General features: G+C 59.8%; 119 protein-coding genes, 3 tRNA genes and 1 other annotated feature (2 of these 123 running past the window's edge). Of the genes, 59 read left to right on the forward strand and 63 right to left on the reverse strand.

Translation table 11 applies throughout. From position 1 onward, the window contains the following. Window positions 1-246: the 3' portion of an acetylglutamate kinase gene (gene argB, locus NF78_RS22320; RefSeq protein WP_035991748.1), read on the forward strand. The gene continues 657 nt to the left of window position 1, outside the view; 246 of the gene's 903 nt are visible here — the last part of the coding sequence; the start codon falls outside the window, past its left edge; the stop codon is at window positions 244-246. Window positions 247-488: 242 nt separating this feature from the next. On the opposite strand, the gene NF78_RS22325 is transcribed toward argB, so the two are convergent. Further along, complete coding sequence (locus NF78_RS22325) at window positions 489-1,541, reverse strand: hemolysin family protein (RefSeq protein WP_035991751.1); 1,053 nt, start codon at window positions 1,539-1,541, stop codon at window positions 489-491. A gap of 189 nt (window positions 1,542-1,730) precedes the next feature. Here NF78_RS22325 and NF78_RS22330 point away from each other — a divergent pair, with 189 nt between their 5' ends. The 3 genes from NF78_RS22330 to NF78_RS22340 all read left to right on the forward strand — a co-directional run bounded on the left by NF78_RS22330 (window position 1,731) and on the right by NF78_RS22340 (window position 6,746). Next, complete coding sequence (locus tag NF78_RS22330) at window positions 1,731-3,665, forward strand: ABC transporter ATP-binding protein (protein WP_035991753.1); 1,935 nt, start codon at window positions 1,731-1,733, stop codon at window positions 3,663-3,665. Window positions 3,666-3,713: 48 nt separating this feature from the next. Further along, window positions 3,714-4,889 carry a serine hydrolase domain-containing protein gene (locus tag NF78_RS22335; protein ID WP_052050844.1) on the forward strand — a complete coding sequence of 392 codons (1,176 nt, stop codon included), beginning with the start codon at window positions 3,714-3,716 and terminating at the stop codon, window positions 4,887-4,889. A gap of 717 nt (window positions 4,890-5,606) precedes the next feature. Further along, on the forward strand, window positions 5,607-6,746 hold the full coding sequence (locus NF78_RS22340; RefSeq protein ID WP_035991755.1) for a hypothetical protein: 1,140 nt from the start codon (window positions 5,607-5,609) through the stop codon (window positions 6,744-6,746). A 131-nt stretch (window positions 6,747-6,877) separates the two neighbouring features. Here NF78_RS22340 and radC read toward each other — a convergent pair whose 3' ends face one another. Next, entirely contained in the window at window positions 6,878-7,609 is a 732-nt protein-coding gene (gene radC / locus NF78_RS22345; protein WP_035991758.1) for a RadC family protein, read from the reverse strand. A 96-nt stretch (window positions 7,610-7,705) separates the two neighbouring features. Between radC and NF78_RS22350 the strand changes: the two genes are divergently transcribed. Beyond that, entirely contained in the window at window positions 7,706-8,149 is a 444-nt protein-coding gene (locus NF78_RS22350; RefSeq protein ID WP_052050845.1) for a DUF1824 family protein, read from the forward strand. A gap of 72 nt (window positions 8,150-8,221) precedes the next feature. Here NF78_RS22350 and NF78_RS22355 read toward each other — a convergent pair whose 3' ends face one another. Beyond that, the gene (locus NF78_RS22355; protein ID WP_035991760.1) at window positions 8,222-8,926 is read right to left on the reverse strand and encodes a hypothetical protein; all 705 of its coding nucleotides are present in this window, start codon (window positions 8,924-8,926) and stop codon (window positions 8,222-8,224) included. Between the two features lie 181 nt (window positions 8,927-9,107). On the opposite strand from NF78_RS22355, the gene NF78_RS22360 reads away from it, so the two are divergent. Next, on the forward strand, window positions 9,108-10,577 hold the full coding sequence (locus tag NF78_RS22360) for a site-2 protease family protein (protein WP_035991762.1): 1,470 nt from the start codon (window positions 9,108-9,110) through the stop codon (window positions 10,575-10,577). Between the two features lie 33 nt (window positions 10,578-10,610). Continuing rightward, a complete protein-coding gene (locus NF78_RS22365) occupies window positions 10,611-11,003 on the forward strand; it encodes a hypothetical protein (RefSeq protein WP_035991764.1) in 393 nt (130 codons plus the stop codon). A gap of 155 nt (window positions 11,004-11,158) precedes the next feature. Here the strand turns inward: NF78_RS22365 and NF78_RS22370 are convergent, their stop codons facing one another. Beyond that, a complete protein-coding gene (locus tag NF78_RS22370; RefSeq protein ID WP_197064942.1) occupies window positions 11,159-12,550 on the reverse strand; it encodes an NCS2 family permease in 1,392 nt (463 codons plus the stop codon). A gap of 458 nt (window positions 12,551-13,008) precedes the next feature. Next, window positions 13,009-13,092 (reverse strand) — tRNA-Ser (locus tag NF78_RS22375). Between the two features lie 349 nt (window positions 13,093-13,441). Between NF78_RS22375 and NF78_RS22380 the strand changes: the two genes are divergently transcribed. After that, on the forward strand, window positions 13,442-14,023 hold the full coding sequence (locus NF78_RS22380; protein WP_318655501.1) for a sigma-70 family RNA polymerase sigma factor: 582 nt from the start codon (window positions 13,442-13,444) through the stop codon (window positions 14,021-14,023). Window positions 14,024-14,330: 307 nt separating this feature from the next. Further along, window positions 14,331-14,900, forward strand: coding sequence for an anti-sigma factor family protein (locus tag NF78_RS22385; protein ID WP_156119925.1), 570 nt, complete (start codon window positions 14,331-14,333; stop codon window positions 14,898-14,900). Between the two features lie 170 nt (window positions 14,901-15,070). Here the strand turns inward: NF78_RS22385 and NF78_RS22390 are convergent, their stop codons facing one another. From NF78_RS22390 to NF78_RS22400, 3 genes are all read right to left on the reverse strand, one after another. Next, the gene (locus tag NF78_RS22390; RefSeq protein ID WP_035991769.1) at window positions 15,071-15,289 is read right to left on the reverse strand and encodes an NAD(P)H-quinone oxidoreductase subunit O; all 219 of its coding nucleotides are present in this window, start codon (window positions 15,287-15,289) and stop codon (window positions 15,071-15,073) included. A gap of 115 nt (window positions 15,290-15,404) precedes the next feature. Next, entirely contained in the window at window positions 15,405-16,253 is an 849-nt protein-coding gene (locus NF78_RS22395) for a DNA-formamidopyrimidine glycosylase (protein WP_035991770.1), read from the reverse strand. A gap of 299 nt (window positions 16,254-16,552) precedes the next feature. Then, complete coding sequence (locus NF78_RS22400; protein ID WP_035991772.1) at window positions 16,553-16,765, reverse strand: photosystem I reaction center subunit IV; 213 nt, start codon at window positions 16,763-16,765, stop codon at window positions 16,553-16,555. Window positions 16,766-17,153: 388 nt separating this feature from the next. On the opposite strand from NF78_RS22400, the gene NF78_RS22410 reads away from it, so the two are divergent. The 7 genes from NF78_RS22410 to NF78_RS22440 all read left to right on the forward strand — a co-directional run bounded on the left by NF78_RS22410 (window position 17,154) and on the right by NF78_RS22440 (window position 22,533). Next, complete coding sequence (locus tag NF78_RS22410) at window positions 17,154-17,624, forward strand: phycobilisome protein (protein ID WP_035991776.1); 471 nt, start codon at window positions 17,154-17,156, stop codon at window positions 17,622-17,624. Between the two features lie 331 nt (window positions 17,625-17,955). Further along, on the forward strand, window positions 17,956-18,639 hold the full coding sequence (locus NF78_RS22415) for a V4R domain-containing protein (protein WP_035991778.1): 684 nt from the start codon (window positions 17,956-17,958) through the stop codon (window positions 18,637-18,639). After that, window positions 18,636-18,947: a hypothetical protein gene (locus NF78_RS22420; RefSeq protein ID WP_035991780.1), complete on the forward strand. Its 312-nt coding sequence runs from the start codon at window positions 18,636-18,638 to the stop codon at window positions 18,945-18,947. The genes NF78_RS22415 and NF78_RS22420 overlap by 4 nt, the downstream gene beginning before the upstream one ends. Window positions 18,948-19,045: 98 nt before the next feature. After that, complete coding sequence (locus tag NF78_RS22425) at window positions 19,046-19,534, forward strand: hypothetical protein (RefSeq protein WP_035991781.1); 489 nt, start codon at window positions 19,046-19,048, stop codon at window positions 19,532-19,534. Window positions 19,535-19,618: 84 nt separating this feature from the next. After that, window positions 19,619-20,281: a V4R domain-containing protein gene (locus tag NF78_RS22430; protein ID WP_035991783.1), complete on the forward strand. Its 663-nt coding sequence runs from the start codon at window positions 19,619-19,621 to the stop codon at window positions 20,279-20,281. A 7-nt stretch (window positions 20,282-20,288) separates the two neighbouring features. Beyond that, window positions 20,289-22,082 (forward strand): serine/threonine-protein kinase, encoded by a 1,794-nt coding sequence (locus tag NF78_RS29960; protein WP_072016225.1) that lies wholly within the window; start codon window positions 20,289-20,291, stop codon window positions 22,080-22,082. Window positions 22,083-22,143: 61 nt separating this feature from the next. Continuing rightward, window positions 22,144-22,533: a RidA family protein gene (locus tag NF78_RS22440; protein WP_035991785.1), complete on the forward strand. Its 390-nt coding sequence runs from the start codon at window positions 22,144-22,146 to the stop codon at window positions 22,531-22,533. A gap of 28 nt (window positions 22,534-22,561) precedes the next feature. Here NF78_RS22440 and NF78_RS22445 read toward each other — a convergent pair whose 3' ends face one another. Together NF78_RS22445 and NF78_RS22450 are read right to left on the reverse strand one after the other, a co-directional pair. Beyond that, on the reverse strand, window positions 22,562-23,518 hold the full coding sequence (locus NF78_RS22445; protein WP_035991786.1) for a YihY/virulence factor BrkB family protein: 957 nt from the start codon (window positions 23,516-23,518) through the stop codon (window positions 22,562-22,564). 61 nt (window positions 23,519-23,579) lie between these two features. Then, the gene (locus NF78_RS22450; RefSeq protein ID WP_035991789.1) at window positions 23,580-28,475 is read right to left on the reverse strand and encodes a PAS domain S-box protein; all 4,896 of its coding nucleotides are present in this window, start codon (window positions 28,473-28,475) and stop codon (window positions 23,580-23,582) included. A gap of 743 nt (window positions 28,476-29,218) precedes the next feature. Here NF78_RS22450 and NF78_RS22455 point away from each other — a divergent pair. From NF78_RS22455 to NF78_RS31480, 4 genes are all read left to right on the forward strand, one after another. Further along, entirely contained in the window at window positions 29,219-31,279 is a 2,061-nt protein-coding gene (locus NF78_RS22455) for a diguanylate cyclase domain-containing protein (protein ID WP_035991791.1), read from the forward strand. Window positions 31,280-31,467: 188 nt separating this feature from the next. Next, window positions 31,468-32,625 carry a cysteine desulfurase family protein gene (locus tag NF78_RS22460; RefSeq protein ID WP_035991794.1) on the forward strand — a complete coding sequence of 386 codons (1,158 nt, stop codon included), beginning with the start codon at window positions 31,468-31,470 and terminating at the stop codon, window positions 32,623-32,625. Between the two features lie 178 nt (window positions 32,626-32,803). Beyond that, window positions 32,804-34,111 (forward strand): tetratricopeptide repeat protein, encoded by a 1,308-nt coding sequence (locus tag NF78_RS22465; protein ID WP_035991796.1) that lies wholly within the window; start codon window positions 32,804-32,806, stop codon window positions 34,109-34,111. A 43-nt stretch (window positions 34,112-34,154) separates the two neighbouring features. Next, a complete protein-coding gene (locus tag NF78_RS31480; RefSeq protein WP_156119926.1) occupies window positions 34,155-34,352 on the forward strand; it encodes a hypothetical protein in 198 nt (65 codons plus the stop codon). A 42-nt stretch (window positions 34,353-34,394) separates the two neighbouring features. Here the strand turns inward: NF78_RS31480 and NF78_RS22470 are convergent, their stop codons facing one another. From NF78_RS22470 to NF78_RS22485, 4 genes are all read right to left on the reverse strand, one after another. Beyond that, window positions 34,395-36,614, reverse strand: a complete 2,220-nt coding sequence (locus NF78_RS22470; protein ID WP_035991798.1) for an AAA family ATPase — start codon at window positions 36,612-36,614, stop codon at window positions 34,395-34,397. A gap of 208 nt (window positions 36,615-36,822) precedes the next feature. Then, entirely contained in the window at window positions 36,823-37,944 is a 1,122-nt protein-coding gene (locus NF78_RS22475) for a site-2 protease family protein (protein ID WP_035991800.1), read from the reverse strand. A 235-nt stretch (window positions 37,945-38,179) separates the two neighbouring features. Continuing rightward, window positions 38,180-38,854: a ParA family protein gene (locus tag NF78_RS22480; protein ID WP_318655502.1), complete on the reverse strand. Its 675-nt coding sequence runs from the start codon at window positions 38,852-38,854 to the stop codon at window positions 38,180-38,182. Window positions 38,855-38,945: 91 nt separating this feature from the next. After that, on the reverse strand, window positions 38,946-39,311 hold the full coding sequence (locus NF78_RS22485; RefSeq protein WP_035991802.1) for an EamA family transporter: 366 nt from the start codon (window positions 39,309-39,311) through the stop codon (window positions 38,946-38,948). A 172-nt stretch (window positions 39,312-39,483) separates the two neighbouring features. Between NF78_RS22485 and NF78_RS29965 the strand changes: the two genes are divergently transcribed. The 3 genes from NF78_RS29965 to NF78_RS31485 all read left to right on the forward strand — a co-directional run bounded on the left by NF78_RS29965 (window position 39,484) and on the right by NF78_RS31485 (window position 41,603). Continuing rightward, on the forward strand, window positions 39,484-40,350 hold the full coding sequence (locus tag NF78_RS29965; RefSeq protein ID WP_072016226.1) for a M48 family metallopeptidase: 867 nt from the start codon (window positions 39,484-39,486) through the stop codon (window positions 40,348-40,350). Continuing rightward, window positions 40,329-40,410: transfer RNA gene (locus tag NF78_RS22495), tRNA-Leu, on the forward strand. The genes NF78_RS29965 and NF78_RS22495 overlap by 22 nt, the downstream gene beginning before the upstream one ends. Before the next feature lie 704 nt (window positions 40,411-41,114). Beyond that, window positions 41,115-41,603, forward strand: a complete 489-nt coding sequence (locus NF78_RS31485; protein WP_035991806.1) for a WGxxGxxG family protein — start codon at window positions 41,115-41,117, stop codon at window positions 41,601-41,603. 166 nt (window positions 41,604-41,769) lie between these two features. Here the strand turns inward: NF78_RS31485 and NF78_RS28525 are convergent, their stop codons facing one another. From NF78_RS28525 to NF78_RS22525, 5 genes are all read right to left on the reverse strand, one after another. Further along, a complete protein-coding gene (locus NF78_RS28525) occupies window positions 41,770-43,989 on the reverse strand; it encodes a VWD domain-containing protein (RefSeq protein ID WP_052050848.1) in 2,220 nt (739 codons plus the stop codon). Window positions 43,990-44,079: 90 nt separating this feature from the next. After that, window positions 44,080-45,234: a hypothetical protein gene (locus NF78_RS22510; protein ID WP_035991808.1), complete on the reverse strand. Its 1,155-nt coding sequence runs from the start codon at window positions 45,232-45,234 to the stop codon at window positions 44,080-44,082. A gap of 151 nt (window positions 45,235-45,385) precedes the next feature. Then, window positions 45,386-45,961 (reverse strand): HdeD family acid-resistance protein, encoded by a 576-nt coding sequence (locus tag NF78_RS22515; protein WP_035991811.1) that lies wholly within the window; start codon window positions 45,959-45,961, stop codon window positions 45,386-45,388. A 227-nt stretch (window positions 45,962-46,188) separates the two neighbouring features. Beyond that, entirely contained in the window at window positions 46,189-47,529 is a 1,341-nt protein-coding gene (locus NF78_RS22520) for an FAD-dependent oxidoreductase (RefSeq protein WP_035991814.1), read from the reverse strand. A 3-nt stretch (window positions 47,530-47,532) separates the two neighbouring features. After that, window positions 47,533-47,745 (reverse strand): DUF2945 domain-containing protein, encoded by a 213-nt coding sequence (locus NF78_RS22525; RefSeq protein ID WP_035991816.1) that lies wholly within the window; start codon window positions 47,743-47,745, stop codon window positions 47,533-47,535. 298 nt (window positions 47,746-48,043) lie between these two features. On the opposite strand from NF78_RS22525, the gene NF78_RS22530 reads away from it, so the two are divergent. Then, a complete protein-coding gene (locus NF78_RS22530) occupies window positions 48,044-48,307 on the forward strand; it encodes a hypothetical protein (protein WP_035991818.1) in 264 nt (87 codons plus the stop codon). A gap of 39 nt (window positions 48,308-48,346) precedes the next feature. Here the strand turns inward: NF78_RS22530 and NF78_RS22535 are convergent, their stop codons facing one another. Next, complete coding sequence (locus NF78_RS22535; RefSeq protein WP_035991820.1) at window positions 48,347-48,652, reverse strand: hypothetical protein; 306 nt, start codon at window positions 48,650-48,652, stop codon at window positions 48,347-48,349. A gap of 192 nt (window positions 48,653-48,844) precedes the next feature. Between NF78_RS22535 and trpS the strand changes: the two genes are divergently transcribed. Beyond that, the gene (gene trpS / locus NF78_RS22540; RefSeq protein ID WP_035991822.1) at window positions 48,845-49,855 is read left to right on the forward strand and encodes a tryptophan--tRNA ligase; all 1,011 of its coding nucleotides are present in this window, start codon (window positions 48,845-48,847) and stop codon (window positions 49,853-49,855) included. Between the two features lie 46 nt (window positions 49,856-49,901). Then, complete coding sequence (locus NF78_RS22545; protein ID WP_035991824.1) at window positions 49,902-50,813, forward strand: methylenetetrahydrofolate reductase; 912 nt, start codon at window positions 49,902-49,904, stop codon at window positions 50,811-50,813. A 9-nt stretch (window positions 50,814-50,822) separates the two neighbouring features. On the opposite strand, the gene NF78_RS22550 is transcribed toward NF78_RS22545, so the two are convergent. The 5 genes from NF78_RS22550 to NF78_RS22570 all read right to left on the reverse strand — a co-directional run bounded on the left by NF78_RS22550 (window position 50,823) and on the right by NF78_RS22570 (window position 57,896). After that, window positions 50,823-52,199, reverse strand: coding sequence for a cytochrome P450 (locus NF78_RS22550; RefSeq protein WP_035991826.1), 1,377 nt, complete (start codon window positions 52,197-52,199; stop codon window positions 50,823-50,825). A gap of 31 nt (window positions 52,200-52,230) precedes the next feature. Then, window positions 52,231-53,424, reverse strand: coding sequence for a glycosyltransferase (locus NF78_RS22555; RefSeq protein ID WP_197064943.1), 1,194 nt, complete (start codon window positions 53,422-53,424; stop codon window positions 52,231-52,233). Between the two features lie 861 nt (window positions 53,425-54,285). Continuing rightward, a complete protein-coding gene (locus NF78_RS22560) occupies window positions 54,286-54,528 on the reverse strand; it encodes a hypothetical protein (protein WP_035991828.1) in 243 nt (80 codons plus the stop codon). A gap of 399 nt (window positions 54,529-54,927) precedes the next feature. Then, a complete protein-coding gene (locus tag NF78_RS22565) occupies window positions 54,928-55,593 on the reverse strand; it encodes a DUF2301 domain-containing membrane protein (RefSeq protein ID WP_035991830.1) in 666 nt (221 codons plus the stop codon). A gap of 47 nt (window positions 55,594-55,640) precedes the next feature. Further along, window positions 55,641-57,896 (reverse strand): GAF domain-containing protein, encoded by a 2,256-nt coding sequence (locus NF78_RS22570; protein WP_081972850.1) that lies wholly within the window; start codon window positions 57,894-57,896, stop codon window positions 55,641-55,643. 192 nt (window positions 57,897-58,088) lie between these two features. Here NF78_RS22570 and rplS point away from each other — a divergent pair, with 192 nt between their 5' ends. The 8 genes from rplS (at window position 58,089) to rplL (ending at window position 62,366) form a co-directional block, all read left to right on the forward strand. Further along, a complete protein-coding gene (gene rplS / locus NF78_RS22575; RefSeq protein WP_035991832.1) occupies window positions 58,089-58,454 on the forward strand; it encodes a 50S ribosomal protein L19 in 366 nt (121 codons plus the stop codon). A 44-nt stretch (window positions 58,455-58,498) separates the two neighbouring features. Then, a tRNA-Trp gene (locus tag NF78_RS22580) sits at window positions 58,499-58,571 on the forward strand. Window positions 58,572-58,879: 308 nt separating this feature from the next. Beyond that, window positions 58,880-59,050 carry a preprotein translocase subunit SecE gene (gene secE / locus NF78_RS22585; protein ID WP_318655515.1) on the forward strand — a complete coding sequence of 57 codons (171 nt, stop codon included), beginning with the start codon at window positions 58,880-58,882 and terminating at the stop codon, window positions 59,048-59,050. Continuing rightward, window positions 59,050-59,757, forward strand: coding sequence for a transcription termination/antitermination protein NusG (nusG, locus tag NF78_RS22590; RefSeq protein ID WP_035991836.1), 708 nt, complete (start codon window positions 59,050-59,052; stop codon window positions 59,755-59,757). Before secE ends, nusG begins: the two co-directional genes overlap by 1 nt. Window positions 59,758-59,760: 3 nt before the next feature. Next, a complete protein-coding gene (gene rplK, locus NF78_RS22595) occupies window positions 59,761-60,186 on the forward strand; it encodes a 50S ribosomal protein L11 (RefSeq protein WP_035991838.1) in 426 nt (141 codons plus the stop codon). A gap of 87 nt (window positions 60,187-60,273) precedes the next feature. Beyond that, window positions 60,274-60,987: a 50S ribosomal protein L1 gene (gene rplA / locus NF78_RS22600; RefSeq protein ID WP_035991840.1), complete on the forward strand. Its 714-nt coding sequence runs from the start codon at window positions 60,274-60,276 to the stop codon at window positions 60,985-60,987. Window positions 60,988-61,069: 82 nt separating this feature from the next. Beyond that, window positions 61,070-61,229, forward strand: a sequence feature (ribosomal protein L10 leader region). A gap of 79 nt (window positions 61,230-61,308) precedes the next feature. Then, window positions 61,309-61,869: a 50S ribosomal protein L10 gene (gene rplJ, locus NF78_RS22605; RefSeq protein WP_035991842.1), complete on the forward strand. Its 561-nt coding sequence runs from the start codon at window positions 61,309-61,311 to the stop codon at window positions 61,867-61,869. An 89-nt stretch (window positions 61,870-61,958) separates the two neighbouring features. Further along, entirely contained in the window at window positions 61,959-62,366 is a 408-nt protein-coding gene (gene rplL, locus NF78_RS22610; RefSeq protein ID WP_035991843.1) for a 50S ribosomal protein L7/L12, read from the forward strand. Window positions 62,367-62,840: 474 nt separating this feature from the next. On the opposite strand, the gene NF78_RS22615 is transcribed toward rplL, so the two are convergent. Then, window positions 62,841-64,181: a TrkH family potassium uptake protein gene (locus tag NF78_RS22615; protein WP_318655503.1), complete on the reverse strand. Its 1,341-nt coding sequence runs from the start codon at window positions 64,179-64,181 to the stop codon at window positions 62,841-62,843. A gap of 133 nt (window positions 64,182-64,314) precedes the next feature. On the opposite strand from NF78_RS22615, the gene NF78_RS22620 reads away from it, so the two are divergent. Continuing rightward, a complete protein-coding gene (locus NF78_RS22620) occupies window positions 64,315-65,175 on the forward strand; it encodes a methyltransferase domain-containing protein (RefSeq protein ID WP_035991846.1) in 861 nt (286 codons plus the stop codon). Window positions 65,176-65,340: 165 nt separating this feature from the next. Here NF78_RS22620 and NF78_RS22625 read toward each other — a convergent pair whose 3' ends face one another. Continuing rightward, window positions 65,341-66,690 carry a DUF3747 domain-containing protein gene (locus NF78_RS22625; protein WP_052050850.1) on the reverse strand — a complete coding sequence of 450 codons (1,350 nt, stop codon included), beginning with the start codon at window positions 66,688-66,690 and terminating at the stop codon, window positions 65,341-65,343. Window positions 66,691-67,211: 521 nt separating this feature from the next. Here NF78_RS22625 and NF78_RS30525 point away from each other — a divergent pair. After that, window positions 67,212-68,089 (forward strand): IS630 family transposase gene (locus NF78_RS30525; protein WP_225885304.1). Its coding sequence is split into 2 segments (ribosomal slippage): window positions 67,212-67,541 and window positions 67,544-68,089, totalling 876 coding nucleotides; the frame shifts between segments, so codons are not numbered across the junction. 243 nt (window positions 68,090-68,332) lie between these two features. On the opposite strand, the gene NF78_RS22640 is transcribed toward NF78_RS30525, so the two are convergent. Next, window positions 68,333-70,372 (reverse strand): hypothetical protein, encoded by a 2,040-nt coding sequence (locus NF78_RS22640; RefSeq protein WP_035991848.1) that lies wholly within the window; start codon window positions 70,370-70,372, stop codon window positions 68,333-68,335. A gap of 179 nt (window positions 70,373-70,551) precedes the next feature. On the opposite strand from NF78_RS22640, the gene NF78_RS22645 reads away from it, so the two are divergent. Beyond that, entirely contained in the window at window positions 70,552-70,734 is a 183-nt protein-coding gene (locus NF78_RS22645; protein ID WP_035991850.1) for a CsbD family protein, read from the forward strand. A gap of 120 nt (window positions 70,735-70,854) precedes the next feature. Here the strand turns inward: NF78_RS22645 and NF78_RS22650 are convergent, their stop codons facing one another. Further along, a complete protein-coding gene (locus tag NF78_RS22650) occupies window positions 70,855-71,211 on the reverse strand; it encodes an arsenate reductase family protein (protein WP_035991852.1) in 357 nt (118 codons plus the stop codon). 129 nt (window positions 71,212-71,340) lie between these two features. Beyond that, entirely contained in the window at window positions 71,341-71,568 is a 228-nt protein-coding gene (locus NF78_RS22655) for a Calvin cycle protein CP12 (RefSeq protein ID WP_035991854.1), read from the reverse strand. Window positions 71,569-72,019: 451 nt separating this feature from the next. Here NF78_RS22655 and NF78_RS22660 point away from each other — a divergent pair, with 451 nt between their 5' ends. Then, on the forward strand, window positions 72,020-73,276 hold the full coding sequence (locus tag NF78_RS22660; protein WP_225885398.1) for an FIST N-terminal domain-containing protein: 1,257 nt from the start codon (window positions 72,020-72,022) through the stop codon (window positions 73,274-73,276). Window positions 73,277-73,454: 178 nt separating this feature from the next. Here NF78_RS22660 and NF78_RS22665 read toward each other — a convergent pair whose 3' ends face one another. Both NF78_RS22665 and NF78_RS22670 read right to left on the reverse strand, forming a co-directional pair. After that, window positions 73,455-74,372, reverse strand: coding sequence for a hypothetical protein (locus tag NF78_RS22665; RefSeq protein ID WP_035991856.1), 918 nt, complete (start codon window positions 74,370-74,372; stop codon window positions 73,455-73,457). Between the two features lie 38 nt (window positions 74,373-74,410). Continuing rightward, window positions 74,411-75,136: a M15 family metallopeptidase gene (locus NF78_RS22670; RefSeq protein ID WP_035991859.1), complete on the reverse strand. Its 726-nt coding sequence runs from the start codon at window positions 75,134-75,136 to the stop codon at window positions 74,411-74,413. A 334-nt stretch (window positions 75,137-75,470) separates the two neighbouring features. Here NF78_RS22670 and NF78_RS22675 point away from each other — a divergent pair, with 334 nt between their 5' ends. Then, the gene (locus tag NF78_RS22675) at window positions 75,471-75,881 is read left to right on the forward strand and encodes a hypothetical protein (RefSeq protein ID WP_156119927.1); all 411 of its coding nucleotides are present in this window, start codon (window positions 75,471-75,473) and stop codon (window positions 75,879-75,881) included. An 80-nt stretch (window positions 75,882-75,961) separates the two neighbouring features. Next, window positions 75,962-76,429 carry a hypothetical protein gene (locus NF78_RS22680; RefSeq protein ID WP_052050851.1) on the forward strand — a complete coding sequence of 156 codons (468 nt, stop codon included), beginning with the start codon at window positions 75,962-75,964 and terminating at the stop codon, window positions 76,427-76,429. Between the two features lie 38 nt (window positions 76,430-76,467). Here NF78_RS22680 and NF78_RS22685 read toward each other — a convergent pair whose 3' ends face one another. Both NF78_RS22685 and NF78_RS22690 read right to left on the reverse strand, forming a co-directional pair. Then, window positions 76,468-77,376, reverse strand: a complete 909-nt coding sequence (locus NF78_RS22685) for a LysR family transcriptional regulator (RefSeq protein ID WP_052050852.1) — start codon at window positions 77,374-77,376, stop codon at window positions 76,468-76,470. 206 nt (window positions 77,377-77,582) lie between these two features. Continuing rightward, a complete protein-coding gene (locus NF78_RS22690) occupies window positions 77,583-78,281 on the reverse strand; it encodes a response regulator transcription factor (protein WP_035991863.1) in 699 nt (232 codons plus the stop codon). A 97-nt stretch (window positions 78,282-78,378) separates the two neighbouring features. On the opposite strand from NF78_RS22690, the gene NF78_RS22695 reads away from it, so the two are divergent. Both NF78_RS22695 and NF78_RS22700 read left to right on the forward strand, forming a co-directional pair. Continuing rightward, the gene (locus NF78_RS22695; RefSeq protein WP_035991865.1) at window positions 78,379-78,783 is read left to right on the forward strand and encodes a DUF6713 family protein; all 405 of its coding nucleotides are present in this window, start codon (window positions 78,379-78,381) and stop codon (window positions 78,781-78,783) included. Window positions 78,784-78,932: 149 nt separating this feature from the next. Further along, window positions 78,933-79,934, forward strand: coding sequence for a hypothetical protein (locus tag NF78_RS22700; protein ID WP_035991867.1), 1,002 nt, complete (start codon window positions 78,933-78,935; stop codon window positions 79,932-79,934). A 5-nt stretch (window positions 79,935-79,939) separates the two neighbouring features. Here NF78_RS22700 and NF78_RS22705 read toward each other — a convergent pair whose 3' ends face one another. From NF78_RS22705 to NF78_RS22740, 8 genes are all read right to left on the reverse strand, one after another. After that, window positions 79,940-80,248, reverse strand: a complete 309-nt coding sequence (locus NF78_RS22705; protein WP_035991870.1) for a DUF3181 family protein — start codon at window positions 80,246-80,248, stop codon at window positions 79,940-79,942. 2 nt (window positions 80,249-80,250) lie between these two features. Then, window positions 80,251-80,535 (reverse strand): 2TM domain-containing protein, encoded by a 285-nt coding sequence (locus tag NF78_RS22710; RefSeq protein ID WP_035991872.1) that lies wholly within the window; start codon window positions 80,533-80,535, stop codon window positions 80,251-80,253. 30 nt (window positions 80,536-80,565) lie between these two features. Beyond that, the gene (locus NF78_RS22715) at window positions 80,566-81,099 is read right to left on the reverse strand and encodes a TrmH family RNA methyltransferase (protein ID WP_035991873.1); all 534 of its coding nucleotides are present in this window, start codon (window positions 81,097-81,099) and stop codon (window positions 80,566-80,568) included. A gap of 96 nt (window positions 81,100-81,195) precedes the next feature. After that, entirely contained in the window at window positions 81,196-81,843 is a 648-nt protein-coding gene (locus tag NF78_RS22720) for a DUF3386 domain-containing protein (RefSeq protein WP_035991875.1), read from the reverse strand. Window positions 81,844-82,339: 496 nt separating this feature from the next. Further along, window positions 82,340-83,779, reverse strand: coding sequence for a pyridoxal phosphate-dependent decarboxylase family protein (locus tag NF78_RS22725; RefSeq protein WP_035991877.1), 1,440 nt, complete (start codon window positions 83,777-83,779; stop codon window positions 82,340-82,342). Between the two features lie 67 nt (window positions 83,780-83,846). Then, window positions 83,847-84,635, reverse strand: coding sequence for an anti-sigma factor (locus tag NF78_RS22730; RefSeq protein ID WP_035991878.1), 789 nt, complete (start codon window positions 84,633-84,635; stop codon window positions 83,847-83,849). Window positions 84,636-84,639: 4 nt separating this feature from the next. Then, on the reverse strand, window positions 84,640-85,221 hold the full coding sequence (locus tag NF78_RS22735; protein WP_052050853.1) for a sigma-70 family RNA polymerase sigma factor: 582 nt from the start codon (window positions 85,219-85,221) through the stop codon (window positions 84,640-84,642). A gap of 257 nt (window positions 85,222-85,478) precedes the next feature. Beyond that, a complete protein-coding gene (locus NF78_RS22740) occupies window positions 85,479-86,072 on the reverse strand; it encodes a CHRD domain-containing protein (protein ID WP_225885399.1) in 594 nt (197 codons plus the stop codon). Window positions 86,073-86,495: 423 nt separating this feature from the next. On the opposite strand from NF78_RS22740, the gene NF78_RS22745 reads away from it, so the two are divergent. Both NF78_RS22745 and NF78_RS22750 read left to right on the forward strand, forming a co-directional pair. Beyond that, the gene (locus NF78_RS22745; protein ID WP_035991881.1) at window positions 86,496-87,551 is read left to right on the forward strand and encodes a dipeptide epimerase; all 1,056 of its coding nucleotides are present in this window, start codon (window positions 86,496-86,498) and stop codon (window positions 87,549-87,551) included. After that, complete coding sequence (locus tag NF78_RS22750; RefSeq protein WP_035991883.1) at window positions 87,532-88,575, forward strand: DUF1611 domain-containing protein; 1,044 nt, start codon at window positions 87,532-87,534, stop codon at window positions 88,573-88,575. The genes NF78_RS22745 and NF78_RS22750 overlap by 20 nt, the downstream gene beginning before the upstream one ends. Window positions 88,576-88,595: 20 nt before the next feature. Here NF78_RS22750 and infA read toward each other — a convergent pair whose 3' ends face one another. The 21 genes from infA to rplC form a co-directional block, all read right to left on the reverse strand. After that, the gene (gene infA / locus NF78_RS22755; protein ID WP_017297627.1) at window positions 88,596-88,820 is read right to left on the reverse strand and encodes a translation initiation factor IF-1; all 225 of its coding nucleotides are present in this window, start codon (window positions 88,818-88,820) and stop codon (window positions 88,596-88,598) included. 57 nt (window positions 88,821-88,877) lie between these two features. Further along, window positions 88,878-89,432 (reverse strand): adenylate kinase, encoded by a 555-nt coding sequence (locus tag NF78_RS22760; protein WP_035991886.1) that lies wholly within the window; start codon window positions 89,430-89,432, stop codon window positions 88,878-88,880. Beyond that, complete coding sequence (secY, locus tag NF78_RS22765; RefSeq protein WP_035991888.1) at window positions 89,432-90,745, reverse strand: preprotein translocase subunit SecY; 1,314 nt, start codon at window positions 90,743-90,745, stop codon at window positions 89,432-89,434. The genes NF78_RS22760 and secY overlap by 1 nt, the downstream gene beginning before the upstream one ends. Window positions 90,746-90,868: 123 nt before the next feature. Continuing rightward, window positions 90,869-91,315 carry a 50S ribosomal protein L15 gene (rplO, locus tag NF78_RS22770; protein WP_035991890.1) on the reverse strand — a complete coding sequence of 149 codons (447 nt, stop codon included), beginning with the start codon at window positions 91,313-91,315 and terminating at the stop codon, window positions 90,869-90,871. Window positions 91,316-91,351: 36 nt separating this feature from the next. After that, a complete protein-coding gene (gene rpsE / locus NF78_RS22775) occupies window positions 91,352-91,873 on the reverse strand; it encodes a 30S ribosomal protein S5 (protein WP_035991891.1) in 522 nt (173 codons plus the stop codon). A 65-nt stretch (window positions 91,874-91,938) separates the two neighbouring features. Continuing rightward, complete coding sequence (gene rplR, locus NF78_RS30530; RefSeq protein WP_035991893.1) at window positions 91,939-92,298, reverse strand: 50S ribosomal protein L18; 360 nt, start codon at window positions 92,296-92,298, stop codon at window positions 91,939-91,941. A gap of 3 nt (window positions 92,299-92,301) precedes the next feature. Then, on the reverse strand, window positions 92,302-92,841 hold the full coding sequence (rplF, locus tag NF78_RS30535) for a 50S ribosomal protein L6 (RefSeq protein WP_035991895.1): 540 nt from the start codon (window positions 92,839-92,841) through the stop codon (window positions 92,302-92,304). A 102-nt stretch (window positions 92,842-92,943) separates the two neighbouring features. Further along, entirely contained in the window at window positions 92,944-93,345 is a 402-nt protein-coding gene (rpsH, locus tag NF78_RS22790; protein WP_035991897.1) for a 30S ribosomal protein S8, read from the reverse strand. A gap of 26 nt (window positions 93,346-93,371) precedes the next feature. Beyond that, window positions 93,372-93,917 carry a 50S ribosomal protein L5 gene (rplE, locus tag NF78_RS22795; protein ID WP_035991899.1) on the reverse strand — a complete coding sequence of 182 codons (546 nt, stop codon included), beginning with the start codon at window positions 93,915-93,917 and terminating at the stop codon, window positions 93,372-93,374. 61 nt (window positions 93,918-93,978) lie between these two features. Continuing rightward, window positions 93,979-94,326 (reverse strand): 50S ribosomal protein L24, encoded by a 348-nt coding sequence (gene rplX, locus NF78_RS22800; RefSeq protein ID WP_035991901.1) that lies wholly within the window; start codon window positions 94,324-94,326, stop codon window positions 93,979-93,981. After that, window positions 94,326-94,691 (reverse strand): 50S ribosomal protein L14, encoded by a 366-nt coding sequence (rplN, locus tag NF78_RS22805; RefSeq protein WP_035991903.1) that lies wholly within the window; start codon window positions 94,689-94,691, stop codon window positions 94,326-94,328. The genes rplX and rplN overlap by 1 nt, the downstream gene beginning before the upstream one ends. Window positions 94,692-94,700: 9 nt before the next feature. Next, window positions 94,701-94,952: a 30S ribosomal protein S17 gene (rpsQ, locus tag NF78_RS22810; RefSeq protein WP_035991905.1), complete on the reverse strand. Its 252-nt coding sequence runs from the start codon at window positions 94,950-94,952 to the stop codon at window positions 94,701-94,703. 16 nt (window positions 94,953-94,968) lie between these two features. Further along, window positions 94,969-95,241 carry a 50S ribosomal protein L29 gene (gene rpmC, locus NF78_RS22815; RefSeq protein WP_035991907.1) on the reverse strand — a complete coding sequence of 91 codons (273 nt, stop codon included), beginning with the start codon at window positions 95,239-95,241 and terminating at the stop codon, window positions 94,969-94,971. Between the two features lie 3 nt (window positions 95,242-95,244). After that, on the reverse strand, window positions 95,245-95,664 hold the full coding sequence (gene rplP, locus NF78_RS22820) for a 50S ribosomal protein L16 (RefSeq protein WP_035991909.1): 420 nt from the start codon (window positions 95,662-95,664) through the stop codon (window positions 95,245-95,247). A 57-nt stretch (window positions 95,665-95,721) separates the two neighbouring features. After that, a complete protein-coding gene (rpsC, locus tag NF78_RS22825; protein ID WP_035991911.1) occupies window positions 95,722-96,453 on the reverse strand; it encodes a 30S ribosomal protein S3 in 732 nt (243 codons plus the stop codon). A 70-nt stretch (window positions 96,454-96,523) separates the two neighbouring features. After that, window positions 96,524-96,883, reverse strand: coding sequence for a 50S ribosomal protein L22 (rplV, locus tag NF78_RS22830; protein WP_035991913.1), 360 nt, complete (start codon window positions 96,881-96,883; stop codon window positions 96,524-96,526). A gap of 25 nt (window positions 96,884-96,908) precedes the next feature. Beyond that, on the reverse strand, window positions 96,909-97,187 hold the full coding sequence (gene rpsS, locus NF78_RS22835; RefSeq protein WP_035991915.1) for a 30S ribosomal protein S19: 279 nt from the start codon (window positions 97,185-97,187) through the stop codon (window positions 96,909-96,911). Between the two features lie 64 nt (window positions 97,188-97,251). Further along, window positions 97,252-98,115, reverse strand: coding sequence for a 50S ribosomal protein L2 (gene rplB, locus NF78_RS22840; RefSeq protein WP_035991918.1), 864 nt, complete (start codon window positions 98,113-98,115; stop codon window positions 97,252-97,254). Window positions 98,116-98,166: 51 nt separating this feature from the next. Further along, window positions 98,167-98,472, reverse strand: a complete 306-nt coding sequence (locus NF78_RS22845; RefSeq protein WP_081972852.1) for a 50S ribosomal protein L23 — start codon at window positions 98,470-98,472, stop codon at window positions 98,167-98,169. Next, a complete protein-coding gene (gene rplD, locus NF78_RS22850) occupies window positions 98,465-99,097 on the reverse strand; it encodes a 50S ribosomal protein L4 (RefSeq protein ID WP_035991921.1) in 633 nt (210 codons plus the stop codon). The genes NF78_RS22845 and rplD overlap by 8 nt, the downstream gene beginning before the upstream one ends. Window positions 99,098-99,163: 66 nt before the next feature. Then, complete coding sequence (rplC, locus tag NF78_RS22855) at window positions 99,164-99,799, reverse strand: 50S ribosomal protein L3 (RefSeq protein WP_035991923.1); 636 nt, start codon at window positions 99,797-99,799, stop codon at window positions 99,164-99,166. Between the two features lie 480 nt (window positions 99,800-100,279). Between rplC and ndhN the strand changes: the two genes are divergently transcribed. From ndhN to NF78_RS22925, 15 genes are all read left to right on the forward strand, one after another. Next, window positions 100,280-100,747 (forward strand): NAD(P)H-quinone oxidoreductase subunit N, encoded by a 468-nt coding sequence (ndhN, locus tag NF78_RS22860; protein ID WP_035991925.1) that lies wholly within the window; start codon window positions 100,280-100,282, stop codon window positions 100,745-100,747. A 117-nt stretch (window positions 100,748-100,864) separates the two neighbouring features. Next, window positions 100,865-102,205: a circadian clock protein LdpA gene (gene ldpA, locus NF78_RS22865; protein WP_052050854.1), complete on the forward strand. Its 1,341-nt coding sequence runs from the start codon at window positions 100,865-100,867 to the stop codon at window positions 102,203-102,205. Next, entirely contained in the window at window positions 102,198-104,105 is a 1,908-nt protein-coding gene (locus NF78_RS22870; protein WP_225885400.1) for a R3H domain-containing nucleic acid-binding protein, read from the forward strand. Before ldpA ends, NF78_RS22870 begins: the two co-directional genes overlap by 8 nt. Before the next feature lie 286 nt (window positions 104,106-104,391). Then, a complete protein-coding gene (psb27, locus tag NF78_RS22875; protein ID WP_035991928.1) occupies window positions 104,392-104,793 on the forward strand; it encodes a photosystem II protein Psb27 in 402 nt (133 codons plus the stop codon). A 181-nt stretch (window positions 104,794-104,974) separates the two neighbouring features. Next, window positions 104,975-105,088, forward strand: coding sequence for a 50S ribosomal protein L36 (gene rpmJ, locus NF78_RS29980; RefSeq protein WP_071527191.1), 114 nt, complete (start codon window positions 104,975-104,977; stop codon window positions 105,086-105,088). Window positions 105,089-105,305: 217 nt separating this feature from the next. Next, the gene (rpsM, locus tag NF78_RS22880) at window positions 105,306-105,689 is read left to right on the forward strand and encodes a 30S ribosomal protein S13 (protein ID WP_035991931.1); all 384 of its coding nucleotides are present in this window, start codon (window positions 105,306-105,308) and stop codon (window positions 105,687-105,689) included. 174 nt (window positions 105,690-105,863) lie between these two features. Beyond that, complete coding sequence (gene rpsK, locus NF78_RS22885; protein ID WP_035991933.1) at window positions 105,864-106,256, forward strand: 30S ribosomal protein S11; 393 nt, start codon at window positions 105,864-105,866, stop codon at window positions 106,254-106,256. Window positions 106,257-106,317: 61 nt separating this feature from the next. Continuing rightward, window positions 106,318-107,265: a DNA-directed RNA polymerase subunit alpha gene (locus NF78_RS22890; RefSeq protein ID WP_035991935.1), complete on the forward strand. Its 948-nt coding sequence runs from the start codon at window positions 106,318-106,320 to the stop codon at window positions 107,263-107,265. A 72-nt stretch (window positions 107,266-107,337) separates the two neighbouring features. After that, window positions 107,338-107,688, forward strand: a complete 351-nt coding sequence (rplQ, locus tag NF78_RS22895) for a 50S ribosomal protein L17 (protein WP_035991937.1) — start codon at window positions 107,338-107,340, stop codon at window positions 107,686-107,688. Between the two features lie 57 nt (window positions 107,689-107,745). Then, window positions 107,746-108,618, forward strand: a complete 873-nt coding sequence (gene truA, locus NF78_RS22900; RefSeq protein WP_035991938.1) for a tRNA pseudouridine(38-40) synthase TruA — start codon at window positions 107,746-107,748, stop codon at window positions 108,616-108,618. Between the two features lie 82 nt (window positions 108,619-108,700). After that, entirely contained in the window at window positions 108,701-109,159 is a 459-nt protein-coding gene (gene rplM, locus NF78_RS22905; RefSeq protein WP_035991940.1) for a 50S ribosomal protein L13, read from the forward strand. Continuing rightward, window positions 109,159-109,572 (forward strand): 30S ribosomal protein S9, encoded by a 414-nt coding sequence (rpsI, locus tag NF78_RS22910; protein WP_035991944.1) that lies wholly within the window; start codon window positions 109,159-109,161, stop codon window positions 109,570-109,572. Before rplM ends, rpsI begins: the two co-directional genes overlap by 1 nt. Window positions 109,573-109,687: 115 nt before the next feature. Beyond that, window positions 109,688-109,936: a 50S ribosomal protein L31 gene (gene rpmE, locus NF78_RS22915; protein WP_035991946.1), complete on the forward strand. Its 249-nt coding sequence runs from the start codon at window positions 109,688-109,690 to the stop codon at window positions 109,934-109,936. Between the two features lie 201 nt (window positions 109,937-110,137). Continuing rightward, the gene (gene prfA / locus NF78_RS22920; RefSeq protein ID WP_035991948.1) at window positions 110,138-111,238 is read left to right on the forward strand and encodes a peptide chain release factor 1; all 1,101 of its coding nucleotides are present in this window, start codon (window positions 110,138-110,140) and stop codon (window positions 111,236-111,238) included. Between the two features lie 47 nt (window positions 111,239-111,285). Next, window positions 111,286-111,610 carry the 5' end (the start) of a metallophosphoesterase family protein gene (locus NF78_RS22925; RefSeq protein ID WP_035991951.1) on the forward strand. Its footprint extends 971 nt past the window's final position, so only the first 325 of its 1,296 coding nucleotides appear in the window; its start codon is at window positions 111,286-111,288; its stop codon lies beyond the right edge, outside the window.

Below are 111,610 nucleotides of genomic sequence, written 5' to 3' on the forward strand. Positions count from 1 at the left end.
CAGGACTACAAAGATCCCTCCACTCTGCTGCCCAAGCTGGACATCCAGCAGGCCCGCCACCTGATCGAGACCGGGGTGGTGGCCGGGGGCATGATTCCCAAGGTGAACTGCTGCGTGCGATCGCTGGCCCAGGGGGTTGGTGCCGCCCACATTCTCGATGGCCGCGTCCCCCACGCTCTGCTGCTGGAGATCTTCAGCGACCTGGGCATCGGCTCGATGATCGTAGCCTCCGAATTTCGGGGTTAGATAGTATCGTCAACATCCCCAATCTGTCACTTCAGGGTCTATGCATCTCTACCCATTTCCTGGCAGAACAGTGGTTTAAACCGATGATCGATCACTCCTTTCCGTCGGGTCCAGGGCGGCGGAACGTCCCTGGTCGAAGGGGGTCTGGGGCCAGCGAAATGGCCCCAGCGATAAGTCAGGCTTTGACCACTGCCGTCGCTTGCGCGCCTTCCACGCAACGGTAGGGATGCTGTAGCAACACTCTAGGAATCTGAGGGCCAGTTGAAGCCGCGGGTGCGCAGAATGTGTCGCCCCCGCTGGCGGGCCAGCTTTTGCAGATCGATGCTGCGATCGGTCTCATCGACAATTTCGCCGGTCAGCACCTCCAGCACATCTTCGAGGGTGACCACCCCCGACATGCCGCCGTACTCATCCACCACCACAGCCAGGTGTTCACGGGCGGTCTGAAAGTCTTGCAGCAGCTTGTCGGCCCGTTCGGTTTCGGCTACAAAGCGCACCGGGCGGGCGACCTGCCTGAGCTGCTGGTGGCCCTGCCCGCGAATCAGGGCGGTGAGCAACTCGTTTTTGAGCACCAGGCCAATGGTGCGATCGATGTCGTTGTCGCTGACCAGAATGCGGCTGTGCTGGGAGTTGAGAATTTGGGCTTCGGCCTCGGCAATGGTCAGATCGCCGGACAGGTGGGTGACTGCCACTCGCGGAGTCATAATATCGACCGATTTCAGGTCGTTGAGGCGAAACACCCGGCGAATCATCTCGGCCTCATCGGCTTCAATGATGCCCTCCTGGTGGCCAATGGTAGCCAGCAGCTTGATCTCGGCCTCGTCGGTGCTGGGCCGAGCGCCCTGGTTGGTCAGGGGCGCAGTAATCGCTTCGAGCAGCAGCACAATGGGGGTAAACAGCCAGGTCAGACCCTGCACCGGCAGGGCCAGGGTGAGGGCCAGGGGAATGGCGTAGCGCTCGCCCAAAATTTTGGGGAAAATTTCGCCAAACAAGATCACCAGCAGGGTCAGCAGCCCTGTAAACGCCCCCAGCAGGGCATCGTTGAACACGCGGGCGGCGATGCCCCCGATCAGCACGCTGCCCACGATGTTGAACAGGTTGTTGAGAATAACAATGGTGGCAATGGGGCGGTTGATCTTTTGGCGAATTGCTAAAAGCGCCACGGCGGCGGGCTGTTTGGTTTCGGCCAGCTGCCTGGCCTTGAGCACCGGCACCGAGAGCAGCGACGCTTCGCTGCCCGAACACAGGGCAGAACCCAGGAGCATGATCAAGATGGCGATCGCAAGATTCAGCATGGGGGGTGAAGGCGAACAAGGTTAGCGGGAAGGACGCTGTTATGATTCATCTACTATGATTCATTAGCGAGATGAAACACCATCTCGGTGTACCCAGTTCAGCGATACCCTGGTCGTGTGCTGGGAGCAAAGGCTAAACTGGGCTATCAAGCGATTCCCGTGGCCCTGAACGTCCGCCTGAAAACACCAATGAGCGACACCATTCTTAACGTCAAGCGCCTTACCGTTCACTTTGACGTTGACAACCAGCAGATTCAGGCCGTCAACGATATTTCATTTCAGGTGAAACGGGGACAAACCCTCGGTATTGTCGGCGAGTCGGGGTCAGGCAAGTCGGTGACGTCGCTGGCGGTGATGGGGCTGGTGCCCAGTCCGCCGGGCAGAGTGGTCAACGGCGAAATTTGGTTTGACGATGGTACCGGCAACCCGGTGGATTTCTGCACCCTGGGCGAGACCCAGCTGCAGCAGTATCGGGGCGGCCGGGTGTCGATGATTTTTCAGGAGCCGATGAGTTCGCTCAACCCGGTCTATACCATTGGCTTTCAAATGGTGGAGGCAATTCGCCAGCACCAGGCAATTTCTAAAGAAGAGGCCCGTCAGCAGGCGATCGCGCGGTTGAAAGAGGTCAAGCTCCTGCCTGCCGATGCTGAAATGGCCGCCACCATCAGGGCCGAACTGCCCCGCCTTGACGACCCATCGCTGCAAGCAGAGGTGGAGCGCCGTCAGCAGGCCATTCTCGATCGCTTTCCCCACGAGTTGTCGGGGGGCCAGATTCAGCGGGTGATGATCGCTATGGCGATCTCATGCAACCCCGACCTGTTGATTGCCGACGAGCCCACCACCGCCCTGGATGTCACCGTACAGGCTACCATCCTCGACCTGCTGCGCGAGCTGCGCGATCGCCGGGGCATGTCGCTGATTTTCATCACCCACGACCTGGGCATCATCGCCGAAATTGCCGACCAGGTGGCGGTCATGTACCAGGGCCGCATTGTGGAAGCGGGGCCGGTGTGGGAAATGTTTGCCCAGCCCCAGCACCCCTACACCAAAGGACTCCTGGCCTGCCGCCCCCAGCCCAACCAGCGGCTGCGCCTGCTGCCTACCGTCTCCGACTTTATGGCGGTAGATTTGGCGGGCACAGAGGTGAATCCCGTGGCAGCCAACGGCGGTCAGCTATTAATAGGCGCGGTTCCTGTGATTCATGAACGGGTGCTCGATGCCGAAGCCCAGGCCCGCTTTGCCCCCCTGACAGAAGCCGAACTGACGGCCCGGGCGGCTACGCTGGCGGCCAACGGTCCCCTGCTGGCGGTGGAAAATTTGCGGGTGGGCTACCCGGTGCGGGGAGTATTTGGCAAAACCCAGCGCCACGTCATGGCGGTGCAGGACGTGTCATTCCAAATTCAAAAGGGCGAAACCTTTGGCCTGGTGGGCGAGTCGGGCTGCGGCAAGACCACCCTCGGTCGTGCCCTGCTGCGGCTGGTGCCCACCATGGGCGGCAAGATCTGGTTTGAGGGCCGCGACGTGCTGGGCCTGGGCTCCTCCCAGCTCAGGCAGCTGCGCCGCGACATGCAGATTGTCTTTCAGGACCCCTACAGCTCCCTCGACCCGCGCATGAGTATTGGGGCCGCGATCGCCGAGCCGCTCAAAATCCACGGCGTGATCAAGAGCCGGCGCAACCAGCGAGAGCGCGTCGCCTACCTGCTCGATCGCGTCGGGTTACCCGCCAGCTGCATGAACCGCTACCCCCACGAGTTTTCCGGCGGCCAGCGCCAGCGGGTTTGCATTGCCCGGGCCCTGGCCCTCAACCCCAAGTTCATCATCTGCGACGAGTCGGTGTCGGCGCTGGATGTGTCAGTGCAGGCCCAGGTGCTCAACCTGCTGAAGGAACTCCAGGCCGAGTTTGACCTCACCTACATTTTCATCTCCCACGACCTGGCGGTGGTGAAGTTCATGAGCGATCGCATTATGGTGATGAACCAGGGCCGGGTGGAGGAAATTGGCCCCGCCGAGCAGGTCTACCGCCAGCCCCAGACCCCCTACACCCAGGCGCTGATCAGCGCCATTCCGGTGGGCAGCCTCGATCGCATTCAGGAGCTGCAGCGCGATCGAGCTTCGGTGGCCTAATTTTCGCAGGGCTTATCCTGGAACAGCAGGGACAGCGATCGCACGACGATGACAAAATCTTTCCTCAGGCCCAAGCTGTGGACGGCGGTGGGGTTGGTAACCATGGGCGGGCTGCTGCGGGTGTCGGTTGATTGGCGGATGTGGGCGCGATCGCTCACCTACCCCGAGCGCCCCATCACCTCGACAGACTGGTACCAGCCCCAGCAGGTGGTGCCCGGCACAGGGCCGCAGTCCCCACCGCTGGCGAGGGCCGAGACGACTGAAATTCCCCGGCCAGCCCTACAGACAGCGCTGGAGTATGCCGAGGCGCAGAACTCGGTGGCGCTGCTGGTCATGCACCGCGATCGCCTGGTGCTGGAGCAGTACTGGCAGGGGCACACCGCCACCGACCGGGTCAACTCGATGTCAATGGTGAAGACCCTGCTGGCGCTGCTGATTGGGGTTGCGATCGACGAAGGGCACATCGGCTCTATCCAGGAGCCTGTGAACACCTACCTGCCCGAGTGGGCAGGCGACCCCAGAGGCAACATTACCCTCGCCGACCTGCTCTACATGCAGTCGGGCCTGCGCAACGACGATCGCACCGACACCCTCCAGTCTGACCTGGTGCAGCTCTACGGCGGCTCCGATGCCCACAAGCTGGCCCTGGGCATTCCTGCGGAAGATCGCCCCGGTGTGGCCTTCGACTACAACAATTTCAATTCGCAACTGCTCAGCCTGGTGCTGGAGCGGGCCACGGGAGAACCCTTTGGCGACTACCTGAGCAGTCGGCTCTGGCAACCCCTGGGGGCAGGGGACGGGTTTCTCTGGCTCGATCGTCCGCAGGGTAACGCCAAACCCTTTTGCTGCTTTTTCGCCACGGCCCCCGACTGGGTACGGCTGGGGCAGATGCTGCTGCACGAGGGACAGGTCAACGGCAATCAGCTAATTCCCCAGGGCTGGATTCAGCAGATGCTGGTGGAGTCGCCGCTGGAGCCGACCTTTGGCCTGCACATCTGGCTCAAGGCCCGCACCGCCGACTACCCCCAGGTGAACCAGGCCGCGTCAGCCCCCTTTGCCGCCGCCGATACCTTTTACCTGGACGGTCGCCATCAGCAGCGGGTCTACGTCGTTCCCTCCGAGGAGTTGGTGATTGTGCGAATCGGTGAAGACCCCCCCGCCTGGAACGATGCGGTGATCGTCAATGCGATTGTCGCGGGGCTGCGGGAAGGGCAGGGGCGATAACACCATGGGGCGTGCCCCCAGTCGTCTTTCCAGGCGTGTCCCCAGAGGAAAAATAGGAAGCTTTGGTTTTCCTTAAGGCCAATTGGCCCGAAGGCCAGGTGTGGTTTACTAGCAATCTCCATTGCAGTAACTGTTGCCAATGCTACCGTCTCCCGATTCAGATTTGCCGTTGTCCCCCCGCACCCGTCGCCTGCTGCAGCGGATTGCTCTGGTGGTAGCACTGTCCTGTTTTTTGGGGCTGCTGGCGACTACCGCAGGGGGCGCGGCACCGTTGATATCCTCAGCCTCTACCGATGGTTTAACGGCAGTCACAGTTTCGCCTTAGCACGCGGCGGACGGCGGTCCTGGGATGGGCAGCTCCGGCTAGAGTTGCTGCCGTCTATTGGACAATTGGCGGGTTAAATCGAGGTGGCCCAACGAAAGCTTGCGCTGGTCAGCCGTGGCGTCCAGGCGCAAACCTGTGGTGGCGTCTGGCGGGGGCGGGCTGAGGCTTACCCCACCCGCAACAACAACTAAAACGGTAGCAAAGACGACCGCGATCCCCCTGAATACCGCAGTAGATCGGGCCTCAGAGCGGGCAAAGTTTTCCTGGGCACTCCTAACTTCCTGTGGCACAATACCCAGCGGAGCATTGCAGACCAATGGGTGACCCTGCGTCGCCCGCGACAGACCTCTCTGTCGCTGATGTTTATCTAAAGGAAAGCAAGGGTGTTCCCTATGTCTTCTACCGAATTTTCCGCTGTTCTGACCGCTGACCAAGATTTTTTCAACGAAGAAGAAGCCGTTGTTGACTTCACCCCTGGGGGCGCGTTCTTCGGCTCCAACAGCGTGCTCAGCCTGCTAGCCGCTTTTGACCCCAGCTTTGCCGGCCTGGTGGCTGACGTTGCCGCCGACCTGCCCAACACGACGGGCCAGGTGACCGTTGCCAATGGCCTGTTTGACGTCAACCTGCTGCTGTCCGACGGCTCCGCTGTGACTGGCAGCTTTGATGCTCCCGCTACTCTGCAAACCTACGCCGAACTGGCGGCGGTTTCTGAGGGCACCGTCACCCTGACAGGCGGCATTCTGGAGGCCGCGATCGCCACCGAAGGTCAAACGGCGGTGTTGCCAGGGTTTGACCTGGCGGCCCTAACCGGCTCCCTGGTGCTGGAGGCCATCAACGCTATCGATGCCACCATACCCCTGACCAACGGTGCCTTTGCCCTGGATCTGGCCACGGCCCTGGGACCGATTAGCGGCACCATCGATGTGGGCGGGGGCGACCTCAACCTCGACCTGACCACTCCCTTGGGCCAACTGGTCGCCAACATCGGCTTTGCTGCGGATGCCATTTTCCCCTTTACGGCTCCGGTGCCGCTGCTGGGGGACATCAACGGCGCAGTTGATTTCAACAGCGGCAACATTGTTGCTGACCTGGGGCCGTTTGGCGATCTAGCCGTGCCCATCTCAGCTCTGAGCGGGTCGCTGACCCTGACCGACGGATTGGCCAACCTGGCGGCCACCCTGCCCATTGGCGCGGGTCTCAGCCTGCCGATCGCCAGCGACATCGAGTTTGGCCCCCTGGCCAGCCAGTACGTCGCTGACTTTGTCCGGGATCTAGATGGTACGGGCATCCTTGCCGACGGCATTCTCGACGCCAGCATCACCAGCTCCTTCGGCCTGTTTGAAACCAGCTTCGACGTGGTGGCCTTTACCACCCAGGGGGCCGACTTCTTTGCCGGCATCGACGGTGTGATCGACTTCAGCGGCGGCATTGCCTCTGCGTCGTTGACCACACCCCTGGGCGACATCAACGACAGCTTTGACCTGGTGACTGTGGCCCCCGCCCTGGAGGCTCCTATCGCAGAGGTGTTCTAGCGTAATCGCTCAGACCTTGAATCAAGGGTGTCTCCAAAGAGAGTGCGATCGCCCTGGGGCCTTTCCCAGATCGCATTCTCTTTTTTTTGCCCAACTCCGACTAATCCGAAATCCTGCCGCTATCAATCCGACTAAACGCCCTGGGGTGTTTCTTGCCAGAGCTGGGTGGTCTGGCGCAGGCTGCGGAAGTCGCCGTTGCCGATGATCAAATGGTCCAGCACCGGCACCGCCAGAATTTGTGCCCCCTGCAGGAGCTGCCGGGTGAGGGCCAGGTCATCGGGAGACGGCTCAAGGTTGCCGGAGGGGTGGTTGTGGGCGACGATGCAGCGCACCGCCCCGTGGCGAATCACGGTTTTAAAGATTTCGCGCGGATGGGCCAGGGTTTCGGTGGCGGTGCCAATGGTGATCACCCGGGTACCCATCAGGCGGTGGCGGACGTCGAGCAGCACCACGGCAAAGCGTTCCTGGGCCTGCCACATCAGGTCGTGGCTGAGGGCGGCGGCGGCGATCGCCGGATCGTCCACCACGGTTTGCTCCGGTGGAATCGCCTGCAGCACCCGTTTACCGAGTTCAATGGCGGCTAAGATGGTGGTGGCCTTGGCGGGGCCAACGCCGTCAATGGTGGTCAGGTCGTGGGCCGACACATCCCGCAGGGAGGTGAGCGGATCGCGCTGATTTTGCCCCATTTCCTGCAAAATCAGCTGGCCCAACCCCACCGCCGACAGCTTGCCCGGTCCCTGACCTGTACCCAGCAAAATGGCCAGTAGTTCTGCGGTTGAGAGGCTTTTTGCCCCGTAGGACAGCAGCCGTTCCCGGGGGCGATCGCTAGACGGAAGGTCTAGCACACGCACATGGTAAGTCATGGTGGCACCTCTGATAGCTGGGCCAGAGGCCCCCCTCTAGTAAGCCCAACGGCTGGACACAATTCACCCGCTGCCACCGACTACCAGGAGTTAACGATGACCACCTCCCCTGCCTTTCCCGCCGCCGCCGATATCGCCGCCATTCGCCAGCGGCTGAATCAGTTTAGCTGCCTTACCACCTCGCCTGCCCTCAGCGACAGCGAAGCGACCCAGGTGCAGGCCGACCTGGGCCACTTCAATGAGTGGTCTGACTACCAGACCCTGGGCATTTGCGCCGATTCTCTGGGGGAGGGCAAACAGGCGCTGGAAAGTTTCTTAGCCGCCCTCGGGGTAGAAGTCAGCCTTGAGCTGCCCCACCGAGACGGTGCGGTCTATCTCAAGTTCAACACCCTCAAGGGAGCCTGGTACCTGGATGACTATAGCGGCCCATCGCGGGGGGTGCTGATCACCTTCCACACCTCGGATCCTGAGGTAGCGGCGGTATCGGGCACCTACGGCCCTTTTCCGCTGAGCTTGTACAGCCAAACCCAGAATCCCTAGGTCATGACCGATTCCCCTGAAGCGATGGCTATACAACATAAAAGGAAGAGAAAGCCATAGCCAAAAGACTGGCTAGAGCAGCGGTTGTACGCCCCGAAACGCCTCAATATTGATCTGCTGGAGCCGTTCGTAGGCGCGATCGATGGTGCGCTGGCCGCGCAGAAACCCGGTGCTGGCCCCGGGGCACAGGTGAGCCAGGGACTCCGCAGAGTAGCGAGTTTTTAGCTCCTCAACCTGCTGGAGCTGACGGGGCCAGTGAAAGGTCTTGGCCAGGCGCAGGGGCTCTGGCTCGCCCGCTCGGTTGGGCAGCAGGTGCCGCCCGGTAAACAGCACGCCGCCGTGGGCGCTGTAGTAGAGGCAGGCGGAACCTGGGGAGTGACCCGGCGTCCAGAGCGCTTCTAGCTGGGGGGTGAACCTGAAGCTGTGGTGAAAGGTGGTGGTGGGCGTATCGGGCAGCAGGTAGGCCTCCTGTTCTTGAATCACTACCTCACAGTTCAACGCTTTGTGAATTGCTGCGGTTCGCCCAAGGCCGCCCCTATGGGTGATGAAAAGTCGCTGCACACCGCCGCGAGCGGTCAACCACTGGCGATGGCCCTCGTCCCAGGCCGGGGCATCGACCAGGAGATTGGCCGGTTGGCCCTCAGGGGTGTTGTCTACAATAAAGTAGGCGGTGGCTCCCTGGGTATCGCGGTTGGGAGGAAAGGCATATACAGTGTCGAACACCAGGCGCGGAGCCTTGGGGCTAGGCGATGGAACCGGGGTTAAAGCTGCTGTCATGGGTGCAGGAGAAGGGGTGAGAAACACCTTTGAAACGCCTATACTAACTGAACCCCGCCCCGGCTGTCTGGGCAACCGCCCCTGGAATGATGGGGGTAGGCCTGGTCCACCAGGCTTGTTGCACCCTGGTGTCATACCCTTAAACTGCCCTGGCTAATCGTTGCACTCCACTGGCTACTCAATGGTGTTCTTCTGGCTTTTGATTCTCGGTCTGGTAACCTATGTGCTGCTTCAGCGCCGCGTTAGCCGCATCACCCGTACCCCCGTGTGGCTGCTGTGGCTGGTGATGATGCTGCCGGCCTTTATTCTCACCGGCTGGGTAATCGCCAACGGCAGTGAAGAACCTGCCCCTACAGCTCTACTGCTGGGACTGTTTATTGCCTGCCCCATTCTGTACTGGGCGCTGATTCAAAAGGGGCGAATTTCGGTACCTGAGAAGGCTAAGTCCGAAGCCGAGGCGACCGAGGTGAAGCGGGCGATCGCGCCCCCGCCCAAGCCCACCCTGCGCCCCATCGACAAAGACGAAGAGGCGATGCTCCAGGGCTGCTTTCCGTGGTCGGTGTACTACCTGCAAAACATTGAGTACCGTCCCCAGGCGATGATCTGCCGGGGGCATCTGCGAGCGTCTCCTACCGTGGCCTACGACACGGTGCGGGACAACATTCGCCGCCACTTTGGCGATCGCTTTTTGGTGCTGTTTCAGGAGGGGCTGCAAGGCAAGCCGGTGTTTGCCCTGGTGCCCAACCCCCAGGCCGAGAAGGGCGATCGCCCCCAAACCCTGACCCGTCCTGGGCTGGCCCTGGGGCTGCTGCTGGTGACGCTCTTTACTACCACCGCCGTGGGCACCTACCTGGCCGGGATCACCGAAGATCAGCTCCAGGCCACGCCCGCGCTGATTTTGCAGGGGCTGCCCTACGCCCTGGGCCTGTTGGTTATTTTGGGCTGCCACGAGATGGGCCACTACCTGGCCGCCCGTCGCTACCGCATGCAGGTAACGCTGCCCTACTTTATTCCGGTGCCGTTTTTCCTGGGCACCCTGGGGGCCTTTATTCAAATGAAGTCACCGGTGCCCAATCGCCGCGCCCTGTTTGATGTCGGCATCGCCGGGCCGCTCTCGGGGCTGGTGGTGGCGGTGCCCCTTTTGCTGTGGGGGCTGAGCCAGTCTACGGTGGTGCCCATGCCCGAGGACGGCTCCAGCCTGCTGAACTTTGAGGCCCTCGACCCCAAGGCGTCGCTGATGCTGACGCTGCTCTCCAAGCTGGTACTGGGGGCTGAGGTGGCCGCCGATCAGGCGATTCATCTGCACCCGATCGCGATCGCGGGCTGTCTGGGCCTGGTCGTTACCGCCCTCAACCTGATGCCCGTGGGCCAGCTCGACGGCGGGCACATTGTCCACGCCATGTACGGCCAGCGGGTGGGCAGCGTGGTGGGTCAGGTGGCCCGTCTGCTAGTGTTTGGCCTGGCCCTGGTGCACCCCGAGCTGATGATCTGGGCGATTCTGCTGTTCTTTATTCCAGCCGCCGACCAGCCCGCCCTCAACGACGTCAGCGAACTCGACGACCGCCGCGACTTTTTGGGGCTGCTGGCCTTGACACTGTTGGTTATGATTGTGCTGCCAGCACCGGGCATTCTCACCCGGCTGCTGTACTAGCCCCAGGGCTGCCTGTTGTTTTGGTTACCCGCCATGTCCCAAGACTTGACCCAGTGGATTACGGAGGTGCGCACCCTCCAGCGGCAGCTGGCCGACACCCAAAAGGAGCGCGACCAGGCCTACAACAGCGCCGCCAACTGGCGCCGTCTCTACGAGACCGAAGCCCGCCAGCGCCGCGAAGACCAGGCTGAATTTGAGACCCAGCTCGAAGTGCTCCAGGCCCAGATCGCCAACGACCCCAACCGCAGCCTCGATCGCAACCTCGCCGCCGCCGACTCGCTCCAGGGGCTACAGCAACAGCTCGATGGCCTGGTGCAGCGCTGCCAGGAATTGACCGATCGCCTCCAGGCCGAGCAGCAGGCCCACGCCCACACCCGACAAACCCTCACCTCCGCCCTCGGCGACACCTTCGACACCCTCAAGTAGCGCCCTTCCTCACGGCCCGACATGCCACGACAAAACCCGGGGCTCCTTTGAATTAAGCCAAGCAGAATGGCCATTCATAATTACCCTGGGTTTTGTTGTGGTTCCTGATTAGGTCAGGGAGGATGGTTCGTTGGGCCGCTAATTGATGACAGCCCCTAGCCCCCCGCCACGAAGATGTAGCGCAGCAGGAAGATCGCCGCCAAAATCCACATGCCGACGGTGGTTTGGTTGGTTTTGCCCTGGAAGGCTTTGATTAGCGGAAAGGCAATCAGGCCCATGGCCAGACCCTCGGCGATCGAGAACGCCAGCGGCATCATCAGGATGGTGAGAAAGGCCGCGATCGCATCGGCGGGTTCATCCCAGTCAATGTTCTTGGCCCCCGACATCATCAGCACCCCAACGATGACCAGTGCCGGAGCGGTGGCAAAGGCGGGAATGCCCTGGAGCAGCGGAATAAACAGCACCGATGCGAAAAACAGCGCCGCCGCCACCAGGGCCGTAAACCCGGTACGCCCGCCCTCGGCAATGCCCGAGGCCGACTCGATGTAGGTGGTCACGGTGGAGGTCCCCAGCACGGCCCCTGCGGTGGTACCCACGGCATCGGCCATAAAGGCCTTTTCCACCCGCGGGAATGAGCCGTCCTCCCGGATATAGCCCGCCTTGGACCCCAGGCCGGTCAGCGTGCCGATGGTGTCAAACAGATCCACAAACAGGAAGACGAAGATAATGCTCACCATCTCCCAGAAGTTGATGCGGAAGAGTTCGCCCAGCCCCACAAAGGCCTGACCAAACAGGTCGGTGGGGGCCTGGGGTACCGCCATCAACCCGCTGGGCCAAGGGGACACGCCCAATACCCAGGAGAGAATGGCGGTGCCCAGAATGCCCCACAGCAGCGCCCCGGTCACCCGACGGGCAAAGAGTGCCCCGGTAATGGCCAGGCCCAGCAGGGCCATAGCGGGCTCGGGCGCTCGCAGGTTGCCCAGGGTGGTAAAGGTCGCCTCTGAGGGCACAATAATGCCCGCCCCCTTGAGGGCGATGTAGGCAATAAACAGCCCAATTCCGGCGGTGGTGGCGTGTTTCACCGCATCGGGAATCGCCGCTACGATCTTGCTGCGCAGGTTGGTGATGGTCATGAGGATGAAGATAATTCCCTCAATGAACACCGCCGCCAGGGCCACCCGCCAGTCGATCCCCAGACCGAGCACCACGGTAAAGGCAAAGTAGGCGTTGATGCCCATGCCCGGTGCCAGGGCAAAGGGCAGCTTGGCGTAGAGCGCCATAATCAGCGTGGCCAGGGCGGCAGAAAGGCCCGTGGCCACCACCAGTTCGCCAAACAAATCTCCCGACTCGTTCAGAAAGACCGCATTGGACAAAATGGCCGGATTCACAATCAGGATGTAGGCCATGGTCACAAACGTGGTCAGCCCGGCCAGCGCCTCGGTGCGAAAGCTGGTGCGATGGGCGGCAAAATCAAAAAACTCCGCAATTTTGTTGCCTGGCCCCGCCGTAGGGGGCGACTGGGGCAGTTGTTCAGTCGGCTGGGTCACAGTAGCACTCCTTGTGAATGGATAGATGGTTGGCCGATATAGACCCACAAGGCCAATAGTCTCAGCCCCCAGTCCACGACATCTACCCCGTTCAATCTGTTGTCTGTGCTACAATTGCCCATTTTTGACGCATACTGTAACGTCCTTAGCCTCTGCCTTTCGGCAGAGCTAGGTCCACAGCGCATCTGGTCTTCAAGGACATCGGGGGGGCATTCGGGGGCGGAACTGGCCGGGCTCACTTGCGCCAGGGCCAGCGTGTTCCCATTTCGGTTGCCGCCGACCAGACCAGGTAGAGGGCTAGCACCCCAACACCAATCAAAAAAGGGGCAAAGTCATCGGGCATCGTCATGCAGGATTGAAACAGCTTCGGGGCGCGATCGCAGGCTTCGAGTCCGGGGTCTGAACCCCAGCACCAGTAATTCTGAAATCCAGGGCCTGAAACAGATGTTCAGCCAGTACGGAGAGGGTGGGATTCGAACCCACGGTCCTTTTGGGACATCCGATTTCAAGTCGGACGCATTCGACCACTCTGCCACCTCTCCAGGGGGGGATGACTGCTACCAGGGCAGTACTTCTAATCTGTTATATCACTCCGCTGGCCTCTGTCGGGGGGCGTGCTTGCCTGCTGACTAAACTACCCCATGCCTGTCGAGGGTGTGACAGACAATTCACAGGCACACCGCCGACCTTTGAAATCGCCTCCCTTCGTCACAATGTTTCACATTAATCACGCTTAATCTTTGGAGCCACAGCGCCACTGTCCCATAGCCTGAACGGCTTACCGGTGGCCATATCATGTCGGCCTACTACTAAACGCTAATGAGTCAATCCATGTTCTCGACCTGGCCTGTTTCCCTTAGTGCCCCTAAGTCTGCTGTCAAGCCTGAACAGTTGACCAGCACAGAACTGGTAGCCCTTTGCCAGCAGCGGCTGCGGCCCGAGCGAACCATGTTCGCCGAACTTCTGCGCCGCCACCAAAGTCATGTAGATAAGCTGCTCTACCACCTGGCCCCCGATTGGACAGACCGGGCTGACCTGGCCCAGGAGGTCTGGATTCGGGTGTACCGCAACATGCGTCGATTAAACGACCCGGCTAAGTTCAAAGGCTGGCTGGGCCGCATCACCACCAACTTGTTTTACGACGAACTGCGTCGCCGGAAGCGCAACCGAGCTACCCTCTCCCTCGACGCCCCGCTGGCGTTGGAAGATGGCAGCATTGACTGGGATGTTCCCGCCAGTGCTCCCGGACCTGTGGACACCATGATGACGCGGGAATTTTACGACCAGCTGCACCGCGCCATTGCCGATCTGCCCGAGGTATTTCGCACGACCATTGTGCTGCGGGAGATCCAGGGCCTTTCCTACGAAGAGATTGCCGATATGACCGGCGTGTCTTTGGGTACTGTAAAGTCTCGGATTGCTCGAGCCCGGCAACGTCTCCAGGCTGATTTGCAGCCCTACCTGGGCTACTAACCTCAATTTATCAAAGGTCCGTCGGTAGGGTGCTCTGCCAATTCCTGTCTACCATTTGCGAACCAACAATATCCCGGCGGCGCAAGCGTAGAGAACTTTGTAACCTCTTAAACCTTTCCCTCCGGCTTCTATCTAAGGAATTATGTTTTATCGATTAGAAATGCCCCCCAGAGGTTACCGATTTTGAGGTGTTGGCATTATGATCAGTACCGGCGGCAAAAATCCATGCCTGGGTTCCTATCCAACTGGATTTTATAGACTGCTTGGATCGTCGGTTTAGTAGCTTATTTCAGGTGTTGTTTTTGGTATGACTACCTCTCCCTACACGCCTAATGCGGTTCAGGCCTCCTCCCCTCGGGGGGGTAGCCCAGATGAATCATCGAATTCACCTGCGCCTTGCTGTCATGACTTAGATGCCACTAAGCGCGATCGCTTCGAATTGCTCAGCGCTTACCTCGATGGCGAGGTTACCCCCGAAGAACGCCAGCAGGTACTCTGCTGGATTCAAAACGACGATGGGGTCCGCAGCCTTTACAACCGGTTGCTGGCGCTGCGCCAGGGAATGCGCAGTCAAAGCATTGCCCCTAGCTGCGACGCAGAAGCAACTTTAGTGGGCGTATTTCACAGCTTCAACCGTCGCCTCAGGCTAGCCACTATGGCCAGTGCTGGGGTGGCGGCCATTGGCGTGATCAATCTCCTCTCGGGGTCGGGAATGGGCAATCCTGCTTGGCGCCTGACCAGTGTGGCCCAACCCGAGACCCTGCAAATTGCCCTTGACAAACCGGCCTTTCCAATCCCTGAGACCTCCTCGGGGATTGTTACCGATGTTGTTAGTCCCCTTGAGGCCGGCGGTTTGCCAGTCGATCCTGAACTGTAGACGGCTGACCAACCCGTGCTGTGCAACGGGTACAGCGTCATACAACCGCTATGCATAGGAGGCCTCATCACTCATCAAAAGTGGCGAGGCCTAACGTTTGTGAAGATAACTCCCTGGTGCTCTGTCAAACCTAAGTTTCTAGGCTACAGCTATAGCTAAAACTTTTATAGCTAAAACTTTTCCAGCTGATCGAGGCGCAGCCAGATGTTTGGGGTTGGCATTTGCCCAAACTTGACCAGAGCATAGTCGTCGCTAGTGTCTACAATTTCGCCCTTGGTTTCAAACAGGTAGGGGGGAAACCGGGTATCACTGGCGGTAGCTTCCAGACTGTTTTCCAGTTTTTCACGCACGGCGCGCACCATATCGCCCCGTTTCAACGCTGCTGCCATAACTTCAACGTGCCACTTGCTATCAACCTCAGCCTTACTGTACACGAAATTGTTCGCTTAGGGCCTGGCGACAACCCCTTTCCCTATCGTCACACCTGGTCCCTACCGCTGACCCCTACCGCTGACACTGGGGGCAGTAGTGGGCCGATCGCCCCGCCAGCTTGAGGCGACGAATAGGCGTTTCACAGACTCGACAGGGTTGTCCGTCGCGGTCGTATACCCAGGCTACGCCACCGTAGTTGCCGTTGATGCCGTAGATGTCGCGGTAGTCGCTAAAGGTGGTGCCCCCCGATTCAATACTGGTAGTTAACACCTTGAGGATGGCGCTGTGGAGCCGTTCCAGGCGCTGGGGACCAATCCGATCGCTGGGGGTGAGCGGGCGCAGACCACTTAAAAACAGCGCCTCATCGGCGTAGATATTGCCCAGGCCCGCCACCAGGGCCTGGTCTAGGAGCGCATTTTTGATCGGGCGGCGGCTGCGGGCCAGCCGCTGGCGCAGGTAGGCGACGGAGAACTGGTCATCAAAAGGTTCTGGACCCAGGAGCCGCAGCCCCGTCATGATAGTGTCCGGGGCGGTGTCGGGGGGTACCCACCAGAGGCGGCCAAAGGTGCGCTGATCGACGTAGCGGAGTTCACGGTTGTCGCTCAGCCACAGGCGCACCCGGCAGTGGGCCTGCACTGGCGTTTCGGGGTCGAGCCACAGTAGTTGACCCGTCATGCGCAGGTGGACCCCCAGATAGCCTCCAGCACCGCCGTCGGGACGGGTCAGCTGCCCCAGCAGATACTTGCCCCGCCGGTGCCAGTCGCTCAGGGTTGAGCCCGTAATGCCGGATAGAAATGTGGCGACCTGGGCAGGATGGGCGATCGCTCGATCCAGCAGCACCTGCCCGCCCTCCAGCCGGTGCCCTGGCGTTACTCGGGCCAGCCCCCGTCGCACAGTTTCAACTTCTGGTAGTTCTGGCACCGCCTAAACCCTGGGCCCTGGCCTCACGATAGTGTGTCTTTGTACTATAGCAACGTCCAGCCCCAGGGGAGGCGCACGACTGCCATGGCAGGGGCAGACTCTGGCACCGGAAAACGGGCAGCGATCGCCCCCAACAGCAAAGGCCTGCGCCGAAGCACAGGCCTTAAACCGCAATATTACCCTGTTCAATGTATCCCTATCGAGGGAACGGGAACCGGAGCACAGGGCCAATACCCCTGGAAGCTGAATCCTGGGTGAAGGAACTCAGCTCTCCGAGGGAGAGCCAACGGGAGGGCTTCCTAAGCCTTCTTAGCGGCCTTGGGAGCTTCAACTTCTTGAAGCTCAGACAGCGCGAAGTTGTTGGTGTTGATACCGGCGTAATTGACCTGATCAAAGCGCACGACGGCGGGGTACTTAATGCCGCTCTGGTCGATGGTGGCAACGGTGCCGACTTCCCGATACCAGTACGACTCTTTACGCAAAATGCGGACTTTAGAACCACGTTGAACCATGAACAATGCCCTCTTGAAAAATCAATATTAATGGCAGATTGCCCAGGCCAAGCCGCAGCCAGGGCTAATCGCAGAAAGCCCATGACCAAGCTTGGATAGGGGGTTATTCCATGCCACCAGATTACTACGACAGCCCCAATCTCACGGCCCTGGAGGGTTTAAGTTTTATTGCAAACCCGCCAGGCGGATCCATTTACTTCCAGAGTATTGTCGGCAGGGCGATCGCGGCCGTACCCAGGGGCGCTCAGCGGCACCGCAGCCAGCAGAGCGATGGTCCCGGTCAGTCGATAAATGGCGATAAATATTTTCTGGCAGAAATTTTGTTCATATTTCGCAACACTTGGGCACACTAAATCTGTCACTGCTTTTCACGGGAGTTCTTTTCGCCATGCTGACCAATATCGAGGCCCTAGTGCAGGCCACCGACGGCCGCTACGCCTCCGACCAGGAGCTGCTATTTTTTCAGACCTACCTGTCTACGGTCGGCATTCGGCTGCGGGCCTACCAAAAAATTCAGGCTGCCGAGCAGCAGATCATCGCCCAGGTGATGGCCCGACTCAAAGCCCAAAAGCCCAACGTGTTTCAAATTGGCGATCAGGATTTAACCGCCAAATGGCAGCGAGACACGGTGCGGGTGCTGCGCTATAGCGCCATGGCGCTGCTACTGGATGACCCCGATCGCTTCAAAGACAACCTGCTGAGCTGGTTCCAGACCATCATGCGAGCCTTCGGAGCCCAGGAGAGCTGCGAACTCACCTACGCCGCCATGCAGGCGGTTATGCCCCAGTTTCTCAACGCCGAAGAACTCAAGCTGTTTTTGCCCATTCTGGAGCTGAGCCGGATTACCCTGGGGCAGTAGGCTATGGCTGTACAGTCGGCCTAAAAATGGCTTTTTAAGCCTGAAGTTAGCCTCCAGGGAACCCCTGGCGGAAAGGTCTAAATTGGTCATAGTTAAGTACCGCTTGGGGGATTCAGAAGAGTTTCCCGGGCGGTTTTTGTTGCCATATTTACTACGTTTTGTATCGTTCGAGCGCTGGGACAGGTGGCCCCAAACCTGCGGTTTCCTGTGGTTTGGGCCAGCGGTGTAGGGTAAGTCCTGACGACGATCCCAGGGTTGAGCTGTTAATTTTGTGCGGGGCTGGGCACATTACATCTATCACCGAAAACAGTCTTACAAGGCCTGTTACACCATGGTTATGACCACAGAAACCGCCCACCGTCTACACCAGAAATTTCCCAAAAAGCATAACCACTATGCCCTGCGAGATTTCTTTCAATTCAATGGTGAATACGGCACCATTACCGACTGGAACGACACCCGCAATGTGCTCACCAGCGAAGACTTTATCATTGGCCTGCTTGAAGGGCTGCAGGAGGAAGTCGGCGATGCCTCTTCAGCAATTATGTACACCGTCGGGCTGGAGTGGGGCAAAATCGACTCGCTGCAGTTTGAAACCTGGTTTGAGCGCGAGTTTTCCATGAGCCCCCGCCGCGCCAACCTGATGTTTTTGCTCGAAACCTGGTGGTGGCCCTACATCTCCCAAGGCTGGGGCCGTTGGGAAGTCGATATGAGCGATCGCAAGCAGGGGTTCATGTTTATCAACCTGTTTGACTCCGCCGTGGCCCGCACCCTGGGCGACGTGGGCAAACCCGTCTGCCACCTGTACGCCGGGCTGTTTGCCGGGTTCTTTACCGAAATGGTCCGCAAGCAGCTGAGCTGTATTGAAATTCAGTGCTACTCCATGGGTGAGACCTACTGCAAGTTTCTGCTGGGGGGGCGCGAACGCATCGATGCCGCCGCCTTTTGGATGAACGAAGGGGCCAACGCCCGCGACATTGAGAAGCGGCTGCGGGCTGGGGAAGGTGGCCAATGAGCCCATCTCCCCTCGATGCCATGACCAACGCCCAGGCGTCTCAACCCTGGCTAAAAGAAACCGTACAGACCTTCTTCCAGGCCGTTGCCTGGGATGGACGAGCGGTCTTTGCAGCCCCAGGATTGGGGAGCCCCAGCTCGTCAGAGTCGGCCATGACCATGACCGTCACTGATTTCTTCGCCAGCATTGCCTGGGACGGTCAGCCCAACATTGGGGTTCCCATTGCCCCCCTGGAGGCCGTTCCCGCCGCGTCTGCAGACGCTGACCTCGACCTGACGCTGGACGGGTTCTCCGACCTGTTTGGGTAGTTCCCGCCTCGGCCGGGACTGGTCCCTGGACGTTTCCCTGGGCGTTATAGTCCCTGCTCAACCCTACCGCTTGCCTCGCAAACCCAGAGGATTTTGCCATGACCTTTAAGCTCGACACCCTGTTTAACTCGCCCGAAAAGCAATACCTCGATGCCAACGACCTCAGCACTCTGAGTCAGTACGTGAGCTCGATTCCAGATCGGATGGCGGTCTATCGCACCCTGCGCGACCAGGAGATTGCCATCATGCAGCCCATTGCCGACGCCCTCCAGCAGCAGGCGGGACACCCCGAGCCGCTGGTCGAGCGCAGCGTGCGCAACGGGCTGATGGTGCTGCGCTACGCCGCTATGGCCATGCTGCTCGACGACGAAGGATTTGTGGAGGAGCGGCTCCAGGGTTGGCTGCCAGAGATGGTGAAGGCCTACGAAACCCAGGCCGTGGACCAGCAGCTGTTTCAGCTCCTGTTTCAGCAGTTGGGCAAGATTTTTTCACCGGCTCAGCTCAACCTGCTCAAGCCCAACCTGGAAAAGGCCCAGAGCCTGATGCTCAACACCCGCGAAACCGTCACACTGGCCGGACTGCTCTAGGGGCTGTGGTTTAGCGCTTGGGGGTTGCCCCCGTTCCGCTCCGGCGGTTCTGACCACCATTACTCTCCTGTAAGGACGTTACCTATGGTTTCTGTTGCCGATTTACTCACCGATGGCCGGCTGCCCGGCAACTATTTTGCCCAGGATCTCTACGTGCGGGGCTCGACCGAACTGGGCTTGCTGGAAAACCGACGCGGCGATCGCCTGCTGGCTATTCCTGACCCGCTGCTGCAGGCCATCTACTCTGGCCTGGAAAAGGAGACGGGCCAGGCCTCCCGCCTGGTGCTCTACAACTGTGGCCGCTGGTGGGGCAAAAACTTCTATGCCCGCTTCTGTGAGGAGCTGGCGGACTACTACAAACAACCCATGGCCAGCCTGTCGATGGCCGAATTTCTGCAGTCCCTACAGCAGTGTTGGAAAACCCACGGCTGGGGCCAAATTCACCTGGATGTCACCTACCGCGATCGCGGCTTTCTAGGCGTTGAAATCTGGCATTCCCCCTTTACCGCTGCAGCCCCCCAGAGCCAAAAACCCTCGGGCGATCTGGAGCGCGGCATTCTAGAAATTTTCTTTACCCAGCTGACTGGGCGCGAACTGCGCTGTGTCCAAACCAGCTGCACCGCCAAGGGCGATGACTGCAATCGCTTTATTTTGGGCCTCGACAAGCGCCTGAGCTCGGTGGAGGGGATGGTTGCCAACGGTCAGGCTCACCAGGCGATTATGCAAACCCTCATGCAGCAGGGGTAGGCATACCGTGGCCCCCACCCGCCAAATCCGGCGATCGCAATACCGAATCCTGGGGCTGGTTGGCCACGGTCAGTTTGGTCGCGTCTACTGCGCCATCCACCGCACCACCGGCGACCTGGTAGCCATCAAAGACCTGCACAAAGACCGCTTTCCGACCCACAAATTTTTGCGGGAGCTGCGGTTTTTGATCAGCCTGGAGCATCCCAGCATTGTCACTTGCCACGCGCTGGAGCATTCCGCCAGTGGACGGCAGCTAATCCTCGACTACTGCGAGGGGGGGACCCTGCGATCGCTGTTAGAAAGCGATACCGTACTCACCCTGCAGGAGGTACTGGGGTTTACCCTCGATATTCTGGCCGCCCTGGAGTGCGCCCATCGCCAGGGCATCGTCCACTGCGACATCAAGCCAGAAAATATTCTCATGGAGCTGACTCCCGGCGGTTGGGTCGCCCGGGTATCTGACCTGGGCATTGCCCGTCTCAGTCAGGAGGCCACCCAGACCGACATGGGCCAAACGGGCTCGCCCGCCTACATGGCCCCGGAGCGGTTTTACAACCAGCACCCCCCCGCCGCCGACCTCTACGCGGTGGGCATTATTTTGTACGAGCTGCTGCTGGGGCAGCGCCCGTTTTCGGGCACTCCCATGGAACTCATGGTGGCCCACCTGAACCGCCCGCCGGTAGTCCCGGCCCAGGTGCCCAAGCCGCTGGTCCCGGTGCTGCGCAAGACGCTGGAAAAGCTGCTTCCCAGGCGCTACACCACCGCCCGCGACCTCCGCGCCGACCTGATGGCAGTGTACGACACCTATCAAAGCCAGGGCCTGCTGCACCAGCCCGCCTGCCCCAAAACTATCCCCAACCTCGACCTGGCCCCCGACCTACCCTCTGTGCCGCTGCCCCACCCCACCGCGGTGATGGGGCTGGTACCCCTGGCTCACCAGGGACACCTGGTGGTGACCTGTAGCCAGCAGCAGGTCTGGTTTTACCACTGGGCTCGAACAGGCATGTCGGCCCCCGAAGTCAGCCAGGGATTTAACCTGGCCGCGCCGGTAAAAGCGTTCTTGCCCACGCCCCAGGGCGGGGTTTTGGTGACGACGGAGTCACTGCACCTGCTGTCGATGACCCACGGACTGGGCTGTATTGCCCACAGCATTCAGTCGGATGGGGTGGCGGTGGCCCCCAGCGGTCGATGGTTTGCCACCGTCGGGCAAACCCCGGCAGGGATGAACGTTTCGGTGCGCCAGCTCACCATGCCGCAGCAGGGGGTCAAAATCTCAGCGCCCAGGACGGTCACCTTGCCCACCCAACCGGAGGACCAGCTGGTGACGCTAATCGCCCTGGACAACGGCCATATTGCCCTGGTTCTGCGTCGGGGCAGTCGAACCCTGTTCTATGGCATTACCCGTCGGGGCACCTATCTGGGCTCCATGGCTGCCTCGGTGCCGCTGTATAACCTGGTGGTCACCAGCCATCCCTACCGCTACCTGGCCCTGGAGGACAACTGTCCGAACGCGGTGCTGGTCGTTGACCTGATGCCGTTTAGAATCTTGCGCTACCGGGTTGATATTGAACCCCACTGGCTGTTTGAAACGGCGGTCGGCTACGGCCTGCTCAGCCAAATGGGCGAATTTTCGCTGCTCAACGACGAGGGCCGGGTGATCAACCGCATGGCCGGGCTGCCGCGACCAGCGACCGTGGTGCAGCGAGGTCCGACCGAATATCTGTGGAGTACCAATGAGGGCGATCGCAGCCGCATTTACACCGTGGGCCTCGGTGACCTCGCCCCAGATATTCTGCTCTAGTCAACGAAAGTTAAGCCCTTTAAAGGGAAACTAGAGGCCGGTTGTTTCGAGAAGTGAAGCCATGCTGGAGTTTATGACCCTGCCCAATAACGTGCTGCCTCCGGTAGCTCCCTACTCCCACGCGGTCAGGGCAGGGGATTTTTTGTTTGTGACCGGGCAGCTGGCGGAGGACCCGACTACTGGCGAGGTGATCAAGGGCCCGATTGAAGACCAGACCCGCCAGGTGATGAACAACCTGGCCCTGGTGCTCAACCACGCGGGTACGGGCTTCAACCGGGTAGTAATGGCGCGCGTTTTTGTCACCGACTTTCGCCACTACGAAACGGTCAACGCCATCTACCAGTCCTACTTTGGCAATGCGCCCCAGCCCAGCCGCACCACCGTGGGGGTCACCGCCCTGGCGGGCTATGGCGATGTAGAGATCGACTTGATCGTCTACTGCGGCGAGTAGACCTTCGGTAGGGGTGAGCCCCTGAAGCTCACCCCTGCTCAAAGCGCCCCAGCCGCCGCCGGGTGCCAAACAGGTGGGCATAGACGTAGGAAAACTCGCAGCCCGCAAAGAAAATCTGGCAGGCCAGAAAAATCCACAGCATAAGAATCATCACGCTGCCGATTACGCCGTAGGAGACAAAGCGACTGCCCAGGCTGATCACGCTGTTGCTGACCAGCCACTGTAGACCCGCCAGCAGCAGGGTGGTAAGCAGGGCCCCGGGCCAAATGTCCCGCCAGGATAGTTTGATGGTGGGCAGAATGCGGAACAGACCCGCGATCGCAAACCCCAGCGCCAAAAACGACCAGCTTGCCTGCAGGCCCTGGGAGAGCCAAGCTTCGTCAATGTTCAGGAAAGCGAAGGTCTCCTGAAACGTGCTGATCAGCGTCAGAATGACCCCGATGACGATGGTTGACACCAGGGAGGCCAGCAGCAGCAGGGCTGTAGCCAGCACCAGCAAAAACGCTGACAGCTTGTTGAGAATGAAGAAGGTCGCCATCTTCACAGGCGATCCGGCTTCGCTGACCCGACTGGGGGACTCCCAAATTTTGTTGACCGATCGCTTCAGCATGCCAAAGATGGTGCTGGCGGCAAACATCAGCAGGCCAAAGCCAATCAGCCCTGCCCCAACGCTGTTTTCGTTGAGAGAAATGATGGTGTCTCGAATCAGCTCGTGCACTTCGGGGGGCAGGGAGCGCCCAATCACGTCCTGAATGGCCTCAAAGACATCGGTGTTGGGGCCGACCAGCGCCCCGATAATGCTCAGCACCACCAACAGCAGCGGAAACAGCGAGAACAGGGCGTAGTAGGACAGCGCCGCCGCCATACCGGGGACGTTGTCGCGATCCCACTTGAGCCAGGTTTGAATCAGCAGCTGGGCGGGCCGGGAGGGGAGCACCTGGGTGCGTAGATAGGGAAGGAAGCTCGATCGCACGTATTGCTTCATGGGTGGGTGCAGAGAAACCGAAGCTATTATCCCCCAGCCCTAGAGCCGTGCAGCGGTGCCGCTAACATTCTTTCGTTCGCGGCTGTACCAGGGTGGCGATCGTGCTCACTAGCAGGTCGGGTTCGATAGGTTTGGCCAGGTGCAGCTGAAAGCCAGCGGCCAGGGCCTGCTGCTGATTGATGTCGCCGGCGTAGGCGGTGAGGGCGATGGCTGGAATATTGCCCCCCTGGTCGTGCAGCCGATGGCGGATCTGCTGGATCAGCTCGTAGCCATCCATGTCGGGCATGCCGATGTCGCACAGCAGCAGGTCGGGCACCGACTGGTTCAGCAGGCTGAGGGCCTGGAGGGCAGAGGTCGCGGTGGCCACTTCCGCTCCCGCCTGGGTGAGAATAAAGGTGGCCAGATCCCGCATGTCGGCCTCGTCATCGACCACCAGAACCCGCAGTCCAGCCAGGTCGGTGGCGTTGTCTAGGGGCTCGGCGGCGGCGGGCTGAGCCCGTTTGTCCAGGTTGAGGGGCAGCTGCACGGTGAAGGTCGCGCCCAGGTTGGGGCCGGGGCTGTTGGCGGCCACCAGCCCGCCGTGCAGTTCGGCGATCTGCCGCACGATCGCCAGGCCCAGGCCCAGGCCGCCAAACTGACGGGTGGTGGTGCCGTCTTCCTGCCGGAAGTAGTCGAATACGTGGGGCAAAAAGTCGGGATGGATGCCCTTGCCGGTGTCGCTGACCTGGATTTGGGCGGAGGTCTCCACCTGCTCCAGGGTGATGGTCACCTGTCCCCCCGCCGGGGTGAACTTAACCGCATTGGAGAGCAGGTTCCAAATCACCTGCTGGAGTCGGTTGGTGTCGCCCAGGACCTGACCCGCGATCGCATTTAGATGAGTTTCGAGCTGAATGCGCTTGGCCTCCGCCGCCAGGCGCACGGTGTCGATCGCCGCCTCAACGGTGCTGGCCAGATTCACCGGGCCCACCGTCAGGGTCAGCTTGCCCTGCAAAATGCGGGAGACGTCGAGCAGGTCTTCGATTAGTTGGGTCTGGAGTTTGGCGTTGCGCTCGATGGTTTCCAGGGCCTGGTCGGTTTTGGCGGCATCCAGGGGGCGGCTGCGCAGGAGTCGGGCCCAGCCCAGAATGGGATTCAGCGGCGATCGCAATTCGTGGGACAGCACCGCCAGGAACTCGTCTTTGATCCGGTTGGCGGCCTCTGCCTGGGCGCGATCGCGCTGGGCGGCCCCGTAGAGCTGGGCATTTTCAATCGCCAGGGAAGCCCGGTGGGCCAACTCTTCGGCCAGCTGCAAATCGGTGTCCCTGTAGCGGCGGCCCGACTCGGCCGAGATGAACGAAATCACGCCAATCACCCGGTCCTGGCTGCGCAGGGGCACCGTCATGGCGGAACTAAAGCCCACCTGCCGCAAAATCTCCAGGTGCTCAGGGTCTTTAGCGGCATGGACCAGCAGGTCATCGGGAATGTCAGGAATCAGCTCGGGTTGCCCGGTACGCAGGGTGAGGGCGGCACCGCGCTCCTCATTGGGGTCGAGGGGATACTGATCGCGAATTTGGTAGGCCCACTCCAGTTTGGCCGGGTCGATGTGGGCTACGGCAATCTGGTCGATGGTGCCATCCTCTTCCACCATGTGGACGGTACACCAGTCGGCCAGTTCTGGTACGGTGAGCCGGGCCACCTGCTCCAGGGTGGTCTGGTAGTCAAGGGACGATGCCAGCACAGCGCTCGCCTCCGACAGATACTGCTGGGCGCGCTCCAGCTTAACCCGCTCGGTGACATCAACTATGTAGGCCAGCAGCCGTTCCACCCGCTGGTGGTCGTCCACCGTGGGCAGGTAGTAGACGTTGTAGTAGCCGGGGCGGCGATCGCCATGGCCAGGGGCATTGATCGCCAGGTTGGGGGAGATAAAGGGTTTTCCCGTAGCGTAGATCTGACGAATCACCTCAACGATGTCGGGATCGGTTTGACCAAACAGCTCGGCTACAGACCTACCCAGATGTTGGTCGCGCGGTAGCCCATTGATCTCCGCCAGGGCTTCGTTGATGGCGACAAAACGCTGCTCCCCATCCAGCAGCGCCAGGCCAATGGGGGAGGTGTCAACGATGGTGGCCAACTGCCGTTGGGCAGCTTCGGCCTGGGCGCGGGCCAGGCGTTCGCGCTCGAGCAGCTGTTCGCGCTCCTGCTCGGCGAGCTTGCGATCGGTAATGTCGATCAAAGCGCCGATAGATTGCTTGGGGTGGCCCTGCACATCGTAGGAAAACTGCCCCCTGTCCTCAACCCAGTGCAGGGAGCCGTCGGGCCACAGCAGTCGATACTCGTGGTGGTAGTCGGTGCGCTCTTGCATCGCCTGCCGCATTTTTGCCTTGACGGTGGACAGGTCATCGGGATGAACACGGCTACCCCACATCTGGCTGCTGGGTTCACATTCGTCGGGCTGATAGCCCAGGATGGTGTAGTGCCCCGCCGACCAGCGGACATTATCGGTCTGAACATCCCATTCCCAGGTGCCCATGCGGCCAATATTGAGAGCGAGCTGGAGGCGGGCTTCGCTCTCGCGCAGTTCGGCCTCGGCGCGCGATCGCTCCACAGCCAGCCAGGTCTTTTCGGCAATGCGCTCCATCAGGGCGACATCGTCTGCCGTCCAGGCCCGGGGGGTGGCCTGGTGGAGCACCAACATAGCCACAAACCGCCCCCGCTTGACCAGGGGGACGCAGAGCAGCGAGCGGATCGCCAGGGCGGCAAAGGCCCTGGCCCCAGCGTTAAGGATGCGAGGGTCGCCCTCTAGATCGTCGACCACGATGGTTTTGCCCTGCTTTAGCTCGGCCAGTAGATCGGCTCCAAAGGACTTTAATTGGTGAGTACCGACAACGCTGCTGACGCCATCGCAGTAGTCGCGATCGATGATCGCGTGCTCCTGGGCCGCATCGATTTCGCCGTAGGCGCAGCGCGAGGCGTCGAAGTGCTGACCGGTGGCGCTAACCACCTGCCAGATAATCTCTTCCGAGTCTTGCAGGGTGCGGGCGGCGTCATTCAGCTCAATCAAAAACTGCTGCTGCCGTTCTTTGCGCTGGAGTTCGGCCAGCAGGGCTTCGCGGTTGGCTTCGATCTGCTTGCGATCGCTAATGTCGATAGAAACCCCAACCATGCGCACGGGCTGTCCAGCCCCGTTGAGATAAAGCCGTCCCTGGCTTTTGAGCCAGCGTACCTCACCGCTGGCAGTGACCACCCGATACTCCTGGGCAAAGAACTGATCGCCCACCACGGCTTCGGCGGTTGCCTGCTGGAGCAGGGGGCGATCGTCGGGATGGATGAGAGCCCGAAATGCCCCGGTGGTGCCCACCTCCATGCCCCAAATCTCTCGGGCATTGGGGGAACATACCACCCGCTGGGTTTCGATATCCACATCCCAGGCCACCATCTGGGCCGAGGAGAGGGCGAGCTGGAGGCGTTCTTCCGCCTCTCGCAGGTTGGCCTCGATCTGCTTCAGGCGGGTGACATCCTGGAACATGCCAATGCCGGTCGCTGGATGGCCATGCATGGCGGGTAGAATTTCTCCCCAACAAAGGGTGGGCCGCACGCCGCCGGGGGTATGCCAGTTTATTTCATAGTTCTGCAGGCGCTCCCCTCGGGCAATCAGTACGGCGGGCATCTGGTCGGTGGGGATGCGATCGCCCTGGCCATCGGTGCAGTAGTAGGCGTCGGGGTACTCCTCCAGGGATTTGTGCTTGGGTAAATCGCCCCCGGCCAACTGATTGGCAATGTGGTTAGAAAACGTGATCTTGGCGGTCTCAGGTTCAATGAAGACGGCGGGCGTTGGCATTAAATCCAGGACAGTCTGTAACCATTTCTGCTGGTTTTCCAGATCTTCCGCCTGCTGCCTCAGCAGCCGTTCGGTGTGCTGGCGCTCGGTGATGTCTTGCACCACCACCGCTGCCGCCAAAATTTGCCCCTGCCGGTCCAAAACTGGGGCCGAGCTGACCGAGATAACGATCCGCCTGCCGTCTTCGTAGCGCAGCTCCATTTCCTCATCGGCCACGACTTCTCCCGCCCGCAGCGATCGCGCCAGGGGGTACTCGTGGGGCGCATAGAGTTCCCCACTGGGGCGAAACGCCTGCAGGGGGACGATGGGTACATAGTCCTCCAGTTCGTAGGACTGCTCGAAACTGTAGCCCAAGATGTGTTGTGCCTGCTCGTTGGCCAGCACCAGTTTGTTCGTCGCCGCTTCGGCAATCAGTACGCCCGCCGGCATCTGGCGCAGCACCGCTTCAAACTGGGCCCGTTCCTTCTCCAGCTCGCCGAGCAGCCGCTCGCGCTCGACCTCGGCCTGTTTGCGGTCGGTCACATCGCGAAAATATACCGCCACCCCCTCCGCTGAGGGGTAGGCTCTGGCCTCCAGCCAGCGGTAGAGGGGCTCGCCAAATTCTTCCCAGGCCACCGGTATTTGCTCGGCGATCGCCCGGTGCATCGCCTTGTAGGCCACCCCATCCACCAGGTAGGGGAACACCTCCTTCCACACCTGTTTGCCGATCAGCTCCTCTGGGGTTTTGTGCAAAATCTGGGTGGCGGCCTGGTTGACGTAGGTGTAGCGCCAGTCGCGGTCAAAGGCCACGAAGGCATCGGTAATGCTTTCTAAAATCGCGACGATTTTAGGCTCTGTCGCCCGGTCAGCGGGGTCTGGGGTGTGGGCCAGCCGCGTCTCCAGGGCGTGGTTCCGCTGCTGTAGCAAGCGAATCTGCTCTTGCAGCTGCGCGATCTGCCCCTGCTCTCCAGGGCCGGGGGGAGCACCCTCCGCCTCTAACTGACGGGCGAACTGTTCGATCACCTCCGATCGGGATGTTCCCTGGGATTGGGCCAACCGGGCAAGCGATCGCCAAGCCGTAGGAGTGATAGATAGACTGACTCGTTGCTTGATCTCTCGCTCCCAGCTGTTCACAAACGTTCCGCTCGCGTCGCGTGTCATGGAGTATGGCACCGTTTGCACAAACGGTAAAACCATTCAACTCGACTTTGGGGTGAATATGAATCGCCCTTTGGATAGACGTTTAGAGCTATTAACCTTAACGGATCAGGTCTAGCTACAGTGCCGTCAGGCCAACGCCCCATCCCGCTCTTGGGGATCAAAACAAGATCTGCGCGCAGCGACAGATGCCCCAGAATTGGCTCTGGGAGGGGTAGGATTGCTCAGGGTCAACGCTGGGTCGCCTTTAACCGAGAGTTCCCCACATCATGAGTAACCATGGGCCAGTAAAATAGCCCTTTCTGAGACATCAGTGGCCTTACTCAAGCTATTTGGGGCTCTTGCCCGTATTTTGGAGGTAAACTCTTGAACTCAGCTTGCTCAACCTCCAGGTCAAAATTGGCCGGGCCAGGGTACTTTAATCTAAAGCTCTGGGAGTATTCACAGGTGGAAAATGATGCTCAGGTCAGAGGCAGAGGCAATCGCTGGTGTGACGGCACCAAAGGTGCTCTCCCCAGAGCACCATCCTTCGCTTTGGCTGAATGGGGAACGCTGAATGGGTGGCTATAGAATCTCCGTCTGGGGCTGCATCACAATTTAGAACAAGGGCTTGAACTACGGTTTACGGCTGGATAATGGGTTGGGTTAACCACGTTCTGGTGCGATCGCACCCCACCGCTAAGCCCCTATCCACTCCGAGGCTAACTGCCCCTCCCTTGCCACCTACCCCTTCCTGTGTCTGAAGAATGACGCACCACCTTCCGCCCCCATCGGCGCTCAGCCAAGAGACCATTTTGGCGGCGGTATCGGCTGTCTGGGATGCCGCGGAGCAGACCCACGACCTGGACAGCTTTTTGCAGCAGGGGGTAGATATCCTGCGGCGCATCCTTCACGCTGACCGGGTGGTGGTCTATCGGTTTTTGGCTAATCACGATGGCGTCATTGCGGCTGAGTCGGTGGGGGCTGGCTGGCTGGCCCTGCGGGGGGAGCTGATCTACGATCCCTGCTTTGAAAATGGTTGGGGCGATCGCTACCGCCAGGGCCACGTTGGCCTGGTTGCCGACGTGCAGCACGACAGCCTCGAACCCTGCTACGCCAGCCTGCTCACCCGAATGCAGGTCCAGGCCAAGGTAGCGGTGCCTGTATTTGCTGGCCCCGACCTGTGGGCGCTGCTGATTGTGCACCACTGCGAAAGCCCCCGCCAGTGGCATCCGTCCCACTGCGACCTGCTCAAGCACGTGGCTCGCCAGATCGGCCACACCGCTTTTCAAAGCCAGCTCCAGCACCGGCTTTTGGTGGCTCAGCAGCAGCTTGAGCAGCGGCAAGTTGCGGCGTCGCAGGCCGAAGAACTGTTTCAGCTCTTTACCGAGCACGTTGACCAACTCCTGTTTGTCCGCGATGCGGCGTCGGGGCAGTTTTTATACGTCAATACCGCCTTTGAGCGGATTTGGGAGCAGCCCGCCGCCGCTCTCTACGCCGACCCCAATCTCTGGCTGGACCAGATTCATCCCGACGACTTGCCCCAGGTGCAGACCTCCCTGAGCCGCCAGTTCGAGGGCAACTCGGTGCGGCGGGAATATCGCATTCTGCGGCCCAGCGGCAGCGTGCGCTGGATCAAGGCCCAGGTGCGCGTGGTCGAAGATGACCAGGGCCAGCCGCAGTACATGGTGGGCTGGGCCGAAGACTGCACCGATCGCCGCGAACTACAGGCCCATCTGCGGGCCACCGAGACCACCCTCAGTCGTCGGGTGGGGCAGGAGCAGCTGCTGCGCATCCTGACCGCCCGCATGCGCGAGACCCTAAACTTTGGCACCATTCTGTCGGCCACGGTGGCGGGGATCAAAACGGTGTTTAACGCCGATCGCGCGGTGATTTTTCAAATTCTGGCCAACGGCGATCGGCGCATTGCCCACCAGGCCAATCACCACCCCTACGCCGCCGTCACCAGCGCCATGATTCCGCCCGGACCGCTGCCCGCCCCCTACCTGGCCAAGCTGCAATCCGGGCAGCCCCAAATTCACAACGACATTGCCACCGACCCCTGGCCCTCCGCGATCGCGGCTTTTTTAAGTCACATCGAGGTCAAATCGGCGATGGTGGCCCCGATTGCCCATCCCTCGGGGGGCGATCGCCATCCGGTGTGGGGGATTTTGGTGGTGCATGCCTGCGGCGAAAACCGCCAGTGGCAGCCCTTTGAGGCCAACATGCTGCAACACTTTGCCGACCAGCTCACCACGGCGCTGCACCAGGCCGAGCTGTACCGGAAACTGCAGGCCGCCAACCGCGAACTCGATCGCATCGCCAGGGTCGATAGCCTCACCCAGCTGGCCAATCGCCGCGGGCTCGATGACCACCTCAACCAGGAGTGGCAGCGGCTGGGCCGAGAGCGCAAACCCCTCAGCGTGGTGCTGGCCGACGTCGATTTTTTTAAGTCCTACAACGATACCTACGGCCACGGGGCCGGTGACCACTGCCTGGTTGTTATCGCCAGCGCCATTCGCCACGGCATTCGTCGCCCTGCCGATTTGGCGGCCCGCTACGGGGGTGAAGAATTTGCGCTGGTGCTGCCCGATACCGATACCGCCGGGGCTATTCAGGTAGTGCAGCTGGTACGCCATCACCTGCAAAGCCTGGGCCTGCCCCACGGGGCCAGCCCCAATCGCCCCACCATCACGCTGAGCTTTGGCATCGCCACGCTGGTGCCCGACCCAGAACAGCCGGCGGAAAGCATTCTGACGGCGGCTGACCAGGCGCTCTACAGAGCCAAGGCCGCGGGCCGCAACCAGTACCAGGTGTTTCAAGCCTAGGGGCTGTCTTCAATAGTGGGCTGCCCCCCCCGGCCCGGGCGTAGAATACAGACAGTGCCGGGTTGGAGATCTACTGCGCCGATCTACTACGCCGATCATCAGGGTCAAGGACCAGGGGTCAGGGGCCAGAATCGGGAGCGCCGCAGGACCGGGTTGAAGATTAGGGGATAGGGAGGACGCCTGGGGTTATGGTACATCGCCCGATCTATCTAGACTGCCACGCCACCACGCCGGTCGACCCGCGGGTGCTGGAGGTCATGCTGCCGTTTTTCACCGAGCAGTTTGGCAACCCGGCCAGCCTCACCCACCTTTACGGCTGGGAGGCCGAGGCGGCAGTGGGGCGATCGCGCCAAACCCTGGCCGCTGCCCTCAACGCCACGCCCGAGGAAATTATCTTCACCAGCGGGGCCACCGAGGCTAACAACCTGGCGATCAAGGGCATCGCCGAGGCCTGCTTTAGCCGGGGCCGCCACATCATTACGGTGCAGACCGAGCACAGCGCCGTGATCGACCCCTGCCGGTACCTGGAATCGTTGGGCTTTGAGGTCACCTACCTGCCGGTGCAGGCCGATGGTCTGGTCAGCCTCGACGCCCTGGACAAAGCCTTTCGCGACGACACGGTGCTGGTGTCGGTAATGGCCGCCAACAACGAAATTGGCGTGCTGCAACCCTTGGCAGAGATTGGGGCGCGCTGCCGCGATCGCCAGGTTTTCTTCCACAGCGATGCGGCCCAGGCGATCGGCAAAATTCCCCTGGACGTGCAGGCCATGCAGCTGGACCTGGTGTCGCTGACCGCCCACAAGGTCTACGGTCCCAAGGGCAGCGGGGCGCTCTACGTGCGGCGGCGGCCCCGCGTGCCCCTGGCGGCTCAGCTCCACGGCGGCGGTCACGAGCGGGGCCTGCGCTCAGGCACCCTGTATACGCCGCAAATTGTCGGCTTTGCCAGAGCGGTCGAGCTGGGCTTGGCGGCCCTGGAAACCGAGAGCGATCGCCTGATTGCTCTGCGCCAGCGCCTCTGGCAAGGACTACAGCCGCTGGGCGGACTACACCTCAACGGCCACCCCACTCACCGATTGCCCAACAACCTCAACGTCAGTTTTGAAGGGGTGGACGGCCAGGCGCTGCTGCTGGGGCTGCGGGGAACGGTGGCGCTGTCGTCTGGGGCGGCCTGTAGCACCGCCAGCACCGCCCCCTCCCCCGTGCTCAAAGCCCTGGGTCGCAACGATGCCCTGGCCTACGCCTCGCTGCGCTTTGGCCTGGGTCGCTTTACCACCGCCGCCGAGATCGACCGGGTGGTGGCCGCCGTGACCGAAACCGTGCGGGCTCTGCGCCAACCGGCGGGCTAGACCAACTCACAGTTTTCCCGAATAGGGCATAATAGTAACTAGCTTTGGGGTCAGGGGCATTGGCAACGGTTCAGGCCGTGCCCAGGTTTAGTGTACGAGCCATGGCAAGCCGCCGCGAGCCCACGCCTGTGGGTGAGGGGGGTATGTATGGCAGGGCGTCTACTTCCCCGGCAGGTTTATGACCACCCACAACCGTCAACTCAGCGACTGTCTGAAGGCCGGGATTGAGCAGGCCCGGCTGGGATACTTCGAGGCGGCGATCGCCCAGTTTTCTGCGGCTCTGACCCTAGACCCTACCTGCGCCAAAGCTTTCTACAACCGGGGCTGTGCCCACCGCGATCGGGGCTGTCCCGCTGCCGCCATCGACGATTTTTCTGCCGCCCTGGGTCTGGATCCCGACTTTGTTAACGCCTACATCAACCGGGGCAGCGTCTTTCGCCTGGTGGGGCAGCTGACGGCGGCCCTGGGCGATCTGGATCGGGCCATCGAGTTGCAGCCTGCCTCGGTCAAAGCCTACGGCAATCGCGGTCGAATTAAGCTAGACCTGGAGGACTACGGCGGCGCGATCGCGGACTTTTCGGTGGTGCTGGCCGAGCGGCCCGACTTCGCCAAAATTCTGCTGTGGCGCGGGCTGGCTCACCTGAAACAGGGTGCCCACGCGGCTCTGGCCGAACCCCGCCGTGCTGCCTACCAGTGCGCGATCGCCGACTTTAGCCGGCTGCTGCAAGGCCAGCCCCACCACGCCGAGGCCTACAACTACCGGGCGGTGGCCTACTTTCAGCTGCGCAACTATTACCAGGCTACCCTCGACATCAACCGCGCCCTGGAGTACCAGGTTGACTACGTGGAGGCCTACATCAACCGGGGCATGCTGCGCCACGAGCTGGGCGACCTCCAGGGGGCGATCGACGACTACACCACGGTGCTGGAGCTCAACCCCGACCTGCAGGACCGCTCCTACAACCAGACCCTGGTGGGCCTGGCCCTCGATAGCCCGGACGCCACCCTGAGCGAAGACACGCCGCTAAACCTGCGTTTTCGCCTGGCCGACCTGTACGACAGCCGGGGGCTGCTGCGGGCCCAGGTGGGCGACATGGAGGGCGCAATTGCCGACTACACCCTGGCCCTGCGGTTCAATGCCCGCAGCGGCCGCATCTGGGCCAACCGGGGTCGCGTATTTAGCCGCCAGGAGGACTACCCGGCGGCGATCGCCGACTTCGATCGCGCCCTGGAGCTAAACTCTGACGATGCCCTGGCCTACTGCGATCGCGGCTACGCCCTCTACTTCCTCGACGAGTGGGAGATGGCCCTCGAAGACTTTGACCGTGCCATTGCCCTCAGCCCTGCCCTGGCCGAGGCCTACATTGGCCGGGGCCACACCAGCATTCGGCTCGGCCACGGGGCCAATGCCGCCATGGATGACTTTCGCAAAGCCCTGGAGCTGTCCTGGGACAGCCGCAAATCCGAGCGATCGCGCCTGCTTTAATGCCGCTGGTATAGCCATCGCCAGAACCGTCAGGACATGACCCATGTCCCTGAAGCGATGGCTATACGCCATTGCGCTGCCCCAGTTTCTGCCTTTGGACGAGGCCAATGTCCTAAGCGCAATGGCCATCGCTATAAGGTCAATTGTCTATGCCGCTGACCCGGCACCGCCGGTTGGGCTGGGCAAACGCCGTTTGCCCCTACGGGAGTCCCCTGCTTTTAATCGGGGTAATTTGATTTAAATTTGGTGTGGATTGGGTTGCCCACATTCTCCCTATGGACGGTTACGGGGCAGGAGTGGCAACCAGGTAGACGAGGGGCGATTGCCACTGCACGGTCTTGCCCTGGAGCTGCCGCTGGCAACTCTGCTGAATCGTGGCAATATCCTTATCTGACAGATGCTCGGCTAGTTGGTCGCGGTAGCTGGGCGGTGTGCCGCCCGTTGTAAACCACCGCTGGAGCAAGGCTGAGGACACGTAGATGCTGCTGTGCAAAACATCTTCGGTGAGCTGTACCGTGAATCCGGCTTTGCGAAAGAGGGTTTCCAGGGTGTCGGCCTGCCAGTTAAAGCGGGGGTCGGTGGTGGAGTGGGCGATCGCATCTTCGGCCTGGTGCCAGCGTTTGACCAGCGCTTTGCTGAGGGCTGCGGTATCCACCAGCTCCGAAATCCGCTGGCTGTGGCGGGGGATGGTTTCGGCCAGCACCACCACGCCATCGGCAGCGAGAAACCCCTGCACAATCTCGATGAAGCGATCGCGATTGACTACCTGGCCAAAGGCATTGCGGCCCACAATCCGCTCGAAGCGCACCCCCGGCGTGTGCGATTCCAGGTAGGCGGCCAGGGCTTCGTAGTCGGCATGCACAAATACGGGACGGATGAGATCGGGTAGCTGGGCCGCCTGTTCCTCCAGAGCGGCCTGGTCTTGGGCGGTGTGAACGCGGGCGTAGACGCCACCCTCGGGCACCCGGCGCAGGGCCTCCCAGGTGAGCAGGCCGGTGCGGGCGTTGAGGTCGAGCACGCGGTGGTGGCGCTGGGGCGGGGCCAGCTCAAACAGGCGATCGCGCACCTCCCCCAGCTGTTCGCCCGCCTGGCTGAGGGTGCGCTGGAGCCAGCGATCGCGGGCCGGGTCCTCAGGGCTGTAGGTGAGCGTTTCCGGCAGGGCACCGCCGCCATCGACCAGGGCCGCCAGCTGAGCCTCGCGCCGTTGCGCTACCTGGGTTTGAATCGAGGCCTCGTAGCCCTGGTCAGAAGGCTGGTAAAACACCTGGCCCTGCAAGCCGCTGGGCAGGTACTGCTGCTCAACCCAGTGGTCGCGGTAGGCGTGGGGGTACAGGTAGCCCTGGCCGTGGCCAAAGCCTTTGCTGTCGCGGTTGCCGTCGCGCATGGGGTTGGGCACCTCGCGCTCGCGCTCCTGCTCGATGGCGGCGAGGGCATCGAAAAAGCCCATGGTGCTGTTGGATTTGGGGGCGGTGGCCAGGTACAGCGTCGCCTGGGCCAGGGGGTAGCGGCCCTCGGGCATGCCCACCCGGTCGAAGGCGGCGGCGCAGCTCGTCACCACCGTCACCGCGTGGGGGTCGCCCAGGCCAATGTCTTCGCTGGCCAAAATTACCAGACGCCGAAAGATAAAACGGGGGTCTTCGCCCGCGTAAACTATGCGGGCCAGCCAGTACAGCGCCGCATCGGGGTCGGAGCCGCGCACGCTTTTGATGAAGGCGCTGATGGTGTCGAAGTGGGCGTCGCCCTCTTTGTCGTAGAGCACCGCCCGCTGCTGAATTGACTCTTCGGCCACATCCAGGGTGATGTGGATATTGCCTGAATCGTTGGAAGGCGTAGTCTCCACCGCCAGCTCCAGGGCGTTGAGCAGGGCGCGGGCGTCACCGTTGGCCACGTTCACCAGGTGGTCAACGGCATCGGGGTCAAGCGCAATGGGGCGATCGCCGTAGCCCCGCTCCCCATCCGCCAGCGCCTGCTCCACCACCTGGTACAGGTCGGCGGCCTCCAGCGGCTTGAGTTGAAAAATGCGCGATCGGCTGACCAAGGCCTTGTTGACCTCAAAGTAGGGGTTCTCGGTGGTGGCCCCAATCAAAATCACCGTGCCGTTCTCCACCCAGGGCAGCAGCGCATCCTGCTGGGCCTTGTTGAAGCGGTGCACCTCGTCAATAAATAGAATGGTGCGCCTGCCGTACTGACCGCGTAGATCCTGGGCGGCGGCGATCGCCTCCCGAATGTCCTTTACCCCCGCCAGCACCGCATTCAGCGCAATAAAGTGGGCGCTGGTGGTGTTGGCAATGATCTGGGCCAGGGTGGTTTTGCCCGTGCCCGGCGGCCCAAAAAAAATTAGCGAAGAGAGCTGGTCGGCCTGAATGGCGCGCCGCAGCAGTCGCCCCGGCCCCACCACCGCATCCTGGCCAATGAATTCGTCCAGGGTGCGGGGTCGCAGCCGCGCCGCCAGGGGCGCATCGCGGGCGATCTGGGCCTGATGACTGTGGTCAAAGAGATCCATACAGGGCTGGCGAAACACCCCGGACGGCGATCGCGCCGCGCCGTTGCTCTATGGTACCGCTGAGTTTGAGAATTTAAGGGACGGTAGGGTGGGCATAGGCCCCACGATTCACCTTCCCTCAAGTTAGGCTCGATCGCAAAAAACGCAGACCAGATAACTCTGATCTGCGTTTGAGCTGAGGCGATCGCTAAAGGGCTTGAATCAGGGGTTAGGCCGCCTGGGGCGATCGCTGGAGCAGCGCCTGAATTGAGGTTTTCTCCAGCAGGCCCGCCAGCGAACCGTCATTACCAATGACCGCCAGCGCCTGAATCTTGCGAGTTTCCAGGGTCTTGATCACCTCCATCAGCGGCTGCTCAGCGCCCACCGTGACAATGTCCCCGGCAGATTCCATAATGGCCGCAACGGTGGTGTCAGCCCACTGCTCCCGGGGCACCTGCTTGAGGGCATCCACCAGTACGGTACCCACCAGCAGACCCGTTTCGTCGGCCACCAGGAACTTGCGCCAGGCCGAAGGGGCCGCTAGCAGCGCATTGTCGGCAAACTCTCGCAGAGAGGTATTAACCTCGACCACCGGGCTATCCTGGGCCATGGCATCCTTAGCGGTCAGCCCCGCCAGACGACCCTGCACAGTACCAAACTGGGCCGTGCGGTTAGCATTTTGCAGCAGAAACAGGCCAATCAGCAGCGTCCAGATGCTGCCCACGGGGCTGATGCCCAGAACAGAGCCAACCCCCAGGGCGATCGCGGTCCAGCCCAAGACCTGACCCACGCGGCTGGCGAATACCAGACCCTTGTGGGGCTGCCCGGTGATCTTCCACACCAACGACTTCAGCACGTTGCCGCCGTCCAGCGGCAGGCCGGGAATCAGGTTAAAGGCTCCCAACGCCAGGTTGATGTAGGCCAGCAGCGTTACGATTCCGGCCAGGGGGCCCGAGAGGGGCAGCACCAGACCGGCCACAAAGAACAGCCCAAACAGGGCAAAGCTGACCAGCGGACCTGCGATCGCCACCTGAAACGCGCCCTTTGGCGTCTCGGACTCTTTCTCTAGCGCCGCCAAACCGCCGAACAAAAATAGCGTAATGGAGTTAACGCCAATGCCCTGGCGCAGCGCCGCCGCACTGTGGCCCAGTTCGTGGGCCAGCACCGAGGCAAACAGCATCAGCGCTGTGCCCAGCCCCAGCACCCAGGGCAAAGACCCGCCCAAGGCCGGAAACGCCGCTGCCAGCCCACTGCCGTACTGCCACGTCACCAGGGCCAGCACCAAAAACCAGGACACATTTACATAAAAGGGAATGCCAAACAGATTCCCTACCCGTAAGTTGCCATTCATAGGGCACCTCGTAATTAAAGCCTGAGGATAGGGGACTGAATCTGTAGACGCATTCCCTACCCAGTGACCTTATTGTAACGAACTGTTAAAGAGTCTCTCATCCGTCGAAGGGGGTGAGAACCGAAGGGAATGGGGCGGGTTGGCGTAGGGGTAAAGGGTGAGGGGTGAGGGGTGAGGGCTGTTAAGCCATTCGAATCCCGCTGCCTACACTCGTCTACCCCCTACCCCCTACCCCTCACGCCCCACCCTCCACCTCCATGGCGTAGGCCAGAATCTCTTTGCCAACCGCCACATAGTCCTGCCAGCCCACTTCCGCTTTGGGGTCTTTCACGTCGTAGACCGCCGTGCCGGCCAGGGCAGCTTTTTGAAAGGCGGCATAGCGGCGAATACCGCCGGCAAACAGCGGTAGGTCGGTGGTCATCAACATCTCCCGCACTTCGGTGCCGGCCCGACTGGGGTAGGGCGGAATCATGGTCAGCAGAATGCGGAAGGGGGCTACCGGGAGCCCGGCCAGGTGCTGCACCATCAGCGCCAGGGCATCGAGGGAGAGAATATCGGGGGTGGTGGGCAGCACCAGCAGATCGCAGGTGTCCGCCAGGAGAGCCAAATCGTCGGCAATGGGACGGGCCTGGGTGTCGATGACCACGTGACCCTGGGCGACAGGCCTATCCCTCGCCTGCCACTGATCCACCACCATGAAGGGCAACTCGCCGCGACTGGCCCAGGCCAGCGCCGACCGATTGGGGTCGGCATCGATTAGCAGCGTTTCGGCGTAGCCCTGCAAAAAGGCCGCCAGGTGAATGGCGGTGGTGGTTTTGCCCACGCCCCCCTTAAAGCTGGCTACGGTGACAATCATGGGATCGGTGTAAGCGATGCCGTTGTTCTGAGCCAGGCGATCGCATGGCTCCATTGTCGGCGTTGCCCTGCCGGACATCAATGGGCATCGTATTAATGGGCATCTCTGGAGTGGATTTCGTTTACCGTCGGAGGGGCTCGCCCCACTACCGCGAGGCCACCAGCACCACACCGCCCATAATCAGCCCCAGCCCCACCAGGCGACCGGGGGACAGATTTTCCTGAAAGACCGTCACCCCAATTAAAACGGAGGCCAAATAAATCATTGAGGCGGCTGGGGCCGCAACGCTGAGTTCAACCCGCGTGAGCACCAGAATGTAGAGCACTGCGCCGATGCCGTAGGCCACCAGTCCCGCAATGAGCGCTGGGGTTGTGGCGATGCTGAGAATGTGACCCAGGGCATTGGCGCTGGTCACCTGGCCCAGCTGCACCGCCCCCAGCTTGAGGAACAACTGGCCACAGGCGCTGGCCAGCACCGCCACTAGCAGCAGACTAAATTCCTGAATCGTCACGGCGTTTCCTTAAACGGGTGGGTATTGAGGGCGCAGTCAATCAGCCGCTGGCCGCCTGGCCATAGACGCTAGAGAGGTATAGTAGCGAACTTTTGAGGCGAAGGGAAACGGCCCACCGCCCAAGCTCGTTTCCCCAAGCTACGATGGAAGGCACAGCATAGCTCCCTGACATATGACCGGCAAAACTCTTCTGGTTGGGCTACGGGCCGACCAGTTTCGCCATCCCCTCGACCTCGAAGCGACCCGGGCCCTGAAGCAACTGCCGGGGCTGGATGTGATGGTGCGTATGGCTCTGGCCCCCTTGGCGGAGCGGTTTTTTCACCTCGACCATCTGGCCTCCAGCGTGCAGGTGAGCGATCGCCAGCTGCCCGACCTGCACCAGTCCCTGGTTGAAGCCTGCCAAATTCTCGACCTGGACGTCCCCCAGCTCTACGTGCGTCAAAACCCGGTGCCCAACGCCTACACCTTCGCCATGCGCGGCGAGCAGCCCTTTATCGTGATCCACACGGCGCTGGTGGAGCTGCTCACCCCCGCAGAAACCCAGGCGGTAATTGCCCATGAGCTGGGCCACCTCAAGTGTGAGCACAGCGTTTACCTCACCCTGGCCAACCTGATCACCCTGGCGGCGGGCAGTCTGCCCCTGGGCGAAGTCCTGGCCCAGGGGCTGCAAAATCAGCTGCTGGAGTGGGTGCGCTGCGCCGAGTTTACCTGCGATCGCGCCGCCCTGCTGGTGGCCCAGGACCCTCGCATTGTCGCCTCACTGCTGATGAAGCTGTGCGGCGGCTCGCCCTCTTTGGTCAGCCAGCTCAATGTCGATGCCTTTATCGATCAGGCCCGCGCCTACGACACCCTCAGCGCCGATGCCCTAGGCGATGCCCTGAAGCAGGCCCGCACTCAGGGGCTGACCCATCCGGTGCCCGTACTGCGGGCCAGGGAGATCGATCGCTGGGCCAGCAGCCAAGATTACTTTGCTCTGGTGAAAAGCCAGCCAGATCGGTATAATGGTGGTTCATCCAAGGGCGGATGGCGGAATTGGTAGACGCACCACACTCAAAATGTGGCGACTTCGGTTGTGCGAGTTCGAGTCTCGCTCCGCCCATAGCAAGGTCCAAGCGCTTGACTATCCAAGAGTCTGCCGAAGACTAGTCTGCTGAAGACCCATGATTGCCTGTTCAGGCGCGTAAAACATGGGTCTTCCATTGCGTTTAAAGATAAAAAAGAATTCTATTTTTGGCGTTGCTGAATGCCGGTATGATGTAGCCCCCAAGCCCCCAATTTTGGGGGGAGTCGAAATCTCAAAGTCCCCCAGAATTGGGGGATTTAGGGGGCGATGAAAGGATGTCAAGTTTACAGATTCATTACTCAATTCAGCATCGCCCTTTTTCTACTGAAGAGAAATATGGCGATGGCCGTTGCGCTGGGGAATTGTCCTTGGCTTCGGTTGAGGACTGGGGCGGCGCAAGGGCGTGTAGCCATCGCTTTAAGTTATCGGTCATGTCCTAAGGGTTAGGGTTAGGGCTATAAGGCTGGAACCCTGGGGTAGGAGCAGGAAGGCAGCGGTCAGGCCGTATGTTTCCCCATTCTGCTGCATAGGTCTTTAGTGAGAGGTAAGCCCCCACAAAGGTCTAACCAAGGACGAATTACGACCCTTGAGAAAAACCCTAGTCTATAGTCATCAAGGGCATGCCTGGTCGTCTGGAATGCTGTTCTAAACCATAACTCAATTGAGTTTGAGCTGCTTGAAATTAAGCTGGGCGTCCTTGGTTAGTTTGATTAGGAACTCAGCGTTAGGAACTCCACGTAATGAAAAGTAATTTTGTATCGCAATGGGTAGGGACTGGTGTGCTGGCTCTGAGCCTGGCTATTTTGCCCTCTGCACTACCGGCCTCCGCCCAAACCACTGCTGATCCGGCTGCTCCCGGTGGCACTGCACCCGACGCAACGACTACTCCCGATACCACAACTCCGGGCGCAACCACCGCCCCGGGCACCATCACGGCACCAGGTACAACCACTACACCTGGTGCAACTACAGCCCCGGGCGCAACCACAGCACCCGGCACCACTACAACGCCCGGCACCACCACCCCTGGGACCACCACCACCCCTGGGACCACTGATACGGTAACCACGACCACCGCTGATGACAACGACGGATTTAGCTGGGGCTGGCTGGGGCTGCTGGGGCTGCTGGGGCTGGCTGGGCTGGCTGGACGTAGCTCTACCCCAACCACAACCTACCGTACCGACGATCGCGTGGTGACCCCCACCTCTTCGGATCCTCGGATCTAACTGAAATTGAAGGCCGAGAGCGGTACTTTGCTGACCGGCTCGGCCAAATCGCTTGGGGAAAGGGTGCTACTAGTAGCACCCTTTTTTTTGTCCTTTGAGCTGAGCTGGTTTGTTCACGATCGAGTCAGGACAAGCTAGAGGCTCATTCCACAAGCAGCGGGACCGGCTAGAACGGCAGGCGCGGCAGCGGGAAGGGGAGGCGACGGCGAATTTCGTCCTCCAGGCGGTCCTGGACTTGATCGACCAGGGTGGTGGCGATCGCATTGACCGCACTCTGGACAAAGTCGGACTGCCCGGTGGCGGCCACATCAAAGACACAGCCCTCCAGCATCCACTCGTTCACCCCGGCCTGCTGGCACTGGCGGGTGGCGGCCTGAATTTGGGCCGGGGCCACCCCCAGCAGCGACGGAAACTGGCTGGGAAAATTGCGCTGGGTAAAGGTTTCGGTGGACTGGCCGGGGGCGTAATCGAACAGAGACTCACTGGCCGAGACGCGCCAGCTGTCGCCAAACTGTCGGTAGAGCTGCTCGAAAAAGGCGGTTTGCACCTGGCTGAGCGGCACCGGGGCCGGAATTAACCCCTGCACCAGTCGGGCCACGGGCGCGTAGGTATCCTGGACCGGAATAGCTCCACCGCCGCGAATTTGCAGGTCGTCGCTGGGGTCGCGGTTGAGGTTGCCGAGCAGTCCGTAGTAGGCCCCTGCCCGGCGGGGCACCTCTGGGGTGAGAGTCAAAAAGGCGGCTCCGCCCATGGTGGTCTGGGCCACCTGGAGGGTTTCGCCTGTGGGCCACAGAACCTGGTAGCGATCGCCCGCCCGCAGCACCGTACCACCCCCCGGCAACAGGGCTGGACCGTTGCCTAGGGTCAGCGGGGTGCCGTCCAGCCACAGGGGAGATTGGCCGTCGGGGGCGTGCTGGGCATAAATGGCCAGCCGATGGCCGCCCACCCGCATTGCCACCGCCGTATTCATCGACAGGGGCCGACCGGGAATTGGCTGCTGCCGGGCCTGCACCTGGAAGTGGCCATCGGTGGCCGCCGTCAGCCAAAACTCGCCAACGGTTTGGAAGCTGTAGCGGTAGCCGTCGTAGGTGATGATGTGGGGGTCGCCGTAGCTGGTGCCCCTGGCGCGATCGCCGCCGCCCCAGGGGGTGCCGGGGCCGGTGGGGGTGGTCTCGGCGGAACCCTCGTCCTCCTCCTCCTCACAGGGATTTTCTATGGGGTCAATGCCTAGCTCGGCGTTGCCGGGGTAGCCCGTCAGGGCAATGGTGGCTCGGGGTGAGCTGACGGCCGTGACCCCCGCCGGGCGAGTGCCATCGGGGCAGGTACAGGTGTCGCCCAGGCAGTACCACTGGTGGAAGCTGCCGCTGATGCGGGTGGTGTCGCGATCGCCCCAGCGAATCGCCCCGTGGCCGTTACCCAGCACCTGCACCGAGACCACCTGGGCCTCGGGCAGGGTGAGCTGGTAGAGGCGCTGAACCGTGCGGGTAATGCTGCGGCCCTGGGGAATGGCCAGGGGCTGTATTTCGCGGCGATCGCCCGTGATCCCCGGCCCGCTGGTGTTCCAGTCGCGCAGGCTGGGGTGGCGCTCCAGGCCCATGGCCCAGGTCTGCAAAAAGCCGTCCCGGTTGGCCATCAGGCCCAGAAATCGATCGATCCACTGGGCTTCGGCGGCGGGGGGCGGCAGGGGCGGGGTAAAGGCGCGATCGAGCAGGGCCCAGGTCGCCTCACCACTGTGGGTCATGTGGGCAAACACCCCCTGGGCGTCGTAGCTGCGGTCTTCAATCTGGCTGTAGGTCGTCAGGTACCGCCGCCAGCGGGGTTCTCCCAGGGCCGACCCGCCCGCGTAGATTTCCCCGGCCCAGCTGGCCGACCCCTCCAGCACCCAGGGCGGCATGGGGGAAAGGGCTCCGGCCTTCTCCCGCTGGTAGCAGTGGTAGACTTCGTGGGCAATATTACTGCGCTTAGCCGGTTCTAACAGGCTTGTCCAGGCGTCGGCCACCACAATCAGGCAGGCCTGCCACTCCCCCGTCGCCGGTATCCCCGTGCGCCCCTCCAGCACGCGAATATCAACCCACAGGCTGGGATTGGCCGGGTCGCGCACCGCTGCCCGGCTGGTGGCCAGGTTGTGCTCTCCATCGGCATCGCTGCGGATGTACTGGCGCTGGTAGCTGTCGTCGTTGGTAATCACAATCGGACGGGTAAACCGATGGCCCGTCTGGGCCTCGATGTAGTTCCGCGCCTCGGCCACCCGACGGTCCAGGTCGGCATCGGCGGGAGCCTGCCGTGCCAGGGTGGTCAGCACCAGGGCCAGGGTGAGGCCAAACAGCAAACCCAAACGCAGCCAGCCCAAACGCCACCGCACAGAACCGAGCAGAAACACAGCCATAGCAAAACCCAAACATCAGTCCATGTCTGGACTTTCAGTCTGGGTTTTGGCCATTCCGGACGGGGTTACCAAAGCTTAAACTGCGCGCTGTTAGGATGCCAGGGCGTAGCGGTAGACGGCGGCCGCCGGAGTTTGGGTGGGCATGGCCTCCTCGTCGAGCAGGTAGACGGTGCCCCCCTGCAAAAAGGTCTGTACCGCCACCAGGTCAAGCAGGTCCTGGTCCTGGGGCTGGGGCTGGTCGTGCTGCTGAAGCTGGCCAGAATTGAAGTCAAACTGTCCCCAGCAGTGGGCATTGGCCTGGGTAAAGAGCACATCTACCTGGCCCCGGCAGGCGGCGGGCAGCAGTTCGCTGAGGCGATCGCTGGCCTGGTCGGTGCGCTCCAGGTTGTGGTACTGCTCCATCGCCTGCTGGTGCGACGCCTCGACCAGGGAGGCCACCTTTTCCCAGGCGGCTTCCCGCAGGTCGTCGGGCTTGGCTTCGTCCGGGTTGCCGGCCACGCCTTCCTCCAGCAGATGGGGGTAGGTGTTGACCTCGCGGTAGATCGGCTGCAGGTAGTCGACGGAGGCGATTACCAGCGGCGAGTCTTCCTGGTTGAGGTAAGGGTGTAGCCCCTCATTGACCACCCTCAAAAAGCGGCGAATGTTCTCTTTGTTGTCGTCATTGCCAGCGCCGTGGCCGTGGTAGTTGGGCACGCTGCCCGAACCGCTGACGTTGTGAAACTGAAGCTGGGTTTCGGGATCGTCGTAGCGCAGCGCCTCTGCCAGACTGGTGGGCACCCCCTGCAGGTCAACTTCGCTGATGTGGTAGCGGGTGGCCTGAAACAGGCGCACCTGATTTTGGCTCAGGGCCAGCAGGTAGAAGTAGCGATCGCTGAAAAACAGCGGCAGCAGGGGCTTGAGGTGAAAGCGATCGCCCACCACCACGAGGGACTCAAAGGCCAGAGGCAGACGGTACAGATCCATCCCCTCGGTGGTCAAAAACAGCGCCAGCCCCTGGCTCTGGTGCCGCCAAAAGTGATCGTCCTCCAGCAAGTCAAACCCCGGCTGGAGCTGCTGCTGCACGCCCCGCTTGTCCAGGCCCGCCTCAGACAGCTTAGTTTCTGCCTCGTTCAGCAAATTCTTGAGCCGAATCGGGTCCTGCTGAATCTCTGGACCAGCAACGTGGGTGGGCAAATAGATGGAGGTCGAGTAGTCACTCGCAGACTGGCTCAACCGCTTAAATTCTGATTGGGATAGTAACGGCATAGTCTTTCTAGCGTTCGTCAGTACCAGCAGCCTAACGAACGCCCAGGGGGGGCAACGTCTATCGATTGGACTGTTCGTTAGGCAGAACCCAGGGGCAGTCAGGGTATTGGTCTACCGGTTGCCCCTGGACCTGGAATCCTGAAATGAGGGCTCAGGCGGAGGCCGAGGCGTCCGACTCCTGCTGCAGGATTTCTCGCGCCTTAAAGGACAGCCCAACCCGAGAAATGCCGGTCACCAAAATGCTGGCGCCCACCAAGGTTCCCAGCAGCCAGGGGGCATTGAAGGGAAACTGAAACCAGATCATCGCACCCAGAACCAGGGTGATAATGCCGTTGCCCAGGGCCCAGGTCCAGTTTTGCTGAGGCCGCAGCTTAAACGCCAGAATCAGTTCAAAAATGCCCTCGGTGAGCAAAAAGCTGCCCAACAAAAGCGTCAGCGTCAACACTCCAGTGCGGGGGCTGGTAAACAACAGAATACCTGTGGCAATGTACAAAACGCCGAGCAGCGCCTTCCACAGCGTCCCGCCTTTGGCCCGGGTCTGGTAGGCATAGACCAGTTTGGCCACCCCCGCCGAGGCCAAAATAAGGGCCACCCAGGTTTCCACAAACAGGGTTGAAACAATCGGCAGGGCGATCGCAATGACCCCCAAAATAGCCAGCACAAGGCCGGTCCACAGGGAGCGATCGCGCACCTGTTTAATCGCTTGAGTTGGAATATCGCTGGTCATTACCCGTGTTCTCCAAGTTGAATTAATGTTCAAAAAACAAATCCAGGTCTGCCATGAGAGCTTTTCCAGTGGAAAACTCCCGTTCCCATTCAGACCTGGACCAGTTGTTTTTCAAGCTAGGTAAAATTTCAGCCGTCGCCCAGGACCATAGGGTAGAAAGGATAGTCGCGATCGCTCAGCCCCAACTCCCCAGGCGCCGAAATTCCAAAACCGAGCGTCCCGTCCCTTTACCCCAGGCCAAACAGCTCTTCCCCGGAGGTGGGGTGAAGGCCAATGGTTTCCCTCAGGTCGGCCAGGGTCAGCCCTCGCCGCAGACCTGGAACGAACCCCTGAATCATTTCGGCGGCATCGTCGCCCACCAGGTGCAGGCCCAAAATCTCCTGGGACCTGCCGTTGACCACCAGCTTGATCAGCGCCTCGCGTTTCTGGGGCGACAGCTGGTAGCGCAGGGGCATAAACCGAGCGCAGTGCACCTCCACCTCCAGGTCGGTTTGGGCCCTGGCCTCGGCCTCGGTCCAGCCCACGGTAGCGGCCTCGGGAGAACAAAAGACCGCCGAAGGCACCCAGCGGTAGGACACCGCCTGGGGCTGGTCGGTAAACAGGGTTTTGGCGGCGGCCGCCCCTTCGGCCCTGGCCACCGGGGTCAGCGGCAGGCGATTGGTGCAGTCACCGACGGCAAAAATAGACGGCTGCGAGGTGCGGCTGTAGTCATCGACCGCGATCGCCCCGTCCTCTACCTCCACCCCAGCCGCCTCCAGGTTCAGGTTCTCCAGGTTGGGTTTGCGGCCCAGGGCCAGCAGCAGGGTATCGGCCAGCACCGTGTCCTCGTGCTTGCCAGACAGGTGGATGTGGAGGCCGCTTTGGTCAGTACGGACTGCTTTGAGAACCGTTTCTGACCACAGCCGCACGCCCTGATCCATCAGACTTTGGTGCAGGGTTTGGCGGATGTCCTGATCGAACCCCGGCAAAATCCAATCGTTTTTGTCCACCAGGGTGACCTGACAGCCCAGGGTGGCAAAGATATGGCTAAACTCCGCCCCAATGTAGCCGCCCCCCACAATGGTGAGCTGGCCGGGCAGGGCCTCCAGGGAGAACATGTCCCGCGAGGTCAGCCCACGGTCGATGCCCGGCAAATCGGGCTTGACCGGTTTGGCCCCCGTCGCAATAATCACCTTGTCAACGCTCACCGTTCGGTCGCCCAGGTCAACTTTGTGAGGATCGATAAACCGGGCCGGACAGTTCAGCCGGGTAACCCCCGCTTTGGTTAACTTCGCGGCGTAGGACTGCCGCAGTTCGCTCAGTTCTTCGTCAATGGCGCTTCTCAGCGCCAGCCAGTCAAATTGACCGGTCGGGTGAACCCAGCCGTAGCTCTTGGCCAGGGTCTGCTGGCGAGCAAAACTGGCGGCGTAGACTAAAAACTTTTTGGGAATGCAGCCCCGGTTGACGCAGGTACCCCCCAGGAAGTCAGGGTCTGCGATCGCTACCTGGGCTCCGCACTGGGCGGCGGTTCTCGCCGCAGCCAGGCCAGCCGAGCCAGCCCCAATCACCAGTAAATCGTAGTCAAACATCGGCTAGTCAACCTTCTCCAGACTTTCGGGTTTGTGTACCGCTTCCTGCCCCGCTTGGTCATCTTTGACTAAATAGCAGGGGGCACCCTCAGAAGCCCTGATGGTTTGACCCGCTACTTGGGTATCTATGGTGAGCACTTTCTGTACCACACCGCTGGCTCGCCCCGCAGCGGTATACCAACAAACGCGATCGCCTGGCTGGATAGCTTGAACCATACATCCCGCCCCTTCATTAGGGTGTCGTTAGGACTCTACAAGCATAGGCAGAAGCGTATTCCGGCCGCTCTGTCCTTTGGCAGAACCCCCGGCCCTCCGGGGTTGTAGATTTTGGCGGCAAGAGAACTATGGCGTGGGGCTTCAGCCGACCCGGCTACCGTATGATGGAGCTGATAGATCAGCCCTGGCCAATGCCGGCCCGGTTCTGCCTCACACCAGGCTTGGACCAGTCACCAGGGTTTGACCAGTACAGTCTGTCCCCATCAACGGGCCCCGTCAACGGGGAGGTTTGCCCACCATGCTCGGTACTCAATCCACAGCCAAAACTGTATTTCTACTGGTCTCCATGGTGGGCTGGCTGATAGTTGGGGCGGCGGCAATGTACCTGTTTCCGGCGATCGCCGATCGCCTGGTGGGCAACGATCTAACCCATCTCTGGATGACCAACCTCAGCCGCAGCGGCTACAACCCCACCCTCGGCTGGGCGGGCGGCGGCTTGGCCCTGGCGCTAACAGTGGCGGGCAACTGGGTGTGGTACCGGTACTTTGAAGGCAGCCGCTAAGATTTGAAGGCAGCCGCCAGGGGCTGTCATCTGCACCTACTACTGCTCCTGCATCAGTCGCAGGTAGTTTTGCTTGAGCTGCATGTGGCTCTCGCTGAGACGCTCAGACAGATTCTTTTCAACCTCGGAGAGCTGTTCCCAAAACAGCGACGAGCGCTGGGAGCCAATATACTCACCCCACAGCTGCTCTAGCAGGTCTGCCGCTTGAGAACTCTGGGGTCTAATCTCGTCCAGCACAGCCTGGAAGGCCTGGTGGGCTTCGGGGTGTTGCTGCACCTGGCGGGCCAAAGTAGTGGCCTGCTGCAAACGACTCGACAGATCGGTTTGGGCGTGGGAGGGATCCATAGGATGTGCGTAGTTACTTATATTAGCTATTTACAAAGCTAAACAATTAAACTCATCTCAGCAAGGAAAGTCCGACCGTTGGTCCATTTTTCCCTATTGCGACGGGCAGAGATTAGGGTAGATTCGTAGGGGGCTGTGCTACCCGCTGGTTCTGTGTCTGCCCTGTCCCCTAGCTGCACCTCTCCTTTACCTATGGCCAAACAGCGCATTCTCTCCGGCATTCAGCCGACCGGCAACCTGCACCTGGGCAACTATTTGGGCGCAATTCGCAACTGGGTTGATCTGCAGGAAGAATACGACGCTTTCTTGTTTATGGCTGACCTGCACGCTATCACGGTGCCCCACGATCCGGCCCGCCTGGCCGAAGATACCTACAAGGTAGCCGCCACCTACATCGCCTGCGGCATCGATCCAGACAAGGCCACCATTTTTGTGCAGTCGCACCTGTCGGCCCACGCTGAACTGGCCTGGCTGTTCAACTGCATTACCCCGCTCAACTGGCTGGAGCGGATGATCCAGTTCAAGGAAAAAGCGATCAAGCAGGGGGAGAACGTCAGCATTGGCCTGCTCGACTATCCGGTGCTGCAGGCCGCCGACATTTTGCTCTACGAGCCCGACCTGGTGCCCGTGGGCGAAGACCAGAAGCAGCACCTGGAGCTGACCCGCGATATCGCCGCCCGGCTTAACTTCCAGTTTGGCAGCGAGGAAAAGCCGGTGCTGAAGGTGCCTGAGCCGATGATTCGCCCTGAGGGTGCCAGGGTGATGAGCCTCACCGACGGCAGCAAAAAAATGTCAAAGTCCGACCCCTCTGACCAGAGCCGCATCGACCTCACCGACCCACCCGAGGCCATAGTCAAAAAGTTCAAACGGGCCAAGACCGACCCCGAGCGAGGGCTGTGGTTCGACGACCCGGCCCGGCCCGAGTGCCACAACCTGCTCACCCTCTACATGCTGCTGTCGGGGCAAACCAAGGACGCGGTGGCCGCTGAGTGCCGGGAGATGGGCTGGGGCCAGTTTAAGCCCCTGCTGGCCGATACGGCGGTGGCGGCGCTGGCCCCCATCCAGGCCCGATTTGACGAACTGATGGGCGATCGCAGCTACCTCGAAAGCATTCTGCGCCGCGGCCGCGAAAAGGCGGGGGAGGTGGCCAATGCGACCCTGGGGCGGGTCAAAGATGCCCTTGGGTACTCCAAGCCGCTGTAGCGATCGGGATATACTGAAAAGCTGTTATCCCTGTACGGAGGATCGTTTGACGTCTGCACCCCTGGGTTATCGGCTGCGTACGGCGGCCAAGGCGGGTCAGTTTTTGGTGACCGCAGAGGTCATGCCGCCCAAAGGAGGCGACCCCGCCCACATGCTGGCCATGGGCGAACGGCTCAAGGACCGCGTCCACGCCGTGAACGTGACCGACGGCAGCCGGGCGGTAATGCGGATGTCGTCGTGGGCGGCGGCGCTGCTGCTGCAGCAGCAGGGGGTGGAAGCGGTGTGCCAGGTGGCCTGCCGCGATCGCAACCGCATTGCCCTCCAGGCCGACCTGATGGGGGCCTATGCCCTGGGGCTGCGCAATATCCTGGCCCTTACGGGCGACCCGGTCAAGGCGGGCGACCACCCGGAGGCGCGAGGGGTTTTTGACCTGGAGTCGGTACGGCTGCTGAGGCTGCTCGAAAAGCTCAACTACGGCGTAGACAGCCACGACAAGCCCCTCACCGACGGAGCGCTCGACCTCTTTGCCGGAGCCGCGATCGACCCCCAGTCGCCCAGCTGGTCCGGCCTGCAGCGCCGGTTTGAGGCCAAGGTAAAGGCGGGGGCACAGTTCTTTCAAAGCCAGCTCATCACCGACTTCGAACGACTGGCCAAGTTCATGGACCAGGTGGCCAGCGGCTACGATCGCCCCGTACTGGCCGGGATTTTCCTGCTCAAGTCGGCCAAAAACGCCAACTTCATCAACCGCAACGTGCCCGGCACCCACATTCCCCAGGCGATTATCGATCGCCTGGCCGCCGCCGCTGACCCCCTCCAGGAGGGAGTCAAAATTGCCGCCGAGCAGGTGCAGGCGGCCCGGCAGCTGTGCCAGGGCGTCCACCTAATGGCGGTGCGCCGCGAAGACCTGATTCCCCAAATTCTGGACCAGGGGGGCGTTGGCCCACTTAACGACCCCTAGCTGACCCCGCTACGGGGTCAGCGCCAGCGGCTGTGGGCTGCGCTGAGCCAGGGGTACCAGGCGCAGCCGGCCCGGCGGAGCCAGGGTGAGGCCGCGCCGCACCGGGTGCAGGGGGCGGCTATCGCCGGGGGCCAGCTCCAGCTCCCAGTGGCGCAGTACGGTAGCCAGCACCAGCTTCATTTCCATCAGCGCAAAGGCCATGCCAATGCAGCTGCGATGACCGCCGCCAAAGGGCATAAACTCAGCGGGCGAGTACTGCCGCTGCAAAAATCGCTCCGGATTGAAGCGCTCCGGCTCCGGGTACAGGTCTTCCCGGTGGTGCACCAGGTAGATATTCAGGAACAGCACCGCCCCAGCCGGGAAGTCGTACCCCGCCAACGTCAGCGGCCGACTGAGAATGCGGATGCCCGTGGTCGGCGCCACCGGGTAAATTCTCAGGGTCTCCTGGCAGAGGGCGGTGAGGTAGGGCTGGCTGGCGACGGCCAAGGGGTCGGGAGCCGACCCCAGAGGGTCAAGTTCCTGGCCCAGGCGATCGCCCACCTCCGGCAGCCAGTGCACCCAGTACAGGGCCCAGGCCAGCGCCGAGGCAGTGGTTTCGTGCCCCGCTACCAGCAGCGTCATCAGCTCGTCGTGGAGTTCGCCGTCGCTGAGGGGCTGGCCCTGGTCGTCACGGGCACTCATCATCAGCGCCAGAATATCCGTGCGATCGGGCTGCGAGTGCTGCCGCCGATCCTCAATTTCAGCGTAGATCAGGGCGTCGATTTCGGCCTTAATCCGCACAAATCGTCCCCAGGGGCTAAGCGGCCCCAAATCTTTTTGTAGTCCGGGAAAGAAAATAAAGAATGCGCTGAAGGGAGTGCCGAGGCCCTCCAGTAGGGTGCTGAGCAGCTGGCGCAGTCGATCGTAGCGATCGCCCTCCTCCAGACCAAATACCGCCTTCAGAATCACCCGCAGGGTGATGTCCTGCATCGCGGCCCGCAGGTTAAACGCCTGCCTCGGCTGCCAGTTCGCCATCACCTGGGCCGTCAAATCGCAAATTACATTGCCGTAGGCCCGCATGCGATCGCCATGGAACGGCGGCATCAGCAACCGGCGGTGGCGACGATGGCGTTCCCCGTCCAGCAGCAGCAGGGAGTGATCTCCCAGCAAAAAGGTCAACCCACTGCCCACGTTCTGGGGCGGCACGTGAAACTGGGCTGCATCGGCCTGAAAAATGCCCTGAATCACTGCCGGGTCAGCCACGTAGATCGACGGCGGCGGCCCTTCCCCGACCTGAAACACCGCGCCGTAGCGGCGGTAGTTGTCCTCAAAGTAGTCCAGCGGACGCAAAATCAGCTTGGGGGCGCGTCGCCAAAATGGAGCGTTAGATCCGGGGATGGCAGGCATAGCCGCAGAAGGTTGTGAATATACACCTACCTTACAACTTAGTTAAACCAGGCCTGGGACGCTCCGCTCCCTGCCTTGGCTGGTGGTAGGTATATTGACCAAGGCTGTACTGTAGCAGCCCCTGGCGCCCCTTTTCCCCATTCCTAACCCATTGTCCCAGCATGTCATGCCATTTCACGGGCAGTTGTAACCTTGACCAGGCCTCTAACGAGTGGGTAGACAAGGTTGCATAAGCTTCGGCATCGGTCAGCAACGTTTTGATGCAGTTAGCTAAAGCACCGGCATTCTTTTGGGGGAACATCAGCACCTCTTTGCCCAACTCGAAGTGGTTGAGAAACATAGGATGGTCAGATATCACCAGTGGGGTGCGGACTGTCAACGCTTCGTAAATAGTTAAGGGCAGTCCTTCCGGGTAGTCGTGCCAACTGGGAACCACCACGATATCGGCCCAGCGCATCTTTTCGATTACCTCACTGTGGGGTAAACCGCCGACGATGTTAACCTGGTCACCCAACTCCAAATCAGCCACTTGAGCCTCAAACCTGGACAGATCCCCCCGCCCAATCAACGTCAGTTTCGGAGTCAGGTTTTCTGCCTTGAGACGAGCCAAAGCCTCAAGGATATTGCCCACACCTTTGCTCTCAGTCATTGCTCCCACATAGACAATATTGCGATTGCCAATGTCTGTGGAGCCTAAAGCTTTTTCAGAAAAATCCGCCGGATTAAGCTCGTAGGGAAAGTCCCAGGGCACAATTTTATCGGGTTTAACCCCAATGGAGGCAAGGGAGCGACAGGAGTTTAAGCCATGATTAGCTATGAAATCAACGCCGCTATGGTTCAGCAATTTTGCTAGCCGAGCGTGGCGAAGTTTAGTCAAAATGCCTCCGCCTAGAAAAGAATCAGCAAACACGCCTATCACTTTTACCTGGTGACGCACCGCCCACTGAATAGCCGCCTTAGAGGGGAAATGAACCACCAAGTGGGTGGGCTGGAGTCGTTCTAGCAGCTTCAACAAGCGATCGGTGTCTTTGTAGGGGTCAAGACTACCACCCACAGCCCTCAGCCCAGGCTCTATGACCTCTTCGTAAGCGACGCTGGATGTGCAGCAGAGATATACAACTTCATCAATACTTCGACCGATTTCAGCTGTGTGGTGCAGGATGTATTTATGACCGTAGTACTCTTGATTGCCAGTACTCTTCAACAGGTGACTAAATTCACGCATATCCCCTGCGTATTGAACTATCACCAGCCGAGACTTTGTTGAGCCAGACATAACTAAATATTAGCCTTAATATAGTTAAACAGAATAATTATACGAAGCTATAACTCATCTACTTGATAAGGAGTTTAACACCTTCGCAATCATAAATCTAGCCCTACACACTACAACGCTGACTTAAACATTATCCGACTAAGACCGAAATGACAGTAGCGGGCTCAGGTCATTGTTAAGGGCTTGGAAAAGATAAAGCTTGAGGAAGTAAAAAGAGAAAGTACTTTGGGAATGTGCGCTAGTGGCTGAGGACCAACGGGCTTAACCAGTCCATCCAGTAGCCTGAACTTTTACCTGGCCGGGATGAAATGTTTATACTCAAGCTTTGTGATGCGCAATACCATTATTGTGTGTTTCGTAAATATAGCGATGGCCATTGCGCTTAGGACATTGGCCTCTTCCAAAGGCAAGAACTAAACTGGGGCGGTGCAATGGCGTGTAGCCATCGCTGCAGGGGCATTGGTCACGGCCTAACGGTTCTGGCGATGGCTATAGTTTTCTAAAGAAAGAATGGTGGTCGACATTTATTGAGGCTAAAAGCAACCTAAAAGTTAACCTATTGGATTGTCAAGAGCATTCCGAGAAGAAAGGTCTTGCTACAAACTTCACCGATTGGGGATTTGCTTAAAGTCCCTATGACGACAATGCCTACCCTCCATTAAAGTCTTGTCTAGCACCATCACCCCCGTAGGGCCAAGGAAGTAAACTATCGCCCAGGCTGCTAGCGAGAATTCGATTTAGGCACATAGGCCAGCCCTGTCAACCTGGTAAAAAGCTTGTGCGGTTATTTACGCAGATATGCCAAAGTGGTTATAAAAACTCCCGCAAAAACTCGTAGGGTTCCACCTCCCAAATGGGCTCGGGTACCAGGTGGTTGAGCCGGTTGAGAATGTCGGCCTCAATCACAGTCATTTGGTCGTGGGAGAACATATCACCCAGGGCCTGGCGATCGCGATCGCGCAGGGGAGCCAGCGGGTTAGCCAGCTGAGGTGCAGCCTCAGCCAGGGAGTAAGGGGAGGCTGCAACTGCCTCTGAGAGTTCTCTACTGCCCAAAGAACCTGTACTTCCGAAGGCAGGGTAGGTCCGCAGGGAACGACGGGATTGTTTTTTAGCCGCCGCCCTCTGGCTAGTCACAAACAGTGCCCTTACCCAGGGATCTCGATTGAGCAAATTGCTCCCTGGGCGCGGAAAAGTTGTTTCCAAGCTCCATGGTTCGGCGGCTGAACCGCCAGGTCCATTCTCGATAGGAGGCGGGCTCGGCTTCGGTCCCGGAGTAGGATTCATGGGGCTCCAGTGGCAGGCGTGACGTTCAGGTCAAGTGCCCTGGCAACCAAAGGTGAGCCACCCCTTGCGGTCAGAGGTTCTCCCGTCATTATGCTCTCGGCACTCTACTGTCAGTATAAATGCGGGGCCGGGAGAGTTTGCCGATCTCAAACCCGGTTGCATTCAGACTTAACTGGGATCTTCTGAGGTCGAGCGCTGCTTCAGGTAGGTAAATACCGACTTGTCACCGATGTCGGGCACGATGGGCTGTACTGCCTTGCGTAGGGCAAAGACCACAAACAACCCAGCCCAGGCCGCCAGCATCCCCCGCTCCAGGGCCAGCGGTAGCCAGCCCGCCAGATGTCCCAGCAGTAGCAGCGGCACTAGCGGCGTCAGCAGCTTGGTTTCTACGCGATCGAAACAAAAGGCTTCCTTAAAAAACACGCCGGTCAGGGCAACAAAGGTAAACCCTATTCCCCAGAGTACCGCCGGGGCGTCCATTACTGTCTGGGCCAGGGGACCATCGATGCCGTGGGACAGCAGCAGCGATGCCATTCCTCCCACCAGCCAGGCCCCCTGTAACAGGCGGTGCAGGGGCACCAGGTAGATGTGAATGGTGGCCAAACTCAGCCCCAGACCCAGCCAAAATAGCGTGTAGAGAGCGCTGATCGCCTGCACCAGGATCGGATTCTGGGGCATGAACAGCGCGATCGCAGCCCCCGCCCCAAACGCCAGGGCCGCCAACATCAGGCCAGCCCGGTAGAGCACCACTCCCCGGCGATCGCCTGCGGTGATGGTGTAGTCACCGAACTGCCCTGAGTACACCACCGGGGTTTGATTGACCGCGCTATCCATAGCCTTCACCGCAGGATGAGACAACTTGCCTTTATCCTATCTAAATCCTACCGGCTTAGGGCCAGCTGGGTGGGCAGGGTGATGGTGAAACAGGTCTGCCTCTCGTCGCTGCTGACCGCCACCTCGCCCCCCAAATGCATGACCAGCTTTCTTACCAGGGCCAGGCCCAAACCCGTTCCGCCCTGCTTCCAGGGATCAGCGCTGGGCACCCGGTAAAACTTGTCAAAAATGCGGGGCATCTCCTCCGCCGGAATGGTTACCCCAGTGTTGGTGAGCGCAATGGCGATCTGTTCGTCTGGGGCATCGGGGTGGGCGGCGACGGTCAGGGAAATATGTTCGCCCGGGGGAGTGTACTTACAGGCGTTGTTGAGCAGCTCGGCCAGCACCCGCTCCAGGCTAGCCAGATCGGTGTGCAGCACAGGCAGGGCCGGAGCCACCACCAGATCCAGGGTCTGGTCGCGGCTCCTGGCACGGGTCACAAAGCTGTCGATCCAGCCCGCTAGCCAGGTATCGAGCAAAATCGGCTCTGGCTGAATCGGATGGTTGCCCACGTCCAGGCGCTGTAGGTCAAGCAGGTCGTTGATCAGGCTGATTTCGCGCTCGCACTCCTCCTGCAAAATGCTGAAGTAGCGGCCGATGCGGGTCTGCTCGGGTTTGGGTTTTTGCAGGTCGGCAGTGAGGTCAAACTCCTGGTTGAGGGTCACCCCCAGCAGCTGAAGCGCCACCCGCATGCTGGTCACCGGGGTGCGCAACTCGTGGGAAACGGTGCTGAGAAAGTCGTCCTTGAGGGTGTTGAGTCGCTCCAGTTCGGCCACCTGGGACTGGGCCGCCTGGTACAGTCGAGCCTGACGGATGGCGATCGCGCACTGATTCGCCACCTGCTGCACCAGGCGAATCTCAATATCATCAAAACCGTAGTCGCGGCCGTTGATCAGCCACAGGTCGCCCAGCACGCCGCGATCGTCCACAATTGGGCAGGCCAGCATGGCCACATAGCCCCGCACTGGGTTGGGCTCCACCGAGCAGAACTGAAAGTACTGTCCGTTCAGCAGCTGGTGGTACACCTCCGGGAAAGCTTCCATCTGGGCCACCCGCCCCTGGTAGGACGGGCTGGAGCTGTTGTACTCATAGTAGATGGTGGATGTACCCTGCTCCAGGTCGTAAAGGGACGTGTTCGAACCCTTCGCGTCCAGGGCTTCGGTCAATTCCTTCACTGCCGTCAGCATAATTTGATTCACGTCGAGGCTGTCGCGCACCCGGTCGGTGATCCGCTTCAGGGTAGCCTCAAACTCCAGGGCGGTTTGCAACTGCTCGGTGCGCTGGGCCACCTGCATCTCCAGGTCAGTGTTGAGCTGCTGCACCTGGCTGTAGAGACGCGCCTGTTTAATCGCTCCTCCCACCAGGGTCGCCACCTCCCGCAGGGTTTCGACCTCCCAGGTGGCCCAGGGGCGAGGTCCACTCTCGCTAAAAGCACAGACCAAACCGTAGAGCAAATCCGCCTGCACGATCGGCATGATCAGACAGGCTTTGACCTGGGCCTGCTCCAGCTTAGCCCGGTAGGCAGCGGGCAAGGAGGCCGTAGCGATGTCATCGACAACGTCTATTTCTTCCTGGCGGTAGCGCAGCAGGTCGGCGGCCCCAAAGCTCAGGTCCGGCTGATTCGGAGCCGCCGCCCCTGGGCTGGAGGCCGACTCAGCCACGATTCCCCGGTGGTCGGTTCCCCTGTCGTTCGGATCAAAGCTGTAGAACAACACCCGATCGACCCGCAGAAAGCGGCGCACTTCGTTGACCGCTGTTTGCAAAAGGTCTTTAGAACTCAGCGATTGCAGCAGATGCTGGGCGATCGCCCCCAGCAGCTGCTCCCGCTCCGACTGGCGCTGTAGCGTTTGCTCCACCTGGTGCAGCGGAGTCACATCCTGCAGGCTCACCATCAGCCGCGGTTCGCCAGTGGGGTCCAAAAAACGCCACGCTGTCGCCGTCAGGCGGCGGTGCGCTCCGGTGGCATCGGTCATCTCGACCGCAAAAGTCTGCGCTTCACCGCTGGCCATCGCCCGCTGCCCTGCCGCCGCCACGGCCTGACTCGCCCCCAGCGGCAGCACATCGATTTCGCGCTTCCCCACCAGGGCTTCGGGATCGCCACCGACCAGTGAGGCACAGGCGGCATTGAGAAAGAGCCAGCGGTGATGCCGATCGGTAATCCACAGCGGAGCCGCGATCGCGTCTAAGAGGTCCCAGGGGGCGGTGGCAACGGCAGGGCAAGGCCGCTCTCCCTGGGGCAGTGAGTCAAGGGGCAGAGTAGACATAACCGAGGGGCCGGGGGCTAGGAATTCAGGGGCGCAAGCTCTATAAACACTATGCCCGGAGCCAACCCCAAAAGCCCCATTCAGCCACACAAAAGATCAATTCCCCAACTCTCCCCAGAAAAACTTGGTCTAGATTATGACTTAGTGGCTCCTATGGTCTATAATCATAAACCGTGCACATTTGCAGGCCCTATGAACGCAGAGGAAATCATCCGCTCAATTGAAGCGGAGCAGCTCAAGACCGATCTGCCCACAATCTACGTTGGCGACACCATCCGGGTGGGCGTCCGAATCCAGGAAGGTGGCAAAGAGCGAATTCAGCCCTACGAGGGCACCGTCATCGCCATGCGCAATGGCGGCATCAATCGCTCCATCACGGTGCGAAAGATCTTTCAAGGGGTAGGGGTTGAGCGCGTGTTTTTGCTCCACGCTCCCAAGGTGGCCAGTATTTCAGTGCTGCGTCGCGGCCGGGCGCGTCGGGCCAAGCTCTACTATCTGCGCGATCGCGTTGGTAAGGCAACCCGTCTCAAGCAGCGTTTTGACCGCCCAATCAACTAGAATTGGGTATAGCCGAGTTTTGGTGCCTCAGCACCTGGCTCCATGCGTCCTTAGTTCAGTTGGTAGAACGCGGGTCTCCAAAACCCGATGTCGGGGGTTCGAGTCCTCCAGGGCGCGCTGAGAGGTGTGGCGGCGACAACTTCCAGGATGGCTGGCGTTTTGTGCTTCAAACAAGCCCGAACTATGCCCACAATTCATGGATTTTGTCCCTGCCCTACACTCGCAATTTAGGCCAGGAGTTCAGTTACTAAAATTTGTCTAGGTAGAAGATCGACGAGATCTCGTTCAGCATAGCCGGTCTACTTTTCCGGTTAATACAGTTTGGAAACGCGCCAACAGGAGCCAAGCCAGTGGTTAAAAAAGACACCGCAGTAGAGTCTAAGGGTAAGGCCGCAGATGCTCAGGCTGCCGAGCAAGGCTTTAGTGTGGGTGCCTTTTTGCAGGGCACCAAGGAGGAACTGGGCAAAGTGGTTTGGCCCAGTCGGCAGCAGCTCATCAGTGAGTCTGCCGCTGTGATTCTCATGGTTAGCCTATCTGCAACGCTGATCTACCTGGTTGACCGACTGTTTGGATGGATTTCGGGGCAGGTATTCTGATGGCGCTTGAAGACTTTAGCTACGACAACGACGATTCTCTCGATGAAGCGCTCGACAACGATCTTGAGGCTGAATCAGTAGAAGACAGCGCCGCCCCCGCTACCGACGAAAATAACGAGGGCGAAGCCGCCCGCTACTACCAGCGCAAGGCGCGTTGGTACGCGGTGCAGGTGGCCTCCGGCTGCGAAAAGCGAGTAAAGCTCAATCTGGAGCAGCGGGTCAACACGCTGGATGTTGTCAACCGCATTTTCCAGGTTGAAATCCCTCAGACTCCAGCCATCAAGCTTCGCAAAGATGGAACCCGTCAAAACATTGACGAAAAGGTTTTCCCAGGCTACGTTCTCGTGCGCATGTACATGGACGACGAAGCCTGGTCGGTGGTTAAAAATACCCCCCACGTCATCAACTTTGTCGGTGCTGAGCAGCGTCGGGCCTATGGGCGCGGTCGCGGCCACGTCAAGCCCATGCCCCTCGGCATGAGCGAGGTAAAGCGCATCTTCAAGCGTACCGAGGAGCAAAAGCCTGTGGTCAAGGTCGATATGGCCCCTGGTGACAAAATCACCGTCCTCTCAGGTCCTTTTAAAGACTTTGAGGGTGAGGTGGTGGAAGTCAGTCCTGAGCGCAGCAAGCTCAAGGCGCTGCTGTCCATCTTTGGACGCGACACTCCAGTCGAACTGGAATTTAACCAAGTGGAAAAAGAGAGTTAATTAATGGCCAAGAAAGTTGTTGCACTGATTAAGCTGGCGATTCCGGCCGGAAAGGCCAACCCAGCGCCCCCGATTGGCCCTGCCCTGGGTCAGCACGGGGTAAATATTATGGCGTTCTGCAAAGAGTACAACGCCCGTACCCAGGACAAAGTAGGGCTGGTGGTGCCGGTTGAGATCTCGGTTTTTGAAGATCGCAGCTTTACCTTCATCCTCAAAACCCCTCCCGCCTCGGTACTGATCAAGAAAGCCGCTGGCATTGAGCGGGGTTCGGGTGAGCCCCGGACCAAAAAAGTGGGTTCGATTACCCGCGCCCAGCTCAAAGAGATTGCCGAGACCAAAATGCCCGACCTCAATGCAAACGACATCAAGGCTGCAATGAACATTGTTGAGGGTACCGCCCGCAACATGGGTGTTACCGTCGGCGACTAGTCGTCGGGGTTTGCCCTTACCCAGCATTCAACTATTCACATTACGGGGGAGAGGCCTGGCTTCGTTTGACCCCAAGGAGATCAAATCATGGCTAAAGTATCTAAGCGCCTGCGGGAAGCCCAGGCCAAAGTAGAAGACCGGCTCTATGAGCCCATGGAAGCTCTGGAGCTGCTCAAGGAAACCGCAACCGCCAAGTTTATTGAGTCGGCAGAGGCCCACATTCGCCTGGGCATCGACCCCAAGTACACCGACCAGCAGCTGCGGACAACGGTTATTTTGCCCAAGGGCACCGGACAAACCATTCGAGTTGCCGTTATTGCTAAGGGCGAGAAAGTGGCTGAGGCTACCGCCGCCGGAGCCGATCTGGTGGGGTCTGAAGAACTAATCGACGAAATCCAGAAGGGGATGATGGACTTTGACGTCCTGATTGCTACCCCCGACGTGATGCCCCAGGTGGCCAAGCTCGGTCGTCAGCTCGGTCCCCGCGGCCTGATGCCCTCTCCCAAGGGCGGCACCGTCACCTTTGATCTGCCCCAGGCCATCAGTGAGTTTAAGGCAGGTAAGTTGGAGTATCGGGCTGACAAAACCGGCATTGTCCATGTTATGTTTGGCAAGGCAGATTTTAGTGCCGAAGATCTGATGGTCAACCTCAAGGCGCTCCAGGAGAGCATCGACCGCAACCGTCCCTCTGGGGCCAAGGGTCGCTACTGGCGCACTGTTGCCATTGCCTCTACCATGGGGCCTGCCATTCGCCTTGACGTCAACGCCCTGCGCGATTTCAAAATGAATGAGGCGGCCTAGGCTAGCCATTCAGGCCTGTGCAAATCAGGCACCATAAGTTTTACCCCAGACCAACCAGGAGCCCCGCAGTCTGAAACAACCCCTAAAACTGCATAGACGACCGTAGACAGCAGGTAGCGGCTAAGCGCTGTATAAACCCTGCCGAGGTTGACCTAAGCGACTGATTTGCTTTGGCCCTAGGCCAAGCACCCTGCAGTTGTTGGTCTACCCCGGCATGGTTGTCGGGGTTTATTTTTGGCCAACAGGTGCTTCTAGCACGGCCAGATCCTGGATCGGGTAGTTAAGTTTCCCTATCCCCAACCAAAAGGAGGTGAGATCGATATGGGGAGAACCCTAGCGAATAAGAAAGAGCTGGTAGCTGAAATTCAGGCGCTGCTGGACGACGCTCAGTTAGCCTTTGTGATTGATTATAAGGGCCTGACTGTGGCTGAAATTAGCAACCTGCGCAACCGGCTGCGGCCCAAGGGCGCCGTGTGCAAAATCGCTAAAAACACGCTGATGCGGATTGCCGTTGAAGGCAACGACACCTGGCAGCCCATCACCGAGTTTCTCAAAGATTCTTCAGCCTTTGTGCTGGTCAAAGAAGACTTTGGCGGAGCGATTAAGGAATACCAGGCCTTTCAAAAAGACACCAAAAAAACCGTCCTTCGGGGCGGTGTCATGGAAGGTCAGGCCCTGAACGAAGACCAGATCAAGGCGATCACCGAACTGCCCACCAAAGAAGAGCTTATGGCTCGTCTGGCCGGGGCAATCAAGGCGATGCCGACCCGCGTGGCGGTGGGTGTCAATGCCGTGCCGACCAAGCTGGCGGTGGGTGTCAAGGAGGTGCCTGCATCTCTGGCCCGCGCCATTCAGGCTGTCTCCGAAAAAGACGCGGCCTAGGGGCTGTCATAAATTGGCCTCCGACGCTTCAGCACCGTACGAGTTTGTTTGTGTTTAATTGTTTTTCTACCAGGAGTTAACCGGTAACTATGTCTGCTAAAACTGACGAAATTCTTGAACAGCTAAAGTCCCTTTCTCTGCTGGAAGCTTCTGAGCTGGTCAAGCAAATTGAAGAAGCTTTCGGCGTTGATGCCTCTGCCTCCGCAGGCGGCGGCATGATGATGATGGCCCCCGGTATGATGGGCGGTGGCGCAGCTGCTGCGGCTGAACCGGAAGAGGAAAAGACTGAGTTTGATGTCGTGCTCGAAGAAGTGCCCGCCGACAAGAAGATCGCTGTCCTCAAGGTGGTGCGCGGTCTGACTGGGCTGGGTCTGAAAGAAGCCAAGGAAATGGTGGAAGCCGCTCCCAAGGCCGTTAAGGAAGGCGTGACCAAAGAAGATGCTGAAGACGCCAAGAAGCAGCTGGAAGAAGCTGGTGGCAAGGTCAGCGTTAAGTAGTTTGGCGCTCCGGCGTTAATCACTTAAATGCCTAAAAAAGTCTCTTGCCTCAGGGCGAGGGACTTTTTTGTGGGGACTTTCCTACTCTGCCGGTGGGACATCTGCTCGACGGTAGCCCGATGAAAACAGTAGGATTAAAGCAGCTCTGAATTGAAGGGAAACTACTGTGGCACAGTACTTGAAACGATGGGAATCGCCCCGCAAGCCGGGTCGTAACTACAAAGGCCGAGGCGGCGCAGCTCGCCAGCGACAACTGCACAAACGACAGCAAACCCTGCGCCTACGCCTGAAGGGGCAGACCGAGGGGGGTGATTCACCTCAGAAACCACAAAAAGGGGAGCCATCGGCTCCCCTTTTTGCTGAGTCCGCAATCTGGGGAATACGGGCGTTATGAGGGGTTATGCCTGGTCGCATCCAAGATACAAGCGGGTTAGTTGAGGCTGTTTGAGCTATGGGTCCACTCTATCAGTGGGTTCAGCCAATCAGCAGTTCTTCCTCGGGATACTGAATGGCCGAGGGTTTAGAATCCCCTAGCAGCGCCCCCATAAACAGCAGCACCCCAACCCGACCCAGGTACATGGTGAAGATAATGACGTACTTACCCACATCGGAGAGGTCGGCGGTGATGCCAGTGGAGAGACCCACGGTGGCGAAGGCCGAAATCGATTCAAACAGAATTTCGATGAAGTTCATATTGGGGTTGCTGACGGCGACCAGGGCCGTAGCGGCCACCACCGCCAGACCTGAGCCAACCACCACCGCGATCGCCTTCAGTACCCGGCTGGTGGGAATTTGCCGACGAAAGCAGAGCACCTGTTCTTTGCCCTGAAGCGCCATCCGGGTACAGGCAATCAAAATTCGAATGGTGGTGGTTTTAATGCCACCGCCTGTGCTGCCGGGGCTGGCACCAATGAACATTAGGGCAATCATGATAAACAGCGAAGCGTTGCCCATGGCCCCTATATTGATGGTGTTGAACCCGGCGGTGCGAGCGATCACGGACTGAAACCAGGCCATCAGCAGCTTGTGGTGAGGGTCTGCTGGCCCCAGGGTGTTGGGATTCTGGTACTCAATGACGAAAAAGGCCAGCGTACCTACCGCCAGCAACACCGCTGTTGTGCTGGTGACGACTTTGAAGTTGAGGGAGAAAAGACCGCGGCAGCGGTTGCCCTGGACCCGGTTACGCAGCCAGGTGAGTAATTCCATAATCACCTGGTAGCCAATCCCGCCAAGGATCACCAGAATTGTAATGACGATGTTGACCCAGGGATTGAGGGCATAGCCCATCAGGCTGTCTGCAAATAGGCTAAAGCCAGCATTGTTGAAGGCGCTGATGCTGTGAAATGCCGACAACCAGAGGCCGTAGATTGGCCCAAAGTCCTGGTTAAAGACTGGATAGAGGCAGAACAACCCCGTCAACTCGAACGCCAGCGTCATCGCGATGATGGAGAGGACCAGGGACTTGCCTCCGGCCAGCACCGTGCTGTCCATCGACTTCTGAATCGCCAGGCGCTCTCGCAACCCTAGCCGTCGCCCTAGCAGGAGGACCAAAAAGGTGTTGGCAGTCATATAGCCCAGCCCACCGACCTGAATCAGCAGGAGAATGACGGCTTGCCCAAAGGCCGAAAAGTAGCTGCCGGTGTCCACCACGATTAGCCCCGTGACGCAGACGGCGGAGGTGGCGGTAAAGAAGGCCACCAGTGGATCGTTCCACTCCCCGCTGGCGGTGGCAAAGGGCAGCAGCAGCAGTAGGGTACCCACGGAAATCAGCACTAGGAAGCCGAGGCATATAGTGCGCGGAACGGTCATCTGCATAGGCTGAGCATTCCGCAAAGCACGGAGAATAAAAGCAACCCTATATTTCCACGAGTTGACGCTCTCAGCCAACATAGCGGAAGATTTAACCCGTTACGCCCCTTAGGGCCCTGTTCTTTAGCCTCGAATTACCATGGCCAATGCTCTGTACCAAAGAATTCAGACGTTTTATGACGATTCATCGGGGCTGTGGGAGCAGATCTGGGGTGAGCACATGCACCACGGCTTCTACGGTCCTGATGGTCGCCAGCGCAAAAATCGCAGCCAGGCCCAGATTGATCTGATCGATGAATGTCTGAGTTGGGCCGGCATTGATCAGGCTAGCGATATTCTGGACTGCGGCTGCGGTATTGGCGGCAGTGCCCTGGAACTGGCCGTCCGCTACAAAGCCAGGGTGACGGGCATTACGCTAAGCCCAGTTCAGGCCCGGCGAGCGACAGAACGGGCTGCTGCCGCCAGCCTGAACGGAGACAGCCCGCCCCGGGCCCAGTTTGAGGTGGCCGACGCGCTGCAAACCCCCTTTGCTGACCAGAGTTTTGACCTGGTGTGGTCGATGGAGAGCGGTGAACACATGCCCGATAAGGTGGCATTTTTGCAGGAGTGCTACCGGGTGCTGAAGCCGGGGGGTAAGCTGCTGATGGCGACCTGGTGTCATCGGCCCACCGACTCCCTGGCAGGGCCGCTGACCTGGCTGGAGCAGCAGCAGCTCAACTGGATCTATCGAGTCTACGGGTTGCCCTACGTGATCGCGCTGCCGGACTATGAGGCGATCGCGCAGAGCTGTGGGTTTGGCCACCTCCGCAGTGCCGACTGGTCTCTGGCGGTGGCCCCGTTCTGGGATGAGGTGATTGCCTCGGCCCTGACTCCCGAGGGGTTGGCGGGGCTGGCTCAGGCTGGCCCAGGAACCCTACAGGGAGCCCTGGCCCTGGGCCCGATGCGCCAGGGGCTTTACAGTGGCCTAATTCGTTACGGACTGCTGTGTGCGGAGCGCTGAGGGGTCCGGCTGACCTAGTACTGGCTAGCAGAAGTTGAATATTGGGGGTATGGAGTTCGGAGTCGGTATCAGGTTAAAAACACGGCCAAGGGAGAGCATAGTGTTCTCCCTTGGCCGTAGGTTGGTCCCTCGGCGACTCAAGGTGCCGGGGCTTTGGCCGAAGCGTTACTGAGGCCGAGCGGCCGGGCAGTCGATCGCCCGGACGGCGGCGGCGGCGGTAAAGTCGCGCAAGGCGTTGGTGTTGGGAGCGAAGTTGGTCCCGGTTTCGTTCAGGGGACTGGCGACCGCACACACCTGCGCCATCTGCCTGATGGCGTTTTCGCCCCAGTGACCGGCAATATCGGTAAACCTTACCGGGTTAGCGACGTTGGGGATTAGCCCACCGGTGGCCTGATCTCGGCCGGGCACTGGACTAGTGCTGGTGGTATCGCCCGCCCCGGCATCGGCACGGATCAGCGCCACCCGGTACATCATCGCCATCAGCTCAGCGCGGGACACGTTGTCGGTGGGGCGGAAGTTACTGGTGCCAAAATCGCCGCTGACGACTCCCAATTGTCTGGCCTGGGCAATCTTGAGGGCGCTCCAGCGGTTGACGGCCACATCGGCGAAGGGGGGACTAAACACCGCCTGGGGCAGGGTGGCCAGTACGGTGGTGGGCAGCAAATCGTTAGCGCCTTCCATGACCACCGAGATTGCCTGCTCCCGAGTGAGGGGGGCAGTGGGTCGGAAGGTGCCGTCGGGGAAGCCGGAAATTACGCCCAGCTGGGCAGCGCGAGTAATCTCAGCCGCGTAACGGTTGCCCCGAATATCGTTAAAGGCCACAGCGGGCGGGGTGACAGGCGGCGTAACAGGCGGCGTGACCCCGCCCGGATCCTGACCCTGACCCTGAAGCTGAGCCAGGGTCAAGTCGTTGGTGAAATAGACGAGGTGCGAACTCACGATCTGCCCGTTGAAGGTTCGCTTGGTCAGCGACCAGCCGGGGTTGAGGTCAATTTGGGTAAAGCCGGTGGGGCTGATACCGTTGGCTCGGCCAATGGTGATGCGATCGCGCGAGACGGTGCTGGGCGCAAACTGCAGCAGCAAGTCGCCATTCCGCTGATTTACCTCAAACCGGGCTCCCGAGACATCTTGACCGGCCAGGCGCACGGCATAGCCGTTGGTATCTCGCTGCAGGCGGCAGACCCCCGTAAAGTCAAAGGTATTCCACAGCGCATTGACCTGGGTAGGTTCGCCGCCGGGGTTCACAATCGTCCAGCACGGCGGGTTGGGCTGCAGCTGCTCGACGACGTAAAGCCGGTAGGGCTGGGCCGTACTGCCCGGCACGGCAACCACCAGAAAGTTGGCCGCATTGATATCAATGTTGCCAAAGGTTTGCGCTAGCAGCGTGCCAGCATTGCGTACCACGGGCTGAATCGGGGTGTGGTTTTGGGCAACGGCCTGCCCAGCCCCACCAAGCACCCCAAGAGTGGCTGCAAAGAGCGCAGCAGCCGCTTTAAGCGTCGACATCGGATTCATGGTCACTGGTCCTAGATAGCGATTTGTGATGTGGGGATGGCTTCTCTACCTTAGTCCTGGCAACGGCGGAGCAACGGTGGCTTCATCCACTTGCCAGACTGTCTGATGGTCAGGATAAAGACCTGACACCGAAACTATACGTATGGTCTGCCCAGGCCCCAAAAAATTGAATTAGCAGCATTCGAACAACCATCGCCCCGAGGCAACGACCGGTACTCTCCTAGCCTTCACCGGACCCGCAGGACCGGGGGCAGTAGGGGCAAGTCAACCTAGAAAAGCCGCAACTATTTTAGGGGCATCGCCGGTATACACCCCTACTTTCCGCAGGATTTACTTAGAATTTGTTGCAAAACCTCACGATGTTCCGGACGAACTGGCAGCCGATCAGAACCGAGGTTCAGCCCTGGGACGCGATCGTCTGTCTGTTGGCCGCTGGTGTCCCAGGGGCTGTTATCAATTATAGCTATAGCCAGCCTGATTAGGACATAATTTAGAGGTAACGCCATCTCCCCCTGCATGCCATGGCCAAACCCTACAGCCTCGATTTGCGACAAAAGGTCATCAACGCCATCGAACTGGATGGGATGAAGAAGAGCGAAGCCAGTGTTGTTTTTGGGATCAGTCGCAACACCATCGACTTGTGGCTCAAGCGTAAAGCCGCCACTGGCAGCCTAGCGCCTCAGGTCACCTCAAGGGCCCGCCGCCAAGGGCGAATTACCGATTGGGACGGGTTTCGCGCTTTTGCCGAGCAGCATCGTCATAAGACCCAGACGGAGATGGCGGAGTGTTGGCCCGGCCCGATGAGTCAACGCACCATCTCACGGGCCTTAGGCGCCATCGGCTGGACTCGAAAAAAAAGACCTACGGCTACCGTCAGCGAGACGAGCACAAGCGACAGGCGTTCATAGCCAAAGTTCCTGAGTCTAGGGCTCGGCATCTGGTCTACGTGGATGAGTCGGGAATGGATGAGCGTGATGCCTACGGATACGGCTATGCCCCAGCAGGAGCGCGGTGCTATGACCTTAAATCCGGGCAACGCGGTAGGCGCGTCAACATGATCGCCGGGTATCGGGGGCATCAACTCATCGCGCCGTTTACCGTCGAAGGGGCGTGTAACCGCACCGTCTTTGAAACCTGGTTGGAGACCTGCTTGATTCCAGAGTTGTGTCCTGGAGACTGGGTGGTGCTGGATAATGCCACCTTTCATCATGGCGGGCGCATTGCCGAATTGATTGAATCGGCAGGCTGTGAGGTGGTTTATCTCCCACCGTACTCCCCTGACCTAAATCGCATTGAAAAGTGCTGGGGGTGGTTGAAAAGCCGGATCCGAAAAGCCCTCCCCCACGACGATGGCCTGCGGGCCGCTATTGAGGCTGTCCTCAAGCAAGCGGTGTCCTAACCTAAGTGGCTATAGCTATAGCTGCCAAACGCCCAAAAGTTAAGGGTTACAGCCCCTAGCCTGTCTTGCGGTCGGGCGTGACAAAGCTTGATATGCCGAGCTTTTGACCACAATTCTTTTGACCACAATTAATGACACGCCCTAGGCCCCGGCGGCCATGGCCTTGGGTTTGTGTGTTGGGGCAGGCGTGACAGCGCTGCGGAGATCAGAGTTGTGGTCAGATGTGGTGAGACGCCCTGACTCTCAAAGGCCAAACTCCTCTAGCCCCGGCGGAGGGAGTCCAGGCAGGGCAATGTCCCGGCTGACGGAGGTTTTGTAGCTCTCCTGCTGGGTTACCATATCCACCGAAATGGCCTCAAACCAGGCTTCCAGGCAGCCGAGGGGCACCGTCAGCTGGAGGGTACCTTCCAGCTGACCCTGACCGTTGGGCAGCAGGTTCATCACCTGGCGGGGTTCGTCGGCCAGGCTACGGGTCTGGGGATCGGTAATCCAGATTTTAAGGTACAGGCGGTTGGGGTGAAAGGGAACGCGCAGGGTCACCAGAACTGGTTCACCCGCGATCAGCTCACCCTCTGGCAACACCAGGCTGGGCATCGGTGGGGTAATCGCCTCGGGCGGAGATTCTGGAGCGGCCTCCGGGTTCACCGCTGGTGCCGTCCGGGCCGCCATCAGCACAGGATCCTCGTCTTCGTAAATGACGACTTCTCCCGCAAAGGGTACAAACTCAGGCAAGGGTTCGACCGCATCGCTGTCCTCAATGCTAGGGACCTCGGCGATCGCCTCACTGCGGTTTTCGAGGGCCTCCTGCTGAAGGTTAACCGCCAGTTCGTTCAGTCTGGCCCAGAAGCGATCCTGCAGCTTGAGATCTTTAAATCCCATGGCCTCGTGGGAGAGAAGCTGGGGCTCCTGCCCCCGAGGCCGACTGCTGGGGGCGGCAGTCTGTCCGCTGAGTACCGCAGCGGCATCGGTCGGGCGGGGCGGGGGGGTGGGAATGGGTGGCAGGCTCAATCCCCGGTTTGACTCTGCCCCCGCCGGCGCAGCGCCGGCGGCGGGAGCTACTGGGGCGATTTCTGAATCGGTCCCTGAGGCAGGGGCGGGGGCGGGTTTGGGCCGCCCTACGGGGGGCAGCGTTGGCTGCCGGGCCGCCACCTCGTGGGGTGAAGGATAGTAAATCTTGGGGGGGAGAGTGACACTGCTGCGGGGCAGCGTCAGAATGGGCATTTCCCGCGGCGGCGCGGCGCGACCGGCAATATCCCAGGTTTTGAGATCGGGGTTGGGGCGCGGCTGCGAATCGCCGGGTTCGACAGCATCAGGGGGAAAGACGACATCTAGATCGGTGTCTGTTTCGCCCTGGTTGGCGATCGCATCAAACAGCGAGGCCACATCTACCGTAACCGTAAATCGATGCAGGGCGACCACCTCTGCGCCGACCAGCAGCCCCACCTCCCCCAGCAGCAGCCGGGTGGAGAGCCCGGCGGGCAGCGTAACGGAAAGCACGACGCTGCTGGGCAACGTGGCCACTGCCAGCAAAACCGGGACCATAGCCACCGTAACGGCCGTCTGGGGATCCAATAGCCTCACCACCAGAGCCAGGGGCGGACCATTGAGGGTGGGTGGCCCGGTGACCGTCGCCGATAGCCCCAGGCTTTCACGTTCGCTGCCCAGCAGGGCGGTGTTGGGCAGGGTCAGCCCGTAGGGCAGGCTGTCTGGATCGAGCCCCCCGGCCAGCTGGGCCTGAAAGGCATCCATGGCCGCTGTCGCCGCCTCCAGGTCGAGGTCAGGGGCTGTGGTTGCCCCAGCGGAATCCGAGGGCAAGTCTTGCGGCGGGCTCGCCCCCAGGTCTGCACTGCCGTCATCGGCGAACCAGTCCCCATCGTCTGCGGAGTCCTGGGCTACCACCCGCAACTGCACTGCGTAGCACCACGCCTGGGAAGTGTCCGAGTCGGTACTGACCACCCCTGGGTTATCGCCCCTAGCACACTGAATATCCCAGGTTCCCTCCCTCAACCGAGTAAACGGCATCACGACCATCAGGCCGTTGCGGTTGGTTTCGCTTTGGCGGCGCAGGGTGCGGCGCTTTGGCGGTGCCGCTGCAGCCGTTCGCTGCCCGTCGCGCTGCTCCCCAGCCAGCATCTGACTAATCTGAATTCGCACTGGAGTCTGGCAGTGGCTGGTATGGGCCATGACCCGATAGCGGCCCTCCAAAATTTCTACCTGGGAGGCATCGAGGGGTAACCAACTCCGGTCGCCCTCCTTTTGCAGCAGAAATTCCCAATACTCCATTGCTCCAGCCCTGAATTCACGTTCTGTTCCGAACCAAGCCGCCCATGATGCTTCAGGATACTCCAATGCCTACATTTTGGTGGAGCCCCTGCCTGTCCTACGTCCGTCTTGCTACAGAGGAAGCTGGCGGCTCAGGAGATCTAGGCTGTGGTTAAGCTCTTTTTTGGAGGCAGCAAGTTATGTCTATTGAAGATCGTGCTAAGGCCACTGCCAAAGACGTAGAAGGTAAGGTGCAGGAGGCCGGTGGTAAACTGACCGGCGATCGCGAGGCGCAGCTCAAGGGCAAGGCCAAGCAGGCCGAAGCCGACGTTCGCCACTCGGTAGAAGACGTCAAAGGCCAGGCCAAGCGCGCCATTGACTAGGTGTTTTACGCTTCACCCGTAGGGGTTCTAGCCCCCTGTAGGCCTTAGATTGAAAGCTCCAGTTCTTTTAAGGACTGGAGCTTCTTAGTTGTCGAGGTTGTTGATCGCCCCAGGCCCAGGCTACCCCCCCAGGGTTTCAATCAGCGTTGCCTCGGGGGCACGAAACCCCACCAGCACAGCCTTGCCGTCCTTCTCAAACAGGGGCCGCTTCAGCAGCATGGCATCCTGGCTAAAGGCCGGAATCCACTCGGCATCGCCCCAGGTTTGCTTTTCATCCCCCAGGGCCCGGTAGGACAACCCCGAGGTATTGCGCATGGCCTTGCTGCCCAGAGCGTCGACCCAGGCGGCAATCGCAGCAGGGCTAGGGGGTGACTCTTTTGTATTGACAAACTCGTAGGGAATAGCATGGCTGTCGAGCCATTGCATCGCCTTTTTACAGGTGCCGCAGTTAGGAATCCCGTAAACCGTAAGCGCCATAGTGTTGTAGGTGGTGCGAGTGGTGTTGAACCCTGGGTACAGGGTACCAGACCGAAAACGTCAGAAACGCCCCGGTGGCCAGGACGTTTCTTTAGGATGTTTTAAGCTAGTGCCGATCGGCCTTGGAGCTTAGTTGTCATAAACCCGGCACTCGTCGGCCTCGGGATTGCTGTCGCAGTAGGCCTCCAGGGAGGTTCTGTCGGTCCCTTTATCGCGCTGGTGGGAGGCTTCAGCCTGAAGCTCTTCCACAGCGTCCCAGGCTGCGGCGCATTCCTGAGAGCCGCTGCCAGAGGCATCACAGGCGGCCCGGGCACCTTCAATTTCTTTTTCAATGCGCTCTTTAATGTTCTCGCTCATTTGATTCCTTTACGTGTGTAAACAACTACCGTGGGGGACTGCCGCTGGATCACGCTAATCACCGAAGGGGAACAAATCCGCTAATTTCATACGGATTAACCCAGCTTCAGCCTTAGTATACTTCACTGTTTTAGCTGGCCTGGCGATGGAAACTCTACCCTCTGGGGGGCAGGTTACTCCCTTGACAGGGCAAGCAAAAAGCCCTGGCGCGACCTGGCACTCCCCACCCCCTTGACGTTGGGCAAGCCCAGTAAAAGTACCTATTATTCATATTACACATCCCCAACTTGGGGAGAGTGCCTGCTGAACATTGTTCGCCCGCCGCTGGGTCAGGCCAATCGGTCTATGGGGCATGTCAAAGGGATGAGTTAAGGCGGATAGGGAAGAGGGACAGGCCAAGGGAATGGACATTCCGATCTAGACTGGAACCACAGAAGGAGGGGCTTACCCGATGACCGCAATTCCCCAGCCCGACCAGCCACCTATCCAGCCGTCGATGGAGTGGGCCAACGCCGTGTCTACCTGCCCTTCCCTAGAAGGGGCGGTCAAAGAGGTCGTCGAGCAACTCAAGGGGCGATTGTCGGCTCCCCCTGATCTGGGGTTGGTGTTTATTTCCTCTTCGTTTACCAGCGAGTTTGCCCGCTTATTGCCCCTGCTACAGAGCCTGCTGCCCCTACCGACTCTGGTCGGCTGCAGCGGCGGTGGCATTGTCGGGACCGATGCTGAGGGGCAGCCCCAGGAGTTAGAAGATATCCCTGGCTTCAGCCTGACGGTGGCCCGTCTGCCTGGGGTAGCGGTGCGGAGTTTTCATCTGTCGAACGACGATCTACCCGACCTGGACAGCCCGCCTGCTGCCTGGTCAGAGCTGATTGGGATGGCCCCACAGCAAAACCCTCAGTTCATTTTGATGGCCGATCCCCTGTCGTCTAACGTCAACGATCTGCTGCAGGGTCTGGATTTTGCCTATCCCAGCGGGGTCAAAATTGGCGGTTTGGCTGGCATCGACGGTTTTAACCGCCACAGTGGCCTGTTTTGCGATCGCACCCTTCACACCGAAGGCATTGTCGGCGTGGCCCTGGCTGGCCCGCTGGTGCTAGATACCATTGTGGCTCAGGGGTGCCGTCCCATTGGGCCGGTGTACCAGGTGGATCAGGCCGAGCGCAACATTTTGATCAGCCTGGGCACTGGCGACGGCGATGAGGCTCGTCCGCCGCTGGAACTGCTGCAAGAACTTTTTGAAACGCTGCCGGAGGGCGATCGCAAGCTGGCCCAGAGTTCCCTCTTTATTGGTGTCGCCCAGGACAGTTTTAAGCTCAGCCTTGACCAGGGAGATTTTCTAATTCGCACGCTGCTGGGGGTCGATCCGAAACTGGGGGCGATCGCTGTGGGCGATCGGCTCCGCCCCGGCCAGCGGGTGCAGTTTCACCTGCGCGATGCCCATACCTCGGCCCTCGATCTAGAAAAACTGCTCCAGCGCTACCAGCACCAATCCCCGGACGCCACCCCGGTTGGGGCCCTGATGTTTGCCTGTGTCGGCCGGGGTGAAGGGCTATACAACCAGGCCAACTTCGACTCCAGTCTCTTTGCCCAGTACCTGCCGGGGCTGCCGCTGGGGGGATTTTTCTGCGGTGGCGAAATTGGCCCCGTTGGGCAGACGACGTTTCTGCACGGCTTTACCTCCGTCTTTGGCATCTGCCGCCAGCCGTAGGCGGAGCGCTGAGGAGGATAGGGGGATGAGGAGATGAGGAGGATAGGGGGATGAGGGGAAGTAGCCGAAAGTGAGTTTTTGCAGGGCAGGGATGCATTCAAAGTTTTATTTGCGCCGCGCCTTCCCAAGGGAAACTTTGCATTTTTCCCTTCTTCACCCCCTCATCATCCTCTTCCCCTCACCGGCCCCCAACTCCCAACTGCGGCGACGGCGTCACCCCTCGAACGGTCAGCGTGTAGGTGACGGCGCTGGTGCCAATGCCCTGCCAACCCGTCACCACGCCATTGCCATCGAGGACAGGCCGGTGCTGGGGCGTGGTCACCGCTGCGTAGTAAATGCCGGTGGCGGGTAGGGTAGCGTCGATCCGCTGGGGTTGAAGGGCTGAGCCCGTTTGGGCTTCACCCAGCAGTCGGCCCTCGGCATCGAACAAAAACAGCAGGGAGCGATCGTCGGTATAGAGCAGTCCGGGGCGCTGCTGAATGATATCGAGGGCCAGGTTGGGGGTATCGCCGGCGGCCCCCAAAAATGCATAGACATCGACCCAGCGGCTAACGGCCCCCGTGGAGACGCCGCTGCCGCTGCGGGTATTAATGCGCCGAGCCTCGTCTAGCGGCCCCAGGGGAACGTCGGCCCGCACCCCCAGCCCCGCCTGCCAGAAGCCCTCCAGCTGCCGAATTCTCTGGTCGGGCACCAGGGTATCGCTGGTCAGGCCCACCAGGTTGGCCACCGCCCGCTCCAGCTGCAGGGGTCGACCGCTATAGCCCGGAACGCCAAATCCCTCCAGCACGGGCTGACAGGCGGGGACATCGGTCACCACCGCCCGCTCCTGGCGCAGCCGCTGCAGCTGACGGCGCAGGATCACCAGTTCGGCCTGGGTCTTAACCGGCACACCGGGCGCCTGGGTGAGATCTCCGGCCCGAGCGATCGCAGTGTCCCAGTCGTTCAGGCACACCGCCAGCTGCAGCGACGTTTGCAGTATGGCGGTGGATTGGGCCGGTACGGGTATAGCGGCAACCAGCGCCAGCCCCAGGGCAACGGGCAGAGCATCCCAAATTCGACGGCCCGCAGATAGGCCTATCCATGAGCGAACATCCATTGCCGTTGCCTCCTCAAGGGTGCGTGTACCCGCTGGTATCACTGTACCCACAAGTCTACCGAGGCTCGCCCATAGTGGGCCAAAAAGTCTTGGCGGCCGGTTTCCTGCTGCCGCTGCCAGGCCCACAGCTGATCCCCCAGGGAGAAATGCCACCACTCGTTGGGGTGGCGACAAAACCCGGCTGCGGCCATCACCTGGTTTAGCAGCGTGCGGTGGGCGTGGAACCGCTGCTCAATAGCGACAGAGCTGGCGGCAAAGTGGTCGGGGTGCGATCGCGGCGACACCTCGTCAATGGGGGACCCCATATTCACCGCTGCTCCGCTGGCGTCCACCAGAGTGACATCCAGGGCCGCCCCGGTGCTGTGGGGTGGGGGAGTGGCCGGGTCATCGCTGGGCACCGCCCAGAACTGAATCACCTCCGCCATCACCGCCTCGCGCTGGACCGTTGTCAGCGCTTCGGCCCTCCAGCCCCGAGCCTGCACCTGCTCTCCATAGGTGCGATCGACCATGAACTGCTGCACCGCCAGGGGCCGAAAGGCGTCAAACACCTGAATTTTCCAGCCCGGCTGCCGCTGCTGGAGCCGGGCTTGGGCCTGGAGCAGGGCCGCCAGTACCCCCGAGCGCAGGCAGTAGGGCGATTGATCCCCATAGGGGGCGCCCAGCACCTGGTAGGGATGGGGCTGCACCAGGGCAACGCGATCGCTCGGAATCGGCACCATCGGTTCGCCACAATCGCGGATCAAAATAGCTTGGTAAGGTTTCATCACGAGTTCTAGTTAGCCATGATCGGGACCAACGCGATCGCGCAACGGTCCAGCCCACTGGGGATTAAAACAGATTTCTGGACGCAGACACAGTGGCCCCTTGGCAATGCGCTGTGCCCCAGGACGGGTGGCAGCTTTTGTTTGGCCGTCTAAGCGCCAGTCTTACGTCACCCTGGTAACTATCCTGATGGTTGAGCGCTGATTTTGAAGTATTGGTAAACCAAGGTCGATCTGGCTCGCAAGCCAGATCGACCCCTCCATTTTAGGGAAACTTGTAGTGGTCGATAAACGTTCAGCCGCTCGTAATGCTGTGGTTGTTTTTGCCTGGTGGGTCATGGTTCTAGCTGTGGGAGTCGGCTCCTGGGGCTGGTGGTTAGCTGCCCTTGCCGCTCCTCCGTCAGCCGTAGTCATGGCCGGATTGCTGGTGGCCTACAGCCTGGGAGTAGGCTGGGGCAGCGTGGTGCCAGCCAGTGCTGGGGTCTCTGTTGCGATCGCCCTGGTGGTCACCTTTGATATCTTTCCTTCGTTTTGGCCTGATAACCTGCCCTACAAGTACTGGGCCTATACGGTGCTGGCACTGTGGGCCTTCAGCGTGGCCCTGGTATGTCTGTTAGCCCGGGTTGGGCATAGGCTGCAGCAGAGTAAGTCCCCCTATCGTCGAACTGGGCAGATCACGGTAACGGTCGGTTTGCTGCTCATGCTGTGGATAGGAACTCGGATATACCAGAGCCAGGGACTGAGTTAAATACCTGGCTGCGGGATCCGTAGCCAGCCGAACAGTTCACAGCACAGCTTTTAACTACCCAACGGAGTTCGAGCAATTTAATGAGATCCTATTGGCACAACCTGCGGCGATTAACCCTCAAAAAGATAGGGGCTCTCATTACGCCTTCGCAGACGCAGCAACCTTCGCCCCACCCAGCTACCTACCTGGCTCAGCTGCATCCCGAGATCCAGGCCAGTCTTAGCCCTCAGCAGCGAGCAGACATCGAACGGGTGATCGCCCTCGCCATTCCTAAGCCAGCCCCCAAACTGGTCGATCTGCGGTTTGCCATCGACCTGGTGGTTAGCCGCTTTTTTGTCGTGCTTATGGTGGGCAAAGACCGCCGTCGCGCCCAACGGGAGCGACCGGTTACGCGGATGACTCAGCTTGGCAACTGGGCTATGGCGGTCGTGCTGCTACTCGGGTTTAACCTGGCCATCAGCACCAGCATTTTAATGCTGGCCTACCTCATCAAATCGGCCCTTGGCATTGATCTACTCCCCGGTCACTTTCGCGGCTTTGGCAACTAAACGCTCCAGAGCCGGTCACAGCGGAACTGCAGATGGGCTCAAAACCGCTCTAGTACGTAGTCCAAAAAGACCGCCGCCCCTGGCGACAGGCACTTGCCCTTGAGGTGCGCCAGGTGCCACTGCTTCCGCAGGGAAAATTCTGCCACCGGCAAAATAGCCAGGTCAGTGTCAAGGTCCTGGGGCGACAAACTCGACGCGGGCAGCACCGCAATCCCCAAGCCAGCCCGGATACTGGCCTTAATCGCCTCAGTGCTGCTCAGCTCCAGGCGTCTGCGCACCTTGATCGACTGAGCCGCAAAAAACGCTTCCAGCAGCTGACGGCTGGCTGTTCCCGGCTCATTTAAAATCCAGGATTCCTGGGCCAGCTGCTGCGGAGTCACCGCCGCCTGCCCTGCCAGGGGGTGCTGACAGTGGGCTACAATGTGCAGCGGCACGTCCATACAGGGAAATACCTCAACTCCGTTGAGCGCCGGGGGCAGGCCAAAGAGGTAGATATCGTCTTCATTGTTTTGCAGACGCTCCAGCAGCTGATCGTGGTTGCCCACGTGCATCGATAGCTCCAGGCCAGGGTAGCGGTCTAGAAACGGCTTGAGCTGCTGCACCAGAGCTGTTTTGCCGCTTTCCACCGTGGCAATTCTTATCGTTCCCAACTCCAGATCCTGTAAAGCGACCAGGGTCTCATCTAGGGTGGACAGCTGACTCAAAACCTGGCGGCAGGTGGCCAACAGGGCATCCCCTGCCTTGGTCAGGTAAAGCTTTTTACTCACCATCTCCACCAGGGGGAGGCCAATGATCTTAGACAGCTGCTTGACCTGAATCGAAACCGTTGGCTGGGTTAAGTACAGCTCTTCGGCCGCTCTGGTATAACTGCCGTGGCGAGCAACCGCTTCAAAAACTTCCATCTGGTGAAGGGTGATGCCCTTCATGCTGGGCGACTGCTGAACCATCGCAGGTAAGGCGGTAGAAATACTCACCGAGTTTAGCAACAAAAATGTTGTTAAAGCAAGGGGGAAGGTGGCAGGGGGTGGGGAGCGATCGCGGGAACAGTGACCATAGGCCAGCCCAAACTCCTTCCCTCAACCCCAAATGCCCCTACCCCCAGCGTGCCCACTCCGCTGAGATCCAAAATCCAGAATCTAAATTCCAAAATCCCCTACGTTGTCACCATCCCATGCTCCAGGGCAAACCGCACCAGTTCCGTGCGGCTGTTGGTGCCGGTTTTGCTGAACAAACGGCTGACGTACTTCTCCACATTGCGGACGCTGGTATCGAGGCGGCTGGCGATTTCTTTATTCATCAGCCCTTCGGCCACCAGATCCAGCACGCTTTGCTCGCGGGGGGTGAGGTCGATGCGAATGTCGGAGGCGACCTTGGCAATGCCGCCCTTCTGGCTCAGCATGGCTTTGATCTCTTCGATCTGGCGGGCCATGACGGCGATATCGGGAATATCGCCCGCCTCTGGGGTTTGGGCGGCGCGACGACCGATCAGGTTGCTGACCACCGCCACCAGTTCCTCAGGGTCGAACGGTTTAGAAAGGTAGGCATCGCAGCCTGAGTTGTAGCCCTGAATGCGATCGCTGGTCATGCCCCTAGCGGTCAAAAACAGCACCGGCAGGCCCTTGAAGCGAATGTCGTCGCGCACCTGGGCCAGAAAGGCGTAGCCATCGACCTGGGGCATCATTATGTCGGAGATCAGCACGTCGGGGATTTCCTGCTGGAGCAGGTCCCAGCCTTCCTTGGCATTGCTGGCCGCCCGCACGGTAAAGCCGCTGTCCTCCAGGTAGGCCTGCACCGCCTCCCGTAGACCGGGCTCGTCGTCTACCAGTAGAATATTTCCGGCTTGATCAGACATAACACTGTCCCAGATGACCTATTTACTGCTCACTTTAACTTGTAATTGAGAAGCCGGAAGCGATTCAGCCCCAGAAGCGAGCCAGAGGGGATATCCCATGCAAAATCTGCTGTTTTATCTGGGCTTCGCCACCCTGATGGCCCACGAACTCGACGCCATGACCCAGGCCGAGTGGCGACTGCTGTTTGTGCTGCGCCGTCTGCCCGAGGCTACCGCCGAAACCGCCTTTGTGCTGGTGCACATTCCCCTGGTGGCGGGGCTGCTGTGGCTGACGAACCATGAAGCCCCAGGAGTCAAGCACTGGTCCAGAATTGCGATCGCAGCCTTCCTCGCCATTCACGCTGGCCTGCACAAGCGGCTCGACCACCATCCCCTCTACAGCTTCGACTCGGCTCTCTCCATGGGTTTAATCTACGGCGGCGGGGTGCTTGGCTTGCTCTACCTGGGGGCGGTTTTTGTCAGCCGTTCAAGGCAGTCCGTGCCAGCTCAGAATGAGGTGTAGGCATCTGTTTGGGCACGGGGGGAACGCTGAGGTCCTCTGGCTAACCCCGCCCTCGTTCCGCCAACCCACAATCTCCGATCGACTACCATTGAAGATAAATCCCCTCCGGGCCAAAGCTGGCCTGGGTTAGCGATCGCAGGAGCGTTGATATGGACGGGCCATTTCCCCAGGGCATGCACAGAAGCGAGTTGCTCAACCGGCTGGCCATCAACCTCGACACCGCCGAGGAGTTTGGCCCCATTGCCGAAGTGTGGGTCAACAGCCGCACCCACCAGGTGCAGGGCATTGGCTGTAGTGCCGGGGGCCTGCTCCAGCGCCAGAGTCGGCGGTTTCTGTGGTCTCAGATTGGCTCCATTGGGCGCGATGGCGTGGTAGTCAAAGCGGGGGCGCAGATTGAAACCATCGACGAGCACCTGCAAGACTGCCTGCCCCTGGGCGTGGTCGAGCTGTGGTCAGACCACGGCGATCGCGTGGGTCAGCTCACCGACTATCGCTTCGACCCGGCCACCGGCAACATTCTGCAATACCTGTTTATGCCAGAGGAGACCAGTGGGCTGGCCCCTGGCCTCTATGCCCTCGACCCGGTAGTGGTGATCAGCACCGGTCGCCGCCGCATGATGGCCGAGGAGGGTGCCCTGCGTTCGGCGCCTCTGATTCAGGCAGGGGTACCACGCCCCCCAGAGCCCCCGGCCCCGCGATCGCCCTTTGAGCGCATCCCCCTCGATCGCCTGCCCCTTGACCGGGTGCCCGACCCGCGCCAGGGCTGGGACGCGGCGGTTAAGACCACCCGTCAGGCCCAGCAGCAGGTCAGCGATCGACTCCAGGAGCAGCGCCAGAAGCTAGGCACCGAAGCCCAGGAGCGTCGCCACAAGCTCCAGGCCGAGGCCCAGGACAGGCTGGGCGGCCTGCTGGGCAACGTCAAAAAGCGCACCCGCCACCTGCGCAACCAGCTGCGCGAGGCCGTCACCGATGCCACCGCCGGACTGCCTTCGGGGCCAAATCTGCGGGACGATAAAATGCCCACCATCGATGTCGATGCGATGGAGCTGTGGCCGGAGGATGAGTTTCCACCCGAGCGGCCCCCCTACCGCCCCCCAATTCGTCCCGATAGTCGCGACGATCGTAACGACGGTCGTCCCTATCGTCCCTAGGCCGGCTACAGGTCGCGCTGGTAGTCGGCGATCGCCTCCAGCAGATCGCGCTGGCTAGCCGCTGGAATCAGGTCTGCCATCGGCACCGTTTTTTGACCGCCGCCAATGGTGACGGGGGTGCTGGCCAGAATATCGGCCACGGCGGATTCGGTCACCTCATTCTCCGTCACCAGGGGGTAGAGCTTTTCGGCCAGGGCGGTGTGCAGCTTGGCATCGCCCAGGTACAGGTGCCACTTGGCGATATCGAGGTACACCTTGTCGCCAATGGCTGCGGCCAGGGCCTCGATCGCCCGGGCAGTAGATGCTTCAGACATGGCTAGGACTCTCCGTTGGGGTCAGGTTTGGCCGTGGGCGACAGCGGCACGGGGGAATAGTCTGCGATCGCGAAGATATAAACGCCGTGGCCCACCAGCACCGGCAGCCAGGTCAGCGTTACCTTGGCCACCCAGGGCACCCAGGCCGGATTGAGGGTGTGAAAGAACCACAGCCCAGAGTTGACGGCAATAAACGCCGCCACATGCACCGCAAAGTTGATGCGGTCTTCCAGCTTGCGGTAGGCGGGGTCTTCTCGGGTCGGTTTGCGGGGCCAACGGGGCGGCATAGGCCAACTACTGCATTCAAAGCTACACCTCTATTCTAAAGGTGTGGGGGCTAAAGGCGACGCCACCATTCCCCACTGGCCAAGGTAGGCGTAGATAGCCAGGGCCGCCGCCGTCTGCACATTCAGCGACTGTACCACCCCGTACTGGGGAATCGTTACCGCCTGGTCGCAGGCCGCCGCTACAGTCGGGGGAATGCCCGTCAGCTCGCGCCCCAGAACCAGCACCGTCCGCTTTGGGAAGCGCATTTCAGGTAGGGGCATAGCCTGGGGCTGAAGATCGAGGGCGATCGGGGTATAGCCCCGCTGCCGTTGACCATCCAGCCACTGGGGCAGCCTCTCCAGGGCGCATTCCACCAGGGGCTGCCACTGGTGAGTCGCCACCGCCCCCTGGCGAAATTTGCGGTCTTGGGCCAGGGCCAATGTCTTGAGCACCAGAGCTTCCAGCCGAAAGGCTTCGGCAGTGCGGCACAGCATGCCCAGGTTGATCGGGTTTTCGACCAGCGCCGCGCAGACCACCAGGGAGTGGCGGGGCAGGTTGAGGTACTGGCGGCGGGATAGGGGCATGGGTGGGTGAACCACGCACAGGTTCAGGGAAACCGCTAAAAACCCGCCCCACCGAGGCGGGGCGGGTTGAACCAACAGCTAGAGGCTGGGAGAACCTTAGGCGTTCAGCAGCGCAATGTTCGAGAAGACAAACTCCTGCACATCGGTACCGCTGTCGGTGGCGGTTTCAATGGCGCGACGCGAGAGGATGTAGTAGCCGCCAACATCGGTGTACTCGTCCTCAAAGTTGCTCAGCCCACCCTTTTGCTCCCCGGTTTTGGGGTCGTGGTAGACCGAGTCGTAGCGATGGGACAGGTAGCCCGCCCCGGTGTCGTGGCTGCTGTAGGTGTGAATGGTGACCACCACGCCGTGAATGTGGCGGTGCACCATGGAGACTTCGTTGTCCTTGACCTGGTAGCGATCGCCCTCGGCCTTACCCCCCATCAAAATTTCCACTGACCCATCGGCCAGGGTCTCGCCGTAGCTAAAGGTGTTTTGGCCGTGGGAGTCTTCAAATGCGCGCCGAACGCGGTGAATGGAGACCTCGAACAATTGACCGTGCACCGCTTTTTGGGCCGAGTCGTCACTGATGCCGCTGACTTCAGGCTTGAGATCGGCGCTGACTTTGGCCTGGCCGCTGTAGGTTGTGCCGTTGTGGGTAAAGGTGACATCGGCGGTATAGCCTGGGAAGGCCGCATCCCAGGTATAGCGGTTTTCGTAGGCCGCCCGAAAAAAGTCCCGCGCGGCAAGCTGAGTTCCAACCATCAAACCTATCTCCGTTAACTATCAACGGGCAACTGCCGGGAGCCGTTACCCTTGAGCTTCTCTAGCATACCGATTCTAGCCACCTAGCGCCTGCGCTCCACCGGAACGGGCCCCGGCAGATATACGGGGATGTTCAGAGGATTGCTCAAAATGTGATCTGCTTTACAGTCTATTTGAGAGGACTTGCCTATCATGAATATCCCTAAGATTTTGCTATAGCCCAGGTCTTCTGCCGCGACATCACCAATTTGCGTGATTGGGCTGAGTGATTGGGCATCGACGGACTAATTACCAAGCCACTGGCCTCTATTAGCGTCAGCTTTTCTGCTTTTTTCCACAGGCAGCAATTAGGGTGCTGTTTGTTGCGACTAGTGCCCCAATCCCTGCTTGGCAGGGCTTTTGGATGCTGGGCTACAGGAATAACTAGAAAAAATATCGCGTTATCCACAGGTTTTTGGTCGTCTGTGGATAACCTGCAATCCTGACATTGCTGTGCCTACGGTTGCCCCTTCCGCCTGTAGTCATCCACGGCCAAAAACAGGTGGCTGATCTGGGCTGCCGTGGTGAATGGGTTGAGCAGTACCGCTTTCAGCCATCGCTGGCCGCGAAACACCGGCAGCGATAGAAACGTTTGGTGGTACTGAAGCAGATACTGCTGCAGGCCAGCGTTCCACCCGTCCCACTGCTCCGGGGAAAGTTCTGGGGGGCAGCCCCGAAAGCAGACCAGGTTCATATCAGGATCGCTCGCCAACGCCAGGTAGGGGCGCTGGCGCACCTGGGCGACAACGTGATCCGCCAGAGCATAGCTGGCGTCGATCAGGGCGGCGCAACCAGTCTTGCCCAGGTGAGCCAGGGTTAGCCATAGCTTCAGTACGTCGGTGTGGCGGGTGCCCTGCACCGACAGTTCTCCCAGGTTGGTCCAGTCGGCTTCGGTGTTCATGTAGGGGGCCGACACCCGAAAGTGGCTGTGCAGCAGTCCCAGATCGCGAAACAGCACCGAGGCACAGGTTTTGGTGACGTACAGCCATTTTTGCGGGTTGAAGGTGATCGAGTCGGCCTGCTCAATACCCGCCAGGCGGTGACGGTGGGTGGGGGAAAAGGCGATCGCGCCGCCGTAGGCCGCATCCACATGCAGCCACAGACCGTAGGCTCGGGCAATGGCAGCAATCTCGGGCAGCGGGTCAATGGTGCCAGTCACCGTTGTCCCCGCCGTTGCTACCACGGCAAAGGGCCTCTGCCCCTGGGCGATCGCGGCCTGAATTTTGGCCTCCAGGGCCGACACATCCATGCGAGCCCGGTCATCGGTGGGTACCAGCACGACCCCGTTTAGCCCCAGTCCCAGCACCATGCCCGCCTTTTGAATCGAGGTGTGGGCCAGCTCCGAGGCAAAGATCACGGGCGGCGGCTGGTCCGCCAGCCCCTGGTAGAGACAGTCGAGCTGCACATTGCGGGCCACGGTCAGGGCCTGGAGGTTGGCCAGGGTGCCGCCGCTGGTCAATACTCCCCCGGCGGTTTCGCCCAGACCAAACAGCCGGGCAATCTCCGCCAGCAGCTCAGGCTCCAGCCGCGACAGAGCTGGTGACATCTCCACACTCAGCATGTTGTTGTTCAGCGCTGCTGCCACCCAGTCGCCGACGATAGAAGCTGTACTGGGCAGCGGATCCATATGCCCTAGGTAGCCGGGGTGGGCCGGGTTCATCGACTGGGCCATTACCTCACCCACCGCATCGAGCAGGGAGGCGAACGCCATCGGCTGTTCAGGAATACCTTCAAACGGGATGCTATGAACCGTCGGTAGCGGTACCTGATCCCCAGCCCCGGCCAGGTAGTCGAGAATTTGCGCTGCCACCTGCTGCAACAACGCCTCAACGGCTTCACGATTGCGGCCCCACGGATTGACAAAGGCTTCGACAGGGAGAGCGGGTAAATGTGGCATAGACCTCGGTGGGGAATATGGCTTTATTATCTCGCCGATGCGCCTCCACCTGAATTAATGGCACGCCCTAAAACGGCTGAATCAAAATTGGCGACGACAGGTGCTCCTGGGGCGCATCGGCCCGTTCCTGGGTGATGGCCACCGCCTGCACCAGGGCGCGATCGCGGCGGAATACGGCCGGAAGATCAATCGGCTGGCTCACGTTACCCTGCTCATCCACGGTAAACACCGTAGTCAGAATGGCATTTTTTTCATCTACAGTCACCGGGGCATTGGGGTTTACCACCGTCCACAGCACGTACACCGTGCCCGGTTCCAGGGGGGGCAAATTCTCCCCAATCAAAGATCCCTCCAGGGTCTCAGGGTTGATCACCACCTGAGCCTGTCCCAGGGCTGCGTTGTCAGGAGCATCCAGCACAATCGAGATCGGTTCGCCGCTGGGGCGACTGGCCCGTTCTAGCTGGAGCGTGCGCCAGAGCAAGAGGTTGCTGAGGCTTAACCCGGTGATGATGGCCGCCGCCGCTCCCAGGGCCAGATTCCAGGGGCGCGATCGCCCCTCTGGCTCAAGGGCAGCAGGCCCAGGGCGCACTGGAGCTGCCGCCCGTGGGGCTCCTGCGACTCCATCGGCGCGGTCCGCAGCGGCCAGCACCGCTTGCCGCAGGTGGGCCGGCGGGCTGATGCGGTCGCCATCGTAGGCGGCCTCCAGGGCTTGCTGCATCTGGTCAATGTCCTGCTGCAAGCTGGGGTCAGCGGCCAACAGTTGAGCCAGGGTCGCCGATTCCTCAGGGCTGAGGTCGTAGAGCACGTAGCCCGCCAGCAGGGATTGCAGTTGTTCGGGTGAGATAGACCTGCTCATGGTGTTAGTTCCCCCAACGCTCCTGGAGAATTTGCCGCAGCTTCAGCAGGCCTCGGCGAGAATGGGTCTTGACGGTGCCCAGCGGCGTGTCGAGCTGTTCAGCAATGGTTGCCTGCGTCAGACCCTCATAGTAGGCCAGCCGCAGAATTTGCTGCTGACTGGTCGAGAGCTGGGCCAGCGCCGCCCGAATTTCCTCGGTGCTTTCGCTCTGGGTCAGGGCTTCGGTGGGGGTGGGAACCTGGGGTATCGGGCTGGCCCCCAGGCGAGCAATCGAATCGCGGGCAGCCTGACGCGATCGCAGCCGATCGATCGCCCGCGATCGCGTCAGAATAGCCAGATAGGTGCGAAAGGAGCCGCGCTGGGGGTCGTAGGCCGTGGACTGGGTCAACTTGATAAAGATGTCCTGGGTCAGGTCCTCTGCTTCTTCGGCGTTGCCCAACACCTTCAGGGCCACCCCGTAGACCAGCCCCCCGTGGCGATCGTACAGTGGACCCAGGGCCCCGGTATGACCAGCCTTCAGGCCCAGCCACAGATCTGCATCGCTCAGCAGGCTGGCGTCTGTCGAGATCAGCTGTTCAAAATCCATATCCGCCGAAGGCTTAGACAGAAGCTCCACCGTCGCTGTCGCATCGAGACTGCATTGAAGCGAGGGGGTACCACGGGCACGTTCTATACAATGCCATGATTTGTGTCTATTGCTATCTCATCCAGTCACCACTATTGCAATCCCAAAGAACCGCGAACCCTGTCAGCGGCCTTGGTTAAGGAGGGTAGGAAACCCGGTTTGAGGCGTTGCGGCTGGCCCCAAACCGGGTTTTGTAAGGGGTTTTAGGTTAACAATCCCTAAGCTGGCATCAGAATGCCACGCAGCTCACCACCCCGATTGCGAGTGGTGTGCAGATCGACGTACAGCAGGCCATTTTGCAGCGCCTGAATCTGCTCCGGGGTCAGCCTGTAGTCGCCCGTGGCGCTACCGCCCCGGCCGGTGCTGTTCATCGTGACCTCCAGGGCGTACTGGAACGGCCCATTCTCGCTGGGGCTACCCCGGTGGATGTGGAAGGCGGAGGTGATGTTGGGGTTGGGGGGATCGACGGGATCGGTGGCATAGTCCCTCAGGGCGCTGGACAGTTCCCGAAAGCTGCCCCGTACCACCAGGCGATCGCCCGCCAGCGCCGCACCAACAACCCCCCGGGCCTCGGTCATCGGTGCGTTGGGCACTACATTCTGGCTGCTGAGCATGGCTATGTAGGTGACAATGGAGCCCGAAGACGGGCCCTGGGCCAGCAGAGGAGCCGTTGCCGCCGCCAGGTTGGCATCCAGCTGTTGCCCCACCGCAAAGCTCGCTTCAGCGGGGGCAGCCAGGGTCGCCCTGGGAGCCCCCAGGGGCGATTGGGCCACCCCTCGGCTGACCAGCGGAGAGTACAGGAAAAGGACCATCAGGCAGGTGGCCAGGACGATTAAACTATTGCGCCAGTTTTTCCGTGCGGTAAACATTGCTATCCCATCCAAACAAGTTGCTAAATGACTGTCAGTTCCGCCAGGGCAGAACCTACAGGTAGTACGCAAACCCTTGGAATTTGGATGCAGACCGCTGAACGCCCCTGGTATAGCCATCGCCAGAACCGTCAGGACGTGACCAATGCCCCTAAAGCAATAGCTATAGGCCATTGCGCCGCTCCAGTTTTTCCCTTTGGGAAAGGCCAATGTTCTTAGCGCAACGGCCATCGCTATAGATCTGGCCAAGGCATTCCAAATAGGGCAAGACACGGTAAAATCGCCGTTCAAAAGCGCTATACCCAAAAGCCCCAGCAGCGCTGTGCCAAACCGCGCTACACGTAGCCTGTTCCCTGTCTGCCCCCCATGAAGCTTGCCTGCCAACCGTTTACCGTCCACAAACGAGTCCCGCTCACCATCAGTCGCGGCACCACGGCTCAGTCCACCAACCTCTGGCTCAGGCTCAGCGCTGAGGGCATCGAGGGTTGGGGCGAAGCGGCTCCGTTTTCCATCGGCACCCACCGCCAAACCCTGGAGATGCTCCAGGACGATATGGCTTGCCTGCAGGGGGCGATCGCCCACGTTCATCCCGCCAACCGCCAGGCCATTGCCGCCGTAGCGGCAGAGTTATCCCTTCAGTCCGCCAGCCGCGCGGCCCTGGATGTTGCGCTCTGGGACTGGTACGGCAAAGCCGTTGGGCAGCCGATCTGGCGACTGCTGGGGCTAGATCTGGACCGCATTCAGCCCACCTCGGTCACCGTCGGCATTTCGTCCCCGACGGCGGCCCAGCAGCGATCGCAGGATTGGCTACAGCAGACCTCCGCCCGCGCCCTGAAAATTAAGCTGGGCAGTCCTGAGGGTATTGAGGCTGATCGAGCCATGTTTCAGGCTATTTATGACCACGTTCCCACTGACATCAGCCTCAGTGTGGACGCCAACGGTGGCTGGACCCTAAACGAAGCCATCGCTATGGCCCAGTGGCTGGGCGATCGCCGCGTCACCCACCTCGAACAGCCCCTGCCGGTGAGTCAAAACGCCGATCTGGCCGTCCTCAAGCAGCAGGCTCCGCTGCCCATCTTTGTGGACGAAAGCTGCTTTGACAGTGCCGATATTCCTGCCCTGGCGAATGGGGTGGACGGCATTAACATTAAGCTAATGAAAGCGGGCGGCCTGACCGAGGCCCTGAGGATGATCCACACGGCCCAGGCCTGCGGTCTACAGGTCATGTTTGGCTGCTATTCCGATAGCAGCCTGGCCAACGGGGCCATGGCTCAGCTCTCGCCCCTGGCCAACTACCTCGACCTCGACAGCCACCTCAACCTCCGCGACGATCCCTTTACGGGCCTTTCCCTCACCCACGGGCGACTGATTCCCCCTAGCAACCCTGGACTTGGACTCGACTATGCACCTCACGCCCGATAGCCGCATTGCCCTACTCATGCACGAAGGCACCCAGAGCACCATGGGCAAAACTGGGCTGTCTATGCTGCGATTCAGCCAGTCCCCCATCGTCGCGGTGATTGACTACCGGGCGGCGGGGCGATCGCTGGTGGGGCTGACCGGCATTGACAAACCCATTCCCATCGTCGAGTCCCTGACCGAGGCGCTCACTTTTACCCCCGATGTTCTGGCCATCGGCATCGCTCCCTCCGGCGGCAAGCTGCCCGAAGCCTGGTTTCAGGAAATCGAGCAGGCCGTCAAAGCCGGGCTCAGCATTGTCAACGGTCTGCATACCCCGATGGCCGAGCATCCAGCCCTCCAGCCCTGGCTCAGGCCCTACCAGTGGATTTGGGATGTGCGGCGGGAGCCAGAGGGGCTCACCGTCGGCAGCGGTCAGGCCAGCCAGCTAGCCTGCAAGCGCATTCTGACCGTGGGCACCGATATGTCGGTGGGCAAAATGTCCGCCACCCTGTCCCTGCACCACGCCTGCCTTCAGCGGGGGCTGCGCTCCAAGGTGATCGCCACCGGGCAGACCAACCTGATGCTGGGGGATGACGGTGTGCCCCTAGACGCGATTCGAGTCGACTACGCCTCTGGGGCGATCGAGCAGCAGCTTATGCGCCATGGCCCCCATCACGATTTTATTTTTGTCGAGGGGCAGGGGTCCCTGCTCAACCCTGCATCGACCGCAACTCTGCCCCTGCTGCGGGGCACCCAGCCCACCCATCTGGTGCTGGTGCATCGGGCTGGGCAGCGCCACATTCAAAACTTTCCAAGGGTGAAAATTCCCGACCTACCCAGCGTAGTGGCGCTCTACGAACAGGTCACCGCGGCGGCGGGAGCCTTCTACCCGGCCAGGGTGGTGGCAATCGCCCTCAACACCGGCCACCTCAGCGCCAGCGAAGCCGAAGCGGCTGTCCAGGAGACTGAGGCCCAAACAAAGTTGCCCTGTGCAGACATCTTCCGTACAGGGGCTGAAAAACTATTGGCACCGATTTTGGCTTAGGTCAGCTACGGTTGGTGCAGCTACTTCTTACGCAAACGATAGGTGATGCGGCCCTTAGTCAGGTCGTAAGGGGTAAGCTCTACCTTGACGCGATCGCCCGGCAGAATTTTGATGTAGTTGCGGCGAATCTTACCTGAAATGTGGGCCAGCACATTAAAGCCATTGTCCAAGTCAACCCGGAACATCGCGTTCGGCAACGACTCGGTAATGGTTCCCTCCATTTCGATTAGGTCTTGCTTAGACAAGCTAACTTCTCCCTAAGTACAAATCGACAGACTGCAATTCCAGCATAACCCCAGCCCCTACTCGATTACCAGGCGCTTGAGGTCGGTATGCACGGCTTCCATGGTCTGATTCCCGTCCACCGACACCAGCTGCTGCCGACTGCGGTAGAACTCAACCAGCGGTTCTGTCTGTTGACGATAGACCTCCAGCCGATGCAAAATGACTGACTCCTCGTCATCCTTGCGGCCTCGCTGCAGCAGCCGAGCCACAATCACCGCATCTTCCACATCGAGGTTGATCACAAAATCAGTGGGCTGCTCAATCTGCTCCAGCAGCTTCTGCAAAAACTCCGCCTGGGGAACATTGCGAGGGAAACCGTCGAGGAGCCAGCCCTTTTGAGCATCCTCCTGCGCCAAACGCTCCTCAATTAAGTCGAGGATGAGTTCGTCCGGCACGAGCTCTCCAGAACTCATGAAGTGGTCAGCTTTTTGCCCTAACTCACTCCCCGCCGCCACCGCCGATCGCAGAATATCCCCGGTGGAGATGTGCGGTACACCGCAATCCGCAGCTAGCAACGCAGCCTGGGTTCCCTTACCCGCCCCTGGGGGGCCTAGAAAGATAAGTCGCGTCACTACTGTTTCACCATTCCTTCGTAGCGCTGAGAAATCACGTAGGTCTGGATCTGCTTCGCAGTATCAATAGCAACACCGACCAAAATCAGCAGCGAAGTCGCCCCAAAGCCCCGGAAGGTCTGTACTCGGGTCAGGCTTTCGACCGCGCTGGGCACCACCGCAACCATCCCCAGGAAAATAGCCCCCAGAAAGGTCAGCCGATTCAGAATGCGGCTGATATACTCCGTAGTCGCCTTGCCGGGGCGAATGCCGGGGATACTGGCCCCCATTTTCTTCAGGTTCCGCGACACATCGTCGGGGTTCATTACCAGTGACGAGTAGAAGTAACTAAAGAAGAGAATCAACACCAGGTACAACGACACGTAGAACCAGGAGGTTGGGTTCAGGTAGTTGTTGACGAACTGGCTAAAGGCCGGATTCGTGACGTACTGAGTCAACGAAATGGGCAGAACCAGCACTGCCGAGGCAAAAATAATCGGCATGACGCCGCCCTGGTTGAGCCGCAGAGGCAGATAGTTGCTCTGCTCCAGGTAGAGCTTACGGCCCACCTGGCGACGGGCAGAGATAATCGGAATGCGGCGAGTGCCCTCCTGCACAAAGACAATGCCGACAATCATGGCCAGAAAGGCCAGCATCAGAATAATGACGCCGCCGACCAGGCCGCGATCGCCACTCTGAGCCAGCTCGATGGTTTGCCCCAGGGAGCGAGGCAGAGTGGACACAATGTTCAAAAAGATCAGCAGCGAAGCCCCGTTACCAATGCCACGCTCGGTAATTAGCTCACCTACCCACATCACAAACATCGAGCCTGCGGTTAGGGCAATTACCGTCTGGGCAATAAACGCCGGTCCGGGAACCGCCGCAAACTGATACAGCAAAAATGAGGCCAGTAGCGTACTCTGCAAAATGGCCCAACCCAGGGCTACGTAGCGAGTGATCTGGGAGATTTTGCGTCGCCCGGCCTCACCTTCATTCTTTTGCAGATCTTCCAGCTGAGGCAGAGCTGCGGTCAGCAGCTGCATGATGATCGAGGCATTGATGAAGGGTAAAATCCCAAGGGCAAAAATACCCAGGGCCGAGAGTCCACCTCCGACAAAAATGTCTAAAAACCCCACAAAGCCCGCCAGACTGCCCGACTGAATCGAGGCAGCAAACGCCTGACGGTCAATTCCCGGTACTGGAATAAAAATCCCCAATCTAACCAGTACCAGCAGCCCCAGGGTGACCAGCAGACGACTGCGCAAGCCAGCGGCCTGCGCCATCTGCATAAATGTTTCCTGTGCGCTGGGATTTTTACCCCGACTTACGACCATGCAACAGTACCTCAGCCCTACGTTTAGCTATAAATTAGCGGCAGTTCGTATCCGTGGTTGCCTCTTTATGGTTGCCACAGATACATCCCTCAATCCAGTCTAAGGGATGGGAGAACTATCTCGCTAGGCGACCACTTCCCAGGTGCCGCCAGCCTGCTCGATCTTTTCCTTGGCTGACTGGGTAAAAGCCGCCGCCCTGACGTTCAAAGCTCCACTCAGTTCGCCGTCACCCAATACCTTGAGCGGGCCATCGTTGGTCGTCAAAATGCCAGCTTCTAGCAGCGACTCCAGCGAAACGTCCGTGCCCGCCGACAGGTCAGCTAGGCTCTTGAGGTTAATAATGGTGTACTGCTTCTGGTTGACCAGAGGGAAATGCTTGAGTTTGGGGATGCGGCGGTAGAGCGGCATTTGGCCACCCTCAAAGCCGGGGCGGGTACCGCTCCCCGAGCGCGATTTTTGGCCTCGCATGCCGAAGCCGCAGCTAGCGCCCTGCCCGGCCGAAATACCGCGACCGACGCGGCGACGGCGGTGCTTAGAGCCTGCTTGTGGTTGTGCGTCGTTGATTCTCATGGCTGAGGAAAATAGAAACAGCGATACCGAAAGGAATTAAACGTACAGATTTTCGACCGGAATATCCCGCTCTTCGGCCACTTCTGCAAAGGTGCGTAGAGAGGCCAGGGCATCCGCAGCGGCACGAGCATTATTGAGCGGGTTGTTGGACCCCAGCTGCTTGGCCAGCACGTTGCGAACGCCAGCCAGCTCCAGCACCGTGCGGACAGCGCCCCCAGCAATTACCCCAGTACCGGGGGCCGCTGGGCGCATGAACACTTTCGCACCCCCACCAATGCCGTTGGAGGGATGGGGAATGGAGTAAGAGCGGGTCAGGGGGACATCGACCAGATGCTTCTTGCCGTCGGCCACGCCCTTCTTGACTGCGCCAATTACATCCCCAGCCTTGCCGACGCCGACGCCGACCTGGCCTTTCTCGTTACCGACGACAACGATGGCCCGGAAGCTGAGCTTTTTACCCCCCTTCACAACCTTAGTAACGCGGCGAATCTGAACGACGCGCTCCTGCCAGTCGGTTTTTTTCTCTTTGGTACGCGCTTCTTTGCGACGGTTTGCCATTTTCCCCAGCCTTATTTACATCAACAGAATTAGGTGTTTTCGATTTGCAACTGACGGCGTAAAACCTAGAGGCTCAAGCCAGCTTCCCGAGCTGCGTCGGCCAGAGCAGCCACTCGCCCGTGATATAGCTTGCCGCCCCGATCGAAGACAACCTGGGTGATGCCTGCCTTTAAGGCCCGTTCAGCCACCAGCTTGCCCACAACCGCAGCCGACTCCTGAGTCGCCCCCGACTCGTCTTTTAACACGTCGGGCTCAACGGTCGAGGCCGCCACCAGGGTGTGATGGGCCGTATCGTCAATAATCTGGGCGTAGATGTGCTGGTTCGAGCGAAAGACGGCCAGGCGAGGCCGCTCAGGGGTGCCAAACACGCGGCGGCGAATGCGGGCGTGACGGCGACGGGTTAATTCTTTACGACTTGCTTTCATGGCTTACTTCTTCCCTGACTTACCGGCCTTACGTCTGACCTGCTCTCCGGCGTAGCGCACACCCTTGCCTTTGTAAGGCTCGGGGGGACGGCTGGCCCGAATACTGGCGGCGATGTTGCCAACCAACTCTTTGTCGATACCGCTGACGATGACGTTGGTATTGTTTTCAACGGCAAATTCGATCCCCGCTGGGGGCTCAAACACGACGGGGTGGCTATAGCCCAGGCTGAGGTTGAGGTTGCGGCCCTGCACCTGTGCCCGATAGCCAATGCCCTGAATTTCTAAACGCTTCTGGTATCCGTTGGCGACGCCTTCAACCATGTTAGCGACCAGGGTGCGGCAAAGGCCGTGCCGCTCCCGAGCCAGCCGGGAGTCGTCCCGCCGATTCACCAGTACAGTATCGCCCTCTTGAACGACGACCACACCGCTGGGCAAAGTGCGAGACAGCTCGCCCTTGGGTCCTTTGACCTGAACATCCTGACCGTCAATCGTGATTGACACCTTAGCCGGAACTGGGATTGGCCGCTTGCCAATACGTGACATGATGCAAAACTCCTAAATCCTTAGCACTCGATAACGCCCTTGACGCCTTTCCGTTGGGCTTTGACACAGGCTCGTCAAATCGCCCTGGCTACCTACGCTGACCTACCAGACATAGCAAAGTACTTCTCCACCGATGCCCTGACGGCGAGCATCGCGATCGGTCATGATGCCACTGGAGGTGGACACGATGGCGATGCCAATGCCGCCCAACACCCGAGGCAACTCTTTCCGATTGGAGTACACGCGCAGACCGGGCTTGCTAACGCGGGTGAGATTACGAATGATGGGCTGACGCGTTTTGCCCTTGTACTTGAGGGCAACCACCAACTGAGGCCGTTCCTCGACGGTCGTCTCAGAGTAGTCCGTGATGAAGCCTTCTTCCTTAAGCACCTTGGCAATACTCCGGGTCATCCGGGTAGAAGGAATGCCCACGGTTTGGTGCCGCGCTAGATTCGCATTCCTGATGCGAGTCAACATATCCGCAATTGTGTCGTTAGCAGCCATAGTTCTAGTACGCGTATAAACCTGTGTTAGTTGTCACGGAACGGCATACCCAATTCCTTGAGTAGCGCTCGGCCTTCTTCATCGGTGCTGGCGGTAGTCACGATGGTGATATCCATACCGCGGATTTGGTCGATGCTGTCGTAGTCAATTTCAGGAAAGATTAGCTGTTCCCGCAGGCCCAGGGTGTAGTTGCCGCGCCCGTCAAAGCTCTTGGGGCTGATCCCGCGGAAGTCGCGAATCCGGGGCAGGGTCAGGTTGATCAGGCGATTGAGAAAGGCGTACATGCGGTCAGAACGCAGGGTAACCATCACCCCTACGGGCATGCCTTGGCGGATTTTGAAACCGGCGATCGCTTTCTTGGCGCGGGTGACCACCGGGCGCTGTCCGGTAATCAAAGCCAGTTCACTGAGGGATGACTCCAGTGCTTTGGCGTTCTGAGAGGCTTCTCCCAATCCCCGGTTGACGGTCACCTTGACCACCTTGGGGACCTGGTGGATGTTCTCGTACTTAAACTGCTCCATCAGTTTAGGTACTACGGTGTCTTTATATATGGTCTTGAGCTGGTCGGTCATGGGTCGTTTCTTCTGCTTTCCTGGGCTTGGTCAGGACTAGAGGTGTGGGTCGGCTAGAGGCCTAGTCGATGATTTCTCCGGTTTTTTTCAGCTTCCGCACCTTGCGGCCGTCTTCGGTGTAGGTGTAGGCAAACCGGCTGGCCACCTTTTCCTTTTCCGAGTACAGCATGACGTTAGAGCTGTGGATCGGCGCTTCCTGGGTGACAATTTGCCCCGATTCCCCTTCCTGCTGCGGCTTGACGTGCTTGGTGCGAATATTGACGCCCTGCACAATCACCTGGCTGGTCTTGGGAATGACCGAGAGCACCTCGCCCACCTTGCCGCGATCGCGGCCAGCAATCACCTGAACGGTATCTCCCTTACGCACATGCACCTTGTGGCGCACGGGTGTCTTAGATGTTATTGCCATTAGAGAACCTCCGGTGCCAGCGACACGATCTTGGTAAAGTTTTTGTCGCGCAGTTCACGGGCAACCGGGCCAAACACCCGGGTACCCTTGGGGTTGCCGTCCTGGTTGATGATCACAGCAGCGTTGTCATCGAAGCGAATGCTCATGCCACTGCTGCGGCGCAGGCCCTTCTTAGTGCGCACGACCACGGCCCGTACCACGTCTGATTTCTTAACCCCCATGTTGGGCAGGGCATCCTTGACCACGGCGATAATCACATCACCGACACCAGCGTAGCGACGGTTCCCACCCAGCACACGAATGCACATGAGCTTCCGGGCTCCGCTGTTATCTGCCACGTTTAAGTACGATTCTTGCTGAATCACAATCTCCCCCTATGCGTCTGCCGCGCGATTAACAATGTCAGCTACCACCCAGCGTTTGGTTCGGCTCAGGGGACGAGTTTCAAGAATCCGCACCCGATCACCTTCCTGGCAGGTATTCTCCTCGTCGTGGGCCTTGTAGCGCTTGGTTCGCACCACAATCTTGCCGTACTTGGGATGGGATGTCCGACTCTCCACAGCAACCACGACGGTTTTATCCATCTTGTTGCTGACCACCATCCCCACTCGTTCTTTGACCGCCATCTGCTTCACCTATTCCCTACACTGATACCGATTCTGTTGTGGACGCAGCCACAGCGTTGGCTTGGGCCGTCATCTCGTCTTCTAAGGCCGCTATCTGGCGCTCCCGCTGAACCGTCATCAGCTGAGACAGGCGGTGGCGAGCATGCTTGAACTGGTGATTTTGCTTATCCAGCTGCCGGGTGGCTTTTTGGAAACGCAGTTGAAATAGCTCACGCTTGACCTCGGCGATCGTCGTCAGCAATTCGTCATCACTGAGACTGCGGGCCTCTTTGATTTTTGACAGTGCCATAGCCTATGCCTCCTTGCTGTCGCGCGCAATGAACTTGGTCTTGAAGGGCAGCTTAAAGGCGGCAAGGCGCATAGCCTCGCGAGCGGTCGCTTCGGGCACCCCGGCAATTTCAAAGACGATGCGGCCTGGTTTTACCACAGCCACCCAGAATTCGGGGTTGCCTTTACCCGAACCCATCCGGGTTTCCGCCGGACGCATGGTCACAGGCTTGTCAGGAAACACACGAATCCAGATCTTGCCGCCCCGTCGTACGTAGCGAGTCATCGCTCGACGAGCCGCCTCAATCTGACGAGAGGTCAGCCAGCAGGGCTCCGTAGCCTGGAGGGCGAAATCCCCAAAGTTGATGTCGCTACCCCGCTGAGCCATTCCGCGCATACGCCCGCGGTGCTGCTTGCGAAATTTAGTTCGTTTTGGACTAAGCATGGATCGGCACTCGTGAAGTCACAGGTCAAAGTTAATCAAAGAAACGCGGGGCAGGCTCTAGTCTTCGTTAGAGCGGTCCTCAAACTGCGGCCGCCGCCGGGGCTGGCGTCGCCGGGGCTGGGCGCTGGGAGCCACCGGAGCTTCCTCCTGGCCAGGAATAATCTCACCCTTGAAGATCCACACCTTGACCCCCAAAATGCCGTAGGTGGTTTGGGCCGTCGTGTAAGCGTAGTCAACATCAGCCCGCAGGGTATGAAGGGGCACCCGACCCTCGCGAGTCCACTCCGTCCGGGCAATTTCAGCGCCATTCAGGCGACCACTGACCTGGATCTTGATGCCCTCCACCCCAGCCCGCTGAGCCCGCTGAATGGCCTGGCGGACAACCCGCCGGAACGAAACTCGACGCTCCAGCTGCTGAATGATGTACTCCGCTACCAAAGCGGCGTCGGCATCAACCCGATTCACCTCAACCACGTTGACGCGAATCTGACGGCTGGAGTCTTTGAGCAGCTTCTGTACACCCACCCGCAGGGCTTCGATACCAGCACCACCGCGACCGACCACTACCCCAGGGCGGGCCGTGCGTACCTCAAGATCGATCTGATCGGCCTTGCGTTCGATGCGAATATCCGCAATACCGGCGTTGCTCAAGGTTTTTTGAACGTACTCGCGAATGCGGTAGTCTTCCTGCAGCAAGTCAGGATAGCGAGTTCCCTCGGCAAACCAGCGAGAGCGGTGCTCTTGAACTACGCCAAGGCGAAATCCGGTTGGATGAATCTTGTGTCCCACGAACTAACCCTCTGGAATTTGGTGCTTTAAAGACTGATGTTTGAACGGCGGTATCGATGAACTGAGCGCACTAAGGCTCGGCGCCTGGAGCAACAGCAATGGTGATGTGACAAGTTGGCTTGCGAATTTGGTAAGCGCGGCCCTGGGCCCGAGGACGGAACCGCTTCAGGGACGGTCCAGCATCAGCGAAAGCTTCACTCACCACCAAACCCGCCGGGTCTAGCCCATTGTTGTGTTCCGCATTGGCGACCGCCGAGCGCAGCACTTTGATGATGGGTTCACAGGCTTTGTAGGGCATGAACTCCAGGATGATCAGCGCATCCCGATAGCTTTTGCCCCGAATTTGGTCAAGCACTCTGCGCACCTTGCGGGGTGACATGCGCACGTAGCGAGCCACCGCTTTAACCTGCTCTGAGGTATCTACAGCCATTTCACCAGTTCCTCTTACCTAATACCTAACGACGAGCTTTTTTATCAGTCTTAGCGTGGCCGCGAAAGGTTCGCGTGGGAGCAAATTCACCTAGCTTATGGCCCACCATCTGCTCAGTGACATAGACCGGCACATGCTGACGGCCATTATGTACTGCAATGGTGTGACCAATCATCTGGGGCAAAATCGTTGAAGCCCGCGACCAGGTTTTGATCACCTGCTTGTCCCCCTTGGTGTTGAGGGCCTCAATTTTGGACAGCAGGTGGTCGGCCACAAAAGGACCCTTTTTCAATGAGCGAGACATGATGCTTCAGCGCCAATAACAGTTCAAGAAACAGCCAACCAAGACAGAATATCTGGAGGTAACGCTAGGCGTTACGACCGCCGCGACCCCGTTTGGACACGCGACGGCGGCGACGCACCACGTATTTATCGCTGTCCTTGTTCTTCTTGCGGGTTTTGTAGCCCAGTGCTGGCTTACCCCAGGGAGTAACCGGACCTGAGCGACCGATGGGGGCACGACCCTCGCCACCGCCGTGGGGGTGGTCGACCGGGTTCATGACGCTGCCGCGAACTTCAGGGCGGCGACCGAGCCAGCGCTTGCGTCCGGCCTTACCCAGGCTGACATTGCGAACGTCAGCATTGCCCACCTGGCCAATGGTGGCGTAGCATTCCCGACGCACCATACGCACCTCGGTGGAGGGCAGCTTGAGGGTGACGTAATCGCCCTCTTTGGCCACGACCTGTGCCCCTGCTCCAGCGGAGCGCACCATCTGCCCGCCCTTGCCGGCCTGCATCTCGACGTTGTGCACCGTGGTGCCCAGGGGAATTTTGTAAAGTGGCAGGGCGTTGCCCACTTCCAGGGGAGAGTCTGGACCCGAGACCACCGTGCTGCCAACGGTTAGTCCAGTCGGGCAGAGAATATACCGCTTCTCACCGTCCTCGTAATGGAGCAGCGAAATCCGCGCGTTGCGGTTGGGGTCGTACTCAATGGAGGCAACCTTGGCGGGTACGCCCAGCTTGTCGCGACGAAAATCCACCACCCGGTAAAGGCGCTTGTGGCCACCGCCCCGGTGACGGCAGGTGATGACGCCCCGATTGTTGCGTCCCTTGGGACGATGCTTGGAGCGAGTCAGCGACTTTTCAGGTTCACTGCGGGTGATTTCGGCGAACTCAGAGACGGTTCGCTCACGCGTGCCTGGGGTGTAAGGTCGGTAAGAACGGATGCCCATGGAAATACTTGCTGGCTACACGGCAAAAACGGCTGAGAAATCTGAACCTGATTACAGGTCGGGGAAAAGGGGAATGGAATTGCCTGGGGCCAGGGTGACCACAGATCGCTTGTAGTGGGGACGGTTGCCCACGAAGCGGCCCATCCGACGCTTTTTCTTGGGGGGGTTGTAGGTGTTCACCGCAACCACCTTGACGTCGAACAGCTCTTCAATCGCCGCCTTGATCTGCAACTTGTTGGCGCGGGGATCAACCTCAAACACATATTGATCGTTTTCGAGCAGGAGGGTGGCCTTTTCGGTCACCAGCGGTCGACGAATCAGGTCGGCCAGGGATGGGGTATTGGCGGCATTAATCACTGTAAACCTCCTGGATAGCCTCAAGCGCTGTGGACGTAACAACCAGATGGTCGGCCGTTAGCAGATCGTAAACATTGAGATTGGCAGCGGTGATCAGCTTGACATTCTCAAGGTTGCGGGCCGAAAGGTAGACCAGTTCCTGACGCTCAGCGATGATCAGTAGAATTTTGGCGTTGGGTTCAAGCCCCCAGCGAGCCATGGCATCAAGCAGTTCGCGGGTCTTGGGCCGAGAGAATTTATTTTCAAAGCTCTCAACCACTACCATGTCGTCAACCCGGCTCTGGAGCGCAGTTCGCAGCGCTAGGCGGCGCTCTTTGCGATTCATTTTGACGCTGTAGTCGCGAGGTTTGGGGCCAAAGATAACGCCACCACCGCGCCACAGAGGGGAACGGTTAGAACCGGCGCGAGCCCGCCCGGTACCCTTCTGCCGCCAGGGCTTGCGACCACCGCCGCTGACCTCGGCCCGGGTCTTGGTGGACACCGTTCCCTGGCGGGCATTGTTCATTTGTCGAACCAGTGCACGGTGGACGATATGAGAGGCCGATTCCTCTTTGGCAACCTGAAGATCTAAGGATGCGGTGCCTGCCTCCTCGCCCTCCCAGTTTTTGATGACGCAATCAACCATTGTCTGAACCTATCCCTAAAAAGCTTTGAATGCCCAAAGGCCTGAACTGCTTACGTACTCTGCGACTTAAGCTTTGACCCACTTAGCCGGGGCAATGCTCAGTAACCCACCGGGCTTGCCGGGGATAGCGCCTTTGATCAGCAGCAGGTTGCGATCGCTGTCCACCCGCACCACCTGCAGCTTGCGAATCGTCACCTTGGTGTTGCCGTACTGACCCGCCATCCGCTTGCCGGGATAGACCCGACCGGGGGTGGTGCCGGCACCGGTCGAACCGGGCAGCCGGTGGTTCTTAGAACCGTGGGCCATAGGGCCACGGCGGAAGTTATGGCGCTTCTGGTAGCCGGCAAAGCCGCGACCAATGCTCTTGCCGGTGACATCCACCAGCTGCCCGGCGCTGAAGGCCTCGGCGGTAACGGTCTGACCCAGCTCAAACCCATCGGCAGCATCGACTCGATACTCTTTCAGATGGCGCAGCGGAGCGCTGCTCGAGCGGGCCAAATGACCTAGCTCAGGTTTGTTCAGCGCCTTCTCAGCGACCTCGTCGAAACCAAGCTGGACGGCGGCATAGCCGTCGGTATCCGAGGTTTTGATTTGGGTAACCACGCAGGGACCGGCCTGAACCACCGTTACGGGGATGGCGTTACCTGCCTCATCGAATATCTGGGTCATGCCCAGTTTTTTGCCGAGAATACCGACTGCCACGGCCCTGTCTCCCTATTAACACACTACGAAATGCGCAGGACTCTCTGAGTTGAGAGCTTTGCGCATCCACAACGACATCGACTTTTGAACACCCCAAACTGGAGAAACTCACCGGGGTGAGCGCTACCGATACAGATCGGTCACGATTCAAAAGAAAACTAGCTTGATCTGACTGGCTTTCCGTTGACGACCCCTGGGTCAATCTCGCACCCATGGGCGGCGACACGGTATTCAGAACAGCTAAATGCCAGGACTTGGGTAGCTCATTGAACCACTCAGTATCCTTTTTGTCGGCGATTTACTATGGTACAGCCCTATTTTGAATCTGTCTATACCTTTTCTCTAAAAAGTTTTGTGAGCCCAGTGCTATCCCCTACAGCAGATAATAATTAATTAAGGCGGCGGGGTGCCTCTGGCTGAGGTTACTCTCGCTGCTAAGGCAGTACAATGACACCTGATATTGTTTGGCCGAGGGCAACTATGGCGCTGCTAACGACTGGCAAACCGTTTATGAAAGACTTGGAGAGCAACGGCGCGATCGCCGTACGTATGCCTCTAGAAGGCGGGTTTGAAGGTCGCTATGAGCGTCGTCTGAAGGCCAGGGGCTATGAAATTCTCAAGCTGACGGCCCGGGGGTTGGGGGATATTTCCTCCTATTTGACCGCTGTCCACGGCGTGCGCCCGCCCCACCTGGGCAAGAAGAACACCGCCAGTGGGGCGGCCGTGGGTTACACCTACTTTGTCCCGCCGCTGCTGACCTATCGCCTGGAAACGATGTCGCCCAAGGCGAAGGGCATGGTGCTCTGGCTAATCGAGGGCCATATTTTGTCCCGTCAGGAAATGGCCTACTTAGTCAGCCTGCCGACGATTGAGCCGCGAGCTAAGGTGGTTGTAGAGGTGGGAGGCGATCGCAGCTTTAGCTGGGAACCGCTGGCGAACCTGGTTTAACTCTCCACCCAGTCCGCCGGCGTCGTAGCGCTAGACCGTTCAGTTAACCATTCAGTTAATTGACTGACGGCAGCCCCTAGAAACGCTGGCTATTCTCTGTCAGGACTTGCCACCTGCATGAATGCTGAAACCGCCACCGGAACTGCCCGGAGCTACGCCTTAGGACAGCCATCTCTATCCCCTTACCAATCGCTGCAGGCGGGGAACTGGGTGAAGCTTATTTGCGGCGCCAGCTATCAGGACATGCCAACGGTGCGGCGTCTGGTGATGCTCTACGCCCTGGCCGGGGTCGACTGTGTGGATGTGGCCGCCGATGGGGCCGTGGTGGCCGCCGCCCGTCAGGGGCTAGCGGATGCACTCTGGCTGGCCGGGCAGATGGGCGATCGTGCAGCGTCTCCAAAGACCCGCGGTGGGTTTGGTGTAGCGCAGAGCGGTCTGCCCTGGTTGATGGTCAGCCTCAACGACAGCGAAGATCCCCACTTTCGCAAGGCCCATTTTGACGCGGCGCACTGCCCCCCCGACTGCGATCGCCCCTGCGAACCCGTATGTCCCACTGCCGCTATTCAGTTCCAGGCGGCCCACCAGGGCGGAGTCAAGCCGGAGCTCTGCTATGGCTGCGGTCGCTGCATCACCGTCTGCCCGCTAGCCCACATTGAAGCGCAGTCTTATCTGGCCCGGCCAGAGGCGTTTTCCGGCGAACAACTGGCTCAAATTGATGCCGTTGAAATCCACACCCAAACCGGCCACCAGGCTCAGTTTGAGCAACTCTGGCAGCGGCTTCAGCCCTGGCGACCCCACCTCAAGCTGGTGTCGATTAGCTGCCCTGACCACGATCAGGTGGTGCCCTATTTGCAGGATCTCTACCACCTAATGGCTCCTCTAGAGGTGCCTTTGATCTGGCAAACCGACGGCCGCCCTATGAGTGGGGATCTGGGCAAGGGCACGACCCATGCGGCCATTCGTCTGGCCCAGAAGATCCTGCAGGCTGGGTTGCCAGGCTATGTGCAACCCGCTGGCGGCACCAATGGCTACACTGTAAGTAAGTTGCTCGATCTTGGCTTGATAAACACCTCGCCTTCTGCTTCTGATCCGAACGAAATTGCCCTTTGCGGTTTGGCATCTCCCCAGAGAGGCGAGATGGCCACCCCTAATTCAGCCTTAGTCCGCAACACAATCTCAGGTATTGCCTACGGTAGCTACGGGCGATCGCAGGTGCTGCCGCTGATTGAGGCCATTGACTGCGAACTTCAGCCCTGGTTAGGACGCGCTTCCCTAAACCAGTCTCCCTGTGGTCAGTGGATCGAGTCTGAGCCCGAGGCGGCCCTCGTTGCCCCCTGGCAACGACTCGAGCACAGTGCCTTAGGTCAGGGGCTGGCCCTAGCCCACCAGCTCGTGGACCAGCTCAAGCTGGCCACCTCCAGGATAGATAGACATTTTTTACCAGCACGGTATGGTTAGCTATAGCGACAGTGACGGCGTCAACAGCCAATTACCCAAAGATTTCAGCCCCAGCACCTCCGACATTGCCCTAAACAAAAGCCTCGCCAACGACATTTCTACTACTCCCAATCCCGCCGTGGACTTTTTACCCACCGAACCTGAAGGGACAGCGCCTCAACCGTCTGTTCCTGCCCAAGCCCCTCCCATCGATGACCTGGATCAGCTGCTGAGTATTCTGCCGCCTGCAATTCGTCTGCGGCTGACCCAGCACCCCCAGCGCCAAAGCCTGATCGAGGTCGTTTTGGACCTGGGGCGGCTGCCCGAGGCCCGATTCTATAACAGCGTGGAGTATCTTGCTGAAGATCCCGTCACCCACGTTGATCTGGACCACTGCATCAAACGGGTGGGCACCTTTGGCGGTGACAACCGGGCGGGCATCGAGAAAACGCTGCACCGGATCAGCGCTATCCGAAACCGTTCTGGGGAAGTGATTGGGCTCACCTGCCGGGTGGGGCGAGCCATTTTTGGCACCATTGGCATGATTCGCGATCTGGTGGAAACCGGTCGTTCCATCCTCATGCTGGGCCGCCCTGGGGTCGGTAAAACCACCGCTCTGCGCGAAATTGCCCGCGTCCTGGCCGACGATCTGCAAAAGCGAGTGGTGATCATCGATACGTCCAACGAAATTGCCGGGGATGGCGATATTCCCCATCCGGCCATTGGCCGGGCCCGACGGATGCAGGTGGCCCGACCCGAGGAACAGCACCGGGTGATGATTGAGGCCGTGGAAAACCACATGCCTGAGGTCATCGTCATCGACGAAATTGGCACTGAGCTGGAGGCTCTAGCCGCCCGCACGATTGCCGAGCGGGGGGTGCAACTCGTAGGCACCGCCCACGGCAATCGGCTTGAGAACCTGATCAAAAACCCCACCCTCTCAGACCTAATTGGCGGCATTCAGTCAGTCACCCTGGGAGATGAGGAAGCCCGCCGCCGGGGCAGCCAGAAAAGCGTGCTGGAACGCAAAGCCCCACCCACCTTTGACATTGCGGTAGAAATGCTCGAGCGTCAGCGGTGGGCCATCCATGACGATGTGACCGTCACCATCGACAACCTGCTGCGGGGACGCCAGCCGGGGTTGCAAATTCGCACCGTGGATGAAAATCAAAAGGTGGTGATTACCCATGAGCTGCCTGGTTCGGGGCGGGAGGTGGCCAAGCCCAGCCGCAGCGGTATGGGCTGGCGCGCGGCAGGGCAGATGGTACCGCCGAATGGGGGAGGCACAATTGCCCAGCGCACCCTGGGTGGCCACAACGTTCGCCCCCTGGGACAGCCCTATAGCGTCGAACCCACCACCGACCCCATGTTTGCCCATCTGCTGGACACCACCAGCCACGACATCGTGGGTCCCAACGGGGAAGATGCCATGCGCCTCTACCCCTACGGTCTCAGTCGCCATCAGCTGGAGCGGGTAATTCAAACCCTGCACATGCCCGTCGTAGTCACCAAAGATCTGGACAATGCCGACGCGGTGCTGGCGTTGCGATCGCATGCCAAGGCCCAGGCCAAGCTCAAGCAAATGGCCCAGGGGCGGCAAATTCCGGTTCACCTAGTTAAGTCCAACAGCATTCCACAGATCACCCGCGCCCTCCAGCGGCTGCTGGACATGGACGACAACCCCGCCGCCGTAGATCTGGAGCTGTTTAGCCACAGCGGCGGCGACGATGAGCTAGAGGCGCTGGAGGAGGCGCGCCTGGCGGTAGAGCAAATTGTCATTCCCAAGGGGCAGCCGGTGGAGCTGCTGCCCCGCTCGGCCCGCATCCGCAAAATGCAGCACGAGCTGGCGGAGCACTACCGACTCAAATCCCTCAGCTGCGGCGAAGAACCTAACCGACGGCTGCGGATTTATCCAGCTTAGGCGTCGGTTAGGCTGACAATGAGGGGGCAGTAGGGGGTAGCGTTACGGCTGGCCTTGAACCGCAGCTCCGAAACCGTGAACCCAGACGGCAAATCCTCTCATCACCGGCTTGAATCAGCACCAGGACAGAGTGCCCGGAGCAAAACACAGCCTACGATGGCCACAGGTCGCTATAGAATAAAGGCACCGAATTGACACCACCGCCGTCCTGGTCCAGGGTCGGTGGTGGGGGAGTAGCGCCTGTTTTGGGGCCTGTCCTTCGGCCTGAACCTTTTCAAAGAAGCCTATGAAATCCTTAATTGCTCGTCTTATGGCCCTGGTACTGGTGGCCGTTATCGGCCTGACAGGGTGCAGTGCAGGCACCAGCGGTATGCTCACCGGCGACTACCGCCAGGATACGCTGATGCTGGTCGACAGCCTTAGAACCTCGATCGCGCTGCCTGACGACGACCCCAACAAACTTGAGGCCCAGGCCCAGGCCAAAGCCGTGATCAGCGATTTTGCCTCTCGCTATCGCCGCGATTCCTCAGTGGCCAACTTGAGCTCGTTCACAACCATGCGGACGGCCCTGAATGCGATCGCTGGTCACTACAGCAGCTACCCCAACCGCCCCCTGCCCGAAAAACTCAAGACCCGAGTAGAGCAAGAGCTCAAACAGGTGGAGTCCGCCCTCAATCGGGGCGCTTAATTCCCCTGCGATCCATCCATCCCGTCGACCAAAACCGCCTTCGGGCGGTTTTTTGTTGGCTGCTTAACGCTGAACCCGCCGCACGCCTCAGCCCGGCACGCAGCGCAGAACAAAATTTGTAATTGACGGCTTGACCTCAGTTTGCTAGCATAGCAATTCTGTAGTGAAGTGCGAGTTGGACATGAAAGTCCGTGCGTCTGTACGCAAGATGTGTGATAAGTGCCGTGTGATCCGCCGCCGCGGTCGGGTTATGGTGATTTGCTCAAACCCCAAGCATAAGCAACGGCAGGGGTAGGGGCAGAGTAGCGTTTTTCCGGTAGGAAAGATCATGCGCTGGGCCTCGTTGAGCAAGTCGGTGAATCGTTGCAAGCTAGTTAGCTGAGGCAGTCGGTTTTTACAGTTGAGTCGAGCGTCAAACAGGCTTACTGGGATTTGGGCATTGGCCCATGTTTTAGGAACTGGCCATTGCCGGGCTGTATGGTGAAAACCAAGTATTTGGGGGAGATAGTTAAGTGGCACGGATAGCAGGCGTGGATTTGCCACGCGACAAACGGGTTGAAATTGGCCTGACCTATATCTACGGTATTGGTCTGACTCGCTCAAAGGAAATCCTGGCCAAAACCGGGGTTGATCCTGACGTTCGGGTCAAAGATCTCAGCGACACCGATGTGGCTAAGCTGCGGGATTCGGTCGAAAGCGACTACCAGGTCGAGGGTGACTTGCGTCGGCTTGAGAGCATGAACATCAAGCGATTGATGGACATCGGCTCCTACCGGGGGCGGCGTCACCGCGCCGGTCTGCCTGTGCGCGGTCAACGCACCCGCACCAACTCTCGCACCCGTCGGGGTGGTACTCGTCGCACCGTGGCCGGTAAGAAAAAAGCACCGCGGAAGTAGAGTTAGTCCTACTTTTTGCGCCCTCAGCTACCATTGGGGGTTGAGGTCTAAAAGCTCGCTGACCTTTGTGGCGAGTTTTTCCGACTGTTTAGCGGTGTCTTGCCCTGTTCACAGTTTGCCGACACCAAATGTTTTTAATTTCAGTTTCCTTGCATTGAATTTAGTGACAATACCATGGCCAAACCAACCCGAAAAACCGGACCCCGCAAGAGCAAGAAGAACGTCCCCAGTGGCGTAGCGCACATTCGCTCGACGTTCAACAACACCATTGTCACCATCACCGATCAGTCAGGGGAAGCAATTTCCTGGGCCTCGGCAGGTTCCAGCGGCTTTAAAGGGGCCAAGAAGGGAACGCCCTTTGCCGCCCAAACGGCGGCGGACGGTGCGGCACGGCGGGCCATGGATCAGGGCATGCGCCAAATTGAGGTTATGGTCAGTGGTCCCGGAGCCGGTCGAGAAACCGCCATCCGTGCGCTTCAAGGGGCGGGGTTAGAAATTACGCTGATCCGCGATGTTACGCCCATTCCCCACAACGGCTGTCGACCCCCCAAACGTCGTCGAGTTTAAGGATTGAGCGCTCAGCTTCATCGGTGGACAGGGTATTGCGAGGTTTAAGGGAGGCAGGATTTTGGCACAGTTTCATGTCGATTGCGTAGAGTCTGTCGTTGAAAGCGACCAGAGCCAGTACGGTCGTTTTGTAATCGAACCCCTGGAGCGCAGTCAGGGAACCACCGTAGGCAACGCCCTGAGGCGGGTGTTGCTCTCTAACTTAGAAGGTATTGCGATTACAGCCGTCAGAATTGCTGGTGCCACCCACGAATTCTCCACCATCGTTGGCGTGCGAGAGGATGTCCTCGATATTCTCCTCAACATGAAGGAGATTGTCCTGCGCAGCTACTCCAATCAGCCTCAAATTGGACGACTTCTGGTTCAGGGGCCAGCGCGAGTAACCGCCGGGCACTTTGAGCTACCCTCCGAGGTGGAAGTGGTCAACCCCGAGCAGTACGTAGCCACCGTTGCCGATGGCCATACCCTGGAGATGGAGTTCAGAATTGAGCGGGGTCAGGGATACCGGGCTGTTGAGCGCAGCAAGGACGACGCGACGGCGCTCGACTTCATTCAGATCGATTCGGTCTTTATGCCGGTCAAAAAGGTCAACTATAGCGTTGAGGAAGTCGTGGTCTCTGGCTCTATGCAGCGTGACCAGCTGAGCATGGACATCTGGACCAATGGCAGCATCACCCCTCAGCAGGCGATGAGTCAGGCCGCCGATATTCTAGTCAGTCTGTTTGTACCGCTCAAAGACGTCACGCTTGAACCCAAGTTTGACGAAGAGGTCAAAGAAGAAGACCCGAATAATCAAATTCCCATCGAAGAACTGCGGCTGTCTGTGCGGGCCTACAACTGTCTGAAGCGGGCCCAGATCAACTCGGTGGCCGACCTGCTGGACTTCAGTCAGGAAGACCTGCTGGAGATCAAGAATTTTGGGCAGAAGTCTGCTGAAGAGGTGATTGAAGCTCTTCAGGAGCGCCTGGGGATTACTCTGCCCCTGGAGAAGGCTTCGAAAACCGCATAGTGTCCGGGTTCAGGCGGGCACCTTCGCCTGGTTTTTCGATTGTTTTAATGTTGTTCATCTAAGTTCAGTACCATGCGTCACCGCTGTCGCGTTCATCAACTCGGGAAGCCTGCAGACCAACGTAAGGCTCTACTCCGCTCTCTGACCACGGAGCTTATCCGTCACGGTCGCATTACAACCACTAAAGCCCGGGCCAGGGCGGTGCGCGAAGAAGCTGACCGCATGATTACTCTGGCCAAGGACGGCTCCCTGTCGGCCCGCCGTCAGGCGCTGGGCTACATCTATGACAAGCAGCTTGTGCACGCCCTGTTTAGCCAAGCCACTGAGCGCTACGGCGATCGCAATGGCGGCTACACCCGCATTGTCAAAACCGTGCGCCGCCGGGGTGACAACTCCGAAATGGCGATCATTGAGCTGACCTAGGTACCTCTGTTGATTTAGTCTCCGACCTCCGTTCGTTAGTTTCCCCTGTCCGTACCCATGGCGAAGCCCTCACCCATACAGCGCAGCCTGGAGAGCCAGCCCGCCGAGTTTGCCCAGGCAACTCAGCGGATTGCTCTGGTGGTGCAGTATGTGGGTACCCATTTGCACGGTTGGCAGTGGCAGCCCAATGCTCGCACCGTTCAAGGTGAGATTGAAGCGGCCATTCGCTCAGTGTTGGGCTATGAGGTTCGGCTCAGTGGGGCAGGGCGTACCGACACTGGCGTCCATGCCGCCGCTCAGATGGCTCACTTCGACGCTCCAGAGTTTATCCCGGCGCATCGATGGGCCGACGTGCTCAACAGCCGCCTCCCAGAGGACATCCTGATTCGGGCTTCGGTGGCGGTGCCTGACACCTGGCATGCTCAGTTTTCGGCCTGCTGGCGGCGCTACCGCTACACTCTGTATACTGAAGCGCGCCCCAACCTGTTTGTGCGACCTTTTGTGTGGCACTACTACCATCAGTACCTCGATCAGGCCAAGATTCAGGTGGCGCTGGATGCCATGGTGGGTCACCACGATATGGCAGCTTTCCACCGAGCGCGATCGGGTAAGAGCCACTCGTGGGTAGACCTCCAGGCAGCTGAATGCCGCCGCCAGGATACTTTCCTAACCGTCGAGCTTCAGGCAAAGGGCTTTCTGTACGGCATGGTAAGGCTGATCATGGGGCTGATTGTCAAAGTCGGCAGCGGAGAGCTATCGCCAGCAGAGTTTACTCAGCTCTGGCAGCAGCGGCAGCGCCAGCGAGTTAGGTACTCTGCCCCCGCCCAGGGGTTGTGTCTGCTCCGGGTCGGTTATGATAGTGCCCCCTTCGCTCCCGAGGTGTGGTTTGACACCCAACCTCATTTCTTCTGGGGGTCAGCCGTGGCCTGAAACCGGGTCAAGTTTGATCAGACAGTTTTTGACACAGTTTGTTTTACTCCGTGGTTCATCCAAGAAAGGCAGCTCAAGCGCTATGACTACTAAGACCTACATTCCCCCCCACGATTCTGTTCAGAAGCAGTGGCACGTGATCGACGCTGAGGGTCAGCGCCTGGGACGGCTAGCCACCGAAATTGCCACGATTCTACGCGGCAAAAACAAGCCTACCTTTACCCCTAACATGGACACCGGGGACTTCGTCGTTGTGGTCAACGCGGAGAAAGTGGTGGTGACGGGTCGTAAGGCCACAACCAAGCTCTATCGCCGCCACTCCGGGCGCCCCGGCGGGATGAAGGTAGAGACCTTCGACAAGCTTCAGGCCCGCATTCCTGAGCGGATTATTGAGCAGGCGGTGAAGGGTATGTTGCCGAAAAATTCCCTGGGCCGCAAGCAGTTCACCAAGCTCAAAGTATACGCCGGGCCGGAGCATCCTCACCAGGCCCAAAACCCTGACCCCCATGTTGTAAATACCATTCCTGGAGAAGCTAAATAATGCAGGCCACCGATCAAACTCAACAGGCTGTGTACTGGGGCACCGGTCGCCGCAAGACCTCTATCGCCAGGGTGCGTTTGGTTCCCGGCAGCGGTCAGCTGACTATCAACAAGCGCCCTGGGGATGACTATCTGCAGTTCAACCCCGCCTATCTCAACGCCACTAAGGCTCCCCTTGAGGTGCTGGGTTTAGAAAATTCCTACGACATTTTGGTCAATGTCAAAGGCGGCGGACTCACCGGCCAGGCGGATGCCATCCGTTTGGGAGTAGCCCGTGCCCTCTGTGAACTCGACCCCGAAAACCGCAAGCCGCTAAAAGTTGAGGGCTACCTCACCCGTGACCCACGGGCCAAGGAGCGCCGTAAGTACGGCTTGAAGAAAGCCCGTAAGGCTCCTCAATTCTCGAAGCGTTAGAGTATTACCTGGAGCTTGGGATGCTCTGCAAGGGACGTTAACTTGGGTCAACGTTCAGGTTGCAGAGCTTTCCGAGCAAATCTGTTTTTCGTTAAACCTTGTTTTAATTACCGCTATGGCAAAGTCTGACATTCACCCCACCTGGTACCCCGAAGCCAAGGTCTTCTGTGACGGTAAGGAGATCATGACGGTTGGCTCCACTAAGCCTGAGCTGCATGTGGACGTCTGGTCTGGGAATCATCCCTTCTACACGGGTACTCAGAAAATTATTGACACGGAGGGGCGTGTGGAGCGTTTCATGCGCAAGTATGGCATGACCGATACCTCTGCTGCCGCTAGCGATAAGGCTGCCGACAACGCTTAGCCGGCCCTGCTGTTGGGCGTTTCATCACTCCTGGCTAAAACCCTTTTAACACCAGCGTTGCTACATCCCAGCGTTGCCACATCCAGCCCAAACCATGGGCTGGAAGCTGTAGCCGTTGGTTTTGGGCTTAAAAGCTTGATTGATGATAGCCCTGAGTACTGAGTGCAGACATTCTGGCTAACCAGCGGACGTGAGGACACCATGGCTGAGGCGTACCTGATTGAGAAACTTAACTCCGTGGAACAGACGTTTCAGGAGCTAACGCGGAGACTGGCCGATCCAGATGTGGCTAAGGATCCCGACGAGTTTCAGCGTATTGCCAAGTCACGGTCCTCTCTAGAAGAAACCGTGATCGCTTATACCGATTGGAAGGCGACTGAGCAGGAACTGGCCGGGGCACGGGAGATCTACAAAGAGGCCAGCGGTGATCCTGAACTGAAGGAGATGGCGGCCCTGGAGGTGGACACCCTTGAGGAGAAGCTGACGGAGCTGGAAAGCCGTCTCAAAATTTTGCTGCTGCCCCGAGACCCCAACGATGACAAAAACATCATGCTGGAGATTCGCGCCGGTACCGGCGGCGATGAGGCCAGCATTTGGGCCGGGGACTTGGTGCGGCTCTACTCCCGCTATGCCGAGGGCCAGGGCTGGAAGGTCAAGCTGCTGAGCGAGTCTGCCGCTGATATGGGGGGCTTCAAGGAAGCCATTCTGGAGGTGGCAGGCGATCGCGTCTACAGCAAGCTCAAGTTTGAGGCCGGGGTGCATCGGGTACAGCGGGTGCCGGTGACCGAGTCGGGTGGTCGGGTGCACACCTCTACGGCTACGGTGGCCGTCATGCCCGAGGTGGATGAGGTGGAAGTAACCATTGACCCGAAGGAGATTGAGCTGACCACCGCCCGGTCAGGGGGCGCGGGCGGCCAGAACGTCAACAAGGTGGAGACGGCGGTGGACCTGTTTCACAAGCCGACGGGGATTCGGATTTTTTGTACAGAGGAGCGATCGCAGCTGCAAAACCGGGAGCGGGCCATGCAGATCCTCCGGGCCAAGCTCTACGAAATGAAGCTGCGGGAGCAGCAGGAGGAGGTGTCCTCCCTGCGGAAATCCCAGGTGGGCAGCGGCGAGCGCTCCGACAAAATTCGCACCTATAATTACAAAGACAACCGCGTCACTGACCACCGCATCAACCAAAACTTTTCCCTGGCTCCGGTTTTAGAAGGCGACATTGATGATTTGATTCAGTCCTGCATCAGCCGCGACCAGCAGAAGCAGTTAGAAGCCCTGGCCGCAGAGTCCTCTGAGGTTTGAGCTGAGGGCTGGCGGTGGGATGGGGACGCTGCTCTGGGGGATAGCCCATGCCTAAGTTTCTCCATATTGCCGATATTCACCTGGGCTTTGACCGCTACGACACCCCCGAGCGCACCAAGGACTTCTTTCGCGCCCTGCAGACGGTGCTGGAGCGCTATGCGATTGAGGAAGGGGTCGACTTTGTAGCGATCGCAGGGGATTTATTTGAGCATCGCAATATCAAGCCCGCCACCCTTAACCAGGCCCAGGTTTGCCTCCAGGCCCTAAAAGATGCCAACATTCCGGTGCTGGCTATTGAGGGTAACCACGACAACCGTCCCTACGGTACCCGCACCAGCTGGCTCAAGTACCTGTCGGAGTGGAACCTGCTGA

This window comes from Leptolyngbya sp. KIOST-1 (assembly GCF_000763385.1).
Classification (GTDB): domain Bacteria; phylum Cyanobacteriota; class Cyanobacteriia; order Phormidesmidales; family Phormidesmidaceae; genus Nodosilinea.

Bases quoted from the DNA above. Each gene is read 5' to 3' on its own strand.
- NF78_RS22325 (WP_035991751.1), bottom strand. From the start codon at position 1,541: ATGCTGAATCTTGCGATCGCCATCTTGATCATGCTCCTGGGTTCTGCC.
- NF78_RS22330 (WP_035991753.1), top strand. From the start codon at position 1,731: ATGAGCGACACCATTCTTAACGTCAAGCGCCTTACCGTTCACTTTGAC.
- NF78_RS22335 (WP_052050844.1), top strand. From the start codon at position 3,714: ATGACAAAATCTTTCCTCAGGCCCAAGCTGTGGACGGCGGTGGGGTTG.
- NF78_RS22340 (WP_035991755.1), top strand. From the start codon at position 5,607: ATGTCTTCTACCGAATTTTCCGCTGTTCTGACCGCTGACCAAGATTTT.
- radC (WP_035991758.1), bottom strand. From the start codon at position 7,609: ATGACTTACCATGTGCGTGTGCTAGACCTTCCGTCTAGCGATCGCCCC.
- NF78_RS22350 (WP_052050845.1), top strand. From the start codon at position 7,706: ATGACCACCTCCCCTGCCTTTCCCGCCGCCGCCGATATCGCCGCCATT.
- NF78_RS22355 (WP_035991760.1), bottom strand. From the start codon at position 8,926: ATGACAGCAGCTTTAACCCCGGTTCCATCGCCTAGCCCCAAGGCTCCG.
- NF78_RS22360 (WP_035991762.1), top strand. From the start codon at position 9,108: ATGGTGTTCTTCTGGCTTTTGATTCTCGGTCTGGTAACCTATGTGCTG.
- NF78_RS22365 (WP_035991764.1), top strand. From the start codon at position 10,611: ATGTCCCAAGACTTGACCCAGTGGATTACGGAGGTGCGCACCCTCCAG.
- NF78_RS22385 (WP_156119925.1), top strand. From the start codon at position 14,331: ATGACTACCTCTCCCTACACGCCTAATGCGGTTCAGGCCTCCTCCCCT.
- NF78_RS22390 (WP_035991769.1), bottom strand. From the start codon at position 15,289: ATGGCAGCAGCGTTGAAACGGGGCGATATGGTGCGCGCCGTGCGTGAA.
- NF78_RS22400 (WP_035991772.1), bottom strand. From the start codon at position 16,765: ATGGTTCAACGTGGTTCTAAAGTCCGCATTTTGCGTAAAGAGTCGTAC.
- NF78_RS22410 (WP_035991776.1), top strand. From the start codon at position 17,154: ATGCTGACCAATATCGAGGCCCTAGTGCAGGCCACCGACGGCCGCTAC.
- NF78_RS22415 (WP_035991778.1), top strand. From the start codon at position 17,956: ATGGTTATGACCACAGAAACCGCCCACCGTCTACACCAGAAATTTCCC.
- NF78_RS22420 (WP_035991780.1), top strand. From the start codon at position 18,636: ATGAGCCCATCTCCCCTCGATGCCATGACCAACGCCCAGGCGTCTCAA.
- NF78_RS22425 (WP_035991781.1), top strand. From the start codon at position 19,046: ATGACCTTTAAGCTCGACACCCTGTTTAACTCGCCCGAAAAGCAATAC.
- NF78_RS22430 (WP_035991783.1), top strand. From the start codon at position 19,619: ATGGTTTCTGTTGCCGATTTACTCACCGATGGCCGGCTGCCCGGCAAC.
- NF78_RS22440 (WP_035991785.1), top strand. From the start codon at position 22,144: ATGCTGGAGTTTATGACCCTGCCCAATAACGTGCTGCCTCCGGTAGCT.
- NF78_RS22445 (WP_035991786.1), bottom strand. From the start codon at position 23,518: ATGAAGCAATACGTGCGATCGAGCTTCCTTCCCTATCTACGCACCCAG.
- NF78_RS22450 (WP_035991789.1), bottom strand. From the start codon at position 28,475: ATGACACGCGACGCGAGCGGAACGTTTGTGAACAGCTGGGAGCGAGAG.
- NF78_RS22455 (WP_035991791.1), top strand. From the start codon at position 29,219: ATGACGCACCACCTTCCGCCCCCATCGGCGCTCAGCCAAGAGACCATT.
- NF78_RS22460 (WP_035991794.1), top strand. From the start codon at position 31,468: ATGGTACATCGCCCGATCTATCTAGACTGCCACGCCACCACGCCGGTC.
- NF78_RS22465 (WP_035991796.1), top strand. From the start codon at position 32,804: ATGACCACCCACAACCGTCAACTCAGCGACTGTCTGAAGGCCGGGATT.
- NF78_RS31480 (WP_156119926.1), top strand. From the start codon at position 34,155: ATGTCCCTGAAGCGATGGCTATACGCCATTGCGCTGCCCCAGTTTCTG.
- NF78_RS22470 (WP_035991798.1), bottom strand. From the start codon at position 36,614: ATGGATCTCTTTGACCACAGTCATCAGGCCCAGATCGCCCGCGATGCG.
- NF78_RS22475 (WP_035991800.1), bottom strand. From the start codon at position 37,944: ATGAATGGCAACTTACGGGTAGGGAATCTGTTTGGCATTCCCTTTTAT.
- NF78_RS22480 (WP_318655502.1), bottom strand. From the start codon at position 38,854: ATGGAGCCATGCGATCGCCTGGCTCAGAACAACGGCATCGCTTACACC.
- NF78_RS29965 (WP_072016226.1), top strand. From the start codon at position 39,484: ATGACCGGCAAAACTCTTCTGGTTGGGCTACGGGCCGACCAGTTTCGC.
- NF78_RS31485 (WP_035991806.1), top strand. From the start codon at position 41,115: ATGAAAAGTAATTTTGTATCGCAATGGGTAGGGACTGGTGTGCTGGCT.
- NF78_RS28525 (WP_052050848.1), bottom strand. From the start codon at position 43,989: ATGGCTGTGTTTCTGCTCGGTTCTGTGCGGTGGCGTTTGGGCTGGCTG.
- NF78_RS22510 (WP_035991808.1), bottom strand. From the start codon at position 45,234: ATGCCGTTACTATCCCAATCAGAATTTAAGCGGTTGAGCCAGTCTGCG.
- NF78_RS22515 (WP_035991811.1), bottom strand. From the start codon at position 45,961: ATGACCAGCGATATTCCAACTCAAGCGATTAAACAGGTGCGCGATCGC.
- NF78_RS22520 (WP_035991814.1), bottom strand. From the start codon at position 47,529: ATGTTTGACTACGATTTACTGGTGATTGGGGCTGGCTCGGCTGGCCTG.
- NF78_RS22525 (WP_035991816.1), bottom strand. From the start codon at position 47,745: ATGGTTCAAGCTATCCAGCCAGGCGATCGCGTTTGTTGGTATACCGCT.
- NF78_RS22530 (WP_035991818.1), top strand. From the start codon at position 48,044: ATGCTCGGTACTCAATCCACAGCCAAAACTGTATTTCTACTGGTCTCC.
- NF78_RS22535 (WP_035991820.1), bottom strand. From the start codon at position 48,652: ATGGATCCCTCCCACGCCCAAACCGATCTGTCGAGTCGTTTGCAGCAG.
- trpS (WP_035991822.1), top strand. From the start codon at position 48,845: ATGGCCAAACAGCGCATTCTCTCCGGCATTCAGCCGACCGGCAACCTG.
- NF78_RS22550 (WP_035991826.1), bottom strand. From the start codon at position 52,199: ATGCCTGCCATCCCCGGATCTAACGCTCCATTTTGGCGACGCGCCCCC.
- NF78_RS22555 (WP_197064943.1), bottom strand. From the start codon at position 53,424: ATGCGTGAATTTAGTCACCTGTTGAAGAGTACTGGCAATCAAGAGTAC.
- NF78_RS22565 (WP_035991830.1), bottom strand. From the start codon at position 55,593: ATGGATAGCGCGGTCAATCAAACCCCGGTGGTGTACTCAGGGCAGTTC.
- NF78_RS22570 (WP_081972850.1), bottom strand. From the start codon at position 57,896: ATGTCTACTCTGCCCCTTGACTCACTGCCCCAGGGAGAGCGGCCTTGC.
- rplS (WP_035991832.1), top strand. From the start codon at position 58,089: ATGAACGCAGAGGAAATCATCCGCTCAATTGAAGCGGAGCAGCTCAAG.
- nusG (WP_035991836.1), top strand. From the start codon at position 59,050: ATGGCGCTTGAAGACTTTAGCTACGACAACGACGATTCTCTCGATGAA.
- rplK (WP_035991838.1), top strand. From the start codon at position 59,761: ATGGCCAAGAAAGTTGTTGCACTGATTAAGCTGGCGATTCCGGCCGGA.
- rplA (WP_035991840.1), top strand. From the start codon at position 60,274: ATGGCTAAAGTATCTAAGCGCCTGCGGGAAGCCCAGGCCAAAGTAGAA.
- rplJ (WP_035991842.1), top strand. From the start codon at position 61,309: ATGGGGAGAACCCTAGCGAATAAGAAAGAGCTGGTAGCTGAAATTCAG.
- rplL (WP_035991843.1), top strand. From the start codon at position 61,959: ATGTCTGCTAAAACTGACGAAATTCTTGAACAGCTAAAGTCCCTTTCT.
- NF78_RS22615 (WP_318655503.1), bottom strand. From the start codon at position 64,181: ATGCAGATGACCGTTCCGCGCACTATATGCCTCGGCTTCCTAGTGCTG.
- NF78_RS22620 (WP_035991846.1), top strand. From the start codon at position 64,315: ATGGCCAATGCTCTGTACCAAAGAATTCAGACGTTTTATGACGATTCA.
- NF78_RS22625 (WP_052050850.1), bottom strand. From the start codon at position 66,690: ATGAATCCGATGTCGACGCTTAAAGCGGCTGCTGCGCTCTTTGCAGCC.
- NF78_RS22640 (WP_035991848.1), bottom strand. From the start codon at position 70,372: ATGGAGTATTGGGAATTTCTGCTGCAAAAGGAGGGCGACCGGAGTTGG.
- NF78_RS22645 (WP_035991850.1), top strand. From the start codon at position 70,552: ATGTCTATTGAAGATCGTGCTAAGGCCACTGCCAAAGACGTAGAAGGT.
- NF78_RS22650 (WP_035991852.1), bottom strand. From the start codon at position 71,211: ATGGCGCTTACGGTTTACGGGATTCCTAACTGCGGCACCTGTAAAAAG.
- NF78_RS22655 (WP_035991854.1), bottom strand. From the start codon at position 71,568: ATGAGCGAGAACATTAAAGAGCGCATTGAAAAAGAAATTGAAGGTGCC.
- NF78_RS22660 (WP_225885398.1), top strand. From the start codon at position 72,020: ATGACCGCAATTCCCCAGCCCGACCAGCCACCTATCCAGCCGTCGATG.
- NF78_RS22665 (WP_035991856.1), bottom strand. From the start codon at position 74,372: ATGGATGTTCGCTCATGGATAGGCCTATCTGCGGGCCGTCGAATTTGG.
- NF78_RS22670 (WP_035991859.1), bottom strand. From the start codon at position 75,136: ATGAAACCTTACCAAGCTATTTTGATCCGCGATTGTGGCGAACCGATG.
- NF78_RS22675 (WP_156119927.1), top strand. From the start codon at position 75,471: ATGGTTCTAGCTGTGGGAGTCGGCTCCTGGGGCTGGTGGTTAGCTGCC.
- NF78_RS22680 (WP_052050851.1), top strand. From the start codon at position 75,962: ATGAGATCCTATTGGCACAACCTGCGGCGATTAACCCTCAAAAAGATA.
- NF78_RS22685 (WP_052050852.1), bottom strand. From the start codon at position 77,376: ATGGTTCAGCAGTCGCCCAGCATGAAGGGCATCACCCTTCACCAGATG.
- NF78_RS22690 (WP_035991863.1), bottom strand. From the start codon at position 78,281: ATGTCTGATCAAGCCGGAAATATTCTACTGGTAGACGACGAGCCCGGT.
- NF78_RS22695 (WP_035991865.1), top strand. From the start codon at position 78,379: ATGCAAAATCTGCTGTTTTATCTGGGCTTCGCCACCCTGATGGCCCAC.
- NF78_RS22700 (WP_035991867.1), top strand. From the start codon at position 78,933: ATGGACGGGCCATTTCCCCAGGGCATGCACAGAAGCGAGTTGCTCAAC.
- NF78_RS22705 (WP_035991870.1), bottom strand. From the start codon at position 80,248: ATGTCTGAAGCATCTACTGCCCGGGCGATCGAGGCCCTGGCCGCAGCC.
- NF78_RS22710 (WP_035991872.1), bottom strand. From the start codon at position 80,535: ATGCCGCCCCGTTGGCCCCGCAAACCGACCCGAGAAGACCCCGCCTAC.
- NF78_RS22715 (WP_035991873.1), bottom strand. From the start codon at position 81,099: ATGCCCCTATCCCGCCGCCAGTACCTCAACCTGCCCCGCCACTCCCTG.
- NF78_RS22720 (WP_035991875.1), bottom strand. From the start codon at position 81,843: ATGGTTGGAACTCAGCTTGCCGCGCGGGACTTTTTTCGGGCGGCCTAC.
- NF78_RS22725 (WP_035991877.1), bottom strand. From the start codon at position 83,779: ATGCCACATTTACCCGCTCTCCCTGTCGAAGCCTTTGTCAATCCGTGG.
- NF78_RS22730 (WP_035991878.1), bottom strand. From the start codon at position 84,635: ATGAGCAGGTCTATCTCACCCGAACAACTGCAATCCCTGCTGGCGGGC.
- NF78_RS22735 (WP_052050853.1), bottom strand. From the start codon at position 85,221: ATGGATTTTGAACAGCTGATCTCGACAGACGCCAGCCTGCTGAGCGAT.
- NF78_RS22740 (WP_225885399.1), bottom strand. From the start codon at position 86,072: ATGGTCCTTTTCCTGTACTCTCCGCTGGTCAGCCGAGGGGTGGCCCAA.
- NF78_RS22745 (WP_035991881.1), top strand. From the start codon at position 86,496: ATGAAGCTTGCCTGCCAACCGTTTACCGTCCACAAACGAGTCCCGCTC.
- NF78_RS22750 (WP_035991883.1), top strand. From the start codon at position 87,532: ATGCACCTCACGCCCGATAGCCGCATTGCCCTACTCATGCACGAAGGC.
- secY (WP_035991888.1), bottom strand. From the start codon at position 90,745: ATGGTCGTAAGTCGGGGTAAAAATCCCAGCGCACAGGAAACATTTATG.
- rplO (WP_035991890.1), bottom strand. From the start codon at position 91,315: ATGAGAATCAACGACGCACAACCACAAGCAGGCTCTAAGCACCGCCGT.
- rpsE (WP_035991891.1), bottom strand. From the start codon at position 91,873: ATGGCAAACCGTCGCAAAGAAGCGCGTACCAAAGAGAAAAAAACCGAC.
- rplR (WP_035991893.1), bottom strand. From the start codon at position 92,298: ATGAAAGCAAGTCGTAAAGAATTAACCCGTCGCCGTCACGCCCGCATT.
- rplF (WP_035991895.1), bottom strand. From the start codon at position 92,841: ATGTCACGTATTGGCAAGCGGCCAATCCCAGTTCCGGCTAAGGTGTCA.
- rpsH (WP_035991897.1), bottom strand. From the start codon at position 93,345: ATGGCTGCTAACGACACAATTGCGGATATGTTGACTCGCATCAGGAAT.
- rplE (WP_035991899.1), bottom strand. From the start codon at position 93,917: ATGACCGACCAGCTCAAGACCATATATAAAGACACCGTAGTACCTAAA.
- rplX (WP_035991901.1), bottom strand. From the start codon at position 94,326: ATGGCAATAACATCTAAGACACCCGTGCGCCACAAGGTGCATGTGCGT.
- rpsQ (WP_035991905.1), bottom strand. From the start codon at position 94,952: ATGGCGGTCAAAGAACGAGTGGGGATGGTGGTCAGCAACAAGATGGAT.
- rpmC (WP_035991907.1), bottom strand. From the start codon at position 95,241: ATGGCACTGTCAAAAATCAAAGAGGCCCGCAGTCTCAGTGATGACGAA.
- rplP (WP_035991909.1), bottom strand. From the start codon at position 95,664: ATGCTTAGTCCAAAACGAACTAAATTTCGCAAGCAGCACCGCGGGCGT.
- rplV (WP_035991913.1), bottom strand. From the start codon at position 96,883: ATGGCTGTAGATACCTCAGAGCAGGTTAAAGCGGTGGCTCGCTACGTG.
- rpsS (WP_035991915.1), bottom strand. From the start codon at position 97,187: ATGTCTCGCTCATTGAAAAAGGGTCCTTTTGTGGCCGACCACCTGCTG.
- rplB (WP_035991918.1), bottom strand. From the start codon at position 98,115: ATGGGCATCCGTTCTTACCGACCTTACACCCCAGGCACGCGTGAGCGA.
- rplD (WP_035991921.1), bottom strand. From the start codon at position 99,097: ATGGTTGATTGCGTCATCAAAAACTGGGAGGGCGAGGAGGCAGGCACC.
- ndhN (WP_035991925.1), top strand. From the start codon at position 100,280: ATGGCGCTGCTAACGACTGGCAAACCGTTTATGAAAGACTTGGAGAGC.
- ldpA (WP_052050854.1), top strand. From the start codon at position 100,865: ATGAATGCTGAAACCGCCACCGGAACTGCCCGGAGCTACGCCTTAGGA.
- NF78_RS22870 (WP_225885400.1), top strand. From the start codon at position 102,198: ATGGTTAGCTATAGCGACAGTGACGGCGTCAACAGCCAATTACCCAAA.
- psb27 (WP_035991928.1), top strand. From the start codon at position 104,392: ATGAAATCCTTAATTGCTCGTCTTATGGCCCTGGTACTGGTGGCCGTT.
- rpmJ (WP_071527191.1), top strand. From the start codon at position 104,975: ATGAAAGTCCGTGCGTCTGTACGCAAGATGTGTGATAAGTGCCGTGTG.
- rpsK (WP_035991933.1), top strand. From the start codon at position 105,864: ATGGCCAAACCAACCCGAAAAACCGGACCCCGCAAGAGCAAGAAGAAC.
- rplQ (WP_035991937.1), top strand. From the start codon at position 107,338: ATGCGTCACCGCTGTCGCGTTCATCAACTCGGGAAGCCTGCAGACCAA.
- truA (WP_035991938.1), top strand. From the start codon at position 107,746: ATGGCGAAGCCCTCACCCATACAGCGCAGCCTGGAGAGCCAGCCCGCC.
- rplM (WP_035991940.1), top strand. From the start codon at position 108,701: ATGACTACTAAGACCTACATTCCCCCCCACGATTCTGTTCAGAAGCAG.
- rpsI (WP_035991944.1), top strand. From the start codon at position 109,159: ATGCAGGCCACCGATCAAACTCAACAGGCTGTGTACTGGGGCACCGGT.
- rpmE (WP_035991946.1), top strand. From the start codon at position 109,688: ATGGCAAAGTCTGACATTCACCCCACCTGGTACCCCGAAGCCAAGGTC.
- prfA (WP_035991948.1), top strand. From the start codon at position 110,138: ATGGCTGAGGCGTACCTGATTGAGAAACTTAACTCCGTGGAACAGACG.